This window comes from Phenylobacterium sp. GW821-FHT12F10, from assembly GCF_058806695.1.
Genome location: NZ_JBXAPY010000001.1, coordinates 1 through 108,010 on the forward strand (window position 1 = coordinate 1; position 108,010 = coordinate 108,010).

114 protein-coding genes and 1 pseudogene (1 of these 115 cut by a window edge) are annotated in these 108,010 nt (G+C 69.9%); 65 read left to right on the top strand and 50 right to left on the bottom strand.

What is annotated here, in order from left to right; all coding sequences use genetic code 11:
• A partial coding sequence (locus AC1RN5_RS00005; RefSeq protein ID WP_493039263.1) for a hypothetical protein occupies positions 1-216 on the bottom strand: 216 nt, incomplete at its 3' end.
• Positions 217-409: 193 nt separating this feature from the next.
• Positions 410-697, bottom strand: coding sequence for a hypothetical protein (locus tag AC1RN5_RS00010; RefSeq protein WP_421933229.1), 288 nt, complete (start codon positions 695-697; stop codon positions 410-412).
• Positions 698-957: 260 nt separating this feature from the next.
• Here AC1RN5_RS00010 and AC1RN5_RS00015 point away from each other — a divergent pair, with 260 nt between their 5' ends.
• The gene (locus AC1RN5_RS00015) at positions 958-1,848 is read left to right on the top strand and encodes an alpha/beta fold hydrolase (protein ID WP_493039264.1); all 891 of its coding nucleotides are present in this window, start codon (positions 958-960) and stop codon (positions 1,846-1,848) included.
• Here the strand turns inward: AC1RN5_RS00015 and AC1RN5_RS00020 are convergent.
• On the bottom strand, positions 1,837-2,766 hold the full coding sequence (locus AC1RN5_RS00020) for a thioesterase family protein (RefSeq protein WP_493039265.1): 930 nt from the start codon (positions 2,764-2,766) through the stop codon (positions 1,837-1,839). The two genes, AC1RN5_RS00015 and AC1RN5_RS00020, sit on opposite strands and share 12 nt — an antisense overlap.
• Positions 2,767-2,922: 156 nt before the next feature.
• Between AC1RN5_RS00020 and AC1RN5_RS00025 the strand changes: the two genes are divergently transcribed.
• Both AC1RN5_RS00025 and AC1RN5_RS00030 read left to right on the top strand, forming a co-directional pair.
• A complete protein-coding gene (locus AC1RN5_RS00025) occupies positions 2,923-3,753 on the top strand; it encodes a cytochrome b/b6 domain-containing protein (protein WP_493039266.1) in 831 nt (276 codons plus the stop codon).
• Complete coding sequence (locus tag AC1RN5_RS00030; protein ID WP_493039267.1) at positions 3,750-4,526, top strand: molybdopterin-binding protein; 777 nt, start codon at positions 3,750-3,752, stop codon at positions 4,524-4,526. Before AC1RN5_RS00025 ends, AC1RN5_RS00030 begins: the two co-directional genes overlap by 4 nt.
• A 1-nt stretch (position 4,527) precedes the next feature.
• Here AC1RN5_RS00030 and AC1RN5_RS00035 read toward each other — a convergent pair whose 3' ends face one another.
• Complete coding sequence (locus AC1RN5_RS00035) at positions 4,528-5,334, bottom strand: acid phosphatase (RefSeq protein WP_493039268.1); 807 nt, start codon at positions 5,332-5,334, stop codon at positions 4,528-4,530.
• Positions 5,335-5,480: 146 nt separating this feature from the next.
• Here AC1RN5_RS00035 and AC1RN5_RS00040 point away from each other — a divergent pair, with 146 nt between their 5' ends.
• Genes AC1RN5_RS00040 through AC1RN5_RS00050 form a run of 3 tightly spaced genes read left to right on the top strand, consistent with a single transcriptional unit; the run spans position 5,481 to position 6,657 of the window.
• Positions 5,481-5,861 carry a DUF2089 domain-containing protein gene (locus tag AC1RN5_RS00040; protein ID WP_493039269.1) on the top strand — a complete coding sequence of 127 codons (381 nt, stop codon included), beginning with the start codon at positions 5,481-5,483 and terminating at the stop codon, positions 5,859-5,861.
• Positions 5,858-6,220 carry a hypothetical protein gene (locus AC1RN5_RS00045; protein ID WP_493039270.1) on the top strand — a complete coding sequence of 121 codons (363 nt, stop codon included), beginning with the start codon at positions 5,858-5,860 and terminating at the stop codon, positions 6,218-6,220. Before AC1RN5_RS00040 ends, AC1RN5_RS00045 begins: the two co-directional genes overlap by 4 nt.
• Before the next feature lie 11 nt (positions 6,221-6,231).
• Positions 6,232-6,657, top strand: coding sequence for an SHOCT-like domain-containing protein (locus AC1RN5_RS00050; RefSeq protein WP_493039271.1), 426 nt, complete (start codon positions 6,232-6,234; stop codon positions 6,655-6,657).
• A gap of 74 nt (positions 6,658-6,731) precedes the next feature.
• On the opposite strand, the gene AC1RN5_RS00055 is transcribed toward AC1RN5_RS00050, so the two are convergent.
• A complete protein-coding gene (locus AC1RN5_RS00055; RefSeq protein WP_421933220.1) occupies positions 6,732-7,802 on the bottom strand; it encodes a 1,9-bis(guanidino)-5-aza-nonane synthase in 1,071 nt (356 codons plus the stop codon).
• 96 nt (positions 7,803-7,898) lie between these two features.
• Entirely contained in the window at positions 7,899-9,152 is a 1,254-nt protein-coding gene (locus tag AC1RN5_RS00060) for a type III PLP-dependent enzyme (RefSeq protein WP_421933219.1), read from the bottom strand.
• Positions 9,153-9,529: 377 nt separating this feature from the next.
• Between AC1RN5_RS00060 and phnC the strand changes: the two genes are divergently transcribed.
• The 8 genes from phnC to arsB all read left to right on the top strand — a co-directional run bounded on the left by phnC (position 9,530) and on the right by arsB (position 16,782).
• Entirely contained in the window at positions 9,530-10,324 is a 795-nt protein-coding gene (gene phnC, locus AC1RN5_RS00065) for a phosphonate ABC transporter ATP-binding protein (protein WP_421933218.1), read from the top strand.
• Positions 10,321-11,322, top strand: coding sequence for a phosphate/phosphite/phosphonate ABC transporter substrate-binding protein (phnD, locus tag AC1RN5_RS00070; RefSeq protein ID WP_493039272.1), 1,002 nt, complete (start codon positions 10,321-10,323; stop codon positions 11,320-11,322). Before phnC ends, phnD begins: the two co-directional genes overlap by 4 nt.
• Positions 11,322-12,134 (top strand): phosphonate ABC transporter, permease protein PhnE, encoded by an 813-nt coding sequence (gene phnE, locus AC1RN5_RS00075; RefSeq protein WP_493039273.1) that lies wholly within the window; start codon positions 11,322-11,324, stop codon positions 12,132-12,134. The genes phnD and phnE overlap by 1 nt, the downstream gene beginning before the upstream one ends.
• 169 nt (positions 12,135-12,303) lie before the next feature.
• Complete coding sequence (locus tag AC1RN5_RS00080; protein ID WP_493039274.1) at positions 12,304-13,575, top strand: OprO/OprP family phosphate-selective porin; 1,272 nt, start codon at positions 12,304-12,306, stop codon at positions 13,573-13,575.
• Between the two features lie 39 nt (positions 13,576-13,614).
• Positions 13,615-14,652: a substrate-binding domain-containing protein gene (locus AC1RN5_RS00085; RefSeq protein WP_493041457.1), complete on the top strand. Its 1,038-nt coding sequence runs from the start codon at positions 13,615-13,617 to the stop codon at positions 14,650-14,652.
• 107 nt (positions 14,653-14,759) lie between these two features.
• Entirely contained in the window at positions 14,760-15,131 is a 372-nt protein-coding gene (locus AC1RN5_RS00090) for an ArsR/SmtB family transcription factor (RefSeq protein WP_493039275.1), read from the top strand.
• Entirely contained in the window at positions 15,131-15,658 is a 528-nt protein-coding gene (locus AC1RN5_RS00095; RefSeq protein WP_493039276.1) for an arsenate reductase ArsC, read from the top strand. Before AC1RN5_RS00090 ends, AC1RN5_RS00095 begins: the two co-directional genes overlap by 1 nt.
• Before the next feature lie 71 nt (positions 15,659-15,729).
• Positions 15,730-16,782 carry an ACR3 family arsenite efflux transporter gene (gene arsB / locus AC1RN5_RS00100; protein ID WP_493041458.1) on the top strand — a complete coding sequence of 351 codons (1,053 nt, stop codon included), beginning with the start codon at positions 15,730-15,732 and terminating at the stop codon, positions 16,780-16,782.
• Here the strand turns inward: arsB and AC1RN5_RS00105 are convergent.
• From AC1RN5_RS00105 to AC1RN5_RS00115, 3 genes and pseudogenes are all read right to left on the bottom strand, one after another.
• Positions 16,779-17,876 carry a glycosyltransferase family 4 protein gene (locus AC1RN5_RS00105; protein WP_493041459.1) on the bottom strand — a complete coding sequence of 366 codons (1,098 nt, stop codon included), beginning with the start codon at positions 17,874-17,876 and terminating at the stop codon, positions 16,779-16,781. The two genes, arsB and AC1RN5_RS00105, sit on opposite strands and share 4 nt — an antisense overlap.
• A gap of 111 nt (positions 17,877-17,987) precedes the next feature.
• Positions 17,988-18,182 (bottom strand): annotated as a pseudogene (locus AC1RN5_RS00110) (TetR/AcrR family transcriptional regulator); the annotation flags it as partial.
• A gap of 45 nt (positions 18,183-18,227) precedes the next feature.
• Positions 18,228-19,046, bottom strand: a complete 819-nt coding sequence (locus AC1RN5_RS00115; protein WP_493039277.1) for a UDP-2,3-diacylglucosamine diphosphatase — start codon at positions 19,044-19,046, stop codon at positions 18,228-18,230.
• A 151-nt stretch (positions 19,047-19,197) separates the two neighbouring features.
• Here AC1RN5_RS00115 and AC1RN5_RS00120 point away from each other — a divergent pair, with 151 nt between their 5' ends.
• Positions 19,198-19,833, top strand: coding sequence for a TetR family transcriptional regulator (locus AC1RN5_RS00120; protein ID WP_421933211.1), 636 nt, complete (start codon positions 19,198-19,200; stop codon positions 19,831-19,833).
• Between the two features lie 283 nt (positions 19,834-20,116).
• Here the strand turns inward: AC1RN5_RS00120 and AC1RN5_RS00125 are convergent, their stop codons facing one another.
• Positions 20,117-21,862 carry a DUF885 domain-containing protein gene (locus AC1RN5_RS00125; protein WP_493039278.1) on the bottom strand — a complete coding sequence of 582 codons (1,746 nt, stop codon included), beginning with the start codon at positions 21,860-21,862 and terminating at the stop codon, positions 20,117-20,119.
• Between the two features lie 119 nt (positions 21,863-21,981).
• Between AC1RN5_RS00125 and AC1RN5_RS00130 the strand changes: the two genes are divergently transcribed.
• The gene (locus AC1RN5_RS00130) at positions 21,982-23,382 is read left to right on the top strand and encodes an amino acid permease (RefSeq protein ID WP_493039279.1); all 1,401 of its coding nucleotides are present in this window, start codon (positions 21,982-21,984) and stop codon (positions 23,380-23,382) included.
• On the opposite strand, the gene rfbA is transcribed toward AC1RN5_RS00130, so the two are convergent.
• The 3 genes from rfbA to rfbB are packed head-to-tail and all read right to left on the bottom strand — an operon-like array spanning position 23,383 to position 26,221.
• Positions 23,383-24,279, bottom strand: a complete 897-nt coding sequence (gene rfbA / locus AC1RN5_RS00135; protein WP_493039280.1) for a glucose-1-phosphate thymidylyltransferase RfbA — start codon at positions 24,277-24,279, stop codon at positions 23,383-23,385. It lies immediately after the preceding gene.
• A complete protein-coding gene (gene rfbD, locus AC1RN5_RS00140; protein WP_493039281.1) occupies positions 24,276-25,175 on the bottom strand; it encodes a dTDP-4-dehydrorhamnose reductase in 900 nt (299 codons plus the stop codon). Before rfbD ends, rfbA begins: the two co-directional genes overlap by 4 nt.
• Positions 25,172-26,221: a dTDP-glucose 4,6-dehydratase gene (gene rfbB, locus AC1RN5_RS00145; protein WP_421933205.1), complete on the bottom strand. Its 1,050-nt coding sequence runs from the start codon at positions 26,219-26,221 to the stop codon at positions 25,172-25,174. Before rfbB ends, rfbD begins: the two co-directional genes overlap by 4 nt.
• 255 nt (positions 26,222-26,476) lie before the next feature.
• Here rfbB and AC1RN5_RS00150 point away from each other — a divergent pair, with 255 nt between their 5' ends.
• Positions 26,477-28,063: an MATE family efflux transporter gene (locus AC1RN5_RS00150; RefSeq protein WP_493039282.1), complete on the top strand. Its 1,587-nt coding sequence runs from the start codon at positions 26,477-26,479 to the stop codon at positions 28,061-28,063.
• Here the strand turns inward: AC1RN5_RS00150 and AC1RN5_RS00155 are convergent.
• Positions 28,060-29,274, bottom strand: a complete 1,215-nt coding sequence (locus AC1RN5_RS00155) for a serine hydrolase domain-containing protein (RefSeq protein ID WP_493039283.1) — start codon at positions 29,272-29,274, stop codon at positions 28,060-28,062. The two genes, AC1RN5_RS00150 and AC1RN5_RS00155, sit on opposite strands and share 4 nt — an antisense overlap.
• A 284-nt stretch (positions 29,275-29,558) precedes the next feature.
• Here AC1RN5_RS00155 and AC1RN5_RS00160 point away from each other — a divergent pair, with 284 nt between their 5' ends.
• The 4 genes from AC1RN5_RS00160 to ribB all read left to right on the top strand — a co-directional run bounded on the left by AC1RN5_RS00160 (position 29,559) and on the right by ribB (position 34,537).
• Positions 29,559-30,893 (top strand): acyl-CoA dehydrogenase family protein, encoded by a 1,335-nt coding sequence (locus AC1RN5_RS00160; protein WP_493039284.1) that lies wholly within the window; start codon positions 29,559-29,561, stop codon positions 30,891-30,893.
• A 127-nt stretch (positions 30,894-31,020) separates the two neighbouring features.
• Entirely contained in the window at positions 31,021-32,796 is a 1,776-nt protein-coding gene (locus AC1RN5_RS00165; RefSeq protein WP_493039285.1) for a class I adenylate-forming enzyme family protein, read from the top strand.
• Positions 32,793-33,374: an NADPH-dependent FMN reductase gene (locus tag AC1RN5_RS00170; RefSeq protein WP_493039286.1), complete on the top strand. Its 582-nt coding sequence runs from the start codon at positions 32,793-32,795 to the stop codon at positions 33,372-33,374. The genes AC1RN5_RS00165 and AC1RN5_RS00170 overlap by 4 nt, the downstream gene beginning before the upstream one ends.
• Complete coding sequence (gene ribB, locus AC1RN5_RS00175; protein ID WP_493039287.1) at positions 33,371-34,537, top strand: 3,4-dihydroxy-2-butanone-4-phosphate synthase; 1,167 nt, start codon at positions 33,371-33,373, stop codon at positions 34,535-34,537. Before AC1RN5_RS00170 ends, ribB begins: the two co-directional genes overlap by 4 nt.
• Here ribB and AC1RN5_RS00180 read toward each other — a convergent pair.
• Positions 34,534-35,004: a hypothetical protein gene (locus AC1RN5_RS00180; protein ID WP_493039288.1), complete on the bottom strand. Its 471-nt coding sequence runs from the start codon at positions 35,002-35,004 to the stop codon at positions 34,534-34,536. The two genes, ribB and AC1RN5_RS00180, sit on opposite strands and share 4 nt — an antisense overlap.
• 601 nt (positions 35,005-35,605) lie before the next feature.
• Between AC1RN5_RS00180 and AC1RN5_RS00185 the strand changes: the two genes are divergently transcribed.
• The gene (locus tag AC1RN5_RS00185) at positions 35,606-36,277 is read left to right on the top strand and encodes a DUF1013 domain-containing protein (RefSeq protein ID WP_493039289.1); all 672 of its coding nucleotides are present in this window, start codon (positions 35,606-35,608) and stop codon (positions 36,275-36,277) included.
• A gap of 129 nt (positions 36,278-36,406) precedes the next feature.
• On the opposite strand, the gene AC1RN5_RS00190 is transcribed toward AC1RN5_RS00185, so the two are convergent.
• Complete coding sequence (locus tag AC1RN5_RS00190) at positions 36,407-36,583, bottom strand: DUF465 domain-containing protein (protein WP_304700459.1); 177 nt, start codon at positions 36,581-36,583, stop codon at positions 36,407-36,409.
• A 131-nt stretch (positions 36,584-36,714) separates the two neighbouring features.
• Here AC1RN5_RS00190 and AC1RN5_RS00195 point away from each other — a divergent pair, with 131 nt between their 5' ends.
• The 3 genes from AC1RN5_RS00195 (at position 36,715) to AC1RN5_RS00205 (ending at position 38,079) form a co-directional block, all read left to right on the top strand.
• Complete coding sequence (locus tag AC1RN5_RS00195; RefSeq protein ID WP_421933196.1) at positions 36,715-37,314, top strand: UbiX family flavin prenyltransferase; 600 nt, start codon at positions 36,715-36,717, stop codon at positions 37,312-37,314.
• On the top strand, positions 37,314-37,760 hold the full coding sequence (locus AC1RN5_RS00200; protein ID WP_493039290.1) for a TIGR02444 family protein: 447 nt from the start codon (positions 37,314-37,316) through the stop codon (positions 37,758-37,760). Before AC1RN5_RS00195 ends, AC1RN5_RS00200 begins: the two co-directional genes overlap by 1 nt.
• A 97-nt stretch (positions 37,761-37,857) precedes the next feature.
• Complete coding sequence (locus AC1RN5_RS00205) at positions 37,858-38,079, top strand: YdcH family protein (protein ID WP_304700462.1); 222 nt, start codon at positions 37,858-37,860, stop codon at positions 38,077-38,079.
• Here the strand turns inward: AC1RN5_RS00205 and AC1RN5_RS00210 are convergent.
• Complete coding sequence (locus AC1RN5_RS00210) at positions 38,076-38,834, bottom strand: GGDEF domain-containing protein (RefSeq protein ID WP_493039291.1); 759 nt, start codon at positions 38,832-38,834, stop codon at positions 38,076-38,078. The two genes, AC1RN5_RS00205 and AC1RN5_RS00210, sit on opposite strands and share 4 nt — an antisense overlap.
• Positions 38,835-38,968: 134 nt before the next feature.
• On the opposite strand from AC1RN5_RS00210, the gene purE reads away from it, so the two are divergent.
• Positions 38,969-39,460, top strand: a complete 492-nt coding sequence (purE, locus tag AC1RN5_RS00215) for a 5-(carboxyamino)imidazole ribonucleotide mutase (RefSeq protein ID WP_304700464.1) — start codon at positions 38,969-38,971, stop codon at positions 39,458-39,460.
• Positions 39,461-39,465: 5 nt separating this feature from the next.
• Entirely contained in the window at positions 39,466-40,560 is a 1,095-nt protein-coding gene (locus AC1RN5_RS00220) for a 5-(carboxyamino)imidazole ribonucleotide synthase (RefSeq protein ID WP_493039292.1), read from the top strand.
• Here AC1RN5_RS00220 and motA read toward each other — a convergent pair.
• Entirely contained in the window at positions 40,557-41,426 is an 870-nt protein-coding gene (motA, locus tag AC1RN5_RS00225) for a flagellar motor stator protein MotA (protein ID WP_421933190.1), read from the bottom strand. The two genes, AC1RN5_RS00220 and motA, sit on opposite strands and share 4 nt — an antisense overlap.
• Before the next feature lie 109 nt (positions 41,427-41,535).
• Between motA and AC1RN5_RS00230 the strand changes: the two genes are divergently transcribed.
• Positions 41,536-42,867, top strand: coding sequence for an MFS transporter (locus AC1RN5_RS00230; RefSeq protein ID WP_493039293.1), 1,332 nt, complete (start codon positions 41,536-41,538; stop codon positions 42,865-42,867).
• A 51-nt stretch (positions 42,868-42,918) separates the two neighbouring features.
• On the opposite strand, the gene AC1RN5_RS00235 is transcribed toward AC1RN5_RS00230, so the two are convergent.
• On the bottom strand, positions 42,919-44,196 hold the full coding sequence (locus AC1RN5_RS00235; RefSeq protein WP_493039294.1) for a lytic murein transglycosylase: 1,278 nt from the start codon (positions 44,194-44,196) through the stop codon (positions 42,919-42,921).
• 87 nt (positions 44,197-44,283) lie between these two features.
• Complete coding sequence (locus AC1RN5_RS00240; protein ID WP_493039295.1) at positions 44,284-44,898, bottom strand: TetR/AcrR family transcriptional regulator; 615 nt, start codon at positions 44,896-44,898, stop codon at positions 44,284-44,286.
• A 101-nt stretch (positions 44,899-44,999) separates the two neighbouring features.
• Between AC1RN5_RS00240 and AC1RN5_RS00245 the strand changes: the two genes are divergently transcribed.
• From AC1RN5_RS00245 to AC1RN5_RS00265, 5 genes are all read left to right on the top strand, one after another.
• A complete protein-coding gene (locus AC1RN5_RS00245) occupies positions 45,000-46,274 on the top strand; it encodes a cytochrome P450 (RefSeq protein ID WP_493039296.1) in 1,275 nt (424 codons plus the stop codon).
• Positions 46,275-46,282: 8 nt separating this feature from the next.
• On the top strand, positions 46,283-46,459 hold the full coding sequence (locus AC1RN5_RS00250; protein ID WP_421933185.1) for a rubredoxin: 177 nt from the start codon (positions 46,283-46,285) through the stop codon (positions 46,457-46,459).
• Between the two features lie 123 nt (positions 46,460-46,582).
• Positions 46,583-46,708 carry a type B 50S ribosomal protein L36 gene (gene ykgO, locus AC1RN5_RS00255; protein ID WP_111456358.1) on the top strand — a complete coding sequence of 42 codons (126 nt, stop codon included), beginning with the start codon at positions 46,583-46,585 and terminating at the stop codon, positions 46,706-46,708.
• A 17-nt stretch (positions 46,709-46,725) separates the two neighbouring features.
• Complete coding sequence (locus AC1RN5_RS00260) at positions 46,726-47,334, top strand: HAD family hydrolase (protein ID WP_493039297.1); 609 nt, start codon at positions 46,726-46,728, stop codon at positions 47,332-47,334.
• Between the two features lie 66 nt (positions 47,335-47,400).
• Positions 47,401-47,853 (top strand): PA2169 family four-helix-bundle protein, encoded by a 453-nt coding sequence (locus AC1RN5_RS00265; protein ID WP_493039298.1) that lies wholly within the window; start codon positions 47,401-47,403, stop codon positions 47,851-47,853.
• 46 nt (positions 47,854-47,899) lie between these two features.
• On the opposite strand, the gene AC1RN5_RS00270 is transcribed toward AC1RN5_RS00265, so the two are convergent.
• Positions 47,900-48,169: a hypothetical protein gene (locus tag AC1RN5_RS00270; RefSeq protein WP_493039299.1), complete on the bottom strand. Its 270-nt coding sequence runs from the start codon at positions 48,167-48,169 to the stop codon at positions 47,900-47,902.
• A 206-nt stretch (positions 48,170-48,375) separates the two neighbouring features.
• On the opposite strand from AC1RN5_RS00270, the gene AC1RN5_RS00275 reads away from it, so the two are divergent.
• The 4 genes from AC1RN5_RS00275 (at position 48,376) to AC1RN5_RS00290 (ending at position 53,999) form a co-directional block, all read left to right on the top strand.
• Entirely contained in the window at positions 48,376-49,608 is a 1,233-nt protein-coding gene (locus tag AC1RN5_RS00275) for a cytochrome P450 (RefSeq protein ID WP_493039300.1), read from the top strand.
• A gap of 98 nt (positions 49,609-49,706) precedes the next feature.
• Positions 49,707-50,426: an ABC transporter ATP-binding protein gene (locus tag AC1RN5_RS00280; RefSeq protein WP_493039301.1), complete on the top strand. Its 720-nt coding sequence runs from the start codon at positions 49,707-49,709 to the stop codon at positions 50,424-50,426.
• On the top strand, positions 50,423-52,792 hold the full coding sequence (locus AC1RN5_RS00285; protein ID WP_493039302.1) for an ABC transporter permease: 2,370 nt from the start codon (positions 50,423-50,425) through the stop codon (positions 52,790-52,792). Before AC1RN5_RS00280 ends, AC1RN5_RS00285 begins: the two co-directional genes overlap by 4 nt.
• 4 nt (positions 52,793-52,796) lie before the next feature.
• Entirely contained in the window at positions 52,797-53,999 is a 1,203-nt protein-coding gene (locus AC1RN5_RS00290) for an efflux RND transporter periplasmic adaptor subunit (protein WP_493039303.1), read from the top strand.
• On the opposite strand, the gene folE is transcribed toward AC1RN5_RS00290, so the two are convergent.
• Entirely contained in the window at positions 53,996-54,577 is a 582-nt protein-coding gene (gene folE, locus AC1RN5_RS00295) for a GTP cyclohydrolase I FolE (RefSeq protein WP_493039304.1), read from the bottom strand. The two genes, AC1RN5_RS00290 and folE, sit on opposite strands and share 4 nt — an antisense overlap.
• A 121-nt stretch (positions 54,578-54,698) precedes the next feature.
• On the opposite strand from folE, the gene gapR reads away from it, so the two are divergent.
• The 3 genes from gapR to AC1RN5_RS00310 are packed head-to-tail and all read left to right on the top strand — an operon-like array spanning position 54,699 to position 55,665.
• On the top strand, positions 54,699-54,965 hold the full coding sequence (gene gapR / locus AC1RN5_RS00300) for a nucleoid-associated protein GapR (protein ID WP_215338304.1): 267 nt from the start codon (positions 54,699-54,701) through the stop codon (positions 54,963-54,965).
• Positions 54,962-55,291, top strand: coding sequence for a hypothetical protein (locus AC1RN5_RS00305; RefSeq protein ID WP_493039305.1), 330 nt, complete (start codon positions 54,962-54,964; stop codon positions 55,289-55,291). The genes gapR and AC1RN5_RS00305 overlap by 4 nt, the downstream gene beginning before the upstream one ends.
• A gap of 2 nt (positions 55,292-55,293) precedes the next feature.
• Entirely contained in the window at positions 55,294-55,665 is a 372-nt protein-coding gene (locus AC1RN5_RS00310; protein ID WP_493039306.1) for a hypothetical protein, read from the top strand.
• 4 nt (positions 55,666-55,669) lie between these two features.
• Here AC1RN5_RS00310 and AC1RN5_RS00315 read toward each other — a convergent pair whose 3' ends face one another.
• Both AC1RN5_RS00315 and AC1RN5_RS00320 read right to left on the bottom strand, forming a co-directional pair.
• On the bottom strand, positions 55,670-57,442 hold the full coding sequence (locus AC1RN5_RS00315; protein WP_493039307.1) for a M14 family metallopeptidase: 1,773 nt from the start codon (positions 57,440-57,442) through the stop codon (positions 55,670-55,672).
• A gap of 109 nt (positions 57,443-57,551) precedes the next feature.
• Positions 57,552-59,045 carry a sigma-54-dependent transcriptional regulator gene (locus AC1RN5_RS00320; RefSeq protein WP_421933173.1) on the bottom strand — a complete coding sequence of 498 codons (1,494 nt, stop codon included), beginning with the start codon at positions 59,043-59,045 and terminating at the stop codon, positions 57,552-57,554.
• A 179-nt stretch (positions 59,046-59,224) separates the two neighbouring features.
• On the opposite strand from AC1RN5_RS00320, the gene AC1RN5_RS00325 reads away from it, so the two are divergent.
• Positions 59,225-59,875: a metal-dependent hydrolase gene (locus tag AC1RN5_RS00325; protein ID WP_493039308.1), complete on the top strand. Its 651-nt coding sequence runs from the start codon at positions 59,225-59,227 to the stop codon at positions 59,873-59,875.
• Positions 59,876-59,955: 80 nt separating this feature from the next.
• Positions 59,956-62,070: a PQQ-dependent dehydrogenase, methanol/ethanol family gene (locus tag AC1RN5_RS00330; RefSeq protein ID WP_493039309.1), complete on the top strand. Its 2,115-nt coding sequence runs from the start codon at positions 59,956-59,958 to the stop codon at positions 62,068-62,070.
• 184 nt (positions 62,071-62,254) lie between these two features.
• On the opposite strand, the gene rocD is transcribed toward AC1RN5_RS00330, so the two are convergent.
• Both rocD and AC1RN5_RS00340 read right to left on the bottom strand, forming a co-directional pair.
• Positions 62,255-63,475, bottom strand: coding sequence for an ornithine--oxo-acid transaminase (gene rocD / locus AC1RN5_RS00335; protein ID WP_493039310.1), 1,221 nt, complete (start codon positions 63,473-63,475; stop codon positions 62,255-62,257).
• Positions 63,472-64,329, bottom strand: a complete 858-nt coding sequence (locus AC1RN5_RS00340; protein ID WP_493039311.1) for a dimethylarginine dimethylaminohydrolase family protein — start codon at positions 64,327-64,329, stop codon at positions 63,472-63,474. Before AC1RN5_RS00340 ends, rocD begins: the two co-directional genes overlap by 4 nt.
• 115 nt (positions 64,330-64,444) lie before the next feature.
• On the opposite strand from AC1RN5_RS00340, the gene AC1RN5_RS00345 reads away from it, so the two are divergent.
• The 3 genes from AC1RN5_RS00345 (at position 64,445) to AC1RN5_RS00355 (ending at position 66,557) form a co-directional block, all read left to right on the top strand.
• Positions 64,445-64,867 carry an Lrp/AsnC family transcriptional regulator gene (locus AC1RN5_RS00345; protein WP_493039312.1) on the top strand — a complete coding sequence of 141 codons (423 nt, stop codon included), beginning with the start codon at positions 64,445-64,447 and terminating at the stop codon, positions 64,865-64,867.
• A 36-nt stretch (positions 64,868-64,903) separates the two neighbouring features.
• Complete coding sequence (locus AC1RN5_RS00350) at positions 64,904-65,899, top strand: alpha/beta hydrolase (RefSeq protein WP_493039313.1); 996 nt, start codon at positions 64,904-64,906, stop codon at positions 65,897-65,899.
• A gap of 73 nt (positions 65,900-65,972) precedes the next feature.
• Positions 65,973-66,557 (top strand): hypothetical protein, encoded by a 585-nt coding sequence (locus AC1RN5_RS00355; RefSeq protein ID WP_493039314.1) that lies wholly within the window; start codon positions 65,973-65,975, stop codon positions 66,555-66,557.
• Positions 66,558-66,716: 159 nt separating this feature from the next.
• On the opposite strand, the gene yghU is transcribed toward AC1RN5_RS00355, so the two are convergent.
• Positions 66,717-67,592 (bottom strand): glutathione-dependent disulfide-bond oxidoreductase, encoded by an 876-nt coding sequence (gene yghU, locus AC1RN5_RS00360; RefSeq protein ID WP_493039315.1) that lies wholly within the window; start codon positions 67,590-67,592, stop codon positions 66,717-66,719.
• Positions 67,593-67,755: 163 nt separating this feature from the next.
• On the opposite strand from yghU, the gene AC1RN5_RS00365 reads away from it, so the two are divergent.
• Entirely contained in the window at positions 67,756-69,546 is a 1,791-nt protein-coding gene (locus AC1RN5_RS00365) for a M3 family oligoendopeptidase (RefSeq protein WP_493039316.1), read from the top strand.
• 41 nt (positions 69,547-69,587) lie between these two features.
• Positions 69,588-70,292: a phosphatase PAP2 family protein gene (locus AC1RN5_RS00370; protein ID WP_421933162.1), complete on the top strand. Its 705-nt coding sequence runs from the start codon at positions 69,588-69,590 to the stop codon at positions 70,290-70,292.
• On the opposite strand, the gene AC1RN5_RS00375 is transcribed toward AC1RN5_RS00370, so the two are convergent.
• From AC1RN5_RS00375 to AC1RN5_RS00385, 3 genes are all read right to left on the bottom strand, one after another.
• Complete coding sequence (locus AC1RN5_RS00375; RefSeq protein ID WP_493039317.1) at positions 70,289-71,221, bottom strand: MarR family transcriptional regulator; 933 nt, start codon at positions 71,219-71,221, stop codon at positions 70,289-70,291. The two genes, AC1RN5_RS00370 and AC1RN5_RS00375, sit on opposite strands and share 4 nt — an antisense overlap.
• Positions 71,222-71,342: 121 nt before the next feature.
• Positions 71,343-72,275 carry a hypothetical protein gene (locus AC1RN5_RS00380; protein ID WP_493039318.1) on the bottom strand — a complete coding sequence of 311 codons (933 nt, stop codon included), beginning with the start codon at positions 72,273-72,275 and terminating at the stop codon, positions 71,343-71,345.
• A gap of 44 nt (positions 72,276-72,319) precedes the next feature.
• The gene (locus tag AC1RN5_RS00385; protein WP_493039319.1) at positions 72,320-73,537 is read right to left on the bottom strand and encodes an acyl-CoA dehydrogenase family protein; all 1,218 of its coding nucleotides are present in this window, start codon (positions 73,535-73,537) and stop codon (positions 72,320-72,322) included.
• A gap of 134 nt (positions 73,538-73,671) precedes the next feature.
• On the opposite strand from AC1RN5_RS00385, the gene AC1RN5_RS00390 reads away from it, so the two are divergent.
• The 10 genes from AC1RN5_RS00390 to AC1RN5_RS00435 all read left to right on the top strand — a co-directional run bounded on the left by AC1RN5_RS00390 (position 73,672) and on the right by AC1RN5_RS00435 (position 83,545).
• Positions 73,672-75,840 (top strand): beta-glucosidase family protein, encoded by a 2,169-nt coding sequence (locus tag AC1RN5_RS00390; RefSeq protein ID WP_493039320.1) that lies wholly within the window; start codon positions 73,672-73,674, stop codon positions 75,838-75,840.
• A 229-nt stretch (positions 75,841-76,069) separates the two neighbouring features.
• On the top strand, positions 76,070-76,597 hold the full coding sequence (locus AC1RN5_RS00395) for a TetR/AcrR family transcriptional regulator (RefSeq protein WP_493039321.1): 528 nt from the start codon (positions 76,070-76,072) through the stop codon (positions 76,595-76,597).
• An 11-nt stretch (positions 76,598-76,608) separates the two neighbouring features.
• The gene (locus AC1RN5_RS00400; RefSeq protein ID WP_493039322.1) at positions 76,609-77,325 is read left to right on the top strand and encodes an oxygen-binding di-iron domain-containing protein; all 717 of its coding nucleotides are present in this window, start codon (positions 76,609-76,611) and stop codon (positions 77,323-77,325) included.
• A 106-nt stretch (positions 77,326-77,431) separates the two neighbouring features.
• Positions 77,432-77,908 (top strand): PaaI family thioesterase, encoded by a 477-nt coding sequence (locus AC1RN5_RS00405; RefSeq protein WP_493039323.1) that lies wholly within the window; start codon positions 77,432-77,434, stop codon positions 77,906-77,908.
• The gene (locus AC1RN5_RS00410; RefSeq protein WP_493039324.1) at positions 77,908-78,957 is read left to right on the top strand and encodes an alpha/beta fold hydrolase; all 1,050 of its coding nucleotides are present in this window, start codon (positions 77,908-77,910) and stop codon (positions 78,955-78,957) included. Before AC1RN5_RS00405 ends, AC1RN5_RS00410 begins: the two co-directional genes overlap by 1 nt.
• A gap of 85 nt (positions 78,958-79,042) precedes the next feature.
• Complete coding sequence (locus tag AC1RN5_RS00415; RefSeq protein ID WP_493039325.1) at positions 79,043-79,273, top strand: aa3-type cytochrome c oxidase subunit IV; 231 nt, start codon at positions 79,043-79,045, stop codon at positions 79,271-79,273.
• 182 nt (positions 79,274-79,455) lie between these two features.
• On the top strand, positions 79,456-80,589 hold the full coding sequence (locus AC1RN5_RS00420) for a Re/Si-specific NAD(P)(+) transhydrogenase subunit alpha (RefSeq protein ID WP_493039326.1): 1,134 nt from the start codon (positions 79,456-79,458) through the stop codon (positions 80,587-80,589).
• Positions 80,590-80,746: 157 nt separating this feature from the next.
• Entirely contained in the window at positions 80,747-81,088 is a 342-nt protein-coding gene (locus AC1RN5_RS00425) for a proton-translocating transhydrogenase family protein (protein WP_421933151.1), read from the top strand.
• Entirely contained in the window at positions 81,085-82,503 is a 1,419-nt protein-coding gene (locus AC1RN5_RS00430) for an NAD(P)(+) transhydrogenase (Re/Si-specific) subunit beta (RefSeq protein ID WP_493039327.1), read from the top strand. The genes AC1RN5_RS00425 and AC1RN5_RS00430 overlap by 4 nt, the downstream gene beginning before the upstream one ends.
• 274 nt (positions 82,504-82,777) lie before the next feature.
• Complete coding sequence (locus AC1RN5_RS00435) at positions 82,778-83,545, top strand: M23 family metallopeptidase (protein WP_493039328.1); 768 nt, start codon at positions 82,778-82,780, stop codon at positions 83,543-83,545.
• Here AC1RN5_RS00435 and AC1RN5_RS00440 read toward each other — a convergent pair.
• On the bottom strand, positions 83,542-83,943 hold the full coding sequence (locus AC1RN5_RS00440) for a hypothetical protein (protein WP_493039329.1): 402 nt from the start codon (positions 83,941-83,943) through the stop codon (positions 83,542-83,544). The genes AC1RN5_RS00435 and AC1RN5_RS00440 overlap by 4 nt on opposite strands.
• Before the next feature lie 117 nt (positions 83,944-84,060).
• Here AC1RN5_RS00440 and AC1RN5_RS00445 point away from each other — a divergent pair, with 117 nt between their 5' ends.
• Positions 84,061-84,564: a hypothetical protein gene (locus AC1RN5_RS00445; protein ID WP_493039330.1), complete on the top strand. Its 504-nt coding sequence runs from the start codon at positions 84,061-84,063 to the stop codon at positions 84,562-84,564.
• Positions 84,565-84,613: 49 nt separating this feature from the next.
• Positions 84,614-85,480, top strand: coding sequence for an alpha/beta fold hydrolase (locus AC1RN5_RS00450; RefSeq protein WP_493039331.1), 867 nt, complete (start codon positions 84,614-84,616; stop codon positions 85,478-85,480).
• 302 nt (positions 85,481-85,782) lie between these two features.
• On the opposite strand, the gene tilS is transcribed toward AC1RN5_RS00450, so the two are convergent.
• The 13 genes from tilS to AC1RN5_RS00515 all read right to left on the bottom strand — a co-directional run bounded on the left by tilS (position 85,783) and on the right by AC1RN5_RS00515 (position 96,425).
• Complete coding sequence (gene tilS, locus AC1RN5_RS00455) at positions 85,783-86,997, bottom strand: tRNA lysidine(34) synthetase TilS (protein ID WP_493039332.1); 1,215 nt, start codon at positions 86,995-86,997, stop codon at positions 85,783-85,785.
• Complete coding sequence (gene ybgF / locus AC1RN5_RS00460; protein ID WP_493039333.1) at positions 86,985-87,827, bottom strand: tol-pal system protein YbgF; 843 nt, start codon at positions 87,825-87,827, stop codon at positions 86,985-86,987. The genes tilS and ybgF overlap by 13 nt, the downstream gene beginning before the upstream one ends.
• 122 nt (positions 87,828-87,949) lie before the next feature.
• The gene (gene pal / locus AC1RN5_RS00465) at positions 87,950-88,486 is read right to left on the bottom strand and encodes a peptidoglycan-associated lipoprotein Pal (RefSeq protein ID WP_421933143.1); all 537 of its coding nucleotides are present in this window, start codon (positions 88,484-88,486) and stop codon (positions 87,950-87,952) included.
• Positions 88,487-88,614: 128 nt separating this feature from the next.
• Positions 88,615-89,910, bottom strand: a complete 1,296-nt coding sequence (gene tolB, locus AC1RN5_RS00470; protein ID WP_493041460.1) for a Tol-Pal system beta propeller repeat protein TolB — start codon at positions 89,908-89,910, stop codon at positions 88,615-88,617.
• Positions 89,911-89,933: 23 nt separating this feature from the next.
• On the bottom strand, positions 89,934-90,758 hold the full coding sequence (locus AC1RN5_RS00475; RefSeq protein WP_493039334.1) for an energy transducer TonB: 825 nt from the start codon (positions 90,756-90,758) through the stop codon (positions 89,934-89,936).
• 7 nt (positions 90,759-90,765) lie between these two features.
• Positions 90,766-91,260, bottom strand: a complete 495-nt coding sequence (locus AC1RN5_RS00480) for an ExbD/TolR family protein (protein WP_421933141.1) — start codon at positions 91,258-91,260, stop codon at positions 90,766-90,768.
• A 4-nt stretch (positions 91,261-91,264) separates the two neighbouring features.
• Entirely contained in the window at positions 91,265-91,975 is a 711-nt protein-coding gene (gene tolQ, locus AC1RN5_RS00485; protein WP_421933140.1) for a protein TolQ, read from the bottom strand.
• A 75-nt stretch (positions 91,976-92,050) separates the two neighbouring features.
• Positions 92,051-92,488 carry a YbgC/FadM family acyl-CoA thioesterase gene (locus AC1RN5_RS00490; RefSeq protein ID WP_493039335.1) on the bottom strand — a complete coding sequence of 146 codons (438 nt, stop codon included), beginning with the start codon at positions 92,486-92,488 and terminating at the stop codon, positions 92,051-92,053.
• Complete coding sequence (locus AC1RN5_RS00495) at positions 92,485-92,856, bottom strand: hypothetical protein (protein WP_493039336.1); 372 nt, start codon at positions 92,854-92,856, stop codon at positions 92,485-92,487. Before AC1RN5_RS00495 ends, AC1RN5_RS00490 begins: the two co-directional genes overlap by 4 nt.
• 184 nt (positions 92,857-93,040) lie before the next feature.
• Positions 93,041-94,078 carry a Holliday junction branch migration DNA helicase RuvB gene (gene ruvB / locus AC1RN5_RS00500; protein ID WP_493039337.1) on the bottom strand — a complete coding sequence of 346 codons (1,038 nt, stop codon included), beginning with the start codon at positions 94,076-94,078 and terminating at the stop codon, positions 93,041-93,043.
• A complete protein-coding gene (gene ruvA, locus AC1RN5_RS00505; protein ID WP_493039338.1) occupies positions 94,075-94,689 on the bottom strand; it encodes a Holliday junction branch migration protein RuvA in 615 nt (204 codons plus the stop codon). Before ruvA ends, ruvB begins: the two co-directional genes overlap by 4 nt.
• Complete coding sequence (gene ruvC / locus AC1RN5_RS00510) at positions 94,686-95,186, bottom strand: crossover junction endodeoxyribonuclease RuvC (RefSeq protein ID WP_493039339.1); 501 nt, start codon at positions 95,184-95,186, stop codon at positions 94,686-94,688. Before ruvC ends, ruvA begins: the two co-directional genes overlap by 4 nt.
• A gap of 84 nt (positions 95,187-95,270) precedes the next feature.
• On the bottom strand, positions 95,271-96,425 hold the full coding sequence (locus AC1RN5_RS00515; protein WP_493039340.1) for an acyltransferase family protein: 1,155 nt from the start codon (positions 96,423-96,425) through the stop codon (positions 95,271-95,273).
• A gap of 185 nt (positions 96,426-96,610) precedes the next feature.
• Between AC1RN5_RS00515 and AC1RN5_RS00520 the strand changes: the two genes are divergently transcribed.
• Positions 96,611-97,456, top strand: coding sequence for a hypothetical protein (locus AC1RN5_RS00520; RefSeq protein WP_493039341.1), 846 nt, complete (start codon positions 96,611-96,613; stop codon positions 97,454-97,456).
• Here the strand turns inward: AC1RN5_RS00520 and AC1RN5_RS00525 are convergent.
• Positions 97,450-98,160 carry a type I pantothenate kinase gene (locus AC1RN5_RS00525; RefSeq protein WP_493039342.1) on the bottom strand — a complete coding sequence of 237 codons (711 nt, stop codon included), beginning with the start codon at positions 98,158-98,160 and terminating at the stop codon, positions 97,450-97,452. The genes AC1RN5_RS00520 and AC1RN5_RS00525 overlap by 7 nt on opposite strands.
• A gap of 81 nt (positions 98,161-98,241) precedes the next feature.
• Between AC1RN5_RS00525 and AC1RN5_RS00530 the strand changes: the two genes are divergently transcribed.
• On the top strand, positions 98,242-98,676 hold the full coding sequence (locus AC1RN5_RS00530; RefSeq protein WP_493039343.1) for a PaaI family thioesterase: 435 nt from the start codon (positions 98,242-98,244) through the stop codon (positions 98,674-98,676).
• Here the strand turns inward: AC1RN5_RS00530 and AC1RN5_RS00535 are convergent.
• The gene (locus AC1RN5_RS00535; RefSeq protein WP_493039344.1) at positions 98,673-99,071 is read right to left on the bottom strand and encodes a VOC family protein; all 399 of its coding nucleotides are present in this window, start codon (positions 99,069-99,071) and stop codon (positions 98,673-98,675) included. The genes AC1RN5_RS00530 and AC1RN5_RS00535 overlap by 4 nt on opposite strands.
• A gap of 80 nt (positions 99,072-99,151) precedes the next feature.
• Positions 99,152-100,315: a carbohydrate porin gene (locus AC1RN5_RS00540; protein WP_493039345.1), complete on the bottom strand. Its 1,164-nt coding sequence runs from the start codon at positions 100,313-100,315 to the stop codon at positions 99,152-99,154.
• Positions 100,316-100,801: 486 nt separating this feature from the next.
• Here AC1RN5_RS00540 and AC1RN5_RS00545 point away from each other — a divergent pair, with 486 nt between their 5' ends.
• On the top strand, positions 100,802-102,688 hold the full coding sequence (locus tag AC1RN5_RS00545) for a methyl-accepting chemotaxis protein (RefSeq protein ID WP_493039346.1): 1,887 nt from the start codon (positions 100,802-100,804) through the stop codon (positions 102,686-102,688).
• Here the strand turns inward: AC1RN5_RS00545 and AC1RN5_RS00550 are convergent.
• Positions 102,685-103,104 (bottom strand): hypothetical protein, encoded by a 420-nt coding sequence (locus AC1RN5_RS00550; protein ID WP_493039347.1) that lies wholly within the window; start codon positions 103,102-103,104, stop codon positions 102,685-102,687. The two genes, AC1RN5_RS00545 and AC1RN5_RS00550, sit on opposite strands and share 4 nt — an antisense overlap.
• Before the next feature lie 75 nt (positions 103,105-103,179).
• Between AC1RN5_RS00550 and cytX the strand changes: the two genes are divergently transcribed.
• Positions 103,180-104,472 carry a putative hydroxymethylpyrimidine transporter CytX gene (cytX, locus tag AC1RN5_RS00555; RefSeq protein ID WP_493039348.1) on the top strand — a complete coding sequence of 431 codons (1,293 nt, stop codon included), beginning with the start codon at positions 103,180-103,182 and terminating at the stop codon, positions 104,470-104,472.
• Here the strand turns inward: cytX and AC1RN5_RS00560 are convergent.
• Positions 104,444-104,713: a hypothetical protein gene (locus AC1RN5_RS00560; RefSeq protein ID WP_493039349.1), complete on the bottom strand. Its 270-nt coding sequence runs from the start codon at positions 104,711-104,713 to the stop codon at positions 104,444-104,446. The genes cytX and AC1RN5_RS00560 overlap by 29 nt on opposite strands.
• 266 nt (positions 104,714-104,979) lie before the next feature.
• Between AC1RN5_RS00560 and AC1RN5_RS00565 the strand changes: the two genes are divergently transcribed.
• Together AC1RN5_RS00565 and AC1RN5_RS00570 are read left to right on the top strand one after the other, a co-directional pair.
• Positions 104,980-107,055, top strand: coding sequence for a hybrid sensor histidine kinase/response regulator (locus tag AC1RN5_RS00565; protein WP_493039350.1), 2,076 nt, complete (start codon positions 104,980-104,982; stop codon positions 107,053-107,055).
• Positions 107,056-107,102: 47 nt separating this feature from the next.
• Positions 107,103-107,909, top strand: a complete 807-nt coding sequence (locus AC1RN5_RS00570; RefSeq protein WP_493039351.1) for an acyl-CoA thioesterase — start codon at positions 107,103-107,105, stop codon at positions 107,907-107,909.
• 10 nt (positions 107,910-107,919) lie between these two features.
• On the opposite strand, the gene AC1RN5_RS00575 is transcribed toward AC1RN5_RS00570, so the two are convergent.
• Positions 107,920-108,010, bottom strand: the 3' portion of a protein-coding gene (locus AC1RN5_RS00575) for a YebC/PmpR family DNA-binding transcriptional regulator (protein WP_493039352.1). 653 nt of this gene lie beyond the right edge of the window; the window shows 91 of its 744 coding nt (coding positions 654-744); its start codon lies beyond the right edge, outside the window; its stop codon occupies positions 107,920-107,922.

Sequence of the window (108,010 nt, forward strand, 5' to 3'; positions counted from 1 at the left end):
GGCGTCAGCGGCGGCCGGAGCAGCGGCGGCGTCGGCGGCGGCGTCAGCAGCGGTGGCGGCGGCGTCGGTCGCGGTGGCGGCGGCGTCGGCGGCGGTGGCGGCCGATTCGGCGGCCGGAGCGTCGGCCTTTTCAGCGGGCTTGGAGCAGGCGGCGGCGGAGAGAGCGGCGACGGCGGCGCCGGCGACGAGCAGCTTGCGGAGAATGGCGGAGGTCATGTCCCAGATCCTTGGATTAGATTGTTGAAAGCACCCAACGAGGCGCCCCCCTACGGGAAGGCCCCAACAGGGGGAATATGCCTGGGTTCGCGTCGAGGGCAAGGCTGAGCTTCACCTCAATTTGATCAGGCCGAAAACAAAAGGGCCGCCCCGGGGGACGGCCCTTCGTAGAACGCGTGTGCGCTCGAGAAGCCTACTTCTTCTCGGGAGCGGCCGGCGCCATGGCGGCGTCGGCGGCCGGAGCAGCAGCGGCCGGAGCGGCGGCGGCGTCGGCGGCCGGAGCAGCGGCGGCGGCGTCGGCAGTGGCGGTGGCGGCGGCGTCGGTCGCGGTGGCGGCGGCGTCGGTCGCAGTGGCGGCGGCGTCGGTCGCTTCAGCAGCGGCGGCGTCGGCCTTTTCAGCGGGCTTGCCGCAGGCGGCGACGGAGAGGGCGGCGACGGCGGCGCCGGCGACGAGGAGCTTGCGAAGCAGTTCGGAGGTCATGTGGCTGGTCCCCTAGGAAACGGAGGTAATGAAGCGCCCGACTCGCCCCCCGATTGGGAAACGCCGCAAGCGCGAGAGAGGAATATGCCGTGGTTCGCCGCGAGGGCAAGGCTTTAATTCACGCTCTCGTGATCACTTTTCGCCGCAGGCGCCCTAAGCCCTTGAGATTCCCCGGTTTGGCGATCACGCCTCGCGTGAAGGCTTAGCTCTGGCCGCGCGCGTATCAGCGGCTATATGGACCCGGTCGGAGGAGAGTTCCCATGAATGTTGCGGTCGCGAGCGAGCCTCGCCCGGTGCGGGTCGAGCTGCCTGAACGGGGCGGGACGATGTCGGCGCTGGAGTTCGGGCCCTCCGGGCGGCCGGTGGATATCCTCTTCACCCACGCCAATGGCTTCAACGCCCGCACCTACGCCAGCATCCTGGCGCCCCTGGCCGGGGAGTTCCGCATCCTGGCGGTGGACCAGCGGGGTCATGGCCGGTCCGGGCTGCCGCCACAGATCGAGGGCCGCAACACCTGGTACAATCTGCGTGACGACCTGCTGGCCTTCATGGCCGCTCTCGACCTGAAGAACCTGGTGATGGCCGGCCACTCCATGGGCGGCACCGCCAGCATCCTGGCCAGCGCCGAGGCTCCGCAGCGGGTCCGGCGGCTGGTGATGTTCGATCCCGTCGTCCTCACCCCGGAGGCGATCGCCGCCAACCAGGGGGGCGAGCCCATCGAATCACCTTTGGTGCAGGGCGCCTTGCGCCGCCGCTCGGTGTTCCCGAGCCGGGCGGCGGTGATCGAGGCCTATACCGGCCGCGGCGCCTTCAAGAGCTGGACCCCGGCCATGCTGGCCGACTACGTGGCCGACGGCTTCCGCGACCGCCCCGACGGCGAGGTGGAGCTGACCTGCGCCCCGGAATGGGAGGCCTCGAACTTCACCTCCCAGGCGCACGACACCTGGGACGCCTTCGCCCGTTCCACCGCCCCCATCGCCATCTTCCGCGCCGAGCACGGCTCCACCTGCCGGGTGGACGGGCATGAGGCCGAACTGACCGCCTCGGGCCGCATCACCCTGGAGACCGTGCCGGGGACCAGCCACTTCCTGCCTATGGAGCGGCCCGACGTGGTCGCCGCCGCCCTGCGGGCGGCCGTCCTAAAGGCCTAGGCCCGGCGTCACTTGGGCCCGGTAGGCGGCCTGGGCCTCGGGCGTGATGTCCACCACCTTGCGGGCGTCGAGGTCGAAGCTGATCACCACGGCCTCGGCGCTGGCCCAGGCCCGGCCGCTGACGGGATCGACCATCCAGTGCATGACGCGGCGCGCGCGGCTGTCGCAGCCGGCGAACCCCGAGCGCAATTCGATGGAATCGCCGGCCCGCGGCCAGTCCAGGTGCAGGACCCGATACTCCAGCACCGCCCCGCCGATTCGCTTGGGCGCTTCCCCCTCGACCGGGGCGGGACCGGGACGGGTCTCGCCGAACAGCCGGCTGACCCCGTCCGAGACCCGGCCGATGAACATCTCGCCCCGCATGCGCCCGAACACGTCGCACTCGGTGGGCTGGATCACCCCCATGCCGATCCGCTTCAGGTCCAGGGCCAGGGCCTTGTCGAGGGAGGCCATCGGCGTCACCGGCGACAGGTCGATGCTGCGGGCGGCGGCGAAGGCCGGGATCTCGACCTTCAGGGCCTGCGCCCGGTCCCGGATGCGCCGGGGCCAGGGGAAGGGCCGCAGGTCGTCGCCGGTGGCGTGGGACACCACCAGCTGGAAGGTCGCCGCGGGTTCGCCGGAGAGGTGACGGATCACCAGCAGCAGGCGGGCGTCGGTCTCGCCCATCTCCACCACGCCGCCGGTCATGATCAGGCAGGCGCCGGGCCGGGCCTCCCGCAGGAAGCGGATATGCTGCTCGCGCACCACCAGGGTGGAGACGGCGCCCTGGGTGAAGGCGCGCGGCATGCCCAGCTGGGCGGCCAGCCCGGCCAGGCCCTCCAGGGACTTGGCCACCCAGAACCGGACGTTCAGGTGTCCCATCTCGTCGCATTCCCAGGTGTTGACCCCTCCGCCCCAGACCTCGACGCCTTCGTTCACGCAACCATCCCCCATTGATGGCGCGAACTTATGGGACCGGCGGTGTAACCAACAGGGGGCGAGGGGCGAATTCGTCTGCACGCTCAAGCTCGGGCCAGTGTCGCCGGCCTGCCGGCGGCGTGCGAAGCTCAAGGGCGCCTGGGAGGGAACGCGATCATGTCCGAACCGCCGCCGATGAAGGTGCTGGTCTATCGCCACGCGGTGATCACCCGGATCACCCACTGGATCAATCTGGTGGCCCTGACCCTGCTGCTGATGAGCGGCCTGCAGATCTTCAACGCCCATCCGGCCCTCTATTGGGGCCAGAAGTCCACCTTCGCCGAGCCCTGGGTCTCGATGACGGCGGTGGAGAAGGGCGGCGACATGATCGGGGTCACCAAGATCGGCGCCCTCCAGATCGAGACCACCGGCCTTCTGGGCTATTCCGGCAAGCCGGGGATGGGCGAGCCCCGCGGCTTCCCGTCCTGGGCCACGGCGCCCGGCTATCGGAGCCTGGTGGACGGCCGCCACTGGCACTTCTTCTTCGCCTGGCTCTTCGTCCTCAACGGCCTGGTCTATCTGTCGGCCAATATCCTCAACGGCCACATCCGGCGCGATCTGCTGCCCACCCGCGACCAGCTGGCCCCGCGCCACCTCTGGCGGGAGGTGATCGACCACGCCCGCCTGCGGTTCGCCAAGGGCGAGGCGGCGCGGCGCTACAACGCCCTGCAGAAGCTGGCCTATGGCGGGATCGTCCTGATCATCCTGCCGCTGATGGTCCTCACCGGCCTGACCATGTCGCCGGCGGTGGACGCCGGCCAGCCCTGGCTGCCGGCCCTGTTCGGCGGCCGCCAGTCGGCGCGGACGATCCACTTCCTCTGCGCCGGGCTGATCGTGGCCTTCGTCCTGGTCCACCTGGCCATGGTCCTGCTCTCGGGCGTCTGGAACAATCTGCGGTCGATGATCACCGGCCGCTACGCCATCGAAGTCGAGGGAGACGCCCAATGAGCGCCGCCGACACCCGCCGCGGCTGGCTGAAGGGCGTGGCCGCCGGCGCCGCGGGCCTCTGGCTCACCGCCTGCAACAAGGTCAATGACGACCCCCGCGTCCAGGCCACGCTGCAGAGCGCCGAGGGCCTGACCCGCCGCGCCCATCGGCTGCTGATCAGCCGCAAGGCCCTGGCCCAGGAGTTCACCGAGGCCGACATCGCCCGCGACTTCCGCGCCAACGGGTCCATCAGTCCCTCGGACGATGAATACCGGGCCCTGCTGGAGGCCGGCTTCAAGGACTACCGCCTGGTGGTGGACGGCCTGGTGGACAAGCCCCTGTCCCTGACCCTGGCCGAGATCCGGGGGCTCACCTCCCGCACCCAGATCACCCGCCACGACTGCGTCGAGGGCTGGTCGAGCATCGGCAAGTGGAAGGGCGCGCGGCTGGGGCCGCTGCTGGACATGGCCGGCCTGAAGGACACCGCCCGCTACATCGTCTTCCACTGCGCCGACAGCCTGGAGATGACCCTGGACGGCTCGGGGCAGTACTATGAGAGCATCGACCTGATCGACGCCTACCACCCCCAGACCATCCTGGCCTACGAGATGAACGGCAAGGTCCTGCCGGTCGCCCATGGCGCGCCCCTGCGCCTGCGGGTCGAGCGACAGCTCGGCTACAAGCACGCCAAGTACGTCATGCGGATCGAGGCCGTCTCCGACTTCGCCCAGATCGGACGCGGCAAGGGCGGCTACTGGGAGGACCGCGGCTACGAGTGGTACGCGGGTATCTAGCCTACCAGGGGGTCGTGGCGGTCAGTTCCGCCTCCATCTTGCAGACGCCAGCCGGGGGCTTGGCTCCGCTCATGCGCACCGCTCCGACCTCGGCGCGGACGGCCTCCAGGTCGGCGCGGAAGGCCGGATCACCCCGCCAGGTGGCCACCAGGGCCGCGCCGTTGGTGCGGCCGGCCTCGACGGCGCTGACGCTGTGCACGCCGCAGACCACCCGGCTCTCGCCGAAGGCCCGCCCGCGGGTCAGGATCGGGGTCGCCCGGTCCGGCGCGATCTCGGCCAGCACCAGGGCCACGCCCCAGCCCCAGGTGGCGTGGCCGGAGGGATAGTCGGGGCTCGCGGCCAGGGAGTCGGTCCTGGGCGCGCAGATGTTGCCCTCCCCGGCGATCAGATAGGGCCGCTGGCGCTTGAACACGTCCTTGACGCTGGAAACCTGGCGGCTGGCGTCGATCCCCATCCGGCTGAGCATGGCCATCAGCTTGGGTGTGGTCTGGGGGGAGAGCTGGGCGCCCATCGCGCAGCTGAAGTCGGTGAGCATGTTGGCCGGCAGGGACGGGACGTCGTTCTGGGCCAGGGACCAGCGCGGCGTGCCCTCCAGGGCGCGGCTGGCCTTGTAGACCGCCTGGTCCTGGGCCTCCCGCGGCGAGCCGGTGGCCGGGGCGGGCGGCAGGATGAGCGCGGCGTTCGGCCAGGTCTGGGCGTTGAGATAGCCCGAGGGCAGGGGGCGGGGGGCCGGCGTGGGCTGGGCCACGGCGATCCCGGCCACGGTCAGGGCGCCCGTCAGGCTCAGGGCGATCAGTACACGGCTCATTCAGCTCACTCCCTATGTCTTGTCCCATCATGCGCGGGCGGCCGGCGGACGCAACGCCCGATCTTGAGATTGATTTTTTCAAGTTATCGAAGTTGAAAACTAAATTTTCTTGAGGTAGGGTTCCTCAGATCAGAGGCGAGACCCCCGTGAGCCAAGCGAAAGTTCAGGACTGGCAGGCCTTGACCCAGCTCACCGGCGGCGCGCCGCTGGTGGTGGAGCGGGTTCGGCTGTCCGACCGCGACATCGCCATCGAGGGGGCCTTCGAACCGCCGCAGCTGGCGAGGCTCTCGGCGGAGGACCAGATCTTCGTCGCCGCCTTCCTGCGCAGCCACGGCTCCATCAAGGAGATGGAGCAGGTGTTCGGGGTCAGCTACCCGACGGTGAAGGCGCGGCTGAACCGCATCGCCGCCAGCCTGGATGTCTTCGATGTCGCGCCGCGGCCCTCCCGGGCCGAGGTGTTGGAGCGGCTGAGCCGTGGCGAGATCAGCGCCCAGGACGCGATCGCCGAACTGGAGGCCGCCCCATGAGTCCGCTTCCCACCCCCGTCCAACCCACCGAGGTGGCCAATCCCGAACGCCGCAAGGCGACGCGCGGCCTCACCCTGATGCGCGAGCGCGCCGAGCGGCTGCGCTGGCGCACCGTGCCGCGGGTGCGCAAGCCGGGGCCCCGGCGCGAGATCAATCTGTGGCTGCCGGTGACCCCGCTGCTGATCCTGCTGGCGCCCTTGCTGATGCTGATCATGGGGATCGCCGTGCTGCTGCCGCGGCCCTTCGGGGTCAATCCGGCCATGGCCATGATCGGGGTCGGCCGGGTGCTGATGGCGCTGAGCGGCACGCAGATCGACATCGACCGGCGGGACGCCAACGTCCACCTGAAGATCCTCTAGGAGAGACCGCCATGAGCGAAGATCGCCGCTCGATCCTGCAGATGCTGTCGGAAGGCAAGGTCACGCCCGACGAGGCCGAACGCCTGATCGCCGCCCTGGAGCGAGGCGCCGGTCCTCGCGCGCCCGAGGGGGCTCCGGCCGCCAAGGCGTCGCCGAAATACCTGCGGGTCGCCGTCGACACCGACGAGGGTCACGGCGGTCCCACCAAGGTCAATGTCCGGGTGCCGATGAACCTGCTGCGGGCCGGGGTTCGCCTCTCCAGCATCATCCCGCCCCAGGCCCGGGACAAGGTCAACGAGGCCATGCGTCAGCACGGCGTGCCCTTCGACATCAACAGCCTGAAGCCGGAAAACCTGGAGGAGCTGGTGGAACAGCTCAACGACCTGACGGTCGACGTCGACCAGGACCGGACCAAGGTGCGGATCTATTGCGAATAGCGAGCGGGTATCCTCCCCACACGCTGAACTCGGCCGTCACGCCCGGGGCGTGACGGCCGCTTCCTTAGCTCAGCCTATTTGGCGATCTTCTGGAACAGCTTGGCCCAGCGGGGCTTCTCGCGGGTCTTCCAGGCGCCGCGGTGCCAGGCGTCCGAGGCGATCAGCGGGACCACGGTGCTGGCCTCGGCGAACACCATCTGTTCCCAGGTGACGTCGACCTTGCCCCAGGAGCAGGCCTCCTTCAGCGTCGAGGACGAGCAGGCGCCGTCGCGCACGTCGGCCACGGTGATCTGGATGGCGTACTTGTGCATGTCCACCTCGTGGCCGAGGATCTCGGCGCAGACCACGGTGTCCTGGGCGAAGTTCTTCGGAACCCCGCCGCCCACCATGAACAGGCCCGTCGTCCCGGCCGCGATCTTGACGTCGGTCAGCTCGCGGAAATCGGCGACGGAGTCGATGGTCAGGTAGGGCTTGCCCGCCTTCATGTTCTCCACCTGGTGCTTCACCAGGCCGAAGCCGGCGGAAGAGTCGGTGAAGGCCGGGCAGAAGATCGGAATGTCCAGCTCATAGGCCGTCTCGATCAGCGAGCCCTTCTTCTTGGCGCCGCCCTCGGCCAGCCACTTGCCCATCTCCCAGATGAACTCGCGGCTCGAATAGGGGCGCGGCTCCAGGGCGTTGCAGAGCTGGAAGATGGTCTCGTCGCAGTTCTGGAGCTCTTCCTCGTCGATATAGGTGTCGTAGATGCGGTCGATATAGAGGGCGCGCAGGTCGCGGTCGTCGACCGGGTCCTGGGGCTTGGACTGGTAGTGCTTGAAGCCCAGGGCCTCGAAGAAATCCATGTCCACGATGGAGGCGCCGGTGGAGACCACGCAGTCGATCAGGCCGAACTTCAGCATGTCGCGGTAGATGTGCATGCAGCCGCCGGCGCTGGTGGAGCCGGCCAGGGTCAGCCAGGTGGAGCAGCCCTTGTCTTCCAGGGCCATGGTCAGGATGTCGGCGGCCCGGGCGGTGTCGCGGCTGGTGAAGCTCATCTGCCGCATCGAATCGATGATCGGCCGGGCGTCGTACTGGTCGATGGCCACGTGCTCGACGGTGGTCGAGAGCAGCTCGGCCTTGCGGTTGGTGTTCTGAACGTCAGCGTTCATTCTCTTGATCCTGTAGAGTTTGAGCGCCCGTCCATGGAAAAGGGGCCCAGCCGGGACGGAGCGACCGGCTGGACCAACAACACCTGGGCGGCGGGATTATTTCCGCCGACGCTTCTTCCCGCGCGCCCGTGACAGCTTCACGACGTTGGCGGTGTCGGACTTCGGCACCGGGATCGAACGCCGGGCCAGGCCGAACATGGAGGCCATGGGCGCGTCCTCGCACTCGATGGTCTCGGCGTCGCCGAAGCCATTGAAGCGGGTGTTCATCGCCACGCCATAGGCGCCGAGCATGCCGATCTCGACATAGTCACCCTCGCGGATGTCCTCGGGCAGCCAGAAGGGGCCCGGCATGTGGTCCAGGGAATCGCAGGTGGGACCCCAGAAGCGGTAGGGCTTCAGGGCGCCTTCGACCTCCTGGGCCTCGCCGTCCACGTTGCGGATCAGCTTGACCGGAAAGGGCCACTTGGTGTGGGCGGCGTCGAACAGCGAGCCGTAGGACCCGTCGTTCAGATAGAGGGCGTCGCCCTTGCGCAGCTCGACCTTGGTGAGGATCGAGGAGCCTTCGGCCACCAGGGCCCGGCCGGGTTCGCACCACAGCTCGGTGGTCTCGTGCACCATCATCTCGGCGAAGCCGCGGTCGATGGAGTCCACATAGTCGGCGAGCGCCGGCGGAACCATGCCGGGATAGACCGACGGGAAGCCGCCGCCCACGTCCACCACGTCGGCGAAGACGCCGGCGCGGACCAGGGCGCGGGAGGCCTGGGTCATGGCCGCCTGGTAGGCGGTGGGACGCATGCACTGGCTGCCGACGTGGAAGGAGACGCCCATCAGGTCCTGGGTCGCCCGGCGGGCGGCCAGCAGCAGGGCCGGGGCCTCGAAGGCGTCGACCCCGAACTTGCCCGACAGGGAATAGGCCGCGCCTTCGGCGGCGACCGCCAGGCGCACGATCAGGTTCAGGTCCTTGGCGCCGCCGGTGGCGTCCAGGATCTTGGCCAGCTCCTCGTGCGTATCCAGCGCGAAGGTGCGGACCCCATGATCGAAATAGGCCTGGGAGATGGCCGAGCGGCTCTTCACCGGATGCATGAACGCCATGCGCGATCCGGGCGCGAACTGGCTCACCAGTTCGATCTCCGGGATCGAAGCCACGTCGAACGAGGTCACCCCATTGGCCGCCAGAGTCTCGATGACCCACGGCGAGGGATTCGCTTTGACAGCGTAGAAGACGTCGCCTCGGAAATTTTCCTGGAACCAGCGCGCCGCCACAGCCACCGCGTCAGGTCGCGCTATTGCGACAGGACGTTCCGGGGACCGCTGACGGACCAGGTCCAGGGGCGTATGATACGTGTGCAATTCACGTAACCCCCAACGGATTGTTGAACCTAGCCGGCGTTAGCAGCGCTTTTGAGGACTTCGGGTCCGCCGGAGCGCGGTGAAATAGGGGCATATCACCCCTGTGTAAAGAGGTTTGATTCCGCTGCGGTGAATCGCGCGCAAACCCTGACGGGGCCAAGGCTTGGAGAGGGGGACCCGCGGGCGGTTTTGTGACGGTCCCCCAGGGCCGGAATCCGCCGCCTTGGGGTCATTCCTGCCCCGCCCGCGGCGGCGGGGCGTGACGGCGTTAACGGACGCTAGACCGGACGCGGGCCGGCGTGTCATGAAGTCGTCGCAGCGGTCGGCGATGACGCGTCTCCGCCCCTGCGTGCGCCGACCTTGGAACTTCTGCATTCATGACTGACGCCGCCGTTCTGTCCGTACGGAACGCCTCGAAGAGCTTTGGCCCTCGCAAGGCGCTCGACGGCGTGTCCCTCAGTGTGGCCCGGGGCGAGATGATCGCCCTGATCGGCCCGTCCGGCTCGGGCAAGTCCACCCTGCTGCGCTCCATCAGCGGCCTGCAGACCATCGATCAAGGTCCCGGCGTCATCGAGGCCTTCGGCGGGCCGGTGCAGTCGGGCGGCAAGATCAGCCGCAAGGTGCGCGAGACCCGCATCCGCGTCGGCTTCATCTTCCAGCAGTTCAATCTGGTGGGGCGGCTCTCGCTCTTCACCAATGTCGCCCTGGGGTCCCTCGGCCGCATCCCGGCGATCCGCGGCCTGCTGGGCCTCTGGCCGCAGGAGACCAAGGACGCCGCCATGGCCGCCCTGGCTCGGGTCGGTGTCGCCGACTACGCCGGCCAGCGGGCCAACACCCTCTCCGGCGGCCAGCAGCAGCGCGGCGCCATCGCACGCGCCCTGGTGCAGAAGGCCAAGATCATCCTGGCCGATGAGCCGGTGGCCTCCCTCGACCCGGTCTCGGCCCGTAAGGTGATGGAGCTTCTGCGCGACCTCAACGCCGTGGACGGCCTCACCGTCGTCGTCACCCTGCACCAGGTCGACTACGCCCTGCGCTACTGCAAGCGGGTGGTGGCCCTGAAGGCCGGCAAGGTCGTCTATGACGGCCCCATCGACGGCCTGGACCGCGCCCGCCTGATCGACATCTACGGCCCCGAATTCGAAGACGCCTTCTGGGAAGGAGCGCCGAAATGATCCGCCGCCATGTTCTGACCGCCCTCGCGGCCGCCCTGGCCCTGGCCGCCTGCGGCCAGAAGCCCGCCGACAAGGCCGCGGCTCCCAAGGAGCTGACCTTCTCCATCCTCTCGGCGGAGAACCAGGCCTCGATGGCGCCCCTGTGGCAGCCGATGTTGGACGACATGTCCGAGCAGCTCGGGATCAAGGTGAAGCCTTATTTCGCCACCAACTACACCTCGCTGATCGAGGCCATGCGCTTCAACCAGGTGCAGGTGGGCTGGTTCTCCGCCCTGCCGGCGCTGGAGGCCGTGCGCCGGGCCGACGGCCAGGTGCTGGGCCGGGTCATCGATTCCGGCGGCGTCGACTCCTATGAGTCGGTTCTGATCGTGAAGAAGGGCAGCGGCATCACCCTCGATGACGTGCTCAAGTGCGGCAAGCGCTACTCCTTCGGCATCGGCGACGCCAAGTCGACCTCCGGCACCTTGGCGCCCATGACCTACCTGTTCTCGCCGCGCGGCATTGAGCCCGCGGCCTGCTTCAAGGGCGTCCGCTCGGCCAGCCACCAGGCCAATGTCTTCTCGGTCGCCAATGGCGTGCTGGACGTGGCCACCAACAACTCCGTCGGCCTGGTGTTCGCCGGCCGCGAGAACCCGGAGATCGCCGCCAAGATCGAGGTGATCTGGCGCTCGCCCCCCCTGCCGGAATCCTCCATCGTCGCCCGAAAGGACCTCGACCCGGCGATCAAGGAGAAGCTGCGCCAGTTCTTCCTGACCTACGGGACCGGCACGGGCCCGCGCGCCGACAAGCAGCGCGAGGTGCTCAAGGGCCTGGCCTATGGCGGCTTCCGCCCGGCCGACGACTCCTATCTCGATCCGATCCGCGAGATGGAGGCCTCCGAGGTCCTGGTCGACGCCAAGCGCGGCGGCGACGCGGCCAAGATCGCCAAGGCCCAGGCCGCCTACGACGACATCCGCGCCAAGGCCGCCCAGCGCCGCGCCGTCAATCCGGACGTCTGATGAGCCAGACCGACATCCATCCGCCGGGCCCCCTGGCCCCGCCCAGCCGCTCGCTCGCCCAGCGCGCGCCCGACGTCCTGGTCTGGGGCGGCGTCATCGTCCTGTTGATGATCAGCTTCCGGCCGGTGGAGATGAACCACCTGGTCCTGCTGTTCCGCAATTCGGAGAACATGCGGCAGTACGGCGGCGACCTGCTGCATCCCGATTTCTCCAACTGGAAGATCTACGTCTCCCAGATGTGGCTCACCATCCAGATCGCGCTGTGGGGCACGGGCCTGGCGGTGGTGCTGGCGATTCCCTTCGGCCTGGCCTGCGCGCGCAACGTCTCCCCGGCCTGGCTTCAGCAGCCGATGCGGCTGCTGATGAACCTGTTGCGATCCATCCCAGACCTGGTGGTGGGCACCCTGTTCATCGTGGCCGTCGGCCTGGGCCCCTTCGCCGGCGTCCTGGCGCTCGCCCTCAACACCGGCGGGGTGCTGGCCAAGCTGTTCTCCGAGGCGGTGGAATCCATCGACAAGGGTCCGGTGGAGGGCGTGCGGGCCACCGGCGCCACACCCCTGCAGGAGGTCATCTGGGGGGTCATCCCGCAGGTCGCGCCCCTGTGGACCTCCTATGCGCTCTACCGCTTCGAATCCAACTCACGCTCGGCCACCGTGCTGGGCCTGATCGGGGCGGGCGGGATCGGCCAGGTGCTGTTCGAGACCATGAACGCCTTCGCCTACCAGCAGCTCTCGGCCATCGTGATCGTCATCGTCGTCGCGGTGTCGCTGATCGACCTGCTGTCCCAGGCCATGCGCAGCCGCCTGATGTAGGCCGCCCAGGACCATCCGCTCACGGATGGTTTGTCACAAACCTGAAGCCTGACCGTCATCGATCCGGCGCCGGATCGTCATGCAAACTTGGCCGAAGCGTCACGGGACCTCGTTAAGCCGCCCCTAGCCTGAAGAGGCACGGGGATAAGCTCCACAAGGATCCGAAGATATGACCTTCAAGACCTCGCTCTGCGCCGGTGTGGCGCTCAGCGTCGCCATGCTGGCGGCCGGCGCCGCCAGCGCCCAGGACACCACGACCGCCTGGAAAGGCGCGCCGCAATGGACCAATGACGACGTTCAATTCAAGGTGCGGGGCCGCCTGCTGATCGACTACGTCTATCAGGACGTGAAGCGTGACGCGCCCCTGGCCGACTACAAGACCAGCAATGTCCGCGGCCGCCAGGCCTTCCTGGGCATCGAAGGCAAGCTCAACAACTACATCGCCTACAAGGCCGAGGGCGGCGCCGTGAACGGCGGAGCCTGGTCCTGGGACGACGTGGTCCTGGAATACAAGCCCAACGAGATGACCTCGGTCATGGTCGGCGCCATCAAGGCCGCCGGTCTCGAGAACCTCACCTCCACCCGCTTCACCACCTTCATGGACCGCGGCCCGTACGGCGACATGGGCCCCGACAGCTACCTGCTGTCCCTGGTGACCAAGGTGAACGGCTACAACTGGACCGCCACCGGCGCCGTCCAGGGCAACTCGATCAACTCCGCCGACGTCAACAACACCGCCGGCGCCAATCCGGGCTCCAAGGAACGCGTGGGCTTCACCGGCCGCGTCTCCTACGCCCCGATCCTCACCGACTTCGACAAGCTGCACGTGGCCGTCTACGGCCGCTACCGAAACCACGGTGACGAGAGCGCCTTCAATTACGCCGCTCGCCCCAACACCAACTACGGCGACTCCGGCCGCTATATCGCCACCGGCGCCATCGGCGACATCGACAAGACCGTCGGCGTCGAGGCCGCCTACATCCACAACAACTTCTCGATCCAGGGCGAATATTCCGACATCAAGGTGACCCGTCTCCAGACGGTCCAGCCCGGCGGAAACCCGGACGTGAAGGTGGGCTACGCCTTCATCAGCTTCTGGCCCACCGGCGAGCAGCGCAACTACGACGCCACCAAGGGCGAGTTCGGCCGTCCGAAGATCCTCAACCCGATCACCGGCGGCGGCATGGGCGGGGTCGAACTGGCCCTGCGCTACGACTACGCCGACTTGACCGACGCCTATTCGTCCGCCGCCACCACGGCCGGCCGCACGCTCAGCCAGGACGCCGGCAAGTACAAGGCCTGGACGCTCGGGGCCAACTACTACCCCACCGGCTACGCCCGCCTGCAGGCCAACTACACCCGCTCGAAGATCGACAACCCCGGCGCCGGCCGCGACGTCGATGTCGACACCTTCCAGATGCGCGCTCAGCTCGACTTCTAAGCCGAGCGAACGAGGAGATTTCAGATGAAGACCGTTCAAGTGAAGACCCTGCTGGGCTGCGTCGCCGCCGCCGCCCTGTTGGGCGCCGGGGCGCCCGCCTGGGCCGCCCGGGACTATGTCTGGGCCGCCGGCTCGTCCACCGTCTTCCCCTTCGCCACCCGCGTGGCGGAGAACTACGCCAAGAAGACCGGCGCCAAGTCTCCCAAGGTCGAGAGCCTGGGCACCGGCGGCGGCATCAAGCTGTTCTGCGGCGGCGTCGGTGACGCCTTCCCGGACATCGCCAACGCCTCGCGTCCGATGAAGAAGTCGGAATTCGACGCCTGCGCCGCCAAGGGCGTGAAGGACATCGTCCAGATCAAGATCGGCTTCGACGGCATCGTCGTGGCCACCGACAAGGACGGCGCCGACTACGCCTTCAAGACCGAGCACCTCTATCTCGGCCTGGCCGCCAACGTGCTGCGCACCGGCAAGTTCGTGAAGAACCCCTACACGACCTGGGATGAGATCGGCGCCGGCCTGCCCGGCAACCGCATCCTGGTCTACGGCCCGCCGCCCTCCTCGGGCACCCGCGACGCCTTCGTCGAGCTGGCCATCGAGGCCGGGGCGCGCAAGTTCCCCACCGCCGACGCCCTGCGCTCGGACAACGAGAAGAAGTTCAAGGAACTGGTCGACCCGCTCCGCAAGGACGGCTGGGTGGACGCCGGCGAGAACGACAACGCCATCGTCGGCACCCTGACCAAGACGCCCGGCGCGCTGGGCGTGTTCGGCTGGTCCTACCTCGAAGAGAACATGGACAAGATCAAGGGCGCCAGCGTCAACGGCGTGAAGCCCTCGCCGGGCAGTATCTCCGACGGCTCCTACCCCCTGTCCCGTTCGCTCTACATCTATGTGAAGAAGTCGCAGATCGGCGTCACCGCCGGCCTCCAGGACTTCGTCAACGAGTTCGTCTCCGACGCGGCCACCGGCCGGGGCGGCTACCTGCAGAGCCGCGGCCTGATCCCGCTGCCGGCCGGCCAGCACGACGGCCAGCAGGCGGTCGCCGCCAAGCTCACCCCCATGGCGCGCCCGGCTTCCTGAGCCCCCTCAAGTCGGACAAGCCAAGAGCGCCGCGGTCCCTCGGGATCGCGGCGTTTCTTTTTGCGCGCCGTCTCGCATCTGTCGCATATTTCGACTAATATCGAACTATGGAACTCAAGCCCGCCATCGCCAGCCTCTCCGCCCTGGCCCATGAAGGCCGCCTGGAAGTCTTCCGCCTGCTCATCAAGGCCGGCGCCGAGGGCCTGCCGGCCGGGGAGATCGCCCGCCGCCTCGAGGTGCCCCCCAGCAGCCTCTCGGCCAATCTCAACCTGTTAAGCCACGCGGGCCTCGTGCAGTCGCGGCGCGAGGGCCGCTCGATCATCTACACCGCCGACTACGGCGCGATGAGCCGCCTGATCGGCTTCCTGCTGGAGGATTGCTGCGCGGGGTCCCCCGAGGTCTGCGCGCCGCTGTCGGCGATCCTCGACCGGGCCGCCTGCTGCGCGTCGGCGGACGCCCCGACCCTGGAGGCCGTCTGATGACCTCCGCCAAGCCGCTCAATGTCCTCTTCCTCTGCACCGGCAATTCGGCCCGCTCGATCCTGGCCGAGGCGATCATGAACCGGGCCGGAGCCGGCAGGTTCAAGGCCTGGTCGGCGGGCTCCATGCCGGCGGGGCAGGTCAATCCCCACGCCCTGGCCCTGCTGGAGAAGCTGAACTATCCGACCGAAGGCCTGCGCTCCAAGCCCTGGGATGAGTTCTCGCGGACCACCAATCCCGACGCGCCGGAGCTCGATTTCGTCTTCACCGTCTGCGACAACGCCGCCGGCGAGGTCTGCCCGATCTGGCCGGGCCAGCCGATGAGCGCCCATTGGGGCCTGCCCGATCCGGCGGCCGTGGAGGGGACCGAGGCCGAGAAGGCCGTCGCCTTCGCCGACGCCTACCGGATGCTGAACAACCGCATCGGCATCTTCATCAACCTGCCCCTCAGCTCGCTGGACAGCATGTCCCTGCAGAAGCGCCTCAACGAGATCGGCAAGACCCAGGGCGAGCCCCGGCCGGCCTGACCGCCCCGCCCCCGACAGGAACCCCTCCCTTGGCTTCAACCTCCCCCGCGCCGGCGCCCACGCCCGCGCCCATGTCCGCCTTCGAGCGCTTCCTGACTCTCTGGGTGGCCCTGTGCATCGTCGCCGGGGTGGCGCTCGGGCACCGTTTCCCTGAGGTCTTCCAGACGATCGGCGGCCTCGAGGTGGCCCGGGTCAACCTGCCGGTGGCCGGGCTGATCTGGCTGATGATCATTCCCATGCTGATGAAGGTCGACTTCGGCGCCATGCGCCAGGTGGGTCGCCACTGGCGGGGCATCGGGGTCACCCTGTTCATCAACTGGGCGGTGAAGCCCTTCTCCATGGCCGCCCTCGGCGCCCTGTTCATCGGTTACCTGTTCCGGCCCTGGCTGCCGGCGGGCGAGATCAATTCCTACATCGCCGGCCTGATCATCCTGGCGGCGGCCCCCTGCACGGCCATGGTCTTCGTCTGGAGCAACCTCACCCGCGGCGAGCCCAACTTCACCCTCAGCCAGGTGGCCCTGAACGACGCCATCATGGTGGTGGCCTTCGCCCCGATCGTCGGCCTGCTGCTGGGGCTCTCGGCCATCACCGTGCCCTGGGAGACCCTGCTGCTCTCGGTGGGACTCTATATCGTCGTGCCGGTGATCCTGGCCCAGGGCCTGCGCGCCGCCCTGCTGCGGCGCGGCGGCGAAGCGGGCCTCAAGCGGGTGCTCGACCGCATCGGGCCGGTGTCGCTCACCGCCCTGCTGGCCACCCTGGTGCTGCTGTTCGGCTTCCAGGGGGAGCAGATCATCGCCCAGCCCGCCATCATCGCCCTGCTGGCGGTCCCGATCACCATCCAGGTCTATTTCAACTCCGGCCTGGCCTATCTGCTGAACCGCGCCGCCGGGGAGGCCCACTGCGTGGCCGGCCCCTCCGCCCTGATCGGCGCCAGCAACTTCTTCGAGCTGGCGGTGGCCGCGGCCATCAGCCTGTTCGGCTTCACCTCCGGCGCGGCCCTGGCCACGGTGGTGGGCGTCCTGATCGAGGTGCCGGTCATGCTCTCGGTGGTGGCAATCGTGAACGCCAGCAAGGGCTGGTACGAGGCCGGCGCGGCGGTCCGCCGGGTGGCGGCGAAGAGCTAGGCTGCTTCCGGCCGCCGGCGCCGCACTCGGGCCAGGCGGCGCAGGCGCCGCCAGAACCGGGTCTTCTCCGGCTCGGGATAGGGCTGCAGGTTGCGCACGAAGTCCTCGGCGCAGGCGCGCCAGGAGAAGCCTTCGGCGAAGGCGCGCACCTTCTTGCGATCCAGCTTCAGGGCTTCCAGGCAGGCCTCGCGCAGGCCCTCGGTGGCGCTGCCGGCCAGCACGCCGGCGTCGCTGCCGGGGATGATGTCGATGGGGCCGGGCGCCGGATAGGCCGCCACCGGCGTCCCCGTGGCCATGGCCTCCAGGATCACCAGGCCGAAGGTGTCGGTGAGCGAGGGGAAGACGAAGACGTCGGCGCAGGCGAAGTGCGCCGCCAGCTCCTCGCCCATCTTGAAGCCGCGGAACACCACCTCCGGGTACTTGGCCTTCAGCTCCTCGGTCTGGGGGCCGTCGCCCACCACCACCTTGGTGCCGGGCAGGTCCAGGCCCAGGAAGGCCTCGATGTTCTTCTCCACCGCCACCCGGCCCACCGACAGGAAGACCGGTCGCGCCAGGCCCTCATAGACGTCGGGCTCGCCGGCGCCGCGCGGATGGAAGGCCTCGGTGTCGACGCCGCGGGACCAGGCGGTGATGTTGCGGAAGCCGTGATGCTCCAGCTCGTCGCGCATGGTGGGCGTGGCCACCATCAGGCGTCCGGACGGCTTGTGGAACCACTTCATGTAGGCGTAGCCGGCCGCCAGGGGGAGCGGCAGGCGGGCCGAGACATATTCCGGGAATCGGGTGTGGTAGCTGGTGGTGAAGGGCAGCTTCCACTCCACGCAGATCCGGCGCGCCGCCAGGCCCAGCGGCCCCTCGGTGGCGATGTGGATGGCCTCGGGCTCGAAGGCCTTGAAGCGCTCCTGCACCGGCTCGTAGGTGCCGACCGCCACCTTGATCTCGGCATAGGTGGGCAGGGGGAAGGTCTTGAACTGGTCGGGGCTGATCACCTCGACCGTGTGGCCCATCTCCCGCATCTCCTTGATGACCCGGGTGAGGGTGCGGACCACCCCGTTCACCTGCGGCTCCCAGGCGTCGGTCACCACCATGATGCGCATCGGCTTGAGGCTGTCGCGCGGGGCGGTGATGGCGTCGCGCACCCGGGCCCGCGAGGGCCGGGGCGGGGTCAGGGCCTGGGTCTGCAGCCAGGCCCAGAAGGCGCCCATCAGGGCTTCGCGGGTGGGGAAGTGGCGGTAGACGGTGCGCTCGCCGACCTTGGCCTCGGCGGCGATCTCGGCGAAGCTCAGCTCCTCCAGCCCGCCGGACTCCAGGCGGGTGGCCACCGCCCGCAGGATCTGGTCATGCGTCTCGGCCTTCTGGCGATCGCGCAGATTGGAGACATAGCGAGTTGGGGGCATCGTCATGACAGTCGCACTGTCATCAGCCGGCCTGCGCTGTCAAGAACCGTGTTACGCCGCAACGGGTTCGAGGATCGCCTCTTCCACAGTGTCGACGGTGCGGGTGATGGCCGACCAGGATCGGATCTTCGTCCACTCCAGGATTTCCAGCCGTCCGTCCGGGTGTTCCACCAGGGCCGAACAGCTCTCCACCCAGTCGCCGTCATTGATATAGACGATCCCGTCGATGTCGCGCATCTCGGCCTTGTGGATGTGGCCGCAGATCACGCCGTCCACGCCGCGCCGGCGGGCCTCGTCGGCCACGGCGGCCTCGAAGTTCTCCACGAACTGCAGGGCGTTCTTCACCCGGGTCTTCAGATAGGCCGACAGGCTCCAGTAGCCGAAGCCGAGCCGGCGCCGGGCCCGGTTGAACAGGGTGTTGGCCGCCAGCAGGGCCCGGTAGGAATAGTCCCCGAGGATCGCCAGCCAGCGGGCGTGCTGCACCACCCCGTCGAACTCGTCCCCGTGGGTCACCAGGAAGCGCTTGCCGTCGGCGGTCTCGTGGATGGCGTCGCGGGCCACCACCACCCCGCCGAAATGGACGCCGGTGAACTCCCGGACCCGGTCGTCATGGTTGCCCGGCACATAGATGACGTTCACCCCCTTGCGGGCCAGGCGCAGGATCTTCTGCACCACGTCGTTGTGGCTCTGCGGCCAGTGCCAGCCCGAGCGCAGCTTCCAGCCGTCGATGATGTCGCCCACCAGATAGAGGCTGTCGCACTCGATGTGGCGGATGAAGTCGAGCAGCAACTCCGCCTGGCATCCCTTGGTCCCCAGATGGACGTCGGAAATGAACACGGTGCGATAACGCCGGATTCCGAAATCGGCCATCGAGGACCCCCTGGTGAGCAGCCAACGCCTGCCGGTTAGGCTGATTGCATGTCACTCTCATGAAACCGATCGTGCCTCTTTCGAAGCGGGGCCTTTGAGGGTAAGGGATTGGTCAGGCCGACCCTCCCCAGGTCTCCCCAATCAGGTCCCGATGGACGCCCGTACCTATCCTGCGAAGGAGACGCCGAAGTCTCGGCGTACCCGCGCACGCATCTTGGACGCCGCCATGCGGTTGTTCGCCGAAGTCGGCTATCACGCCGCCACCAACGCCATGATCGCGGACGCCGCGAACCTGACTCGTGGCGCGATGCTCTACCATTTCGCCAGCCGCGAAGAGCTGGTGGAGGCCGCCGTGGCCTATATCGAGGTGGAGCGGGCCCGCCTGTTCGAACAGGCGGCCTCGGCGCCCGCCGCTCCCGGAGTCGACGCCTCCGAGCACGCGATCGACGCCTACTGGGCCCTGCTGCACGAAGCGCCCTTCGTGGCCTTCGCGGAGCTGGAGACCGCCGCGCGGACCGATCCCATGCTGCGGGTGCGCCTGGCCGCCGCCCAGAGCGCCTTCGACCGGGCGCAGGTGGGCGACCGTTTCCTGGCCCTGGCCCAGGCCGGCGAGGATCCCCGGTTCCAGACCAGCCGCGACCTCGGCCGTTTCCTGCTGGAGGGCTTGGCCAAGGGCGCCATGACCTATGACGAGCCGGCGCGCAAAGAGCGCCTGCTGACCGTGGTCAAGCGAGCCGTGCGGGTGTTGAACCGCAAGGGCGATGTTCAGGAACTCTGGCCCGACTAGGCCCGGGGTTTCAGAGGGTCGCGAGCAGACCCACGAAGGCGATGGCCTTCACGGCCAGGTACCAGAAGATGGCGTTCAGCCCGAGGAAGCCCGCCACGAGGGCCAACCTGTAGAGACTTGGACGCCTGGATGCGCGGCCTGGAAAGGCGTTCGCCATCAATATTTCCTCCGCTGCTGCTTGGTTCGGGGGGTGCAGCTAAGCTTCGTAAGTCGTGGGCCGATTCATTGTGAATGTCTCGGCGACCTAATGTCGCCTATCAAACGTTGAAGCGCGAGAAATGTTTCATCGCGCCCGCTCCGCCGCGATCCAGCCGTCGATGCGGGTTTCCAGCAGGTCCAGCGGCAGGGGCCCGGCCAGCAGGACCGCGTCGTGGAAGCGGCGGATGTCGAAGCGGTCGCCCAGGGCGGCCTGGGCCTTGGACCGCAGCTGGACGATCTTCATCTCGCCGACCTTGTAGGCCAGGGCCTGTCCCGGCCAGGACACGTAGCGGGCCAGTTCCACCTCGATATTGAGCGGCGACAGGGCGGTGTTGTCGGTGAAGCAGGCCCGGGCCTGGTCGAGGCTCCAGCCCTTCCAGTGGATGCCGGTGTCGGCCACCAGGCGGCAGGCGCGCCACATCTCGTAGGACAACCGGCCGAACCGCTCATAGGGGTCGCGATAGATCCCCATCTCCCCGCCCAGCTTCTCGGCATAGAGGCCCCAGCCTTCGGTGAAGGAGGTGACCCCCGCCTCGCGCCGGAAGGTGGGAACGCCCTGCAGTTCCTGGCCCAGCGCGATCTGCAGGTGATGGCCTGGGACGGCCTCGTGCAGGGTCAGGGCCGGCAGCTCGTAGAGGGGGCGCTGGTCGAGCTTGGCGGTGTTGACCATGTAGCCGCCGGCGACGCCCTGGGCCGGGCTGCCGGTGAAGTAGCGGCCGGTGGTGTAGTTGGCCTCGATGTCGGCGGGCACCGGCCGCACGCCATAGGTCAGGCGCGGCAGGGTGGCGAACCAGCCCGGCAGCTTGTCGTCGATCCGCTTGGCGATCCGCGAGGCCTTCTCCAGCAGGTCCTCCCGCGAGGTGGCGTAGAACCGCGGATCGGACCGCAGCATGGCCAGGAAGGCCTTGAAGTCGCCCTTGAAGCCGGTCTCGGCGATCACCCCGTCCATCTCGGCCCGGATCCGCGCCACCTCGGCCAGGCCCGCCGCGTGGATCTCGTCGGGCGTCATCTTGGTCGTGGTGTGGTCGGCCGCCAGCCAGCGGTAGTAGCGTTCTCCGTCGGGCAGGCTGCGGGCCGCCAGGGATTTGCGGCTGGCGGGCAGGTATTCCTTCTCCAGGAAGGTGACGAAGTCGCGCTGGGCGGGGCGGACCTTGTCGCGCACCACGGCGACCGCCTCGGCCCGCAGGGCGGCCTGCTCGGCGGCGGGGATCGCCGGGGGCAGGTCCCGGAACGGGGTCAGCAGGACGTCGCCCTCCACGGGGGCGGCGGTCATCTCCCGGGCGCGGGCCAGGACCTGGTCATTGGTGCTGCGCGGCTGGGTGAAGCCGGTCTTCACCCCACGCCGGGCGTTGGCGATGCTGGCGGCGTAATAGGCCGGAATGGCGTTCAGCCGGTCGAGCCAGGCCCGAGCGTCGGCCCTGGAACGAATCGGGGTGGTGGCGGCCAGGTAGCCGAGGGTCTGGTGGAAGCCGCCGTCGGAATTGAACGGCATGCGCGCCTCGTCGAAGGCCAGGCTTTGCACCTGCCGGTCCAGGGTCCAGGCCAGGAAGTCGCGGTTCAGCCGCGCCTCCGTGGTCAGGCCGGCGGCGTCGATGCCCGCCAGCCGCGCCTGGAAGGCCTTCAGCGCCTTGGATCGCGCCGCGTCGGCGGCCGGGGTCACGTCGGGCAGGCGCGACAGGGCCGCGCGATCCCCCTGGCCGCCCGCGGTGATGGGATCGTCGGCCAGGGCATAGGCCTCGTAGTCGGCCACCAAGGCGTTAAGCGGCCGGTCGTCGGCCAGGGCCGGCCCGGCGAGCAGCAGAATCACCAGGGCGAAAAGGGCGCGACGCATGGGCATATCCTTCGAACGACGCGCCAAGCTGGCGCCGGGGCGGGTCCCTGCCAAGCCCTTGCGGCCCGCCCGCGGGGCGCCCCATGCTCGCCCCGGCTGCAGACGCGGGGGGACGGTTCATGAGCTTCATCACACGCCGCAAGGCGATCGCCCCCCACGTCCATGCCGAGGGTGAGCACCGGCTGAAGGCCACCCTGAGCTGGCCTCACCTCATGGCGCTGGGCATCGGCGCCATCATCGGCACCGGGATCTACACGCTCACCGGGGTGGCGGCGGGCCTGGCGGGGCCGGCGGTGATTCTGTCCTTCGCCGTGGCCGGCGCGGTCTGCGCCTGCGCGGCCCTCTGCTACGCCGAGATGGCCAGCCTGATGCCCCACGCGGGCAGCGCCTATTCCTACACCTACGCCACCCTGGGGGAGCTGGTGGCCTGGGTGATCGGCTGGAGCCTGATCCTCGAATACACCCTGGTCTGCAGCGCGGTGTCGGTGGGCTGGTCGGGCTACGCCTCCGGCCTCATCGAACAGGCCCACTGGGCCGTGCCCAAGGCCCTGCTGGCCGGACCCGAGGCGGGCGGCCTGGTCAACCTGCCGGCGGTCTTCATCGCCCTGGCGGTGACTGGCATGCTGCTGGTGGGCACCCGCGAGAGCGCCACGGTGAACTTCATCCTGGTCTGCGTGAAGCTGGTGGCCCTGGCGGGCTTCGTGGCCCTGACCCTGCCGCACTTCGACGCCAGCCACTTCACCCCCTTCGCCCCCTTCGGCTTCGGGGCCCACGAGGCGGACGGCGCCAAGTACGGAATGATGGGGGCCGCGGCGATCATCTTCTTCGCCTTCTACGGTTTCGACGCCATCTCCACGGCGGCCGAGGAGGCCAGGAACCCCAGCCGCGACCTGACCATCGGCATCGTCGGCTCCATGCTGGTCTGCACCCTGATCTACATGGTGGTGGCCGCCTGCGCCCTGGGCGCCTCGCCCTACGACGTTTTCTCCAAGGATCCGGCGCCGCTGGCCTTCGTCCTGAAGCAGCTGGGCCAGCCGCAGGCCGCCGCCTGGGTGGCCGGCGCCGCGGTGATCGCCATGCCGACGGTGATCATGGTCTTCATGTTCGGCCAGAGCCGGGTCTTCTTCGCCATGGCCAGGGACGGGTTGTTGCCCCGCTGGCTGGCGGCCGTCACCCCGCGCGGGGTGCCCAGCCGCGTCACCATCCTGACCGGCGTGATCGCCGCGGTGATCGCCGGCGCCATGCCCCTGTCGGAGATCGCCGCCCTGGCCAACGCCGGCACGCTGGCGGCCTTCATCGCCACCACCCTCGCGGTCCTGGCTCTGCGGCGCTCTGCGCCCGACCTGCCGCGCGCCTTCAAGACGCCTCTGGTCTGGGTGATCGGCCCGGCCGGGGTGCTGGGCTGCGTCTATCTGTTCACCAGCCTGTCGGCCAAGACGATGATCTTCTTCGCCGTCTGGAACCTGGTGGGCGTGGCGGTCTACCTGGCCTATGGCCGCGCCCGCAGCCGGCTCGCCTAGCTACTCCGCCGGTTCCTCGGACCCGCGCGGCCGCTCGGCGAGATCGCGCAGGTAGCGGCCGTATTCGCTCTTGGCCTGGATGCGGCCCAGCTCGGCGAGTTGGGCGTTGTCGATCCAGCCCTGGCGGAAGGCGATCTCCTCGATGCAGCCGATCCGCAGGCCCTGGCGCTGTTCGAAGGTGCGGATCAGTTCGCCGGCCTGGATCAGGCTGTCGTGGGTGCCGGCGTCCTCCCAGGCGAAGCCGCGGCCCAGCAGCTCGACGTGCAGGTCGCCTTCCTCCAGGTAGATCTGGTTCAGGGCGGTGATCTCCAGCTCCCCGCGCGCCGACCGCTCCAGGGTCTTGGCGAAGGTCGAGGCGCGGCTGTCGTAGAAATAGAGGCCGGTGACCGCATAGTTGGACTTCGGATGGGTGGGCTTCTCCTCGATGCCCAGGGCCCGGCCGTCCGCGCCCAGCTCCACCACGCCGTAGCGCTCCGGATCCTGCACCGTGTAGCCGAACACCGTGGCCCCCCGGGTCCGGGCGTCGGCCGAGCGCAGCATCTGGCTGAAGTTCTGGCCGAAGAAGATGTTGTCGCCCAGGATCATCACGCTGGGCTCGCCGCCCACGAAGTCCTCGCCGAGGATATAGGCCTCGGCCAGGCCGCCAGGGGTCGGCTGGACGATATATTCGAACCGCACGCCCAGCTGCGAGCCGTCCCCCAGCAGGCGCTTGAAGCCCGACTGGTCCTCCGGCGTGGTGATGATCAGGATCTCGCGCACCCCGGCCAGCAGCAGGACCGACAGCGGATAATAGATCATCGGCTTGTCGTAGATCGGCAGCAGTTGCTTGGAGACCGCCAGCGTCAGCGGGTGCAGGCGCGTGCCCGAGCCGCCGGCCAGGATGATGCCGCGCCTCATGCGGTCACCGCCGCAAGGTTCAGGTCTTCGATGGTGTCCTCCAGCGCCTCGCGCCACGGCCGCAACGTCAGACCAAAGACGCTCCGAAGCTTCACCGTGTCCAGTTCGCAGTTCAGCGCGCGGCGCGCCGGGGTGGGAAAGGCGCTGCTGGGCACCGGTTGCATGGCCGGCAGGGCGCGGCCGGGCCAGGCCAGTTCGAAGATCGCCTGGGCCATCTCATAGCGGGTGGCGACCCCGTCATTGACCAGGTGCAGCAGGCCCCATTCCGGCGCGCCGGCGGGCAGGCGCGAAAGGCGCTGGGCCTGGCTGAGCATGAAGCCCGCCACGTCGCCGCTGGCGGTGGGGCAGGCGCGCTGGTCGTCCACCACCTTCAGCAGGGGCTGGGTGGCGCCCAGCTTCAGCATCATCTGCAGGAAGTTCTGCCCGAAGGCCGAGAACAGCCAGGAGACCCGGGCCACCAGGGCGCGGTCGCAGTGGTCCAGCACCGCCTGCTCGCCGGCCAGCTTGGAGGCGCCGTAGACGTGCAGAGGATTGGTGGCGTCGGTCTCGACATAGGGGCCGGCCTTCTCGCCGTCGAACACCATGTCGGTGGAGATGTGGATCAGGGGCACGCCACGGGCCTGGCAGGCCCTGGCCATGGCCTCGGGGGCCCGGGCGTTCACCGCATGGGCCAGGTCCGGTTCGCTCTGCGCCTTGTCGACGGCGGCATAGGCGGTGGCGTTGAACACCAGGTCGATGTCCGGCGCCTCGCCGATGGCGCGGGCCACGGCCTCGGTGTCGGTGACGTCCACATCGGCGCGGGACAGGGCCTTGACCGCCACCCCGCCGCTGGAGCGGAGCAGCATCTCCCGGGCCAGCTGCCCGGTGGCGCCGAACTGCAGGATCGTCGTGGTCATGCCGTGGCGAGGCCCAGGCGCTCGGACTGGAAGCCGCGCTCGCGGATGGCCTCCCACCAGGCGCGGTTCTCGACGTACCAGCGGACGGTGTCCTCCAGGCCGGCGGCCAGGTCGGTCTTGGGCGCCCAGCCCAGTTCGTTGGCCAGCTTGCTGGCGTCGATGGAGTAGCGGAAGTCGTGCCCCGGGCGGTCGGCCACGAAGGTGATCCGCTCGGCGTGCGGCACATTGGCCGGGGCCAGCTTGTCCAGGTGGGCGCAGAGGATCTTGATGACCTCGATATTGCGCAGGTTGGAGTCGCCGCCCACGCAATAGGTCTCCCCCAGCCGGCCCTTCTGCAGGACGGTCAGCAGGGCGTCGGCATGGTCGTCCACGTGCAGCCAGTCGCGCACCTGGCGGCCGTCGCCATAGACCGGGATGGTCTTGCCCTCCATGGCCCGCAGCACCACCGTCGGGATCAGCTTCTCGGGAAATTGGAAGGGGCCGTAGTTGTTGGCGCAGTTGGTGATCACCGCCGGCAGGCCGAAGGTCCGGTTCCAGGCCCGCACCAGGTGATCGGCGCCGGCCTTGCTGGCCGAATAGGGCGAGTTGGGATCGTAGGGGGTGTCCTCGGTGAAGGCCCCGTCTTCTCCCAGCGCCCCGAACACCTCGTCGGTGGAGACGTGGTGGAAGCGGAAGGTCGCCTTCTTCGCAGGCTCCAGGCTGTTCCAGTAGGCCCGCGCGGCCTCCAACAGGACGGCGGTGCCCAGGACGTTGGTGCGCACGAAGTCCAAGGGCCCGTCGATGGCCCGGTCGTTGTGGCTTTCGGCCGCCAGGTGCATCACCGCGTCCGGCCGATGTCGGGCGAAGATGGCCTGGACGGCCGCGGCGTCGCAGATGTCGGCCTGCTCGAAGGCGTAGAGCGGCGAGGCCGAGACCTCGGCGACATTCTCCAGATTGGCCGAGTAGGCCAGGACGTCGAGGTTCACCACCTCATGGCCGTCCGCCACGGCCCGTCTCACGACCGCCGACCCGATGAACCCGGCGCCGCCCGTAACAAGGATTTTCATGGAGTCTTTCGTAAGCGATGGCGGCGGTCTTGCCACGTCAATTCCCGCAGGGATTGCCTCTAACAGGAGATCGCCTTCGGCTCAAATCGCGCGACGCGTGACGCTTTTTCGCAAGGGCCGTGCTTGAGGCGGTGGGACGGGGCGCCTAATGTCTTCTCAACTCGCTCCCTCGCATTTTCGGGGATCACGCCGCGCCTCCGCATTTTCGGAGACCAGTCGAAGGCGGGCGGCGCGTGTCGCGCCTTGGGGATGGCTGTGGTTTCGAGTTCAGACGACGGGCCGGTTGCGGCCCCCACCGGCGGGCCCCGGCCCGGCTTCCCCCCGGGCGGACCCCGCGGTCCTGGTGGCCCGGGCGGTCGCTTCGGCGGCAAGGACCTGACCACCGGCCCCATCGGCCCGACCCTGATCGCCTTCGCCCTGCCGGTGATGGGCTCCAACATCCTGCAGTCGCTGAACGGCTCGGCCAACGCCATCTGGGTCAGCCACGTGCTGGGGGAGGCGGCGCTGACCGCCACCTCCAACGCCAACATCATCTTCTTCCTGATGCTGGGGGCGGCCTTCGGGGTCAGCATGTCGGCCAACCTCCTGATCGGCCAGTCGATCGGGGCCGGCGACCGGGCCATGGTCAAGCGGGTGATCGGCACGGCCACCACCTTCTTCCTGGTGCTTTCGATCGCTGTGGGGGTGAGCGGCTATACCTTCACCCCAGCCATTCTGCGCGCCATGGGCACCCCGGCGGACGCTGTCCAGGACGCCATCACCTATCTGCGGGTGATCTTCCTGGCCATGCCGTTCATGTACTTCTTCTCCTTCGTCATGATGGCGCAGCGCGGGGCCGGCGACAGTCGGACACCCTTCTATTTCTCGCTGTTCGCGGTGGGGATGGATGTCATCCTCAATCCCATCCTGATCACCGGTTTCGGTCCCGCGCCACGCATGGGGATCGCCGGCTCGGCCATGTCCACCCTGACCAGCCAGACCATCACCCTGGGCATCATCCTGGTCTATCTCTACCGCACCAAATCGATCCTGGTGCTGCGCCGCGATGAGTGGAAGCTGCTGAAGCCCGAGTGGGAGATCCTGAAGACCATCGTGGTCAAGGGCATGCCCATGGCCTTCCAGATGCTGGTGATCTCAGGCTCTGCGGTGCTGATGATCAGCATGGTCAACACCTATGGCTCGCATACCGCGGCGGCCTACGGGGCGGCCACCCAGCTCTGGACCTATGTGCAGATGCCGGCCATGGCGCTGGGCGCCGCGGTCTCCTCCATGGCCGCCCAGAATGTGGGCGCGGGCCGGATGGACCGGGTCGACAAGATCGCCGGGATCGGCTCGCTCTACGCCGCCCTGCTCAGCGCCGGGCCGGTGCTGCTGATCTACCTGATCGAGCCGATCATCCTGCACCTGTTCCTGCCGGTGGGCAGCCCGTCCCACCCCATCGCCATGCGGATCAACATGTTCGCCCTCTGGGGGTTCATTCCCTTCGGCGTGTCCTTTGTGCTGTCGGGCATCGTGCGGGCCACGGGGTCGGTCTGGCCGCCGCTGTTCGCCATGATCATCTCGATGTGGATCGTGCGCGTGCCCTTCGCCCACACCCTGATGCCCTATATGGGCGCCGACGCCATCTGGTGGAGCTTCCCGCTCGGCAGCATCACCTCCTGCGTCCTGGCCGCGGCGTGGTACCGCTGGGGCCCGTGGCGCAACGCCCGCCTGATGAAGTTCAGCCCGCATGGTGACGCGCCCTCGACGGGCCTCAGCCCGCCCGGCGGCCTGGAGGAGAGCGAGGCCTCCGAAGCCGTCGCCGAGGCCGGCCAGCCGCTGGCGACGCCCTCCAAGGCCTAGGGTTCGACCAGGGCCGAATAGACCAAGGTCCGAAGCTCCCGCCGGATTGGATAGCTGGAGGACGGCAGGACCTGGGTCATGAACACCACCTGGATGTCCTCCACCGGATCGACCCAGAAGGCCGTCGAGGCCGCGCCGCCCCAGTAGTACTCGCCCGGGCTCGAGGTCAGCATGGCCTTGACCGGATCGAAGGTGACCGCGAAGCCGAGGCCGAAACCGACCCCGGCGTTGGTGGCCTCCGAAAACAGGGACCGCGAGAGCTCCGTCAGGTCCTGGCCGCCGGGCAGGTGGTTCGAGGCCATCAGCTTCAGGGTCCTGGGGGCGATCAGCCTCTGACCGTCCAGCACCCCGCCGTTCGCCAGCATCTTGCAGAAGGCCATGTAGTCCTTGGCCGTGGACACCAGGCCGCCGCCGCCGGAGTGGAAACTGGGCGCCTGCAGATAGGGGCTGGTCTCCGGGTCGTCCTGCAGGGTGAGGCCGCCGGAGGGGGTGGCGTTGTAGCAGGCGGCGAAGCGGGGACGCTGGTCCTCCCGGACCTGGAAGCCGGTGTCGGTCATCTTCAGGGGATCGAAGATGCGGCTCTGGAGGAAGGTCTGGAAGGGCAGGCCGGAGATGCGCTCCACCAGCACCCCCAGGACGTCGGTGGAGATCGAGTAGTTCCACGCCTCGCCCGGCGAGAACTCCAGGGGCAGCTTGGCCAGCTCGCCGACGAAGCCGTCGAAGTCCAGGCCATGGGTGTCGGCGATCTTCAGCTTGCGGTAGGCGGCGTCGACATTGCCGCGGTTCTGGAAGCCGTAGGTCAGGCCCGAGGTGTGGCGCAGCAGGTCGATCATCTGCATGGGCCGGGCGGGCGGCGTGGTCATGTACGGGCCGGTCCCGGCGGCGAAGACCCCCAGGGTCTTCCACTCGGGGATGAAGCGGCTCACCGGATCGTCCAGGGCCACCAGGCCCTCCTCCACCAGCATCATGAAGGCCAGGCTCGTGATGGGCTTGGTCATGGAATAGATGCGGAAGACGGTGTCGGTGGCCACGGGCTTGCCGCGCTCGCGGTCGGCCTGGCCCAGCAGGGTCTCGTGGACCAGCTCGCCCCGGCGCACGATCTGGACCTGGGCGCAGGGGATGCGGCCCGGCTCGACATAGCGGCCGGCCAGGAAGCGATCGAGCTTGCCGAGGCGCTCGCTGGAGAAGCCGAATTTCTCGGGCCGGGTCATGGGCGGGTCCTTGCTGCGGGTGGCGCCCCACCGTGCCCGGAGCCGGCCGTCGGTTTCAACAGCAAGTTCGCCGACTTGGCGCCCCGCCAGGAGGGTGGAGCGAAGAATTTCCTGAAAATGCGCGATGGGCGCCGTTGCGTAACTCGAACAGGCGTTTGATAATGTCCATATGACCGGCGGCCTAAGGGTCTGTCCGGTCGCGGAATTTTACGCCGGCGTCGCTCTACGCCATACCGGTTTTAGGAAAAATGAGCCGCAGCCCGCGGCGACATGGGAGGCCATAGATGGCTTGGGATTTTGAGACCGACCCGGAGTTCCAGAAGAAGCTGGACTGGATCGAGGACTTCATGCGCGAGGAGGTCGAGCCTCTGAGCCATCTGGGCATGGCCGTCCATGGGCCGCTCGGCCGCGAGAAGTTCATCAAGCCGCTGCAGCAGAAGGTGAAGGACCAGGGCCTGTGGGCCTGCCACCTGGGTCCCGAGCTGGGCGGCCAGGGCTTCGGCCAGCTGAAGCTGGGCCTGATGAACGAGAAGCTGGGCCGCAACGGCCTGGCCCCCACCGTCTTCGGCTGCCAGGCGCCCGACACCGGCAACGCCGAGATCATCGCCCACTACGGCACCGAGAAGCAGAAGGAACAGTACCTCTGGCCGCTGCTCAACGGGGACATCCGCTCGGCCTTCTCGATGTCCGAGCCCACCGGCGGTTCCGACCCGCTCACCTTCAAGACCCGCGCGGTTCTCGACGGCGACGAGTGGGTGATCAACGGCGAGAAGTGGTTCTCCACCAACGCCCGCTTCTCCAAGGTGCTGGTGCTCTACGCCGTCACCGATCCGGACGCCAAGGACCCCTACCGCCGCACCTCGATCTTCCTGGTGCCCACCGACACCCCTGGCGTGGAGATCATCCGCAACGTGGCGGTCGGCGGCGGCGGCGAGATCGGCGGCGGCACCGAGGGCTATGTCCGCTACAACAACGTGCGGGTGCCCTATGACGCCCTGCTGGGGGATCGCGGCGCGGCCTTCGTCATCGCCCAGGTCCGCCTGGGCGGCGGCCGGGTCCACCACGCCATGCGCACGGTCGGCTCCTGCAAGCACGCGCTGGACCTGATGTGCCAGCGGGCGGCCTCGCGCAACACCCGCGACGGCAAGCTGGCCGACCTGCAGATGGTGCAGGCCGACATCGCCGACAGCTGGATCGCCCTGGAAAGCTTCCGCCTGCTGGTGCTGCGCACCGCCTGGCTGATCGACAAGCACAAGGACTACAACCTGGTGCGTAAGGACATCGCGGCCATCAAGGTCATGATGCCCAAGGTCTATAACGACATCGCCACCAAGGCGGCCCACCTGCACGGCGCGCTGGGGGTCTCCAACGAGATGCCCTTCATGCACATGGTCACCAGCTCGCTGGTCATGGGCATCGCGGACGGCCCCACCGAGGTGCACAAGGTGACCTTGGCCAAGCAGGTCCTGAAGGATTACCAGCCCGACAACGACCTGTTCCCGAAGTACCACATCCCGCGCCTGCGCGAGGAAGCCCACGAGAAGTACGCCGACGAACTGTCGGACCTGAAGAAGGACTACGAGAAGCTGCGCGGCGCCCGGGAAACCGAGAAGGCCTGAGGCGGACTTCGATCCAGGCCCTTTCCGGTTCCGGAAAGGCGCGACAATGTGGGGGCGGCTCCTTTGCGGGAGCCGCCCTTTGCATGCCCCGACATTTCCAACGCCCCCATATTCCGACGAGATTTGCATGACCGACGTCCAGACCCCCTCCCAGGCGGGCTCCGCGGCCCCGACGTGGCCGGTGATGAGCATCAGTGAGGCCCACGCGCGGCTGACGGCGCCCGGCCAGCGGTTCGAGATGGAGGAGACGACGATCCGCGGCGTGAAGACCCGGGTCTGGAAGAACGCCCCGGCCACCCTGCGCGACGTCTTCCTCAACGGCCGCGGCTTTCCCGAGCGGGAGTTCCTGATCAACGACGATGAAAGGGTGAGCTATGAGGCCTTCGCCCGCGCCACCCTGGCCCTGGCCCACCGGCTGTCCGCCGACGGGGTGAAGAAGGGCGACCGGGTGGCGGTGATCATGCGCAACCTGCCCGAATGGCCCGTCGCCTTCTGGGCCGGGATCCTGCTGGGCGCCATCGTCACCCCCCTGAACGCCTGGTGGACGGGCGCCGAGCTGGAATACGGCCTGGCCGATTCCGGGGCCAAGGTGGCCTTCGTCGACGACGAGCGGCTGGAACGCCTGGCCGACCACCTGAAGGCCCTGCCGGACCTGGAGCGGGTCTATGTCAGCCGCCTGCACGAGGCCCGCGGCGACGGGCGTGTGAGCCGGCTGGAGGACGTGATCGGCAAACCCAACGCCTGGCAGGCCCTGGCCGACAGCCCGCTGCCGGCGGTGGAGATCGGACCCGAGGACGACGCCACCATCCTCTACACCTCAGGGACCACCGGAAAGCCGAAGGGGGCGCTGGGCACCCACCGCAACATGACCTCCAACATCATGGCCAGCGGCATCGCCGCGGCGCGCAACTTCCTGCGGGCCGGCAATCCCCTGCCCGAGAGCGATCCCCACAAGCTGCCCCAGCGCTGCACCCTGCTGGTGGTGCCGATGTTCCACGCCACGGGCCTGTCGGCCAATCTCAGCCCCAGCATGAACGCCGGCGGCAAGATCGTGATGATGCGCCGCTGGGAGCCGGAGGCGGCCATGAAGCTCATCGAGCGCGAGCGGGTCAGCTCCACCGGCGGGGTTCCCACCATCGCCTGGCAGCTCATCGAGCATCCGGCGCGGGCCAAGTACGACCTGTCGTCCCTGGTGGCGGTCTCCTACGGCGGCGCCCCCTCGGCGCCGGAGCTGGTCCGCAAGATCGTCGAGGTCTTCCCGGCCTCACAGCCCGGCAACGGCTGGGGCATGACCGAGACCACCGCCACCTTCACCAGCCACCTGGGCAAGGACTACGAGGCCCGCCCCGACAGCGCCGGGCCGGCCGCTCCGGTGGGGGAGATGCAGATCCGCGACCCCGCCGACGGTGTGACGGTGCTAGCCCCCGGCGCGGTGGGCGAGCTGTGGGTCAAGGGCCCGCAGGTGGTGAAGCTCTACTGGAACAAGCCCGAGGCCACGGCCGAGACCTTCGTCGACGGCTGGCTGCGCACCGGCGACCTGGCGCGGGTGGACGAGGAGGGTTTCCTGTTCATCGTCGACCGGGCCAAGGACATGCTGATCCGGGGCGGCGAAAACATCTACTGTGTCGAAGTCGAGAATGTTTTGTATGACCATCCCGACGTCATGGACGCGGCCCTGGTCGGCGTTCCGCATAAGACGCTCGGTGAGGAACCGGCGGCCGTGGTGCATCTGAAGCCCGGAGGGACGGCCACGGAGGCCGACCTGAAGGCCTGGGTGCGCGAGCGGCTGGCGGCGTTCAAGGTCCCGGTCAAGGTCGCCTTCTGGCCCGAAACCCTGCCCCGCAACGCCAACGGCAAGATCCTCAAGACCGAGCTGAAGAAGGTGTTCGAGGAGTCGGCATGAGTTCTTTGGCGCGAAAGCCGCTGATCGTCGGGATCGGCGGCACCGTCCGCACCGGATCCTCCACCGAGAAGGCGCTCACCGTGGCGCTGAGGGCGGTGGAGGCGGGCGGCGGCGAGACGCGCCTGCTGGGCGGGGAGTTCCTGGCCAGCCTGCCGATCTACAATCCCCAGCCGGGCGGCCCCACGGCCGAGCAGCAGGTGCTGACCGAAGCAGTCCGCGTCGCCGACGGGGTGATCGTGGCCAGCCCCGGCTACCACGGCTCGATCTCCGGGGTGATCAAGAACGCCCTGGACACCCTGGAGGGCCTGCGCGATGACGCCCGGCCCTATTTCACCGACCGCGCCGTGGGCTGCATCATCACCGCCGACGGCTGGCAGGCCGCCGGAACGACATTGACCACGCTGAGATCGATCATACATGCCCTGAGGGGCTGGCCGACGCCGTTCGGTGCGGCCCTGAACGCGAATTCCGGTTCCTTCGACGCCGAAGGAGCCTGTGTGGACCCGAAGGACGCCTGGCAGCTGGCCACGGTGGGAGAGCAGGTCCTGGAGTTCGCCAAGCTGAGAGCCGCCCGATGAAACGCCCGTATCTCGTCCAACCCGGATCCTCCGCCTCCGACGGCGGCAGCGGCGGCGAACAGGCCCACGAGTCGGCGATCTCGCCGATCGAGGACATCATCGAGGACGCCCGCAACGGCCGCCCCTACATCCTGGTGGACGCCGAGGACCGGGAGAACGAGGGCGACGTCATCATCCCGGCCCAGTTCGCCACGCCCGACCAGATCAACTTCATGGCCAAGCACGCCCGGGGCCTGATCTGCCTGTCGATCACCGCCGAACGCGCCCGCCAGTTGCGCCTGCCCCCCATGGCGGCGGAGAACCGCGAGGGCATGGGCACCGCCTTCACCGTCTCCATCGAGGCCGGCGAGGGGGTCACCACGGGCATTTCGGCCCATGACCGCGCCCACACCGTGGCCGTCGCCATCGACCCCACCAAGGGCGTCGACGACATCGTCTCGCCCGGTCACGTCTTCCCGTTGGTGGCCCGCGACGGCGGCGTGCTGGTCCGCGCTGGCCACACCGAGGCCGCGGTGGACATCTCCCGCATGGCGGGCCTGAACCCGGCCGGGGTGATCTGCGAGATCATGAAGGACGACGGGTCGATGGCGCGCCTGCCCGACCTGGTGGGTTTCGCGCAACTGCACGGCCTGAAGATCGGCACCATCGCCGACCTGATCGCCTATCGCCGGCGCACCGAGCGTCAGGTGGAGCGGGTGCTGGAGACGCCCTTCGACTCCGCCTTCGGCGGCCGCTTCCGCATGGTGATCTACCGCAACATCCTGGACGGCACCGAGCATGTGGTCCTGACCCGGGGCAAGATCGATCCCGACAAGCCGACCCTGGTGCGCATGCACCGCGTGGACTTCGCCGCCGACATGCTGGGCCATACCGAGGCGCGCCGCGACTACGTGCCCCGCGCCCTGCAGGCCATCGCCGACTATGACGGGGCCGGGGTGGCGGTGTTCATCCGCGACTCCAACCCGGCCTGGCTGTCGGAACGCTACGGCGCGGAGCCGGGGACCGATCACGGGGCCAACGTGCTGCGCGACTATGGCGTGGGCGCCCAGATCCTGCTGGATCTCGGGGTGCGCGACATGACCCTGCTGTCCAACTCCTCCACGGTCCTGCCGGGCTCGGGCGGATACGGCCTGCGCATCGTGGGCCGCACGCCGCTGAGCTAGGCGGCGACGCCCTGGGCGCTGACCTGGCCGGTCCAGGCGTCGGGCTGGGCCCGCAGCCGCCAGTGGCCCCGCTCCAGGACTACGGCGCCGCTCTCGGCCAGGCTCCGCAGTTCCTCCATCACGCGCGACTCCTGGAAGCTGCGGTTCCAGCGCCGCTCCAGGGACTCCATGATCTCGCCGGTGTCGGCGCCCTCGTCATGGGCGCGCAGAGCCGCCAGGATCATGTCGTTCAGGCTGCGCTTGATCCGGCCTCGGGGCAGGCCGGTCTTGCGCGCGCGTTCGGTCTTGGGGGCCGGGAGGGGCGTGTCCTCCTCGGCCAGCAATGGCGCGCCGTCGAGGGCGGCGAGCGCGATATTGACCGCGCGCAGCTCCTCCTCGAAGGGCGCGGCGGCCTTGGCGCGCGCGGCCAGCATCTGTTCCTGTACTTCGGCCCGGTGCTGCAAGAGCAGTTTGCGGATAGCGTTCATCGGTTGTTTTCGGCGCGCCCGGGGGGGCATAGCGGCGCGGCGCCTTGGTTGAAAGGTTTGCGACAGATCGTCTCAGGTAGATGTCGTTTTATGCCTCCGAAATCTTTCCGAAAGTGTACTTTTTCGACCCGATTTGGGGTTTTTATAGTTAACGCGACTTAATTTTTCTGCCCGATAACTGTTCAATGGGGCGGCGACGACCCCATGACGAACCGGGCTGAGACGCATCAAGCTTTTGATTTTCCACATGAAAGTCTCTCGTCGCCCTGGCTGGCGCGGCCGGCCGAAGGGGAGGAGCCAGGATTCCGCGCGAAAACGCCGGCACGCCCAGAACGCGTAAGGTCGTTAAATTCCCCGGAGGCGAGATTGGCGCGGCCACCCGCGCCTCGTCCCCGAGATCGGCGCCGGCCGCCACGATCATGCCGGCCCGGCCGGACAAGCCTGGAACCCCAGCCTCCGGGAGGGCCCGATCTTGAAAGATCTCACCGGCCGTTAAGCTTGCGATTGTCGTTTTCTTGGGCGCGGAACGGGCCTATATGACGCCTGCTACTTATGCACCGCCCGGCCGAAAGGCCGGGCGCCGTCATTTTCGGAGCCCGTCATGACCGACATTCTGATGCCGAAGGCGACCGCCGTCTGGCTGGTCGACAACACCTCGCTCACCTTCGAACAGATCGCCGATTTCTGCGGCCTCCACCCCCTGGAAGTGAAGGGCATCGCCGACGGCGAAGTGGCCCGCGACATCCGCGGCGCCGACCCGATCGCCAACGGCCAGCTGTCCCGCGAGGAACTGGACGCCGCCCAGGCCAGCGACAAGTACCGCATGGTCGCCCAGAAGAGCCGCCACGCCGAACTGCTGAAGCCGGTGAAGAAGGCGCCGCGCTACACCCCGGTGTCGCGCCGCCAGGACCGTCCGGACGCCATCGCCTGGTTCATCCGCAACCACCCCGAGGTGGCCGACAGCCAGATCGCCCGCCTGCTGGGGACCACCAAGGCCACCATCGATCAGGTGCGTAACCGCCAGCACTGGAACGCCGCCAACATCAAGCCGGTGGACCCGGTGACGCTGGGCCTCTCGACCCAGCTTGAGCTGGACGCGGTGGTTCGCAAGGCGGCCGACAAGAAGGCCAAGGACGACGCCCGTCGTGGCATCGTCGAACCGGACGGCGCGACCCTGGAGCCGGCCTCGGTCACGGGGGCGTCCCAGCTGGAGGCGGCCCATGAGGACGTCGCCGAAGACACCCATTACGACGACGACGACGCGGAAGATTGATCAGAACCCAGGGCGGACGGAGCCCTGAGCCGACGCGTCGCGCGCGGCTCAGGGACGTCCCCCTTCAGGGCGTGACGGCCTGGAGCGGTTACCGGCTCAGGCGTCGGTCACGCTCTAACTCTGGAAGACCTAGTGCGTGGTCTTGGCGCGCAGGGCTTCCATCTCTTCTTTAAGCTTAAGCTTCTTTCGCTTGAGTTCCTTGAGGCGGGTGTCGTCGGAGACCGGTCGGTTGAGCTCGTCCTGGATCGCCTGATCGAGAGAATGGTGGCGGGATCCAAGTTCACGGATGCGGGCTTCAACGGCCATGGTGGGTCGTCTCCTTGTGTTGGAACGATGCCAACACTGAACACCCGCTGTTCTCATCTGTCAGATCACATATGTTTGCGCGTGGGCGGACGGCTTGGGCGCCTTGAAATCAGGCGCGGAGACCCGGTGAAATGACCAATATGGATCGCGCGCGCCTGATCGTGGGCGTCTCGGGCGCCAGCGGGGTGGCCTATGGCCTGCGCACCCTGGACGCCTGCCGCGAGCTGGGCGTCGAGAGTCATCTGATCCTGTCGAAGGCCGCGGCGCTGACCATCGCCCAGGAGACCGACCTCTCCCTGGCGCAGGTCCAGGCCCGCGCCGACGTGGTCCACAAGGTGGGCGACGTGGGCGCCTCGGTGGCTTCGGGCTCCTATCCGACCCTCGGCATGATCGTCGCCCCCTGCTCGGTGCGCACCATGAGCGAGGTGGCCACCGGCGTGACCTCCTCCCTGCTGACCCGCGCCGCCGACGTGACCCTGAAGGAGCGCCGGCCCCTGGTGCTGATGGTGCGCGAGACGCCCCTGCACCTGGGTCATCTGCGCACGATGGTGAAGCTGGCGGAGATGGGGGCGGTGATCGCCCCGCCCCTGCCGGCCTTCTACGCCAGGCCGGCCAGCCTGGAGGAGATGGTGGACCAGTCGGTGGGCCGGGCGCTGGATCTGTTCGGCCTGGCCTGGCGGCCAGTGAAGCGTTGGGGCCAGGATGTCGGTCCGTTGCAGGGAGAAGACTGATGGCGATTTGGGAATGGGCGCTCGAGGCCTACGGGCTGGAGGGCGTGCCGGAGGCCTGCCTCACCCTGCAGGACAGCCACGGCCAGAACACCTCCCTGCTGCTCTGGGCGGTCTGGGCCGAGGGCCCCGACGCCGAGGCCCTGGCCAAGGGCGTGGCCGCGGCCAAGGCCTGGGACGCCACCGTGCTGCTTCCCATCCGCCAGGTGCGCCGGGCGCTCAAGGCGTCGCAGCCGCCGGTGGACGACGGCGCGCGCGAGGCCCTGCGTGAAGACGTGAAGGCCTGCGAGCTGCGGGCCGAGCGGGTGCTGATGGAGACCCTCGGCGAGCTGGCGGGCGCCTCCAGCGGCGGTCATGGGGCGCTGGCCTCCCTGCAGGCGGCCTCGGCGGCCTGGGGCAGGCCCGCGCCGGACGACGCCCTGGCGGCGCTCGCCGCGGCCCTGGGTTAGGGCTCTCGGGACGGGGGGCCGGACCGGTGTCCACAGCGGCGCTTTACGGCGCCCCCGGCGATGCGCATCATCGCGGCGATGAGTTCGGGGCGTGCGTATGAACGACGATGAAACCGAGGAGGCGGAGGACGCCGGCGTGCGCGCGCGCCTGGCCGCCATCAGCCTGGACCATTCCGACCTCGACGCCGCGATCCAGGCCCTGATGCTGGCGCCGCTGCCCGACATGATGGTCATCAGCCGCCTGAAGCGGAAGAAGCTGCTGCTGAAGGACGAGATCGAGCGGCTGAAGGATCAGCTCACTCCGGACATCATCGCCTAGGTTTCGGCCGCCGGGTCGGCGGCGGGCTGGGCCGCCCGCTCGCGGTCGCGCAGGCGCTTGGCGGCGAACATGGCCGCGTCGGCCTCGGCCACCAGGGCCTCCGGCTCGCTGTCGGGGGTGATCTCGCGGACCCCGTAGGAGATGTGCAGGGGCGCCGACCAGTCGCCGAACTGGATGGGGGAGGCCTCGATGGCCTGGGCGAGGGAGTCGGCCTTGGCCCGCGCGGTGGCCTCGTCGGCCTGGACCAGGATCACGCCGAATTCGTCGCCGCCCATGCGGCCGATTATGTCGCTGTCGCGGACGTTGGCCGACAGGCGCTCGGCCACGGCCTGCAGGGCCGCGTCGCCGGCGGCGTGGCCGAAGCGGTCATTGACCCCCTTGAAGCCGTCCAGGTCGAAATAGACCACGCTGGCGGGGGACCCGTAGCGCTGGGCGAAGGTGCGGATTCGGCCAAGCTCACGGATGAAGGCCCGGCGGTTCAGCAGGGGCGTCAAAGGGTCGCGGTCGGCCAGGGTCTCGGCCTCGGAAAGCTTGGCCTTCAGGCGGGCGACCTCGCCGCGAAGATCGTCGATTTCGGTGAGCAGGGTCTTCACCGCCCCCTGGACCGCCGGGGTCAGATCGGCCTCGCCAAGCCCCAGAAAGGCGGTCCGATCGGTCGGCGCGGCCGTTCCGGCGGTGACATAGGCCCCCGCCTGGGCCAAGGCGCGCTTGCGGATGGCCGAAAAGGGTTCGTTGCGGGCGCCAGTGACCTTCATGCGACTATGTGCGGGCTTTCGGCGAACACGAATCGTCGACGCCTTGTCGACGTTAAGAATCCTAAACGTCCTTGGTTGCGGGCGCAAAGGCGGCGCCTATACTCCGCGCCTTCTCGTCGCAGGGGCACGCCTTCATGAGCGCCACGTCAGCGCCCGTCGCCATCATCATGGGCAGCCGTTCCGACTGGCCGACATTGAAGGGCGCGGCCGAGAGCCTCAACGCCCTGGGGGTGGCCTATGAGGCCAAGGTGATCTCCGCCCACCGCACCCCCGATCGGATGTACGCCTTCGCCAAGGGGGCCAAGGCCGCGGGCTTCAAGGTGATCATCGCCGGGGCCGGGGGCGCCGCCCACCTCCCCGGCATGACCGCCTCCATGACCGAGCTGCCGGTGCTGGGCGTCCCGGTGCAGTCCAAGTCCCTCAGCGGCCTCGATTCCCTGCTCTCCATCGTGCAGATGCCGGCCGGCATCGCGGTAGGCACCATGGCGATCGGCGAGGCGGGCGCCCGCAACGCCGGCCTGATGGCCGCCCAGATCCTGGCCCTGTCCGATTCGGCCCTGGCCCAGCGCCTGGCCGATCACCGGGCCCGTCATTCCCAGGCCGTTTCCGAAAGCGTCGAGGACTAGTCTCCATGTCGGATCTTCCCCTGGCGCCCGGCGCGATGATCGGGATCCTCGGCGGGGGGCAGCTGGGCCGGATGCTGGCCCTGGCCGCGGCCCGCCTGGGCTTCGACGTGGCCATCCTGGAGCCGGAGCCAGATTCCCCGGCCGGCCGGGTCGCCGCCCACGCCATCCGCGGCCCCTATGACGATCCCCGCGCCCTGGAGGCCCTGGCCGCGGTGGCCGGCCTGGTGACCTACGAGTTCGAGAACGTGCCCGCCTCGGCGGTGGCCCACCTGATCGCCCAGGGGGTGGAGGTGGCGCCCAACGGCCGGGCGCTCGCCGTGGCCCAGGACCGGGTGGAGGAGAAGACCTTCCTCAATTCCATCGGCGTGGCCACCGTGGCCTTCGCCCAGGCCGACAGCGACGAGACCGCCAGCGCGGCCGTCGCCCAGCTGGGCGCACCGGTGCTGATGAAGACCCGCCGCGAGGGCTATGACGGCAAGGGCCAGCGCTGGGTCGAGCACGTGGCCGACGCCGCGGCGGCCTTCGAGGCCCTGGGGGGGCGGCCAGTTATTTTGGAGGCGCCCGCCGACTTCGTGCGCGAGCTGTCGGTGATCGCCGCCCGCGGCCGGGACGGGGAGCTGGCCATCTATCCCCTGGCCGAGAACCACCACGAGAACGGCGTCCTGCGCCGCTCCGTCGCGCCGGCCGCCATCACCCCGGCCGTGGCCGAGCAGGCCGAACGGATCGCCGCCCAGATCCTCACCGGCCTGGACTATGTGGGGGTGATCGGGATCGAGCTGTTCGAGCTCCCCGACGGCCGGCTGCTGGTCAACGAGATCGCGCCGCGGGTGCACAACACCGGCCACTGGACCATGGACGGCTGCGAGGTCGACCAGTTCGAGCAGCACATCCGCGCCGTCGCCGGCTGGCCGCTGGGCCCCACGGCGGCGATCGCCCGGGTGGAGATGCTGAACCTGCTGGGGGACGAGGTCGAGGCCTGGGCCAAGCTGGCCGGCGAGCCGGAAACCCGGCTGCATCTCTACGGCAAGCGCGACGCCAAGCCCGGCCGCAAGATGGGCCACGTCAACCGGGTCAGCCCCCTGGCCGACCCGCGGCGCTAGGCTTCGTTGGGAATGGCCGAGAGGGCCTCTTCCAGCTCCAGGAAGCTGGGCTGGGCGCCGGAGGGGACGCTGCCGCGGCCGATTTCCACCGAGATCTGGGCGGCGTTGCCGTGCAGGTGGGCCACCAGGACCGACTGGATGATTCGGTAGTAGGAGGCTTCCTCCTCGACGATCTCCTTCAGGCGGGTCGCGAAGGGACCCACCAGGCCATAGGCCAGGAACACGCCCAGGAAGGTGCCCACCAGGGCGCCGCCGATCATCTCGCCCAGGATCTCCGGGGGCTCGGTGATGGCGCCCATGGTCTTGATGACGCCGAGCACGGCGGCGACGATGCCCAGGGCGGGCAGGGCGTCGGCCAGGCTCTGCAGGGCGCCGGCGGGCGCCAGGGATTCGTGGTGGTGCTTCTCCAGCTGCTTTTCCATGGCGTCCTCGACCTGGTGCGGGTCCTCGAGGTTCATGGTCATCATCCGCAGGGTGTCGCAGATGAAGTCGACGGCGAAGTGGTCCTTGGTCACCTTGGGGAAGCGCGAGAAGATCGAGGAGTCCTTGGGGTTCTCGATGTGGCTCTCCAGGGCGATGACGCCCTTGGACTTCATGGTCTTGGTCAGCAGGAACAGCAGGGACAGCAGGTCGCGATAGTCCGAGGCCTTCCACTTGGGGCCCTTGAACACCTTGGCCAGGCCCGAGCCCGAGCTCTTCACCACCGTCATCGAGTTGGAGATCAGGAAGCTGGCGACGCCGGCGCCGCCGATGGCCATCATCTCGTGCGGGGCGGCGTGCAGGATGACGCCCATATTGCCGCCGGACATGATGTAGCTGCCGAACACCAGGCCGAAGAGCAGCACGATGCCGATGATCTGAAACATGCGAGACGGGTCCTAGGGCGCGATAGGCCGGAGCATCCCTGTTAATGCTTAATGCCCGGTGAGGATTTATGGGGTTTCGCGCCCTGGCGGCGCGGACTAACAGCCAGGGATGCCCAAGCCCCCCTCGGCCGCCCTCGGCCTGCCCAAGTCGTCCTTCGCGATCATTTTCGGGGTCTCCCTGGTCACCGCCATGGGCAATACCGGAATGATCTCGGTGCTGCCGGCCATCGGCCGCTCCATCGGCATTCCCGACTATCTGGTGGCCGGCGTCTTCTCGCTGTCAGCCCTGCTGTGGGCGGGCTCCTCGCCCTATTGGGCGCGGACCTCCGACCGCTACGGCCGCAAGCCGCTGATGCTGGTGGGGCTGACGGGGTTCGCCGTCTCCATGGCCGCCTGCGCCCTGGTGGTGTCGGCGGGCCTGCACAAGCTGGCCGCGCCCATGGTGATCTTCGTCTTCTTCCTGCTGGCGCGGGCCCTGTTCGGCCTGTTCGGCGCCGCGTCGAATCCCGCCACCCAGGCCTATGTGGCCGAGCACACCCCGGTGGAGGAGCGGACCACGGCCATGTCGAGCCTGGCCGGCGCCTTCGGCCTGGGGACGGTGATCGGGCCCTTCCTGGCGCCGCTGTTCATCCTGCCCTTCCTGGGCATCGGCCTGGCCGGGCCGATGCTGGTCTTCTCGCTGATCGCGCTCTCCATGCTGTTCGTGGTGTGGAAGTACCTGCCGGAGAGCCAGCACATGCCGGCCCAGCCGGTGAAGATGGCGCCCACCATGGACGCCAAGGCCGACGCCGCGGGCAAGGAGACGCCCATGTGGCGCGATCCGCGCCTGACGCCCTTCCTGATCTACGGCTTCATCGTCGCGGTCTGCCAGACCGCCCAGGGTCAGACCCTGGGCTTCCTGATCATCGACAAGCTCGGCAAGTCCCCCACCGAGGCGCAGGGCTTCATCGCCATCGCCATGATGTTCGGCGCCATGGCCGGCCTGCTCTCCCAGTGGGGGATCATCCGCATGTTCGAGATGACGCCGCGCCAGCTGCTGCGCTGGGGCGTGGCGGTGGCGGCCCTGGGCAACCTGATCGTGGCCTTCCAGCCGAGCTACGCCGCCGTGGTGGCGGGCTACGCCATCTCAAGCCTGGGCTTCGGCCTGGCCAGGCCGGGATTCACCGCCGGCTCGTCCCTCGCCGTGGGCATGCATGAGCAGGCCCGCGCGGCCGGCGCCATCGCCGCGGTGAACGGGGTGAACGTGGTCCTGGCCCCGCTGTTCGTGCTGCTCTACGAAAAGATCCACGCCGCGCCCTTCGTGCTCAACATGGTCATGATGCTGGCCATGCTGGTCTACGCCTTCCGCAACAGCCAGCTGGCCAACGCCGACCCCAAGCCGACCACCCAGGCCGACTCGGCCATGGCCACCCTGGAGAAGAGCGACGAGGGGTCGCTCTAGCGCGGGCCGCCGGCCGCGGCCCTGGCGCCGGTCGCCCGAGCGCCCTGAGCCCTAGAGGATGTTGGCCTCGGCCTTCAGGCGGCTGACCATGTCCTGGGACAGGTAGCCGTCGGCCGTCAGGCCGCGGGACTTCTGCCAGTTGCGCAGGGCGGTGCGGGTGTTGACCCCCACCACCCCGTCGGGCTGGCCGGGATCGAAGCCGAGCTGGGCCAGCGCCCGCTGGGTGACGATGCGGTCGCCCAGCGACAGCGGGCTCTCATAGGGCCAGGGCTTCACCAGGGGCCCCATGCCGCCGAAGCGGTCGGCCAGCAGGCCGACGCCCAGCGCGTAGGTGGTGGCGTTGTTGTACTTGCGGATCACGAAGTGGTTCGGGAACAGCAGGAAGCAGGGGCCCTGGGCGCCGGTCGGCGCGATCAGCATCGCCTTGGCCCCCTGGTCGCCGGAGCTCCAGGGCAGGCCGTCGGCGCGGCGCACCCCCAGCTGGGCCCACCAGTCCGGGGTCTCGCGGGGGCCCTCGGTGAGGCTGTAGTCGAAGCCGTCGGGCAGGGTCACCTCGCGCGCCCAGCCCTGACCGCGCTGCCAGCCGCCCTTGGCCAGCAGGTTGGCGGCCGAGGCCAGGGCGTCGGGGGCGGAGCCCCAGACGTCGCGGCGGCCGTCGCCGTCGCCGTCCACCGCAGTGGCCAGGAAGCTGGTGGGGATGAACTGGGTCTGGCCCATGGCGCCGGCCCAGGATCCGCGCAGGCGATCGCGGGGGAACTCGCCGGAGCCGATGATCCGCAGGGCGGCCATCAGCTGATCCTCGGCGAAGGCCCGGCGGCGGCCCTGGGCGGCCAGGGTGGCCATGGAGCGGACCACGTCGAAGTCCCCCATCACCGCGCCGAACCCGGTCTCCATGGCCCAGATGGCCATCAGGATGTCGCCGGGCACGCCGTAGCGGTCCTCGATCTGGGCCAGGGTGGGGGCGAGCGCCGGCTTGCGGCGGGCGGCTATGGCCACCCGGTCCTCGCTGACCACGCCCTTGATGTAGTCGCCGAAGGGCTTGGCGAATTCCGGCTGGCGGGTGTCCAGGCTGTTGACCCGCGGATCGGGCGTCAGGCCCGCCAGCTCCCGGTCCAGCAGGGCTGGCGGCAGGCCGGCCTTCACCGCGCGCATGTAGAAGTCGCGGGCCCACTCGTCGAAGGTCATGTCCCCCGACTGGGTGGGCGGGGCGGCCGGCGCCGGCTGCTGCGGCGTGGGGGCGGGCGGCATGGGGCTGACCGTCGGCACCAGATTGGCCGAGGGGTCGGCGCAACCGGCCAGGAGCAGAACGAGAAAACAGCGACGATCCATCCGGGCAACCTAGCGGTGACCGCGGCTGCGACTCAATCACAAGCCCGTCAGGGGCGAACGGCCCCTCGTGCGCGGCGCGCGAGGGGCTCAGGCCGCGAAGCTGAGTCGCAGGGTCATCAGGCTGGTCTCGCGGATCGGGGCGAGGTCCATCATCGGGTCCAGCAGCAGTTGCATGGACAGGCCAAACAGCAGGGCGCCAGTGATCAGGGCCGCGGCGTCGGCGTCGATGCCGGCCCGCACCGCGCCCTCGGCCTGGCCGCGCAGGAAGAAGGACTCCAGGGCCTGCTCCACCTGCTTGTGGGCGGCGGCGAAGGGCGCGCGCAGTTCCGAGACGTCGGCCACGGCGGCGGCCAGGACCACGAAATAGGCCCGCAGCTCGCCGTCGCGGTCGAGGGCGGCCAGGAAGACGTCGACATAGGCCAGGACCGCCTCCAGGCCGTTCAGCTCATCGACCCGCCGGTCCTCCAGCAGGCCCCCGAGGCGGCCCTGCAGGTCGGCGATCAGGGCCTCGATCAGGCCCCGCTTGGAGCCGAACCGCTGGGTCACCAGGCCGCGGCTGTAGCCGGCCCGGGCGCCGATATTCTCGAAGGTGGCCGCGCCCATGCCGCGCTCCACCACCAGCTCGGCGGCGGCCGTCAGCAGCCGGCGTTCGGATTCGTCGCGCCGCTGGGCCTGGCTCCGGCGCGCTTTGACCTTCGTCAATGTCGTGACCATGTTGCGGATTCTAGAAAGTTGTTGGACAACTAACAAGTGGGTCGCGCTTGACCGTGCCCGCTCCAAGACAAGCAAGGCTGGAAACGCGCATGACCATCCCGTCCGATATCGCCCAGACCATCGTCGATCCCCGCGCCTATGCGGACGGAAAGCAAGTGGACGACGCCTTCGCCTGGCTGCGCAAGGAGGCGCCCCTGGAGCAGGCCCAGCCCGAGGGATTCGACCCCTTCTGGGTGGTGACGCGCCACGCCGACATCCTGGAGGTCGAGCGCCAGAACGACCTGTTCCACAACGGCGACCGCTCCACCGTGCTCACCACCATCGAGGCCGACAAGAAGGTGCGCGAGATGATGGGCGGCAGCCCGCACCTGGTCCGCTCCCTGGTGCAGATGGATAACCCCGACCACATGGCCTACCGGCGCCTGACCCAGGGCTCCTTCGTGCCGCAGAGCCTGCGCCCCCTGGAGGCGCGGATTCGCGAGATCGCCCGCGGCTTCGTCGACCGCATGGCCGCCCACGGAACCCAGTGCGACTTCGCCCGTGACGTGGCCTTCCTCTATCCGCTGCACGTGATCATGGAGGTGATCGGGGTGCCGGAATCCGACGAGCCGCGGATGCTGAAGCTGACCCAGGAGCTGTTCGGCAGCGCCGACCCCGAGCTGAACCGGACCGGCGACACGGCCCAGACCACCGACGAGGGCGTCGACACCATCCAGTCGGTGGTGATGGACTTCATGTTGTATTTCAACGCCATCACCGAGGATCGCCGGATCAATCCCCGCAACGACCTGGCCAGCGTCATCGCCAATGGCACGGTCAACGGCCAGCCGCTCGGCCACCTGGAGGCCATGAGCTACTACATCATCGCCGCCACCGCCGGCCATGACACCACCTCGTCGACCACCGCCGGCGCCCTGTGGGCTCTGGCCGAGAACCCCGAGCAGTTCGCCAAGGTGAAGGCCGACCCGAGCCTGATCCCCGGCCTGATCGAGGAATCGATCCGCTGGGTGACGCCGGTGAAGCACTTCATGCGCACGGCCACCGCCGACGCCGAGCTGGCGGGCAAGAAGATCGCCAAGGGCGACTGGATGATGCTGTCCTATCCCTCCGGCAACCGCGACGAGGCGGTCTTCGCCGACCCCTTCAAGTTCAACGTCGAGCGCACCCCCAACAAGCACGTGGCCTTCGGCTACGGCGCCCATGTGTGCCTGGGCCAGCACCTGGCCCGGATGGAGATGCGGGTCCTCTGGGAGGAGCTGTTCGCGCGCCTGGAGTCGGTTGAACTGGATGGCGCGCCGCGCAACATGACGGCCAGTTTCGTCTGCGGGCCGAAGTCGGTTCCGATCCGCTTCAAGATGCATTGAGCCCGCCCGTGTCCGAGCCCTTCAAGACCTGGCAGTGCCGCACCTGCGGCTACATCTATGAGGAAGAGTTCGGCGATCCGGGCGAGGGCCTGGCGCCGGGCACCCGGTGGGCCGACATCCCCGACACCTGGGTCTGCCCCCTGTGCGGCACCGCCAAGGCCGAGTTCGACATGATCGAGCTGTAGAGACGAGCGGGGCGGGGCGCGACAACGCCCGCCCGCCGTTGACTCGTCCGCCGCCGCCTCGTATATGCGCCGGCTCTTGTAGACACCCCCGGGCGAGAGCCTGGTCTTTAAGAAGATACGGTCATGAAGGTTCGAAGCTCGCTCAAGTCGCTCAAGACGCGTCACCGCGACTGCAAGCTCGTGCGCCGCAAGGGCGTCGTCTACATCATCAACAAGACCAACCCGCGCTTCAAAGCCAAGCAAGGCTAAGGCGGCCGGGGTCCCGGATGCCGAAGGCGGTCATCTGGGACGTTGGTAATGTGGTCGTGCGCTGGAATCCGCGCACGCTCTATTCCCAGATCTTTCCAGAGCCGGTCGCTTGCGACCGGTTTTTGTCGTCGGTCTGCACCATGATCTGGCACGTGAACCACGACCTGGGGGTCAGCTTCGCCGACAATCGCGCGCCCCTGGTCGCCCAGTTCCCGGAATATCGCGAGGCGATCGAGGCCTGGGAGACCCGCTGGTGGGACATGTTCTCCGGGACCATTCCCGAGAGCGAGGCCGCCATCGAGGCCCTGCATGAGGCCGGGGTGGCGCAGTACGGCCTGACCAACATGGCCGACGAGACCTTCGAAGGCACCATGGCCATGAGCCCGGCCTTCGGGCGCTTGGCCGACATCGTGGTCTCGGGCCGCGAGGGCATGATCAAGCCCGACCCCCGGATCTACGCCCTGACCTGTGAGCGCTTCGGCCTGGCGCCGGAGGACATCTTCTTCATCGACGACAGCCTGGCCAACGTCGAGAGCGCCCGGGCCTTCGGCATCGACACCCACCACTTCACCGATCCGGCGGCCCTGCGGCCGGCCCTGGTGTCGCGCGGCCTGCTGCGGGTCTGACCTCCCGCCGAGGAACCGGCGGCGGCGGCGCATGTTGTGGAGCGGTCACCAGCAAGGAGATCGCCCATGAGCACCCCCGCCGACCACGCCGTGAAGGTCCTGAACAGCCTGATCGAGACCACCCTCGACAGCGCCCACGGCTACAAGGAGGCCGCCCACAGTTCCGAGGACACGCAGTACAAGACCCTGTTCAGCGAGCGCTCGCTGAAGCGCATGAAGATCACCGGGGAGCTACAGCAGGAGGTGCGGACCTTCGGCGGCGAGCCGGAGGACGACCAGTCCGTGCTCGGCAAGGCGCACAACATGTTCGTCGACCTGAAGGCCGCCGTCATGGGTCATGACGAGAAGGCGATCATCAACGAGGTCGAGCGCGGCGAGGACTTCATCAAGGCCAAGTTCGAAAAGGCCCTGGCCGAGGACGACCTGCCCGCGACGGTCCGCGAGGTGGTCAGCCGCGCCTTCGCCGACATCAAGGCCGACCATGACAGCATCAGCGCCCTGAAGAAGCGCCTGAACTAGGAGAGCCGGCCCCGGCGTCTCTGTGCGCCGGGGCCGCCCCTTCGACCTAGTGGGTCTTGGCGGCCGCGTCGGCGGCGGCGTCGGCCTTGCGGGCCGCCGTGCCCGCGGCGTCGGCGGTGTTGGCCGCGGCGTTGTCCACCGCCGCGGCGGTGTTGGCGGCCGCCGCGTCGGCGTTGGCCGCGGTGTCGTTGGCGGCCGAGGAGGCCGCGGCGCCAGCCTGGTCGGCGGCGGCGGCGGCGTGGTCTTCGGTCTTCTGCGAGCAGGCGGCCAGGGTCAGGCTGGCGACAGCCGCCGAGAGGATCAGGGCGAGGCGCATGGGGTTCTCCGTTGGTGTTCAGGGTCTGCAGCGCCCACCCAGGCGACGGGAAGGCCGGAGCGCTCCCGCCTCGAATGAGGCCGAGAGCCTTAACCGCGCAAGGCCGGCTTTGGATGCATGGAGCGCCGGCAAGTCGACGCTGGGTCACCCTTGCGAGCCGCGGCGCTTCCGGAGCAGGGTGGTCCATCGACTGAAGGACCGTGGCGATGACCTCCCAGCCTCTCCCCTCGATGATCGACCTGACGCCGCTCAACGAGACCTATCGCATCGACCCCCACGAGGTTCTGGACGACCTGCGGAGCCGATGCCCGGTGCATCGCGATCCCCTCTCGGGCAATTTCGTCATCAGCCGCTATGGCGACGTGCGCGCCATCGTCTCCGACCGGGAGCTGTGGCGCGATCCGCTGCGGGCCGAGCCCGCGGCGATGTTCCAGCGGCAACAGACCCAGGGCTACGATCCCAGCCTGCCGCGCACCAGCCAAGCTAGCATCCTCACCCTGGACGACCCCGACCACGCCCGCATCCGCCAGCCCCTGGCCCAGGCCCTCTACGCCCGGGTGGCCCGCTTCCGCCCGGAGGTGGAGCGCATCGTCGGCGAGGCCCTGGACCGGATGGCGGGCGAGCCCAGCCTCGACCTGATGGCGGCCTTCTGCGTCCCGATCCCCATCGACGCCATCGCTTCGATCCTGGGGGTCGACCATGACCGCCTGGCGGAGTTCCGCGAATGGTCGGAGGGCAGCATCCAGGGCCTGAACCCGTTCCGCACCCCCGAACAGACCGCGGTGATGGAGACCGCCAGCGCGGCGCTGTCGAGCTACTTCACGCAGACCATCGCCGCCCGCCGGGTCGCGCCCCGCGACGACCTGATCAGCGACATGGTGGGGCTGCAGGCGGCCGGCGCCGACCTCAGCGACGACGAGCTGCGCATCAACCTGACCGCCCTGCTGATCGGCGGCAACCTCACCACCACCGACCTGATCGGCAACGCCGTGCGCCTGCTGCTGCTCCACCCGGCGGAGCTGGCCAAGCTGAAGGCCGATCCGAAGATCATCAACGGCCTGGTGGAGGAGGTGCTGCGCTACGAGCCGCCGGTGGACATCACCGGACGCATCGCGTCCGCCGACATGGAGGTGGGGGGCTGTCCGGTGAAGGCCGGCCAGGCCATGACCGTCTCCCTGCGGGCCGCCAACCGCGATCCCGAGGTCTACGAGGACCCGCACCGCTTCGACGTGACCCGCAAGCACCGGCCCCATGTGGCCTTCGGCGGCGGCGCCCATATCTGCATCGGCGCGCCCCTGGCGCGGCTGGAGGCCCAGGTGGCCCTGGTGATGCTGTTCGACCGCTTCCCGGACCTGAAGCTGGCCCATCCGGACGAAACCCCGGACTGGCGCCGCCTGCCCTTCTTCCGGGGCATGGAGCGCCTGGACGTGCTCATCTAGGTCGGGCGCCAACCCAGCGTTGACCCGGATCAAGGCCGGCCCTGGCCGGGGCCTCCAGGGTCGGGATTGATACGCGCTCGAGGCGCCCGGGGCCGGACATGGACTCTTCCAAAGCGACACCGGCCTTCGACATCCGGGGCCTGGCCAAGGTCTACAGGACCGAGGCCGGGGAGGTGCACGCCCTGCGCGGCGTCGACCTGCAGATCGCCAAGGGCGAGACCCTGGTGCTGCTGGGGCCCTCGGGCTCGGGCAAGTCCACCCTGCTCAACATCCTGGGGGGCCTGGACCGGGCGAGTTCGGGCTCGGCGCGCTTCCATGACCTGGAGCTGACCACCGCCAGCGACCGGGAGCTGACCCGCTACCGGCGGGCCAACGTCGGATTCATCTTCCAGTTCTTCAACCTGGTCCCCAGCCTGACGGCGCGGGAGAACGTGGCCCTGATCACCGAGATCTCCCGCGACCCCATGCCGCCCGAGGAGGCCCTGGCCCGCGTCGGCCTGGCCGAGCGGCTGGACCACTTCCCCGCCCAGCTCTCCGGCGGCGAGCAGCAGCGGGTGGCCGTGGCCCGCGCCATCGCCAAGCGGCCCGAGCTGCTGTTCTGCGACGAGCCCACCGGGTCCCTCGACAGCGAGAGCGGGGTCCGCGTGCTGGAGGCCATCGCCGAGGTCACCGCCGCGGTGGGGGCGACCACCATGATCGTCTCCCACAACACCTCGATCGGGGCCATGGCCGACCGGATCATCCGCTTCCGCGACGGCCAGATCACCGAGGCGGCGGTGAACCCCCACAAGATCGCCCCCCGGGAGATGGCCTGGTGAGGCCCGCTCCCCTGGACCGCAAGGTGCTGCGCGATCTGTGGCGGATGAAGTGGCAGGTGCTGGCCATCGCCCTGCTGATCGCCTGCGGGGTCTCGGTGGCGGTGATGTCCTTCTCGGCCCAGAGGGCCCTGGCCACCGCCCAGGCCGACTTCTACGAGGCGACCCGGTTCGCCGACGCCTTCGCCCAGGCCAAGCACGCCCCCCTGTCCCTCGCCCGGGAGCTGGCGGCCATCGAGGGGGTGAGCGCCCTGGACGTGCGCATCGCCGAGGTGGGCCTGATGGACGTGCCGGGCCTGGCGCGGCCGGCGACGGCCCGGCTGATCGCCCTGCCGCAGGACGAGCGGGCGGCGCTGAACGGGATCGTGCTGGTCCAGGGGCGGCTCCCCGACCCCACCCGTACCGACGAGGCCGTGGCCTTGAAGACCTTCATGACCGCCGCCCACCTGCATCTGGGCCAGAAACTGAGCGCGGTGATCGGCGGGCGGACCTTCGACTTCAAGATCGTCGGGGCGGCCCTGTCGCCGGAATATGTCTATGTGCCGGCCCCGGAGTCCTTCATGCCCGACGACGCCCACCAGGGGGTGCTGTGGGCGCCGCGGCCAGCGGTGGAACGGGTGGCCGGGATGTCGGGGGCGTTCAACACCGCCGCCTTCCGCCTGGCGCCGGGGACCTCGGTCGCCGGCGTGCTGCAGGACATCGACCGGCTGCTGGCGCCCTATGGCGGCCGGGCGGCCTACGCCCGCGCCGATCAGCCCTCCCACGCCTTCCTCGACGCCGAGCTCAAGGAGCTGTCCACCTCGGCCACCATCCTGCCGCCGATCTTCCTGCTGATCGCCGCGGCCCTGGTTCACCTGGTGATCTCCCGGCTGGTGGAGGCCGAGCGCGAGCAGATCGGCCTGCTCAAGGCCTTCGGCTACAGCGACCTGGAGGCGGCCTCGCCCTATCTGAAGCTGGCCGGCGCCATCGGCCTGACCGGCGCCCTGGCGGGGGGGCTCCTGGGCGGCGCCCTGGGGGCGGCCATCGTCGACCTCTATCGGGACTATTTCCGCTTCCCCGTCCTGGAGGTGACCTTCCATTGGCCGGCCTTCGTCGGCGCCTCGGCGGTGGCCGTGGGGGCGGCCCTGGCCGGATCCCTGACGGCGGTCCGCCGCGCCGCGGCCCTGTCGCCGGCGGTCGCCATGTCGCCGCCCCGGCCCGCGGCCTATCGCGCCGGCCTGCTGGACCGCCTGGTGCGGGGCAAGGGCGTCGACCAGGCCACCCGGATGGTCGTGCGCCACCTGGAGCGGTTCCCGATGCGCGGCCTGCTGGCCGCCCTGGGCCTGGCCTCCAGCCTGTCCCTGCTGGTGGGGACCCAGTTCATGTTCGACAGCATCGAGCAGGTGGTGGACCAGGCCTATTTCCGCACCCAGCGCTGGACGGAGTCGGTGGGCCTGGCCGAGGCGCGCGGGATCGCCGCGGTGGCCGAGATCGGCCGCCTGCCCGGGGTGACCGCGGCCGAGCCGGTGCGGGTCGTCGCCGCCCGCCTGAAGGCCGCCGGGCGCGAGGAGACCACCCGCCTGGTGGGGTTGGGTTCCGGGGCGCGCCTGCAGCAGCCCCTGGACGCCCGCGACCGGCCCATCCCCTTCAAGGGCGACGGCCTGGTGGTGAGCGAGGCCCTGGCGGGACGCCTGGGCCTGCATCCCGGCGACCGGGTCTGGGTGGAGGTGCTGGACGGACGCGGCCCCAGCGCCCTGATGACCATCACCGCTCTGGCCCGCGACTACAGCGGTTTCGCCGCCTATCTGGACCGCCGCGCCCTGAACCGACTGATGGGGGAGGGCGACCTGGCCAACCGCGCCGAGCTGCTGGTGGCGGCCGACGCGCGGCCGGCCTTCTATCGCGCGGTGGAGGCCAGGCCCGGCATCGTCGGGGCCTCGTCGCGCGACGAGACGGTGGCCGCCTGGCGCCAGGCCATGGCCGAGGCCTTCCGCGTGACGCTGATCTTCTATGTCGGCTTCGCCGCCGCCATCGCCTTCGGGGTGGCCTATAACGTCACCCGCATCTCGCTGTCGGAGCGGTCGCGGGACCTGGCCACCCTGCACGTCCTGGGCTTCGGCCATGGCGAATGCGCCTATATCCTGGCCGGGGAGCTGGTGATCCTGGCCCTGGCGGCGGTCCCCTTGGGGATTCTGGGGGGACAGGCCCTGGCCCATGGGCTGGTGGCCGCCTATTCCCGCGACGAACTGCGGCTGCCGGCGGTGATCACCGCCCAGAGCTACGGCCTGGCGATCGGCGCCTATCTGAGCGCCGTGCTGCTGGGCGGGGTGCTGGTGGTGCGCCGTGTCTGGGGCCTCGACCTCGTAAGCGTTCTGAAGACCAGGGAGTAGGGCCGTGGCCGACATCAAGTGGGTGAGATGGGCGCTGGGGGGCGCGGCGGCGGCGGTGGCGGTCGGCGCCCTGGCCCTGCTGCTGGCCCCGCGGCCCGTGCCGGTGGACGTCGGGATCGCGGGCGTGGGGCCCATCGCCCAGAGCGTCGCCGACCAGGGGCTGGCCCGGGTGCGGGAGGCCTATCTGGTGGCCGCCCCGGTTTCCGGCCGGCTGGAACGGGTGGAGCTGCACGTGGGCGACCGGGTCGTGGCCGGAACGACGGTGGTGGCCAGGATCCGTCCGGCCAGCGCCGACCTGCTGGACCCCCGGGCCCGCGCCCAGGCCGAGGCGACGGTCACGGCCGCGCAGGCGGCGGTCGGCGCGGCCCAGGCTCAGCAGGAGGAGCTGGCGGCGCAGGCGCGCAAGGCCGACGGCGACCTCGCCAGGGTCCGCGTCCTGGCCGAGAAGGGCTTCGCCGCCCGCCAGGCCCTGGATTCCGCCGAGGCACAGAGCCGCGCCACGCGCGCGGCGGTGCGGGCCGCGGCCGCGCAACTGTCGGTCCGGCGCTCGGAGCTGGCGGTGGCGCGCGGCGCCCTGCTGGGCCCCGACGCCGGCGACGGCCAGGCGGTGCCGGTGACCTCGCCCGCGTCGGGCTATGTCACCCGGGTGCTGCAGGAGAGCGCCGCGCCGCTCGCCATGGGCGCGCCCCTGCTGGAGGTCAGCGACCAGAGCGGCCTGGAGGCGGCCATCGAGTTCCTGTCCCAGGACGCGGTGCGGATCGCCGAGGGCATGCCGGCCGAGATCTACGACTGGGGCGGTCCCGGAACCCTGCCGGCGGTGGTGCGCCGGGTGGAGCCCCAGGCCTTCACCAAGACCTCGGCCCTGGGGGTCGAGGAGCAGAGGGTGCGGGTGCTGCTGCAGCTCACCGGTCCGGCGGCGAGCTGGGCGCGGCTGGGTCCCGGCTACCGCGTCTGGGGCCGGGTGATCCTGCGCCAGGCGCCCCACGCCCTGAAGGCGCCCCTCGGCGCCCTGGTGCGGGCCGACGGCGGCTGGGCGGTCTATCGGATCGAGGCCGGCCGGGCGCGGCTGGCCCCCATCAAGGTGGGCGCCCTCACCGACCGGGAGGCCGAGGTGCTGTCGGGCCTGAAGGCGGGCGACCGGCTGGTGGTCTTCCCCTCCGACAAGGTCCGCGACGGCGTGCGGGTGAAGGAACGGCCGAACCCCTAGCCTCGGACGAGTTCGAAGAACTCCTGGCGCGTGCGGGGATCGTCGCGGACCTCGCCCAGCAGGTGGCTGGTGGTCAGGCGCGAGCCCGGGGTGTTGACCCCGCGCATGGTCATGCAGCTGTGCTCGGAGATGATCACCACCCCCACGCCCTTGGGCGCCAGGATGTCCTGGATGGCGCCGGCGATCTCGGCGGTGAGCTTCTCCTGGATCTGCAGCCGCCGGGCGAAGCCGTGGACCACGCGGGCCAGCTTGGAGATCCCCACCACCCGGTCATTGGGCAGGTAGCCGACATGGGCTGTGCCCAGGAAGGGCAGCATGTGGTGCTCGCAGAAGCTCACCACCCGGATGTCCTTCAGGATCACCAGCTCGTCATAGCCCCCCACCTCCTCGAACGTGCGGGCCAGGTAGTCCTTTGGGTCGGTCTCGTAGCCGGAGAACAGCTCCTTGTAGGAGCGCGCCACCCGGGCCGGGGTCTCCTTGAGGCCCTCGCGGTCGGGATCGTCGCCGGCCCATTCGATGAGGGTGCGGACGGCGGCCTCGGCGTCGGCCTGGGTCGGGGGTTTGGGGGAACTGGTCATCGGGGGAACTCCGCGGCGTTCCGCCTCAACGGATCGCCCCGGTGAAGGTTCAGAGCGGATGACAGCGCCGGGTCCGGAGGCTAGTGTCCGCCGCTTTCCAGCCTCCTATCCGCGAGCTCCCATGGCCGACGACGCTTCCCACGCCGACATCCTGAACCAGACGGCCCAGGGCCAGCTGAAGAGCATCATCGAGCGCATCGAGCGCCTCGAGCAGGAGAAGTCGGAGATCGCCGAGCAGATCAAGGAGGTCTTCGCCGAGGCCAAGGGCAACGGCTTCGACGTCAAGATCCTGCGCAAGGTGATCCGCATCCGCAAGCAGGACGCCGCCAAGCGCCAGGAAGAAGACGCCATCCTCGACCTCTACCTCTCCGCGCTCGGAGTGATTTGAAGCGGGGCCCGCCAGACCGGAAGGCGCAGGCCCAACGGGCCGCGCTGAACGCCCTGAAGCGCGCCCAGCGCACGGCCGACAAGGCCGGCGTGAAGCTCTCCGACTGGGAGGGCGAATTCCTCGAATCGGTCACCGAGCGGGTGAAGACCTACGGCCGAGCCTTCGCCGACCCCGAGAAGGGCGGCGCGGGCGAGGCCTTCTCGGTGATGCAGCACATCAAGCTGAAAGAGATCGTCGCCAAGGCCAAGGGCGAGACCAAGCCGCCGCCGGCCCGGCGAGGCTTCAAGCGGCGCGGGCCGCCCAAGGCCGACAAGGACGGCGCCTAGGCGTGACCTCCGACGACACCCTGCCCGAGCTGATCGCGCGGGCGAGGCGGGCGGCGCTCACCCTGCGCGCCACGACCGTGAAGCAGCGCGGGGCCCGCCACGCCGTCTATGTGGCGCTGCTGGAGGATCCGCGCCGGCCCTGCCGCTGGGGCCTCTATGTGGGCGAGACCTCCCGCGACCCCGACCTGCGTTTCGACCAGCACAAGACCGGCTACAAGGCCAGCCGATGGGTGAACCGCTTCGGCGTCCGCCTGCTCCCCGAGGTGGTGGAGCACCTCAACCCCCTCAAGCGCTGGGAGGCCATCGACCTGGAGGAAGCCCTCGCCGAGGCCTTCCGCAAGGCCGGCGTGGCCTGGGTCGAGGGCGGCCACTAGGGCCTCAGGTTTCCCGCCCGATCGGATAGAGCCGGTAGCGGTCGTCATAGAAGGGCGTGCGCTCATAGAACCAGGCCAGGCGCGCGGCGGGGTCCCTGGCGAAGTCCGGCTCGGAGGCCAGCCTGGTCTCGAACTCCGCCCGCAACTCGGCGTCGGCGGCCAGCATGCGGTCGGCCAGGGGGGCGATGGCGTAGGCCTCGATATATTCCACCCGGGTCAGCACCTCGGGGATCATGCCCCAGGAAAAGAAGCTCTCGCTGGACTGCGGCTCCAGCAGCAGGACCACCAGGTCCCCCAGGGGCTGGTCGGTGGAGATCCGCGCCGAGCCGGGCGGGAAGGTCCAGGCGCGGCGCTCGGGGATCACCTGGGTGACCTTGATGGCCACGTGACCCTCGGCGGCCTCGCGGGCGATCTCCGGGTCCTTCAGCCGCAGCATGTCCAGGGTGAGGGTGCGCGGCGCCTCGACCCGCTCCATCGCCACCCCGTGCAGGGCCAGGCGCTCGATCAGGTCGCGCCGGTAGCTGGGGACCCAATAGGCCCGGGGCCGAGAGAGCGTCAGGGTCGGCTCCGACAGGAAATGGGGCAGGGACCACGGCTCCGGGTCCGGCTCCCCCAGCCAGCGGATCTCGCGGCGTCCCGAGGCCGGGCTCTCATAGGTGTCGTAGCGGATGCCCTTGAAGCTGCGCGTCCGCGCGGGCGCCTTGGCCCGGACGAAGTTGGCCGGAATCTGCGCCGGCCGCAGGGCGCGGTCGGCGGCGATGGCGGCCTTCAGACCCGCGCCCTCGCGGGCCAGCAGGCCCAGCGCGGTCTCCAGGAACACATAGGTGGCCAGCACCCGCTGGGCGTGGGGCTTGAGGCTGTGGTTCTCGATCAGGATGGTGGGGACATGGGCCGCCGCGCCCCAGCCGTTGGAGAACCGCTCGCCGAGCCCGCCGTCCGACAGTCCCGCCTTGGGGTCGTCGTCGTCCAGGCCGAACACCAGCTCGCCGGGGATGTGGCCCTCGGCCTCCAGGGCGTCGTTCATCACCGGCTTGAACACGTCGTCCAGCCAGATGGCGATGGCCGGCGACCGCGACCAGGAGCGTTCCTCGCCGTTGTAGCCGTAGGTCAGGTCGTACTGGTAATCGAGGCCGTCAGTGACGTGGATATCCACATAGAGGTCGGGCCGGTACCTGTTCAGCAACGACCGCGCCGCCTGCATCTCCGGCTGGTCCAGCTTCATGTAGTCGCGGTTGAGGTTCTGGTTCGTGGCGGTGTTGCGCCAGCCCTGGATGCGGGGCCCGCGCTGGTTGGGCCGCGAATAGGCCGAGGCCCGCTCGTGGCCGTCGACGCTGAGGATCGGCGCCAGGATCAGGTTGGCCCCGTCCAGCAGGTGGTCCTTTCCATGGAAGCAGATGTCGCGCAGCAGCATCATGCCGGCGTCCTTGCCGTCGATCTCGCCGGGATGGATGCCCGCCTGGGCCAGCAGCACCGGCTTGCCCGGATCGAAGGCCGCCCCGTCCTTGCTGGCGATCACCGCATAGATCGGCCGCCCCTCCGGCGAGGTCCCGAACACCTCGATGCGGATCCAGGGCGAGGCCGCCTCCAGCCGGTCGAACCAGGCGCGGGTCGCGGCGTAGTCGGGGCTGAAATTGTGGTCGGGGTCGGCCTCGAAGGCGGTGACCCAGGGATCGGAGGCCGGCCGCAGCAGGGCCTGGCTGGCGCCCTGCCAGGGCGGGGCCGGGGGCAGGAACTCCTGGTCCCAGGGGGCGACGGGGGCGGCGGGGGTGTCGACCATCTGCAGGCTCACTCCGGACGCGGCGAAGCCTGGCTCCGACGCGAGCTTGAACCTGTCCTCATTGCGGGAGCGGGCGGCCCCTGTCGAGGGCCCGCCCGAGCTCGGCCGGTCAGGCGACGGCCGCGGAGTCCTCGCCTTCGCCGTCCTTCAGGATGCCGTCCAGACCCTGTTCGCGAACCTTGCGGTAGAGGGTGGAGCGGCCGATGCCGAGCCGGCGGGCCACCTCGCTCATGTGGCCGGCATAGATCTCGATGGCCAGCTGGATCAGGTCGCGCTCGATCTCCTCCAGGGTCCGCAGGTGGCCGCGGCCGTCCAGGATGCGCACCGGCGAGTCCTGGGGGATCTCGCTCATCAGCTGCTGGGCCGTCGGCAGGGACGGCGCCTGGGCCATCAGGGCGGTGGGGGAGACGGCCTCCGGCGGCGGGGCGGCCACCCCGGAGATGGCCGGGAAGTCGTAGGGCTGCAGATAGGGCGAGTCGGCCAGGACGATGGCGCGATAGACCGCGTTCTCCAGCTGGCGGACATTGCCCGGCCAGTCGAAGGCCGTGAGGAAGGCCAGGGTCTCGGGCGAGGCGCCCACCACCGACTTGCCCTCTTCGATATTGAAGCGGCGGATGAAGTGCTCCACCAGGGCCGGGATGTCCTCGCGGCGATTGCGCAGGGCCGGGGCCTCGATGGGGAAGACGTTGAGGCGGTAGAACAGGTCCTCGCGGAACAGGCCGTCCTTCACCGCCTGGGCCGGATCGCGGTTGGTGGCCGAGACGATGCGGACGTCGACCTTCAGCGAGCGCTTGGAGCCGATGGCGTCGACCTCGCCCTCCTGCAGCACCCGCAGCAGCTTGACCTGCATGTCCAGCGGCAGCTCGCCCACCTCGTCGAGGAACAGGGTGCCGCCATTGGCCTCCTGGAACTTGCCCAGGTGCTTGTCGGTGGCGCCGGTGAAGCTGCCCTTCTCGTGACCGAACAGGATGCTCTCGATCAGGTTCTCGGGGATGGCGCCGCAGTTGACCGCCACGAAGGGCTTGCCTGCGCGGTCCGACGAGCCGTGCACGGCGCGCGCGATGACTTCCTTGCCGACCCCGCTCTCGCCGGTGATCAGGATGGGGATGGAGGACTTGGCCGCCCGCTCGCCCAGGCGCTTGACCATGGTCATGGCCGGGGAGTCGCCCACCATGTCGGCGAAGCTGGCGCGGCCGGTCGTGTGTTTCTTCAGCCGCTCGACCTCGCTCTTCAGGGAGCCGAGATTCAGCGCGTTGCGGATCGAGACGATGATGCGTTCCGGCGAGGCCGGCTTGACGAAGAAGTCGCAGGCGCCGGCCTGCATGGCGGCGACCACGGTGTCGATGCCGCCGGTGGCGGTGACCACGATCACCGGCTGCTGGTGACCGCGGGCGCGCATCTCCTTGAGGGTCTCCTGGCCGGTGATGCCGGGCATCACCAGGTCCAGCAGCACCAGGTCGGTCGGCGCGCCCGACTGCAGCCGGGCGATCGCCTGGTCGCCGTTCTCGGCGTGGACCGCGACAAAGCCCTCCCGCTCCAGGACCGCCTGGATCAGCCTGCGCTGTGTCGGGTCGTCATCGACGACTAGGACCGTCTTGGTCATTTGAAAACACCCACCAGAACCGGGCGCCGCCGCATGGACGAGGCCTCTTGTTGACCCGGATTGATACAGGCCTTGGGTAAAGGACGCGTTTCGGAGTCCTGAGTCGGGCGTTAACGCGGGGACTTGCGCACGGCCAAGCTCCGGCGCTCTCATCGGCCGAAATCCTGGGGAGGACGCCGATGTTCGTGGGCCACTACGCCGCCGCCCTTGCGGCCAAGAGCGCCGAGCCCCGCGGGCCGCTCTGGACCTATGTCCTGGGCTGCCAGCTGATCGACGTGGCCTGGGGCGGCCTGATCGCCGCCGGCGTCGAGCGGGTCACCGTGGACCCCAGTCTGCCGGGCAGCGCCCTGGTGCTGGAGCACATGCCCTACACCCACAGCCTGCCGGCCTCGATCGCCTGGTCGGTGGGGGCCGCCCTGCTGGCGAGGCTGGTCCTGCGCCTGCCCTGGAGGGTGGCGGTGGTGATCGCCCTGACGGTCTTCTCCCACTGGCTGGCCGACCTGCTGGTCCACCGCCCCGATCTGGAGCTTTGGTTCGGCGGCGAGAAGGTGGGGCTGGGGCTGTGGAACTATCCGGTCCCGGAACAGGCCGTGGAGATCGGCCTGCTGGGCCTGGCCGCGGCGGCCTGGACCTGGCGGCGCGCCAAGCTTGGCCAGGGGCTGTGGCCGGCCCTGGTGTTCGTCGCCCTGCTGCTCGCCCTGCAGATCTACGCCATGCTGCAACCGGCCAATCCCGACCCTGTCGGCCTGGGGACCACGGCGCTGGCCGTCTACCTCGCGTTCACGGTCCTGGCATGGATCGTCGACCGGCCTGGGCGCAGGCCGGCCTGACGCGACGTCACCGGTTGCGGCGTCGACGCGCGCGCGCATAGTGCGGCCAGGACCGGCATACACGGTCGGGGAGGACCATCATGAAGCTCAGCAAGCTCGCCATCGTCCTGGCGATCTCAGCCCTCGTCGCGGCCTGCGGACAGGCCAAGCCCGGAAACGTCGACGGCAAGCGGATCGCCGCGGCCGCGAGCAACGGCGACTGGGTCTCGGTGGGCCGGACCTATGACGAGCAGCGCTTCAGTCCCCTCACAAAGATCGACACCAAGAACGTCGGGACCCTGGGCCTGGCCTGGTACCACGAGTTCGACACCGACCGCGGCCAGGAGGCCACCCCGGTGGTGGTCGACGGGGTCATGTACACCACGACGGCCTGGTCCAAGGTCTACGCCTTCGACGCCAAGACCGGCGAGCTGAAGTGGTCCTACGACCCCAAGGTCGACGGCTCCAAGGGCTATGACGCCTGCTGCGACGTGGTCAACCGTGGGGTCGCCGTCTGGAAGGGCCGGGTCTATTTCGGCACCCTCGACGGCCGGCTGATCGCGCTCGACGCCGCCACCGGCAAGCCCGTCTGGACGACCCAGACCACCGACAATTCCCAGCCCTATACGATCACCGGCGCCCCCCGGATCATCAAGGACAAGGTGATGATCGGCAACGGCGGCGCCGAGTACGGCGTGCGCGGCTACCTGTCGGCCTACGACACCGCCACCGGCAAGCTGGTCTGGCGCTTCTACACCACCCCCAACGCCAAGGGTCAGCCGGACGGCGCGGCCAGCGACAAGATCATGAAGGAGAAGGCCGCCGCCACCTGGTTCGGCGACGGCTGGAAGGAGACCGGCGGCGGCGGCACGGTCTGGGACTCCATGGCCTATGATCCCGACCTCGACATCCTCTATGTGGGCGTCGGCAACGGCTCGCCCTGGAACCGGCTGAAGCGGTCGGACGGCAAGGGCGACAACCTCTTCCTGTCCTCGATCCTGGCGCTCAAGCCCGACACCGGCGCCTATGTCTGGCACTATCAGACCACGCCCGGCGAGAGCTGGGACTACACCGCCACCCAGCACATCATCCTGGCCGACCTGACCGTGGGCGGGACGCCGCGCAAGGTGCTGATGCAGGCGCCGAAGAACGGCTTCTTCTACGTCCTCGACCGGGCGACCGGCGAGCTGCTCTCGGCCAAGAACTATATCCCGGTGACCTGGGCGACGGGGATCGACCCCAAGACCGGCCGCCCCATCGAGAACCCCGGCGCGCGCTATGAGACCGCGCCGTCCCTGCAGTTCCCCGGACCGCTGGGGGGCCACAACTGGCACCCGATGTCCTTCAGCCCCAAGACCGGCCTGGTCTATATCCCGGCCCAGCTGGACCCCTTCGCCTACACCAACGAGAAGGACTACAAGCACCGCCAGGGCGCCTGGAACCTGGGCACCGATCTGCTGGCCAACGCCTTCCCGAGCGACAAGGCCCAGCTCGCCGGCCTGAAGTCGATGTTCAAGGGCCAGCTGATCGCCTGGGACCCGGTGGCCCAGAAGGCCCGCTGGACCGTGCAGCATCCCTATTTCTGGAACGCCGGCATCATGTCGACGGCCGGCGGCCTGGTGTTCCAGGGCGATGGGGTGGGCGAGTTCGTCGCCTATGACGCCGCCACCGGCAAGAAGCTGTGGAGCTACAAGACCGAGAACGGCGTCGTCGCCGCCCCCTCCACCTACGAGATCGACGGCGAGCAGTACGTGGCCCTGATGGTGGGCTATGGCGGCGGGGCGCCGACCTCGGCCTCGGCGGTGCTGCGCGAGCGGCCCCGGCTTCCTGGCCGCCTGATGGTCTTCAAGCTGGGCGGCAAGGCCCAGGCCAAGCCCTACGACATCCCGGTGATCCCCAATCTCGACCTCACCGGCGTCACCTCCGCCGGCGACGCCAAGGCGGGCTTTGCTCTGTTCCACAATAACTGCCAGGTCTGCCACGGTCCCAGCGCCTCGGGCGCCTTCCTGCCCGACCTGAAGAAGTCGCAGATGCTGCTGACCGAGGCCGACTGGAAGTCGGTGGTGATCGACGGCGCCCGCAAGGCCAACGGCATGGCGAGCTTCGCCCGCTTCCTGTCGCCCAAGGACGCCGAGGACATCCGCGCCTACGTCCTCACCGAGGCCCGCAACGCCCAGGCCGGCGCCGCGCCCGCCAAGGCCCAGGGCGCGAAGTAGGGCGTCCGCCCAAGATCCTCCCCCAGCGCGCAGCGCGAACTGGGGGAGGTGGCGCGCGCAGATATGCGCGTGACGGAGGGGGTGTCTGGCAGGGCGCCGGCAAACAAGAGTCAAAGTCCCCCTCAGCCAGCCTTACGGCTGGCAGCTCCCCCAAAGGGGGAGCATCTGTCCGGCAGGAAAGTGGTCAAGCGACCCGCAGCGCCGCCTCCACCTGCTCGGCGATCCAGTCGGCTTGGTCGGCGGTGAGCACCAGGGGCGGGGAGATGCGGATCGTGTGGTCGTGGGTGTCCTTGGCCAGCAGGCCGCGGGCGGCCAGGGCCTCGACCACCGGCCGGGCGCCGCCGGCCTCGGGGCGAAGCTCCACGGCCAGCATCAGGCCGCGGCCGCGAACCTCCCTGATCGCGGGGTTGGCGATGGCCGACAGCGAGGCCTTCAGCCGCGCGCCGAGGGCCGCGGAGTTCTCCACCATGCCCTCGTCCACCAGCACCTTCATGGCCATCCGCGCCACGGCGCAGGCCAGCGGATTGCCGCCGAAGGTGGAGCCGTGGTCGCCGGGCTTCAGCACCCCCAGGACCTGCGCGTTGGAGAGCACGGCGGAGACCGGATAGACCCCGCCCGCCAGGGCCTTGCCCACCAGGGTGAGGTCGGCCTCGATCCCCTCGTGCTCCTCCGCCAGCAGCTTGCCGGTGCGGCCGAACCCGGTCTGAATCTCGTCGAGGATCAGGACGACGTTGTGGGCGGTGCAGAGTTCGCGGACCCGCGTGAAATAGCCGGCCGGCGGAATGACCACGCCCGCCTCGCCCTGGATCGGCTCCACCAGGAAGCCGACGGTGTTCTCGGTGATGGCCGCCTCGAAGGCGGCGGCGTCGCCATAGGGAACCACCTTGAAGCCGGGGGTGAAGGGGCCGAAGCCGGCGCGGGTCTGGTGGTCGGAGGAGAAGCCGACGATGGCCAGGGTCCGGCCGTGGAAGTTCTCCGAACAGACGATGATCTCGGCGCGATCGGCCGGCACGCCCTTCACCTCGTAGCCCCACTTGCGGACGGTCTTCAGCGCGCTCTCCACGGCCTCGGCGCCGGAGTTCATCGGCAGGGCCATGTGGGAGTTGGTCAGGGTGCAAAGCTCCTCCAGGAAGGCCGGGAGCTGGTCGTTGCGGAAGGCGCGGCTGGTGAGGGTCAGGCGCTGGGCCTGCTGCGTCAGGGCGCCGATGATGCGCGGGTGGCAGTGGCCCTGGTTCACCGCCGAATAGGCCGAGAGGCAGTCCAGATAGCGTTTGCCGTCCACGTCCCAGACATGCACCCCCTCGCCGCGGGTCAGGACCACGTCGAGGGGCTTGTAGTTGTGGGCGCCGTAGTGGTTTTCCCGCGCGATCAGGTCGGCGGCGCGGCTGAGGGTGGCGGTGGTCATGCGGGGACTCCCTGCGGGGCGGAGACGAGATCCAGGCGAAGGGTCATGCAGAAGGCGGCCCCGCCGGACAGGATGAAGGGGGCCAGGTCCACCTCGATCAGGCGGTAGCCGCGGGCCTCGATGCGGGCCTTCAGCTCGGCCGGGGCGCGGGCCATGATCACCGTGGATCCCAGGCAGACGGCGTTGACGCACAGGGCCTCGGCGTCCTGGCGGGTGGCGATGATCCGGTCGGCGGGGGCGACGCGGGCCTCGATGGCGGCCAGCGCCTGGGGCGTGAAGGCCGGCGGATAGTAGAGCACCTCCCCGCCGCTCAGCGGCCGGAAGCAGGTGTCCAGGTGGTAGAAGTGGGGGCTGGCCAGCTCCAGGGCCACGGCGGGGCGGCCGAAGGTGCGGGCGATGACCTGGGCGGCGCCGACGTCGGAGCGCTGGCCGTGGCCGGTCCAGAAGACGCCCCGGGTCTCGTCCCACAGGGCGTCGCCCGCCCCCTCGTGGACCAGGCCCTCGGGGAGCTCGACGATGCGCTCGATCCAGCCGCGGCGCTTCAGGGTCTCGAAGGCCGCCCGGAAGGGGGCCTCCTCGCCCTGGCGCTCGGGGTGGCGGAAGCGGGCCAGCAGGGCCGTCCCGTCCAGCACCACGGCGGCGTTGGCGGGGAAGACCAGATCGGGCAGGCCCGGCACGGCGGGGACCATCTCCACCCGGGCGCCGGCGGCCTGCAGGGCCCAGCTCAGGGCCGCCGAGCCGGCGCGGGCGGCGCGGGCGTGGGTCGGGGTCCAGGCGGCGGGGCTCATCCAGGGATTGATGGTGTAGCTGACGTCGAAATGACCGGGATCGGTCATCAGGAAGGTGGGGGCCATGGGTCGCCTCATGAGGAGTCCGCCCAACTGTCCCGCGCCGTCGTGCTAGCGAAAAGCCGCAGAGATGCTACGGTCTGCCGGAATTGTTGGCGTTCCGGCATAGAGTTCTAGCGATATGGACGATCTGGACCGCCGGCTGTTGGCCCTGCTGCGCGAGGACGCCCGGGCGCCGGCCTCCAACCTGGCCACCAAGCTGAAGGTCTCGCGCGGCACCGTGCAGAACCGCATCGAGCGGATGCTGAAACGGGGCGCCATCCAGGGCTTCACCGTCCGCGCCCGGCCCGAGCTGGAGGCCGAGCGGGTGCGGGCGATCATGAGCCTGGCCATCGAGGGGGAGCGGACGGCGGCGGTGGTCAAGGCCCTGCGCGGTTTCCCGGAGGTGGCGGCGGTCCACTCCACCAACGGCCGCTGGGACCTGATCGCCGAGCTGGACGCCGCCTCCCTGGCCGATTTCAGCCGCCTGTTGGACGAGGTCCGCACGCTCGAGGGGATCGGCGCCAGCGAGACCAGCCTGCTGCTGAGGACCCACCCGATCTAGCTCGCCAGGCGGGTTCGACCACGTTAGCCTCGATCCATGACACCGGTTTCCGCCCTGATCGCCGCCGTGGCCCTGGTCCTGGGCCTGGCCACCGCCGCCGCCGCCCAGGAGAGCCCCGCCGGCCCCGGCCCCGGCCACGCGGTGATCGCGTTGTGGCCCAAGGAGCCGCCCGGCGCCGAGCACGCCACGGCCCGCGAGGCGGTGGTCGAGCGGTCCAAGGACACCTCCGTCATCCGCGACCGCATCCTCAAGGGCGTCGCCCACCCGACCCTGATCGCCTTCCAGCCGGAGCATCCCAACGGCGCGGCCCTGCTGATGGCGCCCGGCGGCGGCTACTCGTGGGTGGTGATGGACAAGGAGGGCTACGAGACCGCCGAGGTCTTCGCCAAGGCCGGCGTCACCGTCTTCGTCATGACCTACCGCCTGCCCCAGGAGGGGTGGAGCGCCGGCCCCGCCGCGCCGCTGCAGGACGCCCAGCGGGCCCTGCGCCTGATCCGCGCCCACGCCGCCGAGTACAGGGTTGATCCGGGGCGGGTGGGGGTGATGGGCTTCTCGGCCGGCGGCCATGTGGCCGGCATGCTGACCCTCCGGTTCGACCAGCCCACCTATGCCGCCGTCGACGCCGCCGACCTGGTCTCGGCCCGGCCCGACTTCGCGGTGCTGATGTATCCGGTGGCGACCATGGCCGAGCCCTACGCCCACCCCGGCTCCCGCCGGAACCTGCTGGGAGAGTCGCCCACGCCGACGGCCGTGGCCGACCAGTCGCTGGAAAGGCTCGCCCGCCCCGACGCCCCGCCGGTCTTCCTGGTCCATGCCGTGGACGACGCGAGCGTGCCGGTGGAGAACAGCCTGCAGCTCTTCGCCGCCCTGCGGGCCAAGCAGGTCCCGGTGGAGATGCACCTCTTCGAGGAGGGCGGCCACGGTTTCGGCCTGCGCTTCACCACCGGCAAGCCCGTCGCCGCCTGGCCCGACCTGGTGCTCGGCTGGATGGGGCGGCGGGGCTATCTCGAGCCGAAGGAGCGTCATCCCTAACGCGCTCTTAGGGGCGTTCCTTCACGACGAATTCAGCGCCGCCGTGGAGAATGCGCCCTGCGTCGAGGGGCCTATGCAGATATCCACGCTCGGGGCGGCCCAGTCCGGCGCGCCCGCCATCCTGCCCGACAGCGTCGCGGCCGCCGCCCTGGTGCTGGGCGACCGCAGCGGCGCCGTGAGCCTGCGCGCGCAGCTGGCCTCCTACCAGGATCTGGCCGGACGCTGGCGCCAGGCCCAGGGCGGCGAACGCCAGGCCCTGGCCCGGGTTCTCACCGACTCCCCCTTCGCCCAGCGGGTGCAGACAACTCTGAACGCCTTCACCCGGGCCGCCTGGGCGGGCCCCAACGCGGTCCCTCCCGAGCCCCAGGCCAAGATGCTGCAGGCCTTCGACGCCCTCCCGCCCGACGACCAGCAGATCGTCGCCGGCGTGCAGGTGGACGCCGCCGGGGCCCCGGCCTACGCCTCGGCCGACGACTACCGCGCCCGGCTGCAGGCCGATCTCGACCAGGCCCAGCCCCGCCGCGCCGACAGCGTCACCCTATCTCCGCAGGCGCAGGCCACCTTGGCCGGCGCCGCCCCGCCCGAGCCCATGCCGCCGCCGGAGGTCGCCCCCGAACGTGCGGCGGCCATCGCGGCCTATGCCAGGCTGGCGCGGTAGGGGACGCCGGATCGGTGTCCCGTCTCCCCTTACTCGTGCGTCATCCCGGCCGAAGCGCAGCGGAGAGCCTGGAATCCAGGGGCGGTGCGCACGGCGCCTGGGTCCCGGATCGCCTGTCGGCGTCCGCGATGACAGTTATTTTTCTGAGACGGGAGAGCGCTACCCCTCCGCCGGCGCCACCTTGTCCTGGGTCTTGGTGTCGAAGTCGCTGGCCTCGTGGCGTTCGCGCAGCTGCGACGAGGGCTCCCCGAAGGTGCGGTTGACCATCCGGCCGCGCTTCACCGCCGGCCGCTCGGCGATCTGGTCGGCCCAGCGGTTGACGTTCTTGTAGGACGCCACGTCCAGGAACTCGCCGGCCTCGTAGAGCACGCCCTTGGCCATGCCGCCGTACCAGGGCCAGATGGCCATGTCGGCGATGGTGTACTCGCTCCCGCCGACGTACTCGGCCTCCGCCAGACGCCGGTCCAGCACGTCCATCTGCCGCTTCACCTCCATGGCGTAGCGGTCGATGGCGTATTCGATCTTCATGGGCGCATAGGCGTAGAAGTGCCCGAACCCGCCCCCCAGGAACGGCGCCGAGCCCATCAGCCACATCAGCCACGACAGGCACTCGGCCCGGGGCGCCGGCGCGGTGGGCAGGAAGGCGTTTCCGAACTTCTCCGCCAGGTGGATGAGGATCGCCCCGCTCTCGAACACCCGGATCGGCTCGGGCCCGCTGCGGTCCAGCAGGGCCGGGATCTTCGAGTTGGGATTGATCTCCACGAAGCCGGAGCTGAACTGGTCCCCGGCCCCGATATTGATCAGCCAGGCGTCGTACTCGGCCCCGGTGTGCCCCAGCGCCAGAAGCTCCTCCAGCATGATGGTCACCTTCACCCCGTTGGGGGTGCCCAGCGAATAGAGCTGCAGCGGATGGCGGCCCACCGGCAGCGCCTTCTCGGAGGTCGGCCCCGCGATCGGCCGATTGATCGCCGCGAACCGCCCGCCGGACTCCTTGTTCCAGGTCCAGACCTTGGGGGGTGTGTAGGTGTCGGTCATGGCTTCCTCCGGGGTGCGCGCAACTTCGTGCGGTGTGGCTACCGATGTGGGGCAGGCGAGGGCGTTTGGCGAGGGGGGTGAGGTGGAAAGGGCTGGCTGTTGGCCGCCGAGGCACGGCCATCCGCCCTAGTCCCGCCCCGACCCGCGCGCTAAACCTCCGCCCATGAACGCGCCCGTGAAGACCGACGCCCTGCCCGAGTGGCAGCTCTCCGACCTCTATGAGGGCCGCGACGACCCGAAGATCGAGGCCGACCTGGCCGCCGCCAAGGCGGCCAATGACGAGCTGGTGAAGCTGAAGGGCCGGTTCGTGGGCATGCGCTCCGATCCGCTTCACCTGGGCGAGCTGCTGGACCACGGGATCGGGCTCTATGAGAGCGCGGTGAACGGGCTGTGGGCCGTGGGCGCCTATGCGGGCCTGGCCAGTTCGGTGGCCAAGGACGACCCGGCCTGGGCCAAGTTCGAGGGCGACCTGCGCACCCGGTCCTCGCAGATCGGGGCCGAGAGTCTGTTCTTCACCCTGGAGCTCAACCAGCTCGAGGACAACGAGATCGAGATGGCCTTCAAGGCCCATCCGCCGGCCGCCCGCTGGCGCTCCTGGATGCGCCGCGTACGGCTGTCGCGGCCCCACGAGCTGTCGCCCGACCTGGAGCGGCTGCTGATCGACCGCTCGCCGGCGGTGGCCAACTGGATCCGGTTGTTCGACGAGACCCTGGCCCGGCTGTCGGCCAAGGTGGGCAAGGAGACCCTGACCCTGCCCGAGGTGCTCAACCGCCTGTCGGACCCCGACGTCGCCAAGCGCAAGGCCGCCGCGCACGGCCTGGCCAAGGCGCTGGAGGACCGCACGCCGGAGCTGGCGCTGGCCATGAACACGCTCGCCTTCGAAAAGCAGGTGGAGGACCGCTGGCGGAAATATCCGTCGCCCGCCGCCAGCCGCCACATCGCCAACGAGGTGGACGCCGACGCCGTCGAGGCCCTGGAGGCCGCGGTGGTGGAGGCCTATCCCGCCGTCAGCCACCGCTACTATGCGCTCAAAGCGCGGCTGATGGGCCGCAAGACCCTGGACTACTGGGACCGCAACGCGCCCCTGGATACCGGCGCCCAGCGCACCTACGACTGGGGTCAGGCCAAGGGCATGGTGCTGGAGAGCTTCTCCGACCTGGCGCCCAAGTTCGCCGACACGGCCAAGACCTTCTTCGATCAGCCCTGGATCGACGCGCGGCCGCGGGCCGGCAAGCAGTCGGGGGCCTTCTCACACCCGGTGACCGCCGAGCGGCACCCCTATGTGTTCATGAACTACATGGGCGAGCGCCGCGACGTGCTCACCCTGGCCCACGAGCTGGGGCACGCGGTGCACCAGACCCTGTGCCAGCCCCTGGGCACCTTGCTGGCGGACACCCCTCTGACCCTCGCCGAGACCGCCTCGATCTTCGGCGAGGGCCTGGTGTTCGAGCGGCTGCTGGCCGGCGCCTCGAAGGGCGAGCGGATGGGCCTGCTGGCCGGCCAGATCGAGGACGGGCTCAACACGGTGGTGCGGCAGATCGCCTTCCACCGCTTCGAGAGCCGCTTCCACGCCGCCCGGGTCGAGGGCGAGCTGGCGCCCGACCAGATCGGCGCCATCTGGCTGGAGACCATGGGCGAGAGCCTGGGCCCGGCCATCAAGCTCAACCGGGGCTACGAGCACTACTGGGGCTATGTCAGCCACTTCGCCCACGCCCCCTTCTATGTCTACGCCTACGCCTTCGGGGACCTGCTGGTGCGCGGCCTGATGGAGAAGCGCCGGGAGGACCCGGTGGCCTTCGCCCCGCTCTACGAGGACCTGCTGGCCGCCGGCGGCACCCGGACCTATGTCGAGGCCCTGCGCCCCTTCGGGCTGAACCCGCGCGAGAAGGCCTTCTGGGCGGCGGGCATGACCCAGATGGAGCGCCTGGTGGACGCCTTCGAGGCCCTGGTGTGAGGGGCGCGGAAAGAAGCTGAGCCTCGCGCGTTCATGCGCCCATGACCGACCCCGCCAAGAAGCCGCTCGCGCGGCGGATCGAGACCCGCGCCCTGCTGATCTGGCTGGGCGGGGCCGCGGCGATCTGGGGGTTCTTCAACGTCGCCAGCGAGGTCACCGAGGGCGACACCGCGGCGATGGACCAGCGCCTGCTGCTGATGCTGCGCCGGCCCGGGACGCTGAGCGACCCCATCGGACCACGTTGGCTGGAGGAATCCATGCGCGACGTCACCGCGCTCGGGGGCTTCACCTTCCTCACCCTGGCGACCATCGTCGCGGTGTTGCTGTTCAGCTTCCACGGCAAGCGGCGGCAGGCCTGGATCCTGGCCGGCGCCGTGCTGGCCGCCCAGGTGTCCAGCGAGGTGCTGAAGACCTTCTATGACCGGCCGAGGCCCAGCCTCGTGCCGCATGGCAGCTACGTCTACACCCAGAGCTTCCCCAGCGGGCACTCGACCCTGTCGGCCACGGTGTTCCTGACCCTGGCCACCCTGATCGCCAGCGTGGAGGTCCGGGCCAGCACCAAGATCCTGATCTATGTCCTGGCGGTGCTGACGACGATCGCCGTGGGCTTCAGCCGGGTCTATCTCGGGGTCCACTGGCCCAGCGACGTGCTGGCGGGCTGGAGCCTGGGGGCGACCTGGGCCTTCGGCGCCTGGGTGGTGCTGGAATGGATGCGCCGCCGCGACGTGAGCCGCGAACGGGTCTAGGCCGCTTCCGGCCGGTAGCCGACGCCGATGGCCGCGAGGTCGGCGAGGAAGGCCTCGGTCAGGGCCGCCATGTCGATCATGGCGCGGATCACCTCGGGACGGGCGAGGACCTCGGTGGGGGTGGTGAGGCCGTCGGGGCCACGCTCCACAAGTCCGCGGTCCTCCAGCCGTTTCACGGCGCGCCGGGCGGTCTCGTAGGGCAGCAGCAGGAACTTGCCGATGGCGTAGACGCTGACCGGGTGGCGCTGGGCGTCGGGAACCGCCTCCTCCAGGCCGGCATAGGCCTGGGCCAGCTCCGGGTCGTGGGTGACGTGGGCGATATTGGCCTTGTTGACGGCGCGCAGGGCGAGCACGGTCAGGACGTCGAGGTCCATGATCTTGGCGGAGTGGCAGGTGGACTCCAGGAAGAAGTCGGTGGTCAGGCGCAGGGTCTGGCGCAGGACGTCGGGGCCCGCGGCCCGCGGCGGGCCGGCGGCGACGCCAAGGCGGCCGGCCTCCTGCACGAACCCCGTCGTGGCGGCCCAGGTCTCGGCGATGATGCCGTCGTGGGCCGGATCGGTCAGCACCTTGGCGGGGATGATCAGGCCGCCGTCCATGTCGGCGCAGACGCCCGCGGCCACCAGCTGCCTGACCCGGCGGCGGATCGTCTCGTAGGGCAGGCCCAGGTCCTTGGCCACGGCGTAGACGCTGACCGGCCGGCGGCGGTCGTCGGTGGGTACGCCGGCGATGCCCTCGTGGGGGTGGGTGATGACCTCGCGGGAGGTCAGGAGCTCGCGGACATTGGCCCGGTTGATGGCCAGGATGGTCAGGGCGGTGACGATGTCGCGGCTGATGAACCGGGCCGAGCGTCGGGCGGTGTTCACGTGATAGTCGCCGGCCAGGCGGGCGATCAGGCGTCGGCGGTCGGCGATCTCGACGTCAGGGCGCATGCGGTTCCCTTCCCTACGCAAAGAGGTGACGCGCCAGGCCCAGGTGGCCTGATTTGAGGGACCCCTCAATAGTTTTGAGAACGACGGTATGCCACGTGGCCTGGAGCCGCAGTGGCGAAGCCTAGCCCTGGGGTTGGTAGGTCAGGCCAACGGCGGCCAGGTCGGCCAGAAGCGCCTCGGTGCTGGCCACCAGTCCCACGATCCCGGCGACCACGGCGGGGCGGGCCACCACCTCGGCGGGCACGATCAGGCCGCCGTCCTGGCGATGCACCAGACCCTCGGCCTCCAGCTGCAGCAGGGTGCGGCGGACGGTCTCGTAGGGCAGCAGCAGGTCCTTCGCCAGGCCGTAGACGCTGATCGGGCGCCGCTCGTCGTCGGAGAGGACGTCGGCGAGGCCGGCATGAGCCTGGGCGGCCTCGGGGTCGTGGGTCACGTGCCGCACATTGGCCAGGTTGACCGCCCGCAGGAGCAGGGCGGAGGCGGGATCCAGGTCCATGGCGCGGGCCATCTGGCAGACCGCCTCCAGGCAGTAGGCGGTCACCAGACGGTTGACCTGCCGGAACTGGTCAGGGCTGGGGGACTGATTGTGGCCGGGCGCGTGGACCCCAAGCCGGCCCGCCTCCTGCACGAACGCGACCGTGGCGGTCCAGGTCTCGGCCGCCGCGGTCAAGAGCCGGGGATCGAGAATCGCCTGAGCCGGGATGATCACCCCGCCGGCCACCGTTTCGCAGAAGCCCGCCTGGCTCAGCTTCCTCACATGCCGGCGGGCGGTCTCGTAGGGCATGTGGAGATTGCGGGCCACCATGTAGATGCTGACCGGGGTGCGAAGGTGGTCGGGAGGAACCCCCGGGACGCCGGCATAGGGCTCGGCGATGGTTTCCCGAGAGGCGGTCAGGGCGGCGACATTGGCCCGGCTGATCTCAAGGAAGACCAGCACGGTGAAGACGTCGCGGCTGGTCGACCGGGCCACGCGCCGGGCCGCGTCGAGCTGAAATTCCCCGCCGAGACGGGACAGCAGGCGGCGGCGGTCCACGCCGTGCGGGTCTTCGGACATGCCCCATCGTTTACCTACGGCCGGGGCGGCGCAGCAAGGCGCAACTACAGTCCCAACACCGCCTTGGCGATGATGTTGCGCTGGATTTCGTTGGTCCCGGCATAGATCGAGCCGGCCCGGTCGTTGAGGTACTTCGACGCCACCGTCAGGCTGTGGTCGGGGCCGACATGGCCCTGGTCGGCGGGCGGGGTGAACAACGGCGTGGGACCGCCCGGGGCGGTGGCGTGGGGCTGGTAGGGGACGCCATAGGCGCCGGCCGCCTCCAGGGCCAGCTCGGTGAGCTTCTGGCTGAGCTCGGTCCCCACCGTCTTCATCATCGAGGACTTGGCGCCGGGCGCCTCGCCCGAGCTGAGGTTGGCCAGGATCTGCAACTCCACGGCCTCCAGGGCGTCGATCTCGATGGCGGCGGCCGCCAGGCGCGCGGCGAAGCTGCGGGTGTCGTCGAGGTGGGGCTCGGCCGCCGCCATGGCGGCGATGCGCGCCAGGCGGGCCCGCAGGCCGGGCGCGCTGACCCCGCCGCCGCGCTCGAACTCCATCAGGTACTTGGCCACCGTCCAGCCCTCGCCCACCTTGCCCACCACATTGGCCCTGGGCACGCGCACGTCGGTGAAGAAGACGTCGTTCTGGATGTGCTCCCCCGACAGCATCAGGATCGGACGGACCTCGACGCCGGGGGTGGTCATGTCGATCAGCAGGAAGGTGATCCCCTGCTGGCGGATGCCCTCGCTGGAGGTCCGCACCAGGCAGAAGATCCAGTTGGCGACATTGGCGTGGGTCGTCCACAGCTTGTGGCCGTTGCAGACGAAGTGGTCGCCGTCCTCCACCGCGCTCATCTGCAGGGAGGCGAGGTCGGAGCCCGAGGCCGGCTCGGAATAGCCCTGGCACCAGTGGTGCTCGCCCGACAGCATGCGCGGCAGGTAGTGGGCCTTCTGCTCGGGGCTGCCGTGGCCGATCAGCACCGGGCCGCACATGCCGATCCCCATGGGCGAGAGCGGCGGGGCGCCGGCGGCGGCCAGCTCCTGGGCGAAGATATAGCGCTGGGCCGCGCTCCAGCCGCAGCCGCCGTACTCGACGGGCCAGGCCGGCGCCGCCCAGCCGCGGGCGTGCAGGATGGCCTGCCATTCGGTGGCCAGGTCATGCGGGGCGTAGACGCTGGTCATCAGCCGGCTGGTGCGCCGCATTTCCGGCGTCAGCTCGGCGTCGAGGAAGGCGCGCACCTCGTCGCGGAAGGCGAGATCCGCCTGGCTCCAGCTCACCTTCATCGCGCCCTCCCAAGGCTGTTTGGCGCGATCATGCCCAGGTGACGGACCGGCAGGCGAGTCCCGCGCTCGCGCCCAGTCGACCCGCCCGGACAAACTGGATAGCGTCGCCGCCAACCAAGAGGGAGGACACCGAGATGACCCAAGCCTGGATGGACAAGACCCTGTCCCCGGACGCCCGGGCCGCTCTGCTCATCGAGCAGCTTACCCTCGACGAGATGATCTCCCTGGTGCACGGGCCCATGCCGGCCATGGTCAGCCCGCCGCCGGCCGACGCGGCCATGGGGGCGGGCTATATCCCCGGCGTCGAGCGCCTCGGCATCCCGCCCCTGAACGAGACCGACGCCAGCCTGGGCATCGCCAATCCGCGCCAGGTGCGTCCAGGCGACGGCGCCACCGGCCTGCCCTCCGGCCTGGCGCTCGCCTCCACCTGGGACCCGGAGCTGGCCCACGCCGCCGGGGTGATGGTGGGCTCCGAGGCCCGCGACAAGGGGTTCAACGTCCTGCTCGGCGGCGGCGCCAACCTGACGCGGGAGCCGCGCTGCGGGCGCAATTTCGAGTATCTCGGCGAGGACCCGCTGCTGGCCGGCGTCCTGGCCGGCGAGGCCATCAGGGGCGCCCAGTCCAACGACATCGTCTGCACCCTCAAGCACTTCGCCCTGAACGACCAGGAGACCTGCCGCCACGTGGTGGACGCCCGCATCGACGAGGGCGCCCTGCGCGAAAGCGACCTGCTGGCCTTCCAGATCGCCATCGAGCGCGGCGATCCGGGCTCGGTGATGTGCGCCTACAACCGGGTCAACGGCGAGTGGGCTGGCGAGAACGACTTCCTGCTCAACCAGGTGCTGAAGCGCGACTGGGGTTACCGCGGCTGGGTGATGAGCGACTGGGGGGCGGTCCACTCCACCGCCAAGGCGGCGCTGGCGGGCCTCGACCAGGAGAGCGGCGAGCAGCTGGACAAGCAGGTCTATTTCGGCGCGCCCCTCAAGGAGGCCGTCGAGCAGGGGGAGGTGCCCTTCGAGCGGTTGACCGACATGGTCCATCGCATCCTGCGCAGCCTGTTCGACAAGGGGGTTTTCGACCATCCCGCCGCCAAGCGCTTCACCGACTACGCGGCCAACGCCCAGGTGGCCCAGGCCGCGGCCGAGGCGGGCACGGTGCTGCTGAAGAACGACGGCCTCCTGCCCCTGGCCGGATCCCTGCGCAGGATCGCCGTGATCGGGGCCCATGCCGACGTCGGCGTGCTGTCGGGGGGCGGCTCCTCCCAGGTGATTCCCGTGGGCGGGCCTGGCCTGTCGCTGCCGGTGGCGGGCGCGGCCGGCGCCTTCGCCAACATCACCTATCATCCCTCGGCGCCCCTGGCGGCGATCCGCGACATGACCCGCAACACCCAGGTCACCTTCTCCCCCGGGACCGACCCGGCGCAGGCCGCCGATCTGGCCCGCGACGCCGACGTGGCCATCGTCTTCGCCGACCAGTGGGCCACCGAGGCCGAGGACCTACCCAGCCTTTCCCTACCGGGCCACCAGGACGCCCTGATCGAGGCCGTGGCCGCCGCCAACCCGAAGACCGTGGTGGTGCTGGAGACGGGGACGCCGGTCCTGACGCCCTGGCTCGACCGGGTGAGCGCGGTGCTGGAGGCCTGGTATCCCGGCACCCGAGGCGGCGAGGCCATCGCCAATATCCTGTTCGGGGCGGTCAATCCGTCCGGCCGCCTGCCCATCAGCTTCCCCCGCGAGGTGGAGGACCTGGTGCGGCCGGAGATCCCCGGCCAGATCTTCGGTCCGCCGGAGGAGGGGCGCACCATCCCGACCTCGCGGCCGGACGTGCAGCAGCACAAGGGTCGCTTCTCGGTGGAGCATCCCGAAGGGGCCGACGTCGGCTACCGCTGGTTCGCCAAGCACGGGACCGCGACCCTGTTTCCCTTCGGCTTCGGCCTCTCCTATACGAGCTTCGCCCATTCGGGCCTGGAGCTGACGGGCGGCGAGACGATCACCGCCAGCTTCGAGGTGAGGAACACCGGCGCCGTGGCCGGGATCGACACCCCCCAGGTCTATGTCACCGTGACGGGCTCCGACGGCCAGCCCAGCCAGCGCCTGATCGGCTGGGCCCGGGTCGCCCTGGCGCCCGGCGAGAGCCGCCGGGTGAGCGTGACCGCCGACCGCCGCCTGCTGGCCAATTACGACGTGACCCTGCCGGGCTGGCGCATCACCGCCGGTCCCGTGGCGGTGGTGGTGGGGACCTCCGCCGAGGACGCCACCCTGCACGGGGAGGTCGCGATCACGGCGGGGACGCTGAAGCCTTAGGCCTTCCTTCTCGCCCTGAATTCGGGGTCGCGCTCCGCCTGCCAACAAGTCCCGTCATCCCGGCTCTCCGCTTCGCTTAGGCCGGAATGACGGAGGTTGCCTGAGAGGTCGCTCCCTCTTGACGTCCAAATATTGATCGAATATTCGTTCAATTAATATGACCCAGAGCCCACGCAGGTACGACCAGCAGCGCCGCGCCAGTTCGGCGGCGGCGACACGGAGACGGATTGTGGAGGCCACCTTCGAACTGCACGCCGAGCAGGGCGTACTGGCCACGACCATGAAGCAGATCGCCGCCCGGGCCGGGGTGGGGGTGGGCTCGGTCTATCACCACTTCCCCACCTATGATGACGCCGTCGAGGCCTGCGGCCAGCACGCGCGCGTCCTGATGCCCATCCCCACCGAGGCGGCCCTGGCCGGCTGCGTGACCCGGGACGAGCGGATTCGGGCCTTCGTCGCGGCGGTCTTCGGTCTCTGGAGTCAGGCCCGGGGCCTGGAGCGGATCCGGGCCGAGCGCGACGAGGTGGGACCCGTGCGGACCTATTTCGACGAGATGAACAGGGGCCTGACCCGGCTGGCGACCCTGGCCCTCGGGCCGGGCGCGACCCCGGCCCAGGCTGAGATGGTGGTGGCGCTCTGCGACCTCTCGGTCCTCCAGGCCCTGACCCGAGCCGGCCTCTCCCCCGATGCGGCGACCGATCAGGTCGCCGATGTCATCAATGGCTGGCTGGCCGCCGGCAGATCCTCTCCAACCTGAAGGAGCCCCTCATGGAGACCCGAACCACCGAAATCGCCGACGGGGTCTATCGCCTCTCGACCTATGTGTCCGACGTCGCGCCCCCGGCCGGCTTCACCTTCAACCAGTTCCTCATCGACGCCGACGAGCCCCTGCTGTTCCACTGCGGGCACCGCCAGATGTTCCCGCAGATCAGCGAGGCGGTGCGGGCCATCATGCCGCTGGAACGCCTGGCCTGGATCAGCTTCGGCCACGTGGAGGCCGACGAGTGCGGCGCCATGAACCAGTGGCTGGCGGCCGCGCCCCGAGCGCAGGTGGTCCACGGTGTCCTGGCCTGCGACGTCTCCCTGAACGATCTGGCCGACCGTCCCCCGCGGGCCCTGGCCGACGGCGAGGTCCTGGACCTGGGCGGCAAGCGCCTGCGCTGGCTCGACACCCCACACGTGCCGCACGGCTGGGAGGCCGGGGCGATGTACGAGGAGACCGCCGGCGTGCTGCTCTGCGGCGACCTGCTGACCCATGTCGGCGACGGTCCGGCCCTCACCCACGGCGACGTCCTGGCCCCGGCCCTGGAGGCCGAGGCCATGTTCAAGGCCATGAGCATGCACCCCGCCACGGGATCGGTCCTGCGCCGGCTGGCGGCCCTGGAGCCCACCACCCTGGCCCTGATGCACGGGTCGTCCTACGCCGGACGCGGGGGCAAGGTCCTGTCCGACCTCGCCGCGGAGCTGGAGGCGGTCGCCGCCTGACGCCGCGACGCGGGGGGTCCTGATCGGGGGCCAGCTTCGCCATGACGCGGACTGGACCCCATCAAGGGCTTGCCATTCGCCGACCGCCCGTTCATTTCCCTGCGCGATGTCCGATGATCTGACCGAAGTCCAGACCGCCATCGTTCCCGATGGCTTTGTCATCAACCTCTGGAACCGGGGGTTCGGCCGCACGGTCGGGCCGTTCTATTCCCGCCGCGACGAGCCGACCGGCGACGAGGTGATGGCCTTCCGGGTCGAGGAGCACCACGCCAACGGCATGAACAACTGCCACGGCGGCATGCTGATGAGCTTCGCCGACATGGCCTGGGGCCGGGTGATCTCCAACAAGCGCGAGATCGGCTGGGTGACGGTGCGGCTGACCACCGACTTCCTCTCGGGCGCCCACATGGGCGACTGGGTGGAGGGGACCAGCGAGATCATCACCGAGCAGGACGACGTCTTCACGGTCCGGGGCCGGATCTGGTGCGGCGAGCGCACCCTGATCACCGGCACCGGCGTCTACAAGGGTATCCGCTCCATCTCGCGCAAGGCGGGTGAGCGGGAAGCGCGGGGAGTCGCCTGATGGCATTGGATCCGGCGATCAAGGAAGGCGCCCCCGTCGGCTACGACGACCGCCCCATCCATTCCGAGCCCGGCAGCCTGCCGCCCCAGGTGCAGGCGCCGCTCGCCCCCTTCCGCGGCCGCCATCCCGACGCGCCGGAATGGTTCCTGGACGCCATCGCCCAGGAGCCGGAGCGGACCTTCGTCACCTCGCTCGGCACCAAGATCGAGGCCCTGACCTGGGGCGAGCTGGGCAAGCCCGGCCTGCTGCTGGTGCACGGCAACTCGGCCCACGCCGATTGGTGGAGCTTCATCGCCCCCTACCTGGCCCAGGACTACCGGGTGACGTCGATGTCCCTGGCCGGCATGGGCGCTTCGGACTGGCGCGAGAGCTACGCCTTCCAGGACTTCGCCGAGGACGCCGAGGCCGTGGCCCGCGCGACGGGTCTCTATGAGGCGGGCAAGCCGATCTATATCGGCCACTCCTTCGGGGGCAGCCAGGTGTTCTTCGCCGCCGCCGCCCACCCCGAGCGCATGCGCGCCGCGGTGCTGGTGGACACCGGCTTCGGCGGTCCGCCGCCAGACTCGCCGGAGGCCAAGCGCATGCAGGAGCAGCAGGTGCGCAACATCCCCACCGGCGACCGCGCGGCTCGGGTCTATCCCACCGAGGAGGCGGCGCTCGCCCGCTTCCGCTTCATGCCGCCCCAGGTGGCCGGCAACCTGTTCATCGCCGATTTCATCGCCCGCCGCTCCCTGAAGCGCGCGCCGCTGCCGGACGGCTCCGGCGAGGGCTGGACCTGGCGGTTCGACCCGGCCATGTGGAACAAGCTCGACCGCAGCGTGATGATGGGCATGACCGCCGAGGGCCCGCCCAAGGTCACCGTGCCCCTGGTGCACATCTATGGCGACCGCTCGGTGGTGAAGTCCCGCGTCAGCGACGACCGGCCCTCGCCCCTGCCCAAGGACATGCTGGAGATCGCCATCCCCGATTCGGCCCACCACATCATGGTCGATCAGCCCCTGGCGCTTATCGCGGCGTTGCGCGGCCTTCTGGCCGCCTGGCCGGGCTGAGACATAAGGCGCGCTTGAGCCATCGCGGCGGACCGTGTAGGTCGGCCTGCTTCCATTTCCTCCCAAGTTTGAGAGACGCCCTTCTATGGCTTCCGAATACCACCGCGGCGACATGGACATTTCCGAGCAGGTCGCCACCTTCAACCTGTTCAACGGCCTGACCAAGTGGGGCTCGCTGGCGATGGCCGCCCTGCTGCTTCTGCTGGTCCTGTGGTTCTGCACCCCCGCGGGCTTCCTGGGCGCCTTCATCAGCGCCGCGGTCCTGGCCGGCCTGGGCGTCGTCTTCCTGCGCGAAAAGCCCGAAGCCGCCCACTAGGGTCGCCTCGGCGCGCCCGCCGCGCCCTCCACGATGACCTATCAGGCGCGTCGATTCGTCGGCGCGCCTGAAGTCGTATCCGCCATTCAAACGGACGTTCGAATATCCCAGGTCGATAGCTGGACAAGCTCACCGTGCCCCCCGTATGGTCCGGCCAAAGCTGACCAGGGGGAAACAGGCGCATGGCCGTCATAGCCGTCACGACCGAACGCCGCGCCGGCGAGACCCGCGTCGCCGCCGTCCCCGAGACCGTCAAGAAGCTGATCGCCTCCGGCTTCTCCGTGGTGGTGGAGTCCGGCGCCGGAACCGCCGCCGCCTATCCCGACGCCGACTATCAGGCCGCCGGGGCGGAGATCGCCAAGGACGCCAAGGCCGCCATCGGCAAGGCCGACATCCTGTTCAAGGTCCGCGCCCCCGAGGCCGCCGAGATCGCGGCGCTCAAGGCCGGCGCCATCGTCGTGGCCCTGCTCAACCCGCACATGGACAAGGACGCCCTGAAGGCCCTGGCCGCCAAGGGCGCGACCGCCTTCGCCATGGAGTTCGTGCCACGGATCACCCGGGCCCAGGTGATGGACGCCCTGTCGTCCCAGGCCAACCTCGCCGGCTACCGCGCGGTGATCGAGGCCGCCGAGGCCTATGGCCGGGCCATGCCGATGATGATGACCGCCGCCGGCACCGTCGCCGCCGCCAAGGTCTTCGTCATGGGGGTGGGCGTCGCCGGCCTGCAGGCCATCGCCACGGCCCGGCGCCTCGGCGCCGTCGTCACCGCCACCGACGTGCGCCCCGCCACCAAGGAACAGGTCGAGAGCCTCGGCGCCAAGTTCCTGGCCGTCGAGGACGAGGAGTTCAAGAACGCCCAGACCGCCGGCGGCTACGCCAAGGAGATGAGCGCCGAGTACCAGGCCAAGCAGGCGGCGCTGGTCTCCAGCCACATCGCCAAGCAGGACATCGTCATCACCACCGCCCTGATCCCCGGCCGGCCCGCCCCCAAGCTGGTGAGCGCCGAGCAGGTGGCCTCCATGCGCCCCGGCTCGATCCTGGTGGACCTGGCCATCGAGCAGGGCGGCAATGTCGTCGGCGCCAAGCTGGGCGAGGTGGCGGTCACCGCCAATGGCGCCAAGATCCTCGGGATCGCCAACCTGCCCGGCCGCATCGCCACCGACGCCTCGGCCCTCTACGCCCGCAACCTGATGGCCTTCGCGGGCCTGCTGCTGGACAAGGAGGGCAAGCTCGCCCCCGACTTGGAGGACGAGATCCTCAAGGCGGCCCTGGTCACCCAGGGCGGCGCGGTGGTGCATCCGGCGTTGCAGGGATGAGCATGCGTCGCAGCATCCCCCTCCGTGTCATCCCGGAAAGCGCGCAGCGCTTGTCCGGGACCCATACTCACCGATCCATCCTGAAGACCCCGCGCGTCTGGGTCCCGGTCTTCCGCTGCGCGGAAACCGGGATGACACCGGGAGTTGGAGCACACTAATGGAAGCCGTCGACCCCACAGTCTTCCGCCTGGCGATCTTCGTGCTGGCGATCTTCGTCGGCTACTATGTCGTCTGGAGCGTGACGCCCGCCCTGCACACCCCGCTGATGGCGGTGACCAACGCCATCTCCTCGGTGATCATCGTCGGCGCGCTGCTGGCCGCCGCCGCCCATGGCGCCCCCGAGGCCGGCCTCACCGGCACGGTGCTGATCTCCAAGGGGGCCGGCGCTGTCGCCGCGGCCTTCGCCGCCGTGAACATCTTCGGCGGCTTCCTGGTCACCCAGCGCATGCTGGCGATGTACAAGAAAAAAGACCCCGTGAAGAAGGAAGCCGCGAAGTGAACGCCAACCTCGCGGCCATCGCCTACATCGTCTCGGGCGTCCTCTTCATCCTGGCCCTGCGCGGCCTGTCGAGCCCCACCACCAGCCAGGCGGGCAACCGCAACGGCATGATCGGTATGGCCATCGCGGTGGGCACCACCCTGCTGACCCTGTGGGGCCAGCAGGCGCTGGACACCATCACGCTGGGCCTGATCGTCGGCGGCGTCGCCATCGGCGGCACGGTGGGCGCGGTGATCGCGCGCCGGGTCGCCATGACCTCCATGCCCCAGCTGGTGGCCACCTTCCACAGCCTGGTGGGCGCCGCGGCCTGCCTGGTGGCGGTCGCCGCCATCTATACGCCCGCCGCCTACGGCATCCTCGGCGAGAACGGCCAGATCCACCTCAACTCCTTGGTGGAGCTGAGCCTCGGCCTGGCCATCGGGGCCGTGACCCTGACCGGCTCGATCATCGCGGCCCTGAAGCTGAACGGCAACATGAGCGGCGCGCCGATCCTGCTGCCCGCCCGCCACCTGCTGAACATCGTCATCGCGCTGGCCATCGTCGCCCTGGTGGTGGTGCTGGTGATGAGCGGCGGCCAGGCGATCTGGGCCTTCTGGGCCATCGCCGGCCTCAGCCTGCTGATCGGGATCACCCTGATCATCCCCATCGGCGGCGCCGACATGCCCGTCGTGGTGTCCATGCTGAACAGCTATTCCGGCTGGGCGGCGGCGGCGCTCGGCTTCACCCTCGAGAACGTCACCCTGATCATCACCGGGGCCCTGGTGGGCTCGTCGGGCGCGATCCTCAGCTACATCATGTGCAAGGCGATGAACCGCAGCTTCATCTCCGTGATCCTGGGCGGGTTCGGGGCTGATGACGCGGCCGCGGCCAGCGGCGGCAAGGTCGAGACCCGGCCGGTCAAGCAGGGCTCGGCGGACGACGCGGCCTTCATCATGAAGAATGCGTCGAAGGTCATCATCGTCCCCGGCTACGGCATGGCCGTCAGCCAGGCCCAGCACGCCCTGCGCGAAATGGGCGACAAGCTGAAGGAGGAGGGCGTGGAGGTGAAGTACGCCATCCACCCCGTCGCCGGCCGCATGCCCGGGCACATGAACGTGCTGCTGGCCGAGGCCAACGTCCCCTATGACGAGGTCTTCGAGCTGGAGGACATCAACGCCGAGTTCCCCACCGCCGACGTGGCCTTCGTGATCGGCGCCAACGACGTCACCAACCCGGCCGCCAAGACCGACCCCACCAGCGCCATCTACGGCATGCCGATCCTGGACGTCGAAAAGGCCCGCACCGTGCTGTTCGTGAAGCGCGGCATGAGCTCGGGCTATGCCGGGGTCGAGAACGAACTCTTCTTCCGCGACAACACCATGATGCTGTTCGGGGACGCCAAGAAGATGGTCGAGGGCATCCTCAAGGCGCTCTGACGCCTGGCCGCCGCCGGAGTCTAGTCAAGACCCGGCGGCGCCCTGCCTGCCATTTTGTCGCAGGCCTGTAAGAACACCGTTTACCAGTCGACTCTATGGTGGCGCTCCGTTCGACGCCGCGACAATAGGTCAAAGGTATTCCATTAACCCTGCCGTCTTTTCGTCCCAAAGACCCGGCATCTAGCCCGCGCACATCCGTGGGAAATCGTCGACGCTGTCCGCATAACCTCTAGCGGACGAGTTTAAAGCTCGACTTTACTGGAAGAGGTTCCGTTTGAGTTCGAAGTCCTCGTCGGCGACCGATCGCGTACGCCATTTCGGCCTGGAGACCGCCGCCGCGGTGGTGCTGGGCCTGGCCGCGGTCACCGTCGCCTACGCCGCCTTGCCCGACGTCAAGCAGAAGCCCGTGGCCTCGGCTCCGGCGGAGCCCGTCGCGCCCGCCGCCGAGCCCGCGCCGCCGCCGCCGGTGTTCGAGTGCGGCAACCCCGTGCCCGGACAACTGATCAACTCCCCCTTCGGCCTGCGCCGGCTGCCCTGGGAAGACCATGGCCGCCTGCACGAGGGCGTCGACATCGCCGGCCCCACCGGCACCAAGGTCGTGGCCGTGGCCGACGGCATCGTGGTCCGCGCCGGCGAGAGCCCCTCCTACGGACGCTATGTCGAGATCGAGCACGGGGTCGGCCTCACCAGCTTCTACGCCCACCTGGGCAAGATCGAACGCGGCGCCCGCAAGGGCGCCTATGTCGAGGCCGGCAAGCCGATCGGCCGCATGGGCTCCAGCGGCACCTCCACCGGCCCGCACGTCCACTTCGAGATCCGCCAGGACGACAAGCCGCTCAATCCCCTGGTCTTCATGAACCGCGAGTTCGCGACCGCCCAGGACCTGCCCATCAAGCTGGCCTCCTATGTCTCCCCCCGCGTCCGCATCGCCTATGTCTCGGAGATTCCGGAGAGCAAGAAGGCGCTGATGGAGGCCAAGGCCGCCAAGGGCAAGAAGGGCAAGGGCGGCCGGGTCAAGCAGCGGCTGCAGCTGAACGGCTAGGTCCGGGCCCTTCCGGACGCGCGGTCCGCCGCGACCGCCGCCACCAGCACCGCGATCACCAGGCCCGCCCGCGTCCACAACGGATAGGCGGTGGTGGCCATCGTCCAGGCGGCGAAGGCCAGGAACAGGCCGCTGACGATGCGGCCGGCCAGGGCGCGCCGCCCGGCGATCAGGTTGGCGCTCCAGGCGGCGGCCAGCGCCCCCAGCAGCCAGGCCAGGATCGTGCCCACCTGGGCGCCGAAGGGGAGGACCGCGGTGGCCGCGCGGATGGCCGCCGGATCGGTGAGATTCACCCCGGGCGGCGGCGGGAAGATCATGTTGGCCGCCCCGTCGACGACCCCCAGCACCACGAGGCCGATCAGGGGCCCGAGAATCATCGCCAGAATGAGTCGCAGCATGGTCGAATCCCCCTCCGTGCGGCCGCGAACCTAACCCCAGTAAGGCTTCCGCGCACGGCCTTGTGCATGGCCAAGCTTGTGCCCATCCTCGTGTCATAAAAAACGAGGAAACGACCCATGCGTTCAGGCTTTAGCGGGCTTGCGCTCGCGTCCGTCCTTCTACTGAGTGCCTCGCTCGCCGCCTGCGCGAAGAGCGAACCCGCGGCCCCGGCGGCGCCGGCCGGTCTGGCGCTCTCCACCGCCGAGGGCGCCCACGGCATCCTTCCGGCCCAGAGCGTCGAGATCAAGACCAAGGGGTCGACGGCCAAGGTCGCCATGACCCCCAACTGGCGGGTCGGGGGCCAGCAGCTCAACATCCTGTGGTACGCCGGCGCCAGCCAGACCAAGCGCTTCTTCCAGATCACCGAGACCGGGACGGCGGCCGACCAGCCCAAGTTCCTGGCCAATCCGGAGACGGGGGTGCGCAACGTCCGCGTCAGCTTCGACGGCGGGGCGCCGGTGGCCTTCAAGCCGACCACCGCGCGGGCGCCTTTCGACGTGCCGGCCGGCGCCAAGGCGGTGACCCGCGTGGAGATCGACTACGGGTCTTCCGAGGCGCCCCAGACGGTCGTCTGGAAATAGCCGCAAACCGGCCTTGCGCCTGACCGGCCGGGACTCCTAAGTCTCGCCCATGGCCAAGGCCGGATTCCATCCCACGCGCGGCGCCCTCGTCGATATCGGCGGGCGGCGGCTGCGCGTGGTCCGGGCCGGCGAAGCGTCGGCCGAGCCCCTGATCGTCCTGGAATGCGGCGCCTTCGGCTGCGCCGCCGACTGGGCCGTGGTGCAGCAGCGGCTGGCGGAGAAGGGCCTGCGCAGCCTGGCCTATGACCGGGCGGGCCTGGGCTATTCCGACCCCGGCCCCCGGCCCCGCGACGGACGGGCCATCGCCGCCGACCTGGAGGCCCTGCTGGCCCATCTGGGGGAGACCGGTCCCCTGATCCTGGTGGGCCATTCCATGGGCGGCCTGCTGCTGCGGGTCTTCGTCGGACGCAATCGCGAGCGGGTCACCGGCGTCGTGCTGGTGGACGCCGTCACTCCGGAGACCATTGAGATCCCCGCCGCCGCGCGCGCCATCCACGGTTTCCGGCGAGCCATGAAGCTGGTGGGCCGCTGGTCCGGGATCGGCTTCATGAAGCCCTTCGCCCTGGTGGTGGGCGACAAGATCGGCCTGGAGGGCGAGGCCTCCACCGAGAAGCGGCGCATCTACGGCCTAGCCAGCCACGCCCACTGGTCGGCGGAGGAGGTGGCCCACTGGGCGGCCACCTCGGCCCAGGGGCGCGAGATCGGACATTATGATCCCAGCCTGCCGGTGGCGGTGGTGAACGCCGGCGGCACGCGGCTGCCGGCCCGGCTGAAGGCCGTCCAGGCGGCCCCGGCCCACGCCTCGGCGCGGGGCTATGTGGCCGACATCGCCGGCGCCAACCACTCCACCCTGCTAGGCAAGCGGTTCGCCGATCCGATCATCGTCGGCATCGAGCATGTGATGGCGGGCAGTTAGCCCGCGGCCTCGCGGCCGCGGGCCCGACCTCAGTCGAGGGTATCTTCGATCCCGACGTCTCTCCGCAGATGAGCCGATAGTCTTCCCGACAGTCGGCGCCGGATGAGGGCGCGATCCTGCTGAGGCGCGCGACGACGCCTAGGCGCGAGGAGCCGCGCCAGCCATTTGAATAGGTCCATTGAAACCCGAGTTTGAAGGTTGAAGGTCGGCGGTCTGACGCATGACGATCTCCTTCCATGGCTCGGGTTCGGGCCGGCTTTGGCCGCCCAGGGCGCTGACTAGCAGAGAACCCTGGTCGGCGGCTAGGCCGGTTCCAGTTCCACAGCCTCGCAGGCGCTCCGCAGTCGGTCCAGGGCCAAGGGCCGCGCCGCCAGCCCCGGCAGGGCCGCGAGGACCGGCGAGCCTTCCCCCACGACGAACGGCAGGGTTCCGCGCGCTCCGGCGGGCAGGCGGTGAAGGGCCGCGCGCTGAACCGACGGCAGGCCGGCGGCATGGCCGCTCAGCGCCTGGACCGTGACCGGCCGGCCGGCGGTGATCTCGAACCTGCCGTCCCAGACACCGGTTTCCCCGGCCGCCAGGGTCAGCGGCGCCAGGCCCTCCCGGCCCGTGTCGCGCAGGAACCGCACCTCGCCGCCCGCGTCGGCCTCGATCCGCGCGCCCGCCAGGGTGGCGGTGAGATCGCCCGCGCCCTTCAAGGCCTCCGCCAGCCGCTCCAGGCGGTCGCTGCGCGGCGGGCGGCGGGTCCCGGCGGCGCAGAGGCAGGCGGCGGCGAGGAAGGCCTGGGGCGCGTCGTGGAGGGCCGCCCGCGGTAGGGCCAGGCCGCCTCCCAGGTCGATGGCGATGCGGGCCAGCCCGGCGAGGTCCCGGGCAGGCGTCATCTCGTCGGTCTCCGCGCCCGTCAGACCCGCCCGGGCCCGGGCGCGGGCGAAGCGGGGATCGTCATTGGCCGGGTCCTCGATCCAGGTCTCGCCCCGCGCGGCCAGCCAGTCGCGCAGGTCGGCCCGGGCCAGACCCAGGAGGGGGCGCAGCAGGAAGACGTCACGCCCCTCGGGCCAGGCCGGCGAGGGCGACCATTCGCGCGGGCTGGGGGTCGTGGCCCCGGCCCGGCGCATGGCGGCGGCCTCCAGGCGGTCGCTGGCGGTGTGGCCCATCAGGACCACCTTGGCTCCCGCGTCCCGGGCGGCCTCGGCGATCAGGCGATGGCGGGCGGCCCGCGCCGCGGCGGGCAGGCCGGTCGCGGGCTTCTCCCCCTCCCAGGCGAGCGCCCGGAAGCCGGCGCCGAGGCGGCGGGCTGTGGCCGCGCAGGCCTGCGTCCAGGCCGCGCTCTCGGCGCGCAGGCGGTGATCCACGGTGAGGACGAGCAGCGACCGGCCATGGGCCTTGGCCCAATCGGCGGCGATCAAGGCCAGGGCCAGGGAATCTCCGCCGCCGGACAGGGCCACGGCGATCGGCGCGGCGCTCGCGCTCAGCAGATGGCGGTCGAGAGCCTCTCGGACGACGGCCTCTAGACCGTGCACTTGGCTTGGGTCCGCGCGGCGGCGGCGCGACTCTTCACGGCGGCGGCGGCCTTGGGATAGCGGCGGTCGAACTCACCGAGGATCTGGCAGGCGTCGGCGGGCTTCTTCAGGGCCACCAGGGCGCGGGCCAGCTCCACCGTGGCGTCGGGCGCCCAGCTGGTGGCGGGCCAGCCGCGGATGGCGCCGATATAGGCCTGGGCGGCGTCGGCGTGGGCGGCGCGGGCCGACAGGGTCTTGCCCAGCCAGTAGCGGGCCTCCGGCGCCTTGGCGCTGTCGTCATAGCGGTCGACATAGTCGCGGAAGGCGCCCTCGGCGCCGGTGTAGTCGCCGCTGAGCATCAGCTGGCGGGCCGCCGTGAAGGCCTCCGACGCGGTGGGGGCCGGTCCGGCCGCCACGCTCGCCCCGCCGGCGAGGTCGGGGGCGGGGGCCTCGGCCACCGGCGCGGCCTGGCGCTGCTCGACTCCGCCGAGGCGGTCGGTGAGGGCCTTGTTGTCCCGCTTCAGGGCCTCGGTGTCGCGCTTGGCCTGTTCGAGGTCGTGGCTGGTGGTCTCCAGCTGGCCGTTCACCCGGGTCAGGGCCTGTTCCAGGTCGGCGATGCGGCGGGTCAGTTCCTGGAGCTGGTAGTCGGTCTCGGCGGGCTGGACGACCACCGGCTTTCCGGAGTCGCGGCCCTGGAAGACGATGGAGCGCAGCTCGCGCATCACCTGCTCCATGCGGTCCAGGCGCCGGGCGTCGCGGGCGTCCAGCGGATCGATCGGCGTCTGGGCGAAGGCGGGTGTCGCCAGGGTCAGGACGGCGGCGGAGGCGAGGGCGAGGCGGCGAAGGGTCATGCGGTCATCATCTTCAGGTCGGGTGGGCCAAATTGGGGCCCGTCCATAGGATTAGTCCAGAACGCAAAGAGGGGCCCCGCATCGGGGGCCCCTCTCGCACTCTCCTCGAACTGTGGTGCGCCTTAGCGCGCGCCGCCGGTGATGGCCGTGTGGCCGTTCCGGTTGCGCTGGTAGGCCTCTTCGCTGGTGCCCGGATCGATCGGGCGTTCCTTGCCGAAGGACACGGTGGAGATCCGCGCCGGCGAGACGCCGCGGCTCACCAGATATTCCCGCACGGAGTTGGCGCGGCGGGCGCCGAGCGCCAGGTTGTATTCGCGGGTGCCGCGTTCGTCGGCGTTGCCTTCGATCCGGACCGCGACGCTGGGATAGCGCACCAGCCATTGGGCCTGGGCGTCCAGCACCGGGCTGGCGTCGGAACGGATGTCGTAGCGGTCGAAGTCGAAATAGACCCGGTCGCCGATATTGATCACGAAGTCCTGGATCGAGCCGGGGACCACATTGCCCGTGCTCGGGCCGGGGCCCGGTTGCGACGGATAGCCGGGGCCGGGACCCGGGCCGGGCGTCGGGCCGGGCTTGGGACGGCTTGCGCAGGCGGCCATGGACAGAGCCGCGGTGGTGACAAGCGCCAGTCGAAGGGCGTGCTTGGTGCTGAAGCTCATGTCGGGCTTCTCCTTAAGCTGGGTTTCGCCGGCGCCAACCGCGCCATTTCCTAAACTCTACCTGCATTTCCATCTGCCGGACATTCAAATGACCGCCTCTACGGAAAGGTTACACCTGAATTCTCTCATCAGTTGAGCAGAGGAGACCAGGCTGGGTCTGACCCGGAACCCGGATAGGGCGCCGCGCGCAGGATTCGACCTGTTACATCCACCGTCCACAAACGCGGAGGTCCGCCCTGCGTTTCCCGGCTGAACATCAGCACCCGCCCGTTCGGCGCCCAGGTGGGGCTTTCATCCAGGTAGCTGGTGGTCAAAAGCCGCTCATCCGAACCGTCCGGACGCATGACGCCGATGTGGAACTCGCCCCCCGTCTGCTTGGTGAAGGCGATGAAGTCCCCCACCGGGCTCCAGACCGGGGTGGTATAGCGCCCCGATCCATAAGAAATGCGACGGACGCCCGAGCCGTCGGAATTCATGATGTAGAGTTGGGGCGAGCCGCCGCGGTCGGAGTTGAAGACGATCTTGGTCCCGTCGGGCGAGAAGGAGGCCGAGGTGTCGATCCCGGGGTCGGAGGTCAGGCGCGCCGAGGTGCGGCTCTTGAGGTTCATCACATAGATGTCGCTGTTGCCGCCCCGCTCGACGGAGAAGGCCACGCGGCCGCCGTCGGGCGAGAAGCGCGGCGCATAGACCATGCCGGGGAACTGGCCGATGCTTTCGCGCCGGGCGGTCTCCAGGTTGAACAGGTAGATGGCCGAGCCCTCCGGCCGCAGGGTCATGTAGGTGATCTCCTGGCTGGTGGCCGAGAACCTGGGCGACATGACGATGTAGGAGCCGTCGGTCAGGTAGCTGGGATTGGCTCCGTCCTGATCCATGATGGCCAGGGTCTTGGTGCGGTTCAGACGTCCGCCGGTCTCCGAGACGAAGACGATGCGGGTGTCGAAATAGCCCTTCTCCCCGGTCAGGCGCTCATAGACGGCGTCGGAGATCTTGTGGGCCACGCGGCGCCAGTTCTCCGGGGTGGAGGTGAACTGCAGCCCCAGGAGCTGTTGCTCGGAATAGACGTCCCACAGCCGGAAATCGACCCGCAGGCGGCCGCCCTCCACGGTGACCTGGCCGTTGACCAGGGCCTGGGCGTTGATCGCCTTCCAGTCGGGGAAGCGCGGCTGCACGGCCACGTCCAGGCCCTTCTCGATGAACGCGGCGGGGTTGATGGGGGCGAACAGCCCCGAGCGCTCCAGGTTGCCGGTGATGACCTGGGCGATGTCGGCGCCACGGGTTCCGCCGAAGGCCGGCACGGCGATGGGCAGGGGCTGGACGTCGCCCTTGTTCACATCGATCTCGATCTGGGCCTGGGCCGGGGTGGCCAGGGCGGCGCTGGCCAGCAGCAGGCTGGCGATCGCCAGGCAGAGGGCCTTCAGTCGCATGGGACGGGTCTCCTTGGGGGCGCTCATCGGCAGGCTTCCTGGGCGTTGAAGGTGGGGGCCCAGGCCTGGCCGTAGACCTCGCGGGGCAGGGATTTCTCGGCCGCGGCCTGGCGCACGGCGCGGATGGCGCGCTCGGCCGCGGCGCGGACCACGGGGTTGGACGAATTCTCCTGGCCGCCGGCCTCGACCGGGCCGACCACCTGGCCGCCGGCCGATAGGGTGAAGGTCACCCGGACGCGGACGTCGCGGCCGCCCTCGACCTCGCAATTGGGGTTCCAGCGGCGCTGCAGCTCCGAGACCAGGCCGGCCAGCGCGCTGGCCGAGACCCCCTTGCCGGCGCCGGCCGAGGGTCGGGCCTCGCGCGCGGTCTCCTGGCGGGCCGGGCCCTGGGCGGCCGACGAGGCCTTGCCGCCGGAGGGGCGGCTCTTGGCGATGCTGGCCGACAGGGCGTCGAGATCCAGCGCCTTCTGGGGCTTGGCGGGCGCCGGCTTCTGCTGGCCCTTGGCGGTGGGATCGACGGTGGGCTTGGCCGCGGCCGGCGCCTTGGCCGGCGTCGGGGCGGGCTGGGGCGCGGGGGGAACCGGCTCGGGCGCCGGCGTTTCGAGCGCGGGCTCGGGCGGGGCGTCGGGGACGGGCGCCTCGGTGGCGGCGGCCTGCTCCTGGGCGGCCTGGGCCGCGGCGCGCAGGTCGGTATAGGTGGCGTTGGAGATGATGTTGACGGGCACGGTGGTGCCGGCCGGAAGCTGCTTCTGCCAGGGCCAGGAGATCAGGGCGGCCACCAGCACCCCGCCGTGCAGCAGCAGGGAGGCGAGCATGGCCGCGGAGAAATCCGACCGGGTGCGCGTCATGCCGGCCTCAGGTCCCCGGGGCGTCCGGGGCGGGGGTCCCGCCGGAAGAGGGGCCGCCGGTGTCGGTGATGAGGTTGATCGACTTGAAGCCCGAGGTCGACAGGGCGGCCATCACCTGGGCCACCACCGCATAGGAGGCCCGGCCGTCGGCCCGCACATAGATCGGCTTGGCGGTGACGTCGCCGGACATGGCCCGCAGGCGCGGGGCGAGTCCCGCGAAGGGGACGGGGTCCTCCTGCACGAACAGCGAGCCGTCGGCGCGGATGGAGACGGTGAGCGGCTCGGACTGGTCCTCCATGGCGCCGGCCTCGGTCTTGGGCAGCTCCACGGGGACGCCCACGGTCAGCAGGGGGGCGGAGATCATGAACACGATCAGCAGCACCAGCATCACGTCCACCAGGGGGGTGACGTTGATTTCCGACAGGGCCCCGCGGCGACCGCCGCGACGGCGCCTGCGGCTGCCGCCGGAGGCCGAGAAGGCGTCGTGGCTCGAGATCGCCATGGCCCTAGGTCCGGTCCGCCAGCCGCCGCTGGATGGCGGTGGACAGGTCGTCGGCGAAGCCCTCCAGGCGGGCGGTGTAGCGCGAGGCGTCGGTGGAGAACTTGTTGTAGGCGATATAGGCGGGGATGGCGCTGATCAGGCCGATGGCGGTGGCGAACAGGGCCTCGGCGATGGAGGGGGCGACCACGGCCAGGTTGGTGTTCTTCTGGATCGCGATCTCCTGGAAGGCGTGCATGATCCCCCAGACGGTGCCGAACAGGCCGATGAAGGGCGAGGCGGTGGCGACGATGGCCAGCGAGCCGAGCCCGTCCTCCACCCGCTGCGCCTCGCGGGCGATGGTGGTGTCCAGCACCCGGTCGATGCGCTGGATCAGGAAGGCGGCCTGGGTGTCGGTGGCCAGGCCCTTGGCCCGGGCGTCACGCCACTCGCGCAGGGCGCCTTGCAGCATGCGGGGCAGGGCGTGCTTGGGCCGCTCGCCGGCCTCCTGGGCGATGTCCTCCAGGCTGCGGCCGGAGGAGACCTGGTTCTCGAACCGGTCCGCCTGGCCGTTCAGCACCGAGAAGCGGAAGAACTTGTCGATGATCACCGTCCAGGACCAGAGCGAGGACAGGGCCAGGCCCGCCATCACGGTCTTCACGACCCAGTCGGCGCGCAGGAAGAGGGCGATGAAGGAGAAGGTCTCGGGCGTGATCGCGGCGGGGACTGCGGGGTCCATGCGGCCTGGGCTCCGTGGTTTGCGTCCGGCCAGGATTGGCTTGGAACGGCGCGGTGTCGAACTTAAGGCCAAGCCCTAGCAAAAAAGGGGCCTGAGCGTCGCTATGAGTTCCTTGGGCGGCTTTCGGGGCCGTCCGGTGAGATCGATACAGGCCGCCTCCACGACCGCCTGCGCAATCACCTGCTCGCCGCGGGTGATCTTCTGATCGATGAACAGGCGCGGGCCCGCCATGCGGTCATAGGTGGTGCGCACCAGCAGGGCGTCGTCGATGCGGGCCGGCGCCTTGAAGTCCAGCTCCAGGCGCACGACGGTGAAGGCCGCGGGGTCCGGGCGGTCCAGCAGCTGCGCGTGGCCGATGCCCGCCACCCGCAGGAAGTCGCTGCGGCCGCGCTCGAAGAACCGCACGTACTGGCCGTGATAGACGACCCCGGTGAAGTCGGTGTCCTCGTAATAGATGCGCACCGGAAGCTGGTGCTCGCGGCCGACGATCTCGCCGGCATAGGGTTCGGTCATCGGGGACGGTCCTGCAGCATGGCCGCGGTCAGGATGGCGCCGACCCCGAACAGGAGCCAGGCCGCGCCGCCCACCAGGCGAGCGGGATTGGCCGCGTAGAGCTCCGGCGACCAGACCATGGCCAGCGCATCCAGCAGGACGCCGACCGTGCAGAGGATGGCGGCGGTGGGCAGGCGCGGCGCGGGGCCGCCGGCGGTGATCCTGTGGACGACGCTCACCAGGACCGGCGACATCAGGGCGGTGATCGCGAACAGGGCCAGGGTGACGGGCCCGCCGCTGAACAGGCCGAAGGGCAGGGTCAGCCGGATGAAGGCCGCGGCGACGAACCAGAGCACGGCGCCCAGCAGGATCAGGGAAAGGGTTCGCATCGCCCCCTTATGCCCGGCTGGGGGCGACGGGGTCGAGGACCAATGACCGCTCATCCCGGCGAAGGCCGGGACCCAGGTGAAGACCTGTGCGATTCAGGTGATGTCGCAGGCGCCGCTGTGGATCAGGCGCCAGGCGCTGGAGGTGGAGCTGGGTCCCGGCCTTCGCCGGGATGAGCGGCGTCTTTCAGGACTCGTCCTCGAAAAGCCCCGCCTGGCCCCCGGCCTGGATCTGCGGCGGCGGGGTCAGGCCGATGTGGGCGTAGGCCTTGGCGCAGATCATGCGGCCGCGCGGCGTGCGCTGGATGAAGCCCTGTTGCAGCAGGTAGGGCTCGATAACGTCCTCCACCGCGTCGCGGGCCTCGGCGATGGCGTAGGCCAGGGTCTCCACCCCGGCCGGGCCGCCGCCATAGTTCTCGATCAGGGCCCGCAGGTAGCGGCGGTCGAGGGCGTCCAGGCCGGCCTCGTCGACGTCCAGGCGGGCCAGCGCCTTGGCGGCGACCTTGCGGTCGATGAGGGTCGCGCCGTCGGCGGCGGCGAAGTCGCGGACCCGCCGCAGCAGGCGCCCGGCCACCCGCGGGGTGCCCCGCGCGCGGGCGGCGATCTCCAGGGCGCCGTCCGGCGACAGCTCAAGGTTCATCTTCCGCGCCGCCTGGGTCAGCACCTTCTGCAGCTCGGGGTGGGTGTAGAATTCCAGCCGCAGGGGGATGCCGAAGCGGTCGCGCAGGGGGGTGGCCAGCAGGCCCGCCCGGGTGGTGGCGGCCACCAGGGTGAAGGGCGCCAGGTCGATCCGGATCGAGCGGGCCGAGGGGCCGTCGCCGATGATCAGGTCCAGGACGTGGTCCTCCATGGCCGGATAGAGGATCTCCTCCACATTGGCCGGCAGGCGGTGGATCTCGTCGATGAACAGGACGTCGCGGGGCTCGAGATTGGTCAGGATGGCCGCCAGGTCCCCGGCCTTGGCCAGGACCGGACCGGAGGTGGCGCGGAAATTGACCCCCAGCTCGCGGGCGACGATCTGGGCCAGGGTGGTCTTGCCCAGGCCCGGCGGCCCGAACAGCAGCACATGGTCCAGGGCCTCCTCGCGGGCCTTGGCCGCCTCGATGAAGACCGACAGGTTGCCCTTGGCCTGCTCCTGGCCGACGAATTCGGACAGGGTCTGGGGCCGCAGGGCCTTGTCGTGGCTCTCCAGAGGGGCTTCCTCGCCGGAGACCAGGCGGGTCAACGTCCTAGCTCCTGCAGGCCGGCCTTGATCAGGGCCTGGACGGTCGCCTCTTCGCCCAGGCGCAGGGCGGCCTGCTCGACGACGCGCCGCGCATTCACCTCGGCGATGCCCAGCCCCATCAGGGCCGAGACCGCCTCGCCGGCGGCCGAGGGCGGCGGCGGGGTCGGGGCCGCCGCCGTGGCGTGGAAGGCCGCTACCGGGCCGTCGGTGAGCGGCTTGTCCTTCAGCTCGGTGACGATGCGCAGGGCGAGCTTGGGGCCGACCCCGTTGGCGCGGGCCACCGCGGCCTTGTCCTCGCGGGCCGCGGCCTGGGCAAGTTCGGCCGGCGAGAGGATGTCGAGCACGCCCAGGGCCGCCTTGGGGCCGACGCCCTGGATCGACTGCAGGATGACGAAGGCGCGGCGTTCGTCGCGGCCGAGGAAGCCGTAGAGCCGCATGCCGGTGGCCTCCGACCACTGGGTCTCGACGTGCAGCACCGCCTCCTCGCCCAGCGCCGGCAGGTGGCCCAGCGTGCGCGAGCCGCAGCGCACCACATAGCCGACCCCGGCCACGTCGATCAGGGCGTCCTCCTCGCCAACCTCGGCCACCAGGCCCCGCAGCCGCCCGATCATGCGGCCACTCCCAGCCGCCGCACCTTGCGGGCATGGGCATGGGCGATGGCGACGGCGAGCGCATCGGCGGCGTCGGCGGTGGTGGGCCCGGCCTTGGGCAGCAGGCGGGCGATCATGAAGGCGACCTGGGTCTTGTCGGCCGCCCCGGTCCCCACCACGGCCTTCTTGACCACGGTGGCGGCGTATTCGGCGACGGTCAGGCCGGCGCGGGCCGGAACCACCAGGGCCATGGCGCGCGCATGGCCGAGCTTCAGGGCCGAGGCGGCGTTGTTGTTCATGAAGGTCTCCTCCACCGCCGCCTCGTGCGGACTGTGCAGGGCGACCACCTCGCTGATGCCCTCGAACAGGGCCAGCAGGCGCTCGGAGAAGGGGGCGGTGTCCTTGGGAACGATCACCCCGTGGGCCACGTGGGTCAGCCGCGCGCCCTCGATCTCGATCACGCCCCACCCGGTGCGGCGCAGGCCAGGATCGAGGCCGAGGATGCGGATGGCGGTCATGCGGGACTCAGGCGTTCGGGATATGTTCCGGTGATACAGCGGCGATCGGGGTTAAGGAAGGGTGTTCTGGCGCGGTCGGGCCGCCTAGGCTACGGACTGCGCCTGCGCCTGCGCCTGCGCCTGGGCCAGGGCGAGGGGCTTACCGCCGCGGCGCGACCGACCCAGGGCCATGCCCGGCTCCTCGATCAGCTTGTAGAGCCCCCAGGACAAGGGGATGGCGACCGCCAGGGTCAGCAGGATTGAGACCGGGAACCGCACGCCCGAGCCCCCCGGCAGGCTCTCGATGTTGCGGTAGGCGCCCATGCCGTTCAGAGCCGCGATGATGTGGGGATGGGCGAGGTAGAGGCTGAAGCTGATCTTGCCGAGGAACTGGGTCACCACATTGGACAGCAGGAGCGGCGGGCGCCAGGCCATGGCCAGGCAGAGCAGGGCGAAAGGGCCGCCCCACAGCGCCTGATAGACCGTGTTGCCGGCCCGCCCGGGCATGAGCGGCGGGCTGACCAGGGTCATCAGATAGAGGATCACCAGGCCAAGGCCCGCGGCGATCAGGGCGCCGCCGGCCAGCCGGGACGAGGCCCGGCGGTAGAGGAAATAGCCCAGCAGGCCAAAGCCGAAATAGGGCAGGTTGAAGAGGAAGCCGTGCTGGATGAAGCCGCCGGGAATGTCCCCCTGGGCGTCCATCTGTACCCCGAACGCCACAGCCAGGCCAATGGCCGCCACCGTGGCGAGCGCGGCGGAGACCACGCCCCGCACCAGCAGCAGGATAGGCGGCAGGATGGCGTAGAACAGCATTTCCACCCCGATGGACCAGGAGGCCGGCGCGATCCCGTCCACCAGGGCGGGGAAGAGGTTGAAGGCGAAGGTCAGATTGGCGGCGAGCTCGCCCGGATGCGCGCCGATCCAGGACCCCGGGCGATAGGCCAGCACCGTGAAGGCCAGCATGGCGTAGTAGAGCGGCGCGATGCGGAACAGCCGCCGTAGATAGAACCGCCCGACCTGGGCGCCCGTGCCCAGCCGGCCCTGATAGCCGTAGGCCAGGCTGAAGGCGCTGACGACGAAGAACAGCGGCACGGCGAAGCCGAAGAACCCGCCGATGAAGCTCAGGGACCCCGGTGTCGCCACCCCGGCCAAGTGGATCACATGGAAGACGATGATGGCGCAGGCGGCATAGCCGCGCAGGGATTCGATCCCGTCCAGGTGCGGCCGTGCGGAGCCGATGGCGGCGGCGTCGGTCGTCATCGGGGCCCTCGATCCGCGCCCGGGAGGGCGGCAACATGCAGTAGGCCTAGGTGTATAGACTCAACCCAGGGCGGTGGTTGTCTCGCAAAGCCGCCGCATGGGGTCAATCACCGATCGGCCGCTGGGGCGCGTAATCTTCCATTATCCCTCCTCAAGGTAGAGCTTGCGGCGCGAGGGGGACGAACATGCGCTGGTTGACGAGCCTGGTGGCGGTCTTGAGCTTGGGCCTGGCGTCCTGCGCCTCCCATCAGACCATGCTGGAGGTGCAGCGTCCGCCGCTGCGCAACGCCATCGCCTTCGCCGTGCCCCCGGGCCATCCCTTCTACCAGACCGTCGTGGTCGACTACGTCTCGGGGATGAGCCAACACTCCTTCCTGTTCTCCGAGGCCAACCAGGCCCAGTTCCGGCCGCAGTTGGCCCTGCTGCTGGAGAAGTCCGGCATGCTGGCGCCCACCCCCATCGCGGCCCGCTACGGCCTGCAGATCGAGTTCGTCGACCTGGACGGCTCGGCCTTCGGCGCCACCTTCGAGAGCCGCAGCCGCGCCATCTACCGCATCGTCGAGCGGCGCACCGGGCGCGTGGCCTTCCAGAAGACGGTCGACGCGGGCTTCAGCGCCCGCTTCGTCGGCCTGAACGAGCGCGACGCCGTGGCCCTGGTGAGCCTCGGCCTGCTGGGCAATCCCTTCGACGTGCTCAAGCTGTCCAACTACATCGCCCCCGGGACCTGGGAGGGCGACGGCGTGGAGCGCCGGGCCCTGGCCCGCGAGGGGGACCTTGCGGTCAGCGGCTATGGCGACCGCGACGGCTTCCGGCGCGGCCAGCAGGCCGACTACCAGATGATGAAGCAGAGCGTGGCCAAGTTCGTCCTGGCGCTCAGCGAGGACCAGCACATTCCGATCCGGGTGATCCTGCCCTGCCTCTACAACGCCGACATCGAGGCCCAGAAGGCCGAGCTGGAGGCCCGCCGCATCCGCTGGGTGGAGGACGACTGCCGCGCCTATCCGCAGAAGGCCCGTCCCATCGTCTACTGAGTCCGCGCCTCCAGGCCCACGATGGCGTGGTCGGGCCCCTTGCGCACCACCAGGTCGGCCAGGTCGCGGGCCGGCGCTATGTGGTCGCGCAGGTTCTTCAGATTGACCTTCTCCCAGACCATCCTGGCCAGGCCCTCGACCTCGGGCCGGCTCATGCCGCGGAAGCGGGCGTAGAAGGAGGCGGGGTCGTGCTCGGCGGCCTCCCAGAGGTTCAGGAAGCGGGCGACGTACCAGGCCTCGAGGTCGGGTTCCGAGGCCTCCAGATAGACCAGGGTGTCGATCAGGGAGGGGCCGTGGGTCGGGACCAGGTTCAGCCCCTCGATCACCAGGACGTCCGGGGGATCCAGGGTGCGGGCGAGCGCCGGGTCGACGTCATAGGTGACGTGGGAATAGCCGGGGAAGATCGTCGGCCCCTCGCGCACGCCCTGAAGCGCGGCGCGCAGGGCGGCGTGGTCGTAGGAGGGCGGGAAGCCCTTCTGGTTGGTGAGCTCCAGCTCCGCCAGGCGGGCGTTGGGTAGCAGGAAGCCGTCGGTGCAGACCAACTCCACCCGCTCGCCGGCCGCGGCCAGATGCTCGGCCAGGGCCTGGGCGAACACGCTCTTGCCGGCGGCGACGGCGCCGGTGACGCCCACGACATAGGTCCCCCGCGGCGGCCGGCGGGCCGCCAGGCGCTCGGCCACCCGGCTCAGATCCATCCCGGCCATCGGCCCTCCGCATTTTCCGCGCCGCGACCCTGACACAGGCCCGGCGCTCTGCGCTAGATGGGCGCAACGAGGGGGAGAGACATGGCCAACACCCGCAACAACACGTCCGTCGAGGACCTGAACCGCGCCAATGAGGGCAAGCTGCCGGGCCATCTCGGCCTGACGGTGACGGAGGTCTCCGACGGCCGGGTGGTGGGGCGGTTCGAGGTGCGGCCCGACCTGGTGGCCCACACCGGCTTCCTGCTCGCCGGCTGCCTGCTGTCGGTGGCCGACATCCTCTGCGCCTACGGGGTCTCCACGGTCTGGCCGGAGGGGGCCAGCGGTTTCACCACCGCCGAGGTGAAGTGCAACTTCATGAGCACCCTGCGGGAGGGCGCGGTGGTCTGCACCGCCCAGATGCTGCACGGCGGCCGCACCACTCAGGTCTGGGACGCCACCCTCACCGACGCGGCCACCGGCCAGCTGATGGCCGCCTTCCGCTGCACCCAGATCATCCTCTATCCGCGGGCGGGCTAGCTCCTCGGCGGCGGCGCCTGGAGCAGTTCGATGGTGTAGCCGTCGGGGTCCTTGGCCAGGCCCACCACCGCCCCGCCCAGGGTGGCGATGGGGGTGGGCTCGCGGAGGATGGTCAGGCCGTCGGCCTTGATCCTGTCGCTCACCGCCTTGGGGTCGGTGACATAGAAGACCAGCTTGACCGGATTGTCGGTGTAGTTGCGCGCCGAGCCGTCGGTGTAGTGCATCAGCACCACCGCCGTGCGGCCCTCGAAGGCCACCACCACCTCGTCCATATAGTCGAGCTTGAAGGTCTGGATCTGGGTCATGCCCAGGACGCGGGTGTAGAAGTCGACGGAGCGGGCCAGGTCGCTGACCCCGATGCCGACGGCGCCGAGATAGTCCGGTGAGCGGGGCATGCTGGGTTCCTTGAAGACAAGGGTCAGAGCCTAGCGCGGAAACGCCAGAGCGCCATACCGCGGCATCGAATTTTCGGCGGTCAGAACCCGATGTCCACACGCAGCGACGCGACGACGGCGTCCTTGACCTGCGGGTCGCCGCCGGGGCGATGGATGAACTGCAGGCCGGGCTGCAGGCGGACCCTGTCGTTGAGCTCGTCGGAATAGGCCAGTTCCAGCACCGTCTCGCCACGGTCGAGGACGGGGCCGCCGGCCAGGACCGAGGCGTCGCGATAGGCGCGGCCCAGGGCGGCGTAGGTCACCCCGACCGTGAGGCTGGAGTCCGGCCGGCCGGCGAAGACCGGGGCGGCCAGCAGGCCGGCCTGGACGCTGCCGCGGAACGGGCCGGTGCGGCCCTCGGCGATCCCGGCGCGCAGGAAGCCGGTGAGCGCCCGGACGGGCCCTTCGGTCAGGGGCCGCTCGACGAGGGCGTAGGCCCCCTGGGCCGCGCGGCGGACCGGCCGGCCCCCGGCGTCCAGGGCGGCGAGGTCCTCCTGCCGGCGCGTCAAGCGCCAGTAGCCCACGGCGACCTTGCCGCGCGCGGTGGCGCCGGCCTCGGCCACCAGCACCGTCCCGTCGTCGAAGCTGAGATCGGCGCCGCCGTCGTCGCCGGGCACGCCGGTGCGGGCGTTGACCAGGGCCGCCTGCAGATAGGTGGTCGGACTCGGCTCGACCCGCACCCGCAGGCCGAGCGAGGTGGAGGGATAGGCCGCCGCCCCGCTGGCCGCGAAGTCGGGCGCCATGCCGAAACTGGGATTGAGCAGCAGGCCCGAGGCGTCGGCGACGCCGAACTCACCGCTGACGTCGGAGAAGCCAAGCCGCAGGTTGACCAGGCCGCCGGCCAGGCTCTGCTCCAGCCAGGCCTGGTAGAGGCGCAGCCGCTGGGCGGAAACCTCGAGGGCGTCCACCCCCTGCAGGGCGCCCGCCCGCAGGCTGGGAGCCTCGCCGCTGGTGTTGAGCAGGTCCAGGTGCGCAGACCCGCCCACCCAGCCGACCGCGCGGTCCAGGTCCAGGTCCGCGCTGAGGGTCAGGCCGTCCAGCAGGTCGGTTCCCCGCGCCGCGCCGCCGCGCAGGACCCCGACGCTGTCGAGCCTGTAGTCCAGGGCGAGGGTCAGGGCGGGATCGTGGGGTTCGGCCGCGGCCGCCTGGGCGCCGGCCGCGCCGGCCAGGGCCAGGGTGACCGTCGCCGCGCAAAGCCTTCGCAACCGTCCGGTCCCGCCTCTGAATAACGCCACAGTGTGTCTCGTCGTAATTGCCTCTAAAATTCATGTATAGAATAGAAGTAATAAGGATAAGTAACGCAAAGATTGCGGAAATCCTCAATTTTCATAGTAAAGATATCCTTGCGTCGACGGCTGCACCCTCCTGTGTTTCACCCCAGACTAGGCCACGCCGCCGCCGGGATAGGGCCGTAAAGGCGGCGATATGGCCGATGAGGCGCTGTGCGTCCTCCGGCCGGATCCCCAGGTCCTGGCGCGGCCGGTTAAGCACGGGACCGCGCGACCTCAATCGGACCTCGCCTATATACTCATTTTGCGTATGGCCATTACAGGGGTTCATCGTTGAGTATACCCAGTGTGGGGATATATGGGGCCCGAATTGCTGTCTAATATTTGGCGTTAACCGAAAGGCTTATGGTTTGGTTAAACGCCGGTGTGACCCTTTGGCGCCTCCAAACATCAGGCGTACCCATGTCCAGTTCTCCCCAGCCGACGCGTAAATCCCGGGCCATCGAGCGGTATCTGACCGCCATCGTCGTCACCCTGGTGATCTTCGCCGCCGGCGCGGCCCTGGGCGAGGGCCTGATGGGTCTGATGGGCGAGCGGGCGCGCGAGCAGGAGACCGCCGCGACGGCGCGGCGCACCGCTGACACCCTGGAATTGGTCTCGATCAGCAAGCAGGTTCAGATCGATGTCATCCAGGTGCAGCAGTTCCTGACCGATGTCTCCGCCACCCGCGGGCTCGACGGCCTCGACGACGGCTGGGCCGCGGCCGAGGCGAACGCCGCCGCCTTCAGGACCGACGCGGCCAGAGCCCGCGCCATGGCGCTCAAGCTCGGGGCGCCCGCCCTGGTGGCGGCGATCGACCAGGCGACCGCCAGCTTCGACGCCTTCCATGAGACCGGGGTCGGCATGGCTCACGTCTATGTGGACCAGGGTCCGGCGGGAGGAAATGCGATGATGCCGCAGTTCGACGCGGCCGCCGCCCGGATGACCCAGGCCATACAGGCCACCCAGGGCGAAATGACCAAGTTGCTGCGGGCCCAGGCCCAGGCCTCCGAGGCCGCCGAAGCCAAGATCGTCGCCGACAATCGCCGCGACCTGGCCCTGACCGGACTGGCGGCGCTGCTGACCGCCCTGGGCGGCGTGGCGGTGATCGCCATCCTGCGCCGCAAGCTCCTGCGCCCCCTCTCGGTGCTGGTGACCTACATGTCGGACCTGGCGGCGGGCGACTATGACAAGCCTGTCCCGGTCGCCGTCTCGGCCGACGAGTTGGGGGAAATGGCCCGCTCCATCGTGGTCTTTCGCGAGGCCGCCCTCGAACGCCGCGACCTGCGCGCCGCCCAGGAGGCGCTCCGGGCCGAGGAGGAGAAGTCCAAGGACCGGCGCGAGACCGAGCGCCAGGCCGCCGAGCGCGAGCGCGACGTCCTGGTCCATTCCCTGGCCGAGGGTCTGTCGCGCCTCTCCAACGGCGATGTGGCCTTCCGCGTCCAGGCCCAGGTAGCGCCGGACTACGAGGTCCTGAAGCGCGACTTCAACCAGGCGGCCGAAAAGCTGCAGACCGCCATGCGGGGCATCGGCGCCGCGGCCGAAGGTGTGGGCGTGGGCGCCGATGAGATCGCCAGCGCCGCCGACGACCTGTCGCGGCGCACCGAGCACCAGGCCGCCTCCCTGGAGGAGACCGCCGCGGCCCTGGACCAGATCACCGTGACGGTGAAACAGACCGCCGGTCGCGCCGCCGAGGCCAACGCCGTGGTGGCCGAGACCCGCGCCGACGCGCGTCAGACCGAGGCGGTGCTAGCCGCGGCCGTCACCGCCGTCGGCGAGATCGAGGCCTCCTCCAACCAGATCGGTCAGATCATCGGGGTGATCGACGAGATCGCCTTCCAGACCAACCTGCTGGCCCTGAACGCCGGGGTCGAGGCCGCTCGCGCGGGCGAAGCCGGTCGCGGCTTCGCCGTGGTGGCCTCCGAGGTGCGCGCGCTCGCCCAGCGCTCGGCCGGCGCCGCCAAGGAGATCAAGACCCTGATCGCGGCCTCCTCCGGCAAGGTCAGCGAGGGCGTGACCCTGGTGGGCCGCACGGGCGAGGCCCTGACCCGCATCCTGAAGCGGGTGGAGACCATCGGCGAATCGGTGACCGCCATCTCGGCCTCGGCCCAGGAGCAGGCCGGCGGCCTCTCGGAGGTCAACGCCGCCGTCAATCAGATGGACCAGGTCACCCAGCAGAACGCCGCCATGGTGGAGCAGACCACCGCCGCGGCCCATTCGCTCAAGGCCCAGCACGCCGACCTGGCCGCCCTGGTGGGCGCCTTCGAGGTGGGGGCGGAATCGACCCGGCCCCTGCGGCGCGCCGCCTAACGATCTCGGCGGAACTTGGCGGCGTCGGCGGCCAGGGACGACGCCATCTTGGCCTCGACGTCCTCCTCGGCCTGGTAGGGCAGGCGGCCGGCCACGCCGCGGATCGCCAGCCACATCTGCAGGCTGAACTGCGGCAGGATCTTCAGGGGGCGGCGCTTGTCGGTGACGTCCCAGCCGGCGGCCTCGAAGGCCTCCACCTGGTCGCGCTCGGACTTGCGCTCGATCCGGTCCCAGTCGGCGGGCAGGGCCACCTCGTCGGCCTCGTCCAGGGTGAGGCCGAAATTGGCGCGGCTGACCTCGTCGAGCTCCGGGAACTGCGCCTGGGCGCCGGGCTCGCGCATCGCGGGCTTCATCACCGAGGCGAATTCCAGTTCGGCGATGCCGGGCAGGTCGATCAGGCGGCGCAGGGTGCTCATGGCGGGAGATTAGCCCAAGGCCCGTCGCGGCCCAAGCGGGCTGGCCGTCGCGCGAGCGCCTGATACACCTTGGCCATGGACAGCCCCGATGACAGCTATGATCCCCTGACCCCGGTTCCGGAGGGCCGCCGCGCCTTCGCCGCCGGCGACGCCTTCTCCCTGTGGTTCAGCCTGGGGATCGGCCTGCTGGTGCTGCAGGCCGGCGCCTTCCTGGTCCCGGGCCTCAGCCTGCCCCATGCCCTGGCCGCCATCGTCCTGGGCTCGATCCTCGGCGTGCTGCTGCTGGCCGCCGCCGGCGTGGTGGGGGCCGACACCGGGCTCTCGGCCATCGGCAATCTGAGGCCGGCGCTCGGCGTGCGCGGGGCCGCGGTCCCCGCCGCGCTCAACGCCCTGCAGCTCACCGGCTGGGGCGCCTTCGAGATCATCGCCATGCGCGACTCCGCCGACGCCCTGGCCAGGCAGACCTTCGGGGTGTCGAACCCGCTGCTCTGGACCCTGCTGTTCGGCGTGCTGGCCACCGCGCTGGCGGTGATGGGGCCGGTGTCCTTCGTTCGCCGCTTCCTGCGGGCCTGGGGCCTGTGGCTGCTGCTGGCCGGGGCGGCCTGGCTGACCTGGCGGCTGCTGGCCGACCACGACCTGCCCGCCCTGATGGCCCGGGCCGGGACCGGGGAGATGAGCTTCGGCGCCGGGGTCGACCTGGTGGTGGCCATGCCGCTGTCCTGGCTGCCCCTGATCGCCGACTACACCCGCTTCGGGCGCTCGCCGGGGGCCATGTTCCGCGGCAGCGCGGCGGGCTACCTGCTGGCCAATATCTGGTTCTTCGCGCTCGGCGCCTGCTATGCGCTCGCCTCCGGCGGCGGGGAGGGGATGCTGCTGGCGGCGCTCGCGGCCACCGGCAGCGGGGTGGCCCTGCTGCTGATCCTGATCGACGAGACCGACAACACCTTCGCTGACATCCACTCCGCGGCGGTGTCCACCGCGACCCTGGTCCGCGCCCGGCCGGCGCGCCTGGCGCTCGCCTATGGGGCGGTCTGCACCCTCATCGCCCTCTTCGCCCCCCTGGCGCGGTACGAGGGCTTCCTGCTGCTGATCGGCTCGGTCTTCGCTCCCCTGTTCGGGGTGCTGCTCACCGACCACTTCGTCGTGCGGCGCCGGCGGATCGAGCCGGACGCCATCGCCCAGACGGGGGGCGCCTACTGGTTCACCGGGGGTTTCAGCCTGCGGGGCCTGGCGGCCTGGGCGATCGGCATCGCGGCCTACCAGGCGGTCTCCCGCCTGGAGCCCGGCCTGGGGGCGACCCTGCCCTCGGTGGCCGTGGCGGCCGCGGCCTATCTCGCGCTTACGACTTCGCCGCGCCGCCGCTCGTGATTTCCTTGATCAGGCCCTGGAGCTGCTGCTTGCCGCCGGCGTTCCAGACCGCCTTCATGTGCTCCAGCGTGCGGGCCGCGGCCTCCTCGAACTTCCAGTCGCAGTCCTCGAAGCGACAGTCGGTGAAGACCGGGGCCTCGCCGCCGGCATAGACCATGCGGCACTTCTGGAAATCGCAGTCGTAGAAGGTCTCGCCGTCGAGCTGGACGGTTTCACGGGTAAAGGCTGTGGAACTTTGCATGGCGCGGTCTTCCTGAGGTCTTTGGGGGCGAGGCGGCGGGCCCACCGCGATCGTCGCGGGTCAGGTTCGGAGAAGCGCTCGGCAGGGCGGCTAAACACATGAACGGCGGCCAGAAAGCAAGCCCGCTATGCTCGAACCGCTGTTGGGCGAATGTGTCGCAGCGCCGATTAGCACTCCAAACAGTAGAGCCAGGGTACCCAGAATCCTGACCGCGCGTCGTCTCGCGCCTGCCCTGGAGTCGGACGATCTCAAGCCCACCCCTCACCGTGCGACTGGACGAGGCCGCCGCCGCGGTGCGCTTCGTCACCTTGCCGCGCCTGGGTTTGAGCCTGTTCGGCGCGGTGATGGCCGCCCTGATCCTGTCGCCGATCATGGCCGCCGGCTGGCTGGCGGCGCTCCTGTGCCTGGAGGCCTGGCTCTGGCTCGCCGGCCGCGGCCAGGCTCGCGGCGCCGGCGTCCGCAATCGGGCCCGGATCAACTTCCTGGTCAGCTTCACCTCCATCAGCCTCTGGTGGCTGGCGCTGGGAGTCACCTTCTGGAACGCCGACACCCTGGCCGGCCGCACCACCGCGGCCATCCTCTGCATCACCGTCGTCGCCCTGGCGGTCCTGCTGTTCTACAGCACGCCGGCGGTGTTCCTGGCCACCGGGGCGGTCCCGGCGATCTGCGCCCTGCTGATCGTCGGCGTCAGCGACGGCCGGACCTGGATGGAGCTGGCCCCGATCCTGATGGCCCTCGGCCTGGGGCTGATCTTCGTCGGCGGCCGCGCCATCGAGACCCCCTCGGCCCAGGCGCAGCAGCGGGCGGTCAACGCCAGCCTGCACCAGTACGAGGTCCTGGCCGACAACATCACCGACATCATCGCCCGCACCGACATGGACGGCGTGCACACCTATCTCTCTCCCGCCATCGAGCGCGTGCTCGGCTACCGGCCCGAGGAACTGATCGGGGTGTCGCGACTGGAGATCATCGATCCGGAGGACTGGCCCCTGATCGCGGAGGCCGCCACTCGGATGCGCGCAGACCCGGCGCGCTCGGAAGTGGTGACCGTCAGGGTGCGCCACAAGGATGGGCGCTGGCTCTGGTTCCAGACCAACGCCAAGCTGGTCTGCGAGCACGGGGTTCCGGTGGCGGTCATCGACGTCAGCCGCGACATCACCGAGCAGGTGGCCAAGGACCAGGCCCTGCGAGAGGCGAAGACGGAGGCCGAGAGCGCGACGCGGGCCAAGGCCGAGTTCCTGGCCAATGTCAGCCATGAGATTCGCACGCCCATGAACGGGGTGCTGGGCGCCCTGCAGTTGCTGGAGAGCGAGCCGATCTCGCCTGAGGGTCGCGAGCTCATGCGCCAGGCCGCCGGCTGCGGCCTGATGCTGTCGCAACTGCTCAACGACGTGCTGGACTTCTCCAAGATCGAGGCCGGACAGCTCGACCTGACGCCCGAGCCGATGAACGTGGGCGACGCCCTGGACGCCGTGGTGGCCCTGCTGGAGGGCCAGGCCCGCGGCAAGGGGGTCGAGCTGCGGCGCGAGATCGCCGGCGCCGACCTGTGGATCGCCGCCGATCCCGTGCGGGTGCGCCAGGCGATGTTCAACCTGCTGGGCAACGCCATCAAGTTCACCCGCCGGGGCCATGTGGCCGCCCGCCTCGAGGTGACGCCGGCGGCCGGCGGCCAGCGCCATGTGCGGCTGGAGATCGAGGACACCGGTGTCGGCATCGCGCCGGACGCCCAGCCTCATCTGTTCGAGCGGTTCCGCCAGGCCGAGAGCTCCACCGCGCGGCGATTCGGTGGTTCGGGCCTGGGCCTGTCCATCACCCGCGCGCTCGCCCGGATGATGGGCGGGGACATCGCCTTCACCAGCGTCGAGGGCCAGGGCTCCACCTTCTGGCTCGACTTCGACGCGCCCGCCGCGGCCCCGGTGGCGGCCCTGTCGGTGGAGGAGGGCCTGCTGGAGGGGGTGCGCATCCTGCTGGTGGAGGACAACCCCACAAACCGGCTGGTGGCCCGCACCCTGCTGACCCGCCTGGGCGCCCAGGTGGACGAGGCCGAGGACGGGCGGATCGGCCTGGAGGCGGCCCGGGACGGCGGCTTCGACCTGATCCTGATGGACGTCCAGATGCCCAACATGGACGGGATCGAGGCGACGCGGGCCATCCGCGCCCTGCCCGGCCCCGTGGCCCAGACCCCCATCATCGGCCTGACCGCCAATGTCATGACCCACCAGCAGGGCGCCTATCGCGCCGCCGGCATGAACGGGGTGGTGGCCAAGCCGATCTCCGTCCCCGCCCTGCTCGCCGAGATCGCCCGCCTGTTGGGCGAGGACGAGGTCGCCATCGCCGTCTGAGGCGAAAATCCGGGACAGGACGGCCGCCGCGCGGTATCGGCCCGGCCATGAGCGAACTCTTCTTCGATCTCCAGGCCACACACAATCCGCACCGCTGGTTCATGCCGCTGACGCCCGCCGTCTGCGTGGGCCCGCCGGACAACCTCTTCATGTACGGCGGCATCGGCCTGGCCAGCGCCATCGCGGCCATGGAACGGACCTGCGCGCGGCCGGTGATCTGGGCCACGGCCCAGTACCTCTCCTATGCGCGGCCGGGCTCGGTGGTGGACCTCGACGTCTGGGTCCCGGTGCAGGGCAAGTACAACAGCCAGGCCCGGGTGATCGGCCACGTCGGCGACCAGGAGATCTTCACGGTCAACGCCGCCCTCGGCGCGCGGCCCAGCACCGTCTCCCACCAGTGGGTGACCATGCCCGACATGCCGCCGCCGGAAGACTGCGAGCGCTCGGTGCTCTGGGGCGACCAGGGCGACAACCTGAACGGCCGACTGGACGTGCGCATGGCCAAGGGCCGCTACGGCGAGGGGCCGCGCACCGGCCAGCTCTCCGCCGACGGCCGCCTGGTGATGTGGATCAAGCCGGTGGAGGACTTCGCCGTCGACGCCAGCCTGCTGGCGATCATGGCCGACTATGTGCCGTCCGGGGTCGGCGCGGCGCTGGGTCGCCAGGGCGGCGGCAACAGCCTGGACAACACCCTGCGCATCCGCCGCATCGTGCCCACCACCTGGGTGCTCTGCGACATCCAGATCACCGGCATCCACGGCGGCTTCGCCCACGGCGTCATGAACCTGTTCGCGCAGGACGGGGAGCTGATGGCCACCGCCAGCCAGTCGGTGATCGTGCGGATGATGGACTAGGCGCGTACGCCTAGCCGAACTTCTCCATGTCCTCGTCGGAGATCTCGTAGTCGCCGTAGACGTTCTGGACGTCGTCGTCGTCGTCCAGGGCGTCCAGGAGC

Coding starts and splice junctions, on each gene's coding strand:
- AC1RN5_RS00010 (WP_421933229.1), bottom strand. CDS start 697: ATGACCTCCGAACTGCTTCGCAAGCTCCTCGTCGCCGGCGCCGCCGTC.
- AC1RN5_RS00015 (WP_493039264.1), top strand. CDS start 958: ATGAATGTTGCGGTCGCGAGCGAGCCTCGCCCGGTGCGGGTCGAGCTG.
- AC1RN5_RS00025 (WP_493039266.1), top strand. CDS start 2,923: ATGTCCGAACCGCCGCCGATGAAGGTGCTGGTCTATCGCCACGCGGTG.
- AC1RN5_RS00030 (WP_493039267.1), top strand. CDS start 3,750: ATGAGCGCCGCCGACACCCGCCGCGGCTGGCTGAAGGGCGTGGCCGCC.
- AC1RN5_RS00035 (WP_493039268.1), bottom strand. CDS start 5,334: ATGAGCCGTGTACTGATCGCCCTGAGCCTGACGGGCGCCCTGACCGTG.
- AC1RN5_RS00045 (WP_493039270.1), top strand. CDS start 5,858: ATGAGTCCGCTTCCCACCCCCGTCCAACCCACCGAGGTGGCCAATCCC.
- AC1RN5_RS00050 (WP_493039271.1), top strand. CDS start 6,232: ATGAGCGAAGATCGCCGCTCGATCCTGCAGATGCTGTCGGAAGGCAAG.
- AC1RN5_RS00055 (WP_421933220.1), bottom strand. CDS start 7,802: ATGAACGCTGACGTTCAGAACACCAACCGCAAGGCCGAGCTGCTCTCG.
- phnC (WP_421933218.1), top strand. CDS start 9,530: ATGACTGACGCCGCCGTTCTGTCCGTACGGAACGCCTCGAAGAGCTTT.
- phnD (WP_493039272.1), top strand. CDS start 10,321: ATGATCCGCCGCCATGTTCTGACCGCCCTCGCGGCCGCCCTGGCCCTG.
- phnE (WP_493039273.1), top strand. CDS start 11,322: ATGAGCCAGACCGACATCCATCCGCCGGGCCCCCTGGCCCCGCCCAGC.
- AC1RN5_RS00080 (WP_493039274.1), top strand. CDS start 12,304: ATGACCTTCAAGACCTCGCTCTGCGCCGGTGTGGCGCTCAGCGTCGCC.
- AC1RN5_RS00090 (WP_493039275.1), top strand. CDS start 14,760: ATGGAACTCAAGCCCGCCATCGCCAGCCTCTCCGCCCTGGCCCATGAA.
- AC1RN5_RS00095 (WP_493039276.1), top strand. CDS start 15,131: ATGACCTCCGCCAAGCCGCTCAATGTCCTCTTCCTCTGCACCGGCAAT.
- arsB (WP_493041458.1), top strand. CDS start 15,730: ATGTCCGCCTTCGAGCGCTTCCTGACTCTCTGGGTGGCCCTGTGCATC.
- AC1RN5_RS00105 (WP_493041459.1), bottom strand. CDS start 17,876: ATGCGCATCATGGTGGTGACCGACGCCTGGGAGCCGCAGGTGAACGGG.
- AC1RN5_RS00115 (WP_493039277.1), bottom strand. CDS start 19,046: ATGGCCGATTTCGGAATCCGGCGTTATCGCACCGTGTTCATTTCCGAC.
- AC1RN5_RS00120 (WP_421933211.1), top strand. CDS start 19,198: ATGGACGCCCGTACCTATCCTGCGAAGGAGACGCCGAAGTCTCGGCGT.
- AC1RN5_RS00125 (WP_493039278.1), bottom strand. CDS start 21,862: ATGCGTCGCGCCCTTTTCGCCCTGGTGATTCTGCTGCTCGCCGGGCCG.
- AC1RN5_RS00130 (WP_493039279.1), top strand. CDS start 21,982: ATGAGCTTCATCACACGCCGCAAGGCGATCGCCCCCCACGTCCATGCC.
- rfbA (WP_493039280.1), bottom strand. CDS start 24,279: ATGAGGCGCGGCATCATCCTGGCCGGCGGCTCGGGCACGCGCCTGCAC.
- rfbD (WP_493039281.1), bottom strand. CDS start 25,175: ATGACCACGACGATCCTGCAGTTCGGCGCCACCGGGCAGCTGGCCCGG.
- rfbB (WP_421933205.1), bottom strand. CDS start 26,221: ATGAAAATCCTTGTTACGGGCGGCGCCGGGTTCATCGGGTCGGCGGTC.
- AC1RN5_RS00155 (WP_493039283.1), bottom strand. CDS start 29,274: ATGACCCGGCCCGAGAAATTCGGCTTCTCCAGCGAGCGCCTCGGCAAG.
- AC1RN5_RS00160 (WP_493039284.1), top strand. CDS start 29,559: ATGGCTTGGGATTTTGAGACCGACCCGGAGTTCCAGAAGAAGCTGGAC.
- AC1RN5_RS00165 (WP_493039285.1), top strand. CDS start 31,021: ATGACCGACGTCCAGACCCCCTCCCAGGCGGGCTCCGCGGCCCCGACG.
- AC1RN5_RS00170 (WP_493039286.1), top strand. CDS start 32,793: ATGAGTTCTTTGGCGCGAAAGCCGCTGATCGTCGGGATCGGCGGCACC.
- ribB (WP_493039287.1), top strand. CDS start 33,371: ATGAAACGCCCGTATCTCGTCCAACCCGGATCCTCCGCCTCCGACGGC.
- AC1RN5_RS00180 (WP_493039288.1), bottom strand. CDS start 35,004: ATGAACGCTATCCGCAAACTGCTCTTGCAGCACCGGGCCGAAGTACAG.
- AC1RN5_RS00185 (WP_493039289.1), top strand. CDS start 35,606: ATGACCGACATTCTGATGCCGAAGGCGACCGCCGTCTGGCTGGTCGAC.
- AC1RN5_RS00190 (WP_304700459.1), bottom strand. CDS start 36,583: ATGGCCGTTGAAGCCCGCATCCGTGAACTTGGATCCCGCCACCATTCT.
- AC1RN5_RS00195 (WP_421933196.1), top strand. CDS start 36,715: ATGACCAATATGGATCGCGCGCGCCTGATCGTGGGCGTCTCGGGCGCC.
- AC1RN5_RS00200 (WP_493039290.1), top strand. CDS start 37,314: ATGGCGATTTGGGAATGGGCGCTCGAGGCCTACGGGCTGGAGGGCGTG.
- AC1RN5_RS00205 (WP_304700462.1), top strand. CDS start 37,858: ATGAACGACGATGAAACCGAGGAGGCGGAGGACGCCGGCGTGCGCGCG.
- AC1RN5_RS00210 (WP_493039291.1), bottom strand. CDS start 38,834: ATGAAGGTCACTGGCGCCCGCAACGAACCCTTTTCGGCCATCCGCAAG.
- purE (WP_304700464.1), top strand. CDS start 38,969: ATGAGCGCCACGTCAGCGCCCGTCGCCATCATCATGGGCAGCCGTTCC.
- AC1RN5_RS00220 (WP_493039292.1), top strand. CDS start 39,466: ATGTCGGATCTTCCCCTGGCGCCCGGCGCGATGATCGGGATCCTCGGC.
- motA (WP_421933190.1), bottom strand. CDS start 41,426: ATGTTTCAGATCATCGGCATCGTGCTGCTCTTCGGCCTGGTGTTCGGC.
- AC1RN5_RS00230 (WP_493039293.1), top strand. CDS start 41,536: ATGCCCAAGCCCCCCTCGGCCGCCCTCGGCCTGCCCAAGTCGTCCTTC.
- AC1RN5_RS00235 (WP_493039294.1), bottom strand. CDS start 44,196: ATGGATCGTCGCTGTTTTCTCGTTCTGCTCCTGGCCGGTTGCGCCGAC.
- AC1RN5_RS00245 (WP_493039296.1), top strand. CDS start 45,000: ATGACCATCCCGTCCGATATCGCCCAGACCATCGTCGATCCCCGCGCC.
- ykgO (WP_111456358.1), top strand. CDS start 46,583: ATGAAGGTTCGAAGCTCGCTCAAGTCGCTCAAGACGCGTCACCGCGAC.
- AC1RN5_RS00260 (WP_493039297.1), top strand. CDS start 46,726: ATGCCGAAGGCGGTCATCTGGGACGTTGGTAATGTGGTCGTGCGCTGG.
- AC1RN5_RS00265 (WP_493039298.1), top strand. CDS start 47,401: ATGAGCACCCCCGCCGACCACGCCGTGAAGGTCCTGAACAGCCTGATC.
- AC1RN5_RS00270 (WP_493039299.1), bottom strand. CDS start 48,169: ATGCGCCTCGCCCTGATCCTCTCGGCGGCTGTCGCCAGCCTGACCCTG.
- AC1RN5_RS00275 (WP_493039300.1), top strand. CDS start 48,376: ATGACCTCCCAGCCTCTCCCCTCGATGATCGACCTGACGCCGCTCAAC.
- AC1RN5_RS00280 (WP_493039301.1), top strand. CDS start 49,707: ATGGACTCTTCCAAAGCGACACCGGCCTTCGACATCCGGGGCCTGGCC.
- folE (WP_493039304.1), bottom strand. CDS start 54,577: ATGACCAGTTCCCCCAAACCCCCGACCCAGGCCGACGCCGAGGCCGCC.
- gapR (WP_215338304.1), top strand. CDS start 54,699: ATGGCCGACGACGCTTCCCACGCCGACATCCTGAACCAGACGGCCCAG.
- AC1RN5_RS00315 (WP_493039307.1), bottom strand. CDS start 57,442: ATGGTCGACACCCCCGCCGCCCCCGTCGCCCCCTGGGACCAGGAGTTC.
- AC1RN5_RS00320 (WP_421933173.1), bottom strand. CDS start 59,045: ATGACCAAGACGGTCCTAGTCGTCGATGACGACCCGACACAGCGCAGG.
- AC1RN5_RS00325 (WP_493039308.1), top strand. CDS start 59,225: ATGTTCGTGGGCCACTACGCCGCCGCCCTTGCGGCCAAGAGCGCCGAG.
- AC1RN5_RS00330 (WP_493039309.1), top strand. CDS start 59,956: ATGAAGCTCAGCAAGCTCGCCATCGTCCTGGCGATCTCAGCCCTCGTC.
- rocD (WP_493039310.1), bottom strand. CDS start 63,475: ATGACCACCGCCACCCTCAGCCGCGCCGCCGACCTGATCGCGCGGGAA.
- AC1RN5_RS00340 (WP_493039311.1), bottom strand. CDS start 64,329: ATGGCCCCCACCTTCCTGATGACCGATCCCGGTCATTTCGACGTCAGC.
- AC1RN5_RS00345 (WP_493039312.1), top strand. CDS start 64,445: ATGGACGATCTGGACCGCCGGCTGTTGGCCCTGCTGCGCGAGGACGCC.
- AC1RN5_RS00350 (WP_493039313.1), top strand. CDS start 64,904: ATGACACCGGTTTCCGCCCTGATCGCCGCCGTGGCCCTGGTCCTGGGC.
- AC1RN5_RS00355 (WP_493039314.1), top strand. CDS start 65,973: ATGCAGATATCCACGCTCGGGGCGGCCCAGTCCGGCGCGCCCGCCATC.
- yghU (WP_493039315.1), bottom strand. CDS start 67,592: ATGACCGACACCTACACACCCCCCAAGGTCTGGACCTGGAACAAGGAG.
- AC1RN5_RS00365 (WP_493039316.1), top strand. CDS start 67,756: ATGAACGCGCCCGTGAAGACCGACGCCCTGCCCGAGTGGCAGCTCTCC.
- AC1RN5_RS00370 (WP_421933162.1), top strand. CDS start 69,588: ATGACCGACCCCGCCAAGAAGCCGCTCGCGCGGCGGATCGAGACCCGC.
- AC1RN5_RS00375 (WP_493039317.1), bottom strand. CDS start 71,221: ATGCGCCCTGACGTCGAGATCGCCGACCGCCGACGCCTGATCGCCCGC.
- AC1RN5_RS00380 (WP_493039318.1), bottom strand. CDS start 72,275: ATGTCCGAAGACCCGCACGGCGTGGACCGCCGCCGCCTGCTGTCCCGT.
- AC1RN5_RS00385 (WP_493039319.1), bottom strand. CDS start 73,537: ATGAAGGTGAGCTGGAGCCAGGCGGATCTCGCCTTCCGCGACGAGGTG.
- AC1RN5_RS00390 (WP_493039320.1), top strand. CDS start 73,672: ATGACCCAAGCCTGGATGGACAAGACCCTGTCCCCGGACGCCCGGGCC.
- AC1RN5_RS00400 (WP_493039322.1), top strand. CDS start 76,609: ATGGAGACCCGAACCACCGAAATCGCCGACGGGGTCTATCGCCTCTCG.
- AC1RN5_RS00405 (WP_493039323.1), top strand. CDS start 77,432: ATGTCCGATGATCTGACCGAAGTCCAGACCGCCATCGTTCCCGATGGC.
- AC1RN5_RS00410 (WP_493039324.1), top strand. CDS start 77,908: ATGGCATTGGATCCGGCGATCAAGGAAGGCGCCCCCGTCGGCTACGAC.
- AC1RN5_RS00415 (WP_493039325.1), top strand. CDS start 79,043: ATGGCTTCCGAATACCACCGCGGCGACATGGACATTTCCGAGCAGGTC.
- AC1RN5_RS00420 (WP_493039326.1), top strand. CDS start 79,456: ATGGCCGTCATAGCCGTCACGACCGAACGCCGCGCCGGCGAGACCCGC.
- AC1RN5_RS00425 (WP_421933151.1), top strand. CDS start 80,747: ATGGAAGCCGTCGACCCCACAGTCTTCCGCCTGGCGATCTTCGTGCTG.
- AC1RN5_RS00440 (WP_493039329.1), bottom strand. CDS start 83,943: ATGCTGCGACTCATTCTGGCGATGATTCTCGGGCCCCTGATCGGCCTC.
- AC1RN5_RS00445 (WP_493039330.1), top strand. CDS start 84,061: ATGCGTTCAGGCTTTAGCGGGCTTGCGCTCGCGTCCGTCCTTCTACTG.
- AC1RN5_RS00450 (WP_493039331.1), top strand. CDS start 84,614: ATGGCCAAGGCCGGATTCCATCCCACGCGCGGCGCCCTCGTCGATATC.
- ybgF (WP_493039333.1), bottom strand. CDS start 87,827: ATGACCCTTCGCCGCCTCGCCCTCGCCTCCGCCGCCGTCCTGACCCTG.
- pal (WP_421933143.1), bottom strand. CDS start 88,486: ATGAGCTTCAGCACCAAGCACGCCCTTCGACTGGCGCTTGTCACCACC.
- tolB (WP_493041460.1), bottom strand. CDS start 89,910: ATGCGACTGAAGGCCCTCTGCCTGGCGATCGCCAGCCTGCTGCTGGCC.
- AC1RN5_RS00475 (WP_493039334.1), bottom strand. CDS start 90,758: ATGACGCGCACCCGGTCGGATTTCTCCGCGGCCATGCTCGCCTCCCTG.
- AC1RN5_RS00480 (WP_421933141.1), bottom strand. CDS start 91,260: ATGGCGATCTCGAGCCACGACGCCTTCTCGGCCTCCGGCGGCAGCCGC.
- tolQ (WP_421933140.1), bottom strand. CDS start 91,975: ATGGACCCCGCAGTCCCCGCCGCGATCACGCCCGAGACCTTCTCCTTC.
- AC1RN5_RS00490 (WP_493039335.1), bottom strand. CDS start 92,488: ATGACCGAACCCTATGCCGGCGAGATCGTCGGCCGCGAGCACCAGCTT.
- AC1RN5_RS00495 (WP_493039336.1), bottom strand. CDS start 92,856: ATGCGAACCCTTTCCCTGATCCTGCTGGGCGCCGTGCTCTGGTTCGTC.
- ruvA (WP_493039338.1), bottom strand. CDS start 94,689: ATGATCGGGCGGCTGCGGGGCCTGGTGGCCGAGGTTGGCGAGGAGGAC.
- ruvC (WP_493039339.1), bottom strand. CDS start 95,186: ATGACCGCCATCCGCATCCTCGGCCTCGATCCTGGCCTGCGCCGCACC.
- AC1RN5_RS00515 (WP_493039340.1), bottom strand. CDS start 96,425: ATGACGACCGACGCCGCCGCCATCGGCTCCGCACGGCCGCACCTGGAC.
- AC1RN5_RS00520 (WP_493039341.1), top strand. CDS start 96,611: ATGCGCTGGTTGACGAGCCTGGTGGCGGTCTTGAGCTTGGGCCTGGCG.
- AC1RN5_RS00525 (WP_493039342.1), bottom strand. CDS start 98,160: ATGGCCGGGATGGATCTGAGCCGGGTGGCCGAGCGCCTGGCGGCCCGC.
- AC1RN5_RS00530 (WP_493039343.1), top strand. CDS start 98,242: ATGGCCAACACCCGCAACAACACGTCCGTCGAGGACCTGAACCGCGCC.
- AC1RN5_RS00535 (WP_493039344.1), bottom strand. CDS start 99,071: ATGCCCCGCTCACCGGACTATCTCGGCGCCGTCGGCATCGGGGTCAGC.
- AC1RN5_RS00545 (WP_493039346.1), top strand. CDS start 100,802: ATGTCCAGTTCTCCCCAGCCGACGCGTAAATCCCGGGCCATCGAGCGG.
- AC1RN5_RS00550 (WP_493039347.1), bottom strand. CDS start 103,104: ATGAGCACCCTGCGCCGCCTGATCGACCTGCCCGGCATCGCCGAACTG.
- cytX (WP_493039348.1), top strand. CDS start 103,180: ATGGACAGCCCCGATGACAGCTATGATCCCCTGACCCCGGTTCCGGAG.
- AC1RN5_RS00560 (WP_493039349.1), bottom strand. CDS start 104,713: ATGCAAAGTTCCACAGCCTTTACCCGTGAAACCGTCCAGCTCGACGGC.
- AC1RN5_RS00570 (WP_493039351.1), top strand. CDS start 107,103: ATGAGCGAACTCTTCTTCGATCTCCAGGCCACACACAATCCGCACCGC.